The organism is Chryseobacterium indologenes, assembly GCA_016025055.1.
Lineage (GTDB): Bacteria > Bacteroidota > Bacteroidia > Flavobacteriales > Weeksellaceae > Chryseobacterium > Chryseobacterium indologenes.
The window spans coordinates 2076171-2191513 of sequence record CP065590.1; the positions used below are offsets into that span (position 1 = coordinate 2076171).

Consider the following 115343-nt stretch of genomic DNA (forward strand, 5'->3'; position numbering starts at 1 on the left):
AAAAAATCCTGTAAATTGTTATGAATGGTTCTTTCATTTTCAGAGTCTAATGCGCTGGTTGCCTCATCAAAAAGATATAATGAGGATTTTTATAGACTGCTCTAGCAATTAAAATTCTTTGTTTTTGACCTCCTGAAATACCATTGCCAGCCATCCCAATTTTAGTATTTAAATTAAGAGGAAGCTTTTCTACGAAAGATTTGATATTAGAAATGAATAATGATTTTTCAAGTTTTTCGTAATCGATATTTTCATCACCTGTTGCAATATTTCTTTCAATGGTATCAGAAAATATGAAGCCATCCTGCATTACAACACCACAATTTTTTCGCAGGTCTCTGGGAGAAATATCTTTAATGTTTAAATGATTAAATTCAATATCACCCTGTACAGGTTCGTAAAACTTCAGCAGCATTTTCATAAGAGTGGTTTTGCCGCTGCCGCTTGCTCCAACAATTGCTGTAACTTTTCCCTCTGGAATAAAAATATTGAGGTCTTTAAGGACAAATGGTGATTTGGGACCTTCATACTGGAATGATACATTCTTCAGATAAATTCCCTTTTCAATTCCATTCTGGGTTGTATATTTTTCACTCAATAAAGGAACATGATTGTCCTGCTCTTCATCGGGATGGGTTTGTACCTCGTTCAATCGTGTTAAACTGAGTTTTGCGTCCTGTAATGAACGGAAAAAAGTAATCAACTGGCTTACAGGAGTATTCATCTGCCCAATGATATAGGATACACTTAAAAGGGCTCCCAAAGTCATATTGCCATGTACTACAAATGATGAGGCCAAAAATGTAACCATGATATTTTTGATCTGATTGATGAATTCAAAACCGGAAAGCTGGATCTGATCCAGTTTTAGAATACGGATATTAATTTTAAAAAGTTTATCCTGAATTTTACTCCATTCGTTTCTTTTAAATTCTTCAAACTGATTGAGTTTCATTTCTGAAACCCCATTAATCATTTCATAAATTGACTCTTGGTTTTCACTCCTCCGCTGAAATTTAAAATAATCCAGCATTTTTCGTTTTTTCATCCAATATAAGGACCAGGCCACGGAAAATACAGTCAATGTCATGTACACTAATAAAATTCTATAGTCGTAATACCATAGTACTCCAAAGAAAACAGAAAAAGTAATGATAGAGAATAAAGTAATCAAGCTTTGTGAAGTGAGAAAACTTTCCACTCTTTCATGATCCTGAATTCTTTGGTTAAAATCTCCCATTAATTTTGTATCAAAGAATTTAATGGGAAGTTTTAAAAGTTTTTTGAGGAAATTTGAAATAATTTGGATGTTGATCTTTGTCCCTACCACCAGCATGATCCAGTTCCTGAAAATACCAAAAATAATGTTCCCTAAAAAAATGCCAATTGGGCCAATAAGATATAAGTAATGATTGATAGATCTTTTTTGCTTACCCCATCGTCAATTAATTTTTGAGTCAGGATGGGGAATATAAGAGTGGTAAGTGTTCCCATTAAAAGCAGGAGGAACATCCATGATATCTGCCTTTTAAATGGTTTAAGGTAGTTAAATAGATAGGTTACCGAAAGTTTTTCTTCTTTAGGTGGTGTCCGTTGGTAAAATTCCTCTGTAGGTTCCAAAAATAAAGCAACTCCTTCTTCTCCGATTGAGATCCAGGACTGCTTGAACTTTTCTTCTGATAAAGAAATATAACCATGCCCGGGATCCGCAATTTTGTATGTTCTTTTTCCGCTGAATATGCTTTTTGAAATTTTATAAAGAACAACAAAATGATTTTGGTTCCAGTGAAGGATAAGAGGTAAATAGCTTGGATCAATGCTCTCCGGTTTTAACGTTCCTGCCATTGTTTTAAAACCAATTTTATGAGCAGCATCACTTATTCCGAGTAAGGAAACTCCTTCACGGGTAATATAGCTCAGATTTCTAAGATGCTGTACACTATATTCCTTTCCGTAATGGGCTGCAACCATAGCAAGACAAGCTGGGCCACAATCCATCTGATCATGTTGGGGTAAGAAAATCATACTTTTAAATTTAATTTTCCATTCATTGCTCTGTAATGTTTTTCAAGAACTCCGTAGAGTAAGAGTTCATTTTTCCGGGGTTCCAGTTTTGCAAATCTATTGATGGTCATATGTATAAAACTGGTGATTATCTCTCCTCTTCCTGTAAATTTTTTTATGTCAGGAGCAAATCTACTGATGGTATTTTCTATAAGCTCATCATATTCATTTCTGCTATGAAGAAATTCTGAAAGATATTCAAAGTCTTGTCGGTAGATGGAATCAATATCTTTTCGGGTCTTTTTACTGGCCTGGAATTCTGTCTGAAAAGCATTGTATAAGATACCGAATAAACTAATCTTTGTGTCCAGTGAGAGTTGTAAGAAATTGAGATAATGATCAATGTATTTTATTACAATGAAATATTTTAATCTTTCATCACTGATATTTTCTGCCTTGATCCTTTTTAAAAGTTCTAAAATAATCTCACTATCCATCGTGAAGAAACTTTCTGCATTCGCCATTAAATGGTAGCCATATCTTTCAATTTCTCTTTCATAGGTTGAAATATCTATTTTTGAGATATAATGTGTGTCTGAATAATATTTAAGCTTTTGGTTCACAATTGATAATATGTCCGATAATTTGGTTTTACTATTATCATACTGAAATCTAAGTCTGATATGAAAATTAGGATCATAATATCTTATAAAAAACCATTTTTCTATCAGATTTTTCTTTTTTAAAGTTTCAATGAGAGAAGGGAGTACGGTTGCTAATAATTTATTTGCGGTTTCCACGCCTAAATATATTTTAAAGAACACCCATTCATTTGTAGGGATGAATTTTCTCTTTAAAGATTTTTTAGGAGAAAAAACTTGTAGACTTCCATTATTTTTCTCATTGATTATCGGGAAAATATATTCATTATCATGTATTTCTTTATTGTTGAGGTTGTAAAGAACTTCAACTAATATTATACTTTCTTTTTCATTGATGGCATCGCATAATATTTCCAATAAAATTTCGTTTTCGGTATCTATTAACAGCTGATTATCTCCTGCATCTTTAAGATAAACATACCTCGGGATATTGTAATAACTTTTTATAGTAGTAAAGTAGGAGAGAAGATCTTCATTTTTTTTCTGTGGAAACAGATATTTTAGTTCAGAAGTTGTTATTTTCCAGGTAGAAGGGGAAAGGATGAGGTTTTTCCAGCTGATTCTTGGAAAATGGTTATTGTATGAAAATATAAGCTGGTCAAAATTGATATGAAGATATTCTGTAATGTCCTGACATTGTAGATCACACAGAAAATGATAAATCGGCATGGAGTTGATATGAAAATTATGAGCATGGGAATTATATAATTTGATCATACATTTATGAATGCGACTCCATAATATTATTTTTCCATACCTCACCCCTACATAAATATCATCTAAGTCTATATGAGAGACCATATTATCTTTGGAAATATAGCCTAAAGTGTATTCTCTTTTTATATTTCTTACCAGGAGATTACTGCTCCTGTTGTCTGGGATATAATCAAATTCTGCAGAGATGGTGTTCACATTATTTTGACTCTCAGCTCTGATGATCTCAGAAGCTAAAGCAGCTGCTTCTGGGTCGAAGCATGTAAATCTGCCGATGAGGTTTAAAGCACTTACTCCACCTATTCCTTTGATTAATATTTTATTGTCATCTACAACCGATATCATTGCGTGCAGACTGTCCGGTAAATGAATAATATTGTCTTTCTTTTCATCATTAATTAAGCTTAGAAATTCCTCATGACTAAGATCAATCTCAGAAAGTCCTTTATACTTTGCCTTAGCAAGAATATTGTTCCATATTTTTTTTATTTTTAAGCTGTGTTCTATTTGTTGGTTTTCAGGATCCTCCATATTTACCTGTATTTTTTTTACCAGGTCAGATTGGATGGCATTATTGGAATTGGTAGAGTATCCTATTCCTATCTCGTTATCTAAAGCAATATTTAAAGGCATGAAATTTTCCCCATACCTTTCGGTAAATTTTTCTTTAAACTCATCTAACATTGGATGCGTTTGTTGCTTTATAGACGTTAATACGGATAATATTTCTATGGCTTCTCGTATATTTTTTTGTATTTTTTCCGGTATACTGGGGACTGTGGCTATATCTTTTAAATTGCAGTTGATTACAAATTTTTTATTGTAGGTAATATCCAGCTCATCCAGTATACTGAAGATTTCTTCATAATATTTTAAGTTACCCCCAATTTCTTTTTTTTTCCAACGTGGATAGGCTGTCACTAATTTTCTTTATTTTTTTATACAGTGAGTTTATTTCCGGATCGTAGAGCAGAACTTCTTTTTTTCAAACAAATTAATGATCTGGTTCAGAGGTGGTGTTTCATGGTTTAAATAAAGCTGGAATTCTCCGATAAGCAGTTGAGATTCAATCAAAGAAAAAAGATACTCTTCAGCCTGCTGTATCTCGATAGAATCAACATTTTCAAGAAGTAATGAGACCAGATCTGTAAAAGATGTTGGAGTTTGGGTTTCATTGATAATTAAATCAAGAACCTCATTCCTTTCAAAAGAATTTAAAATATAATCTCTGGAGTCTTCATTAGAATGAGTTACTTCAACATATCTGTAATCTTTTCCTACACTGTACAATGTGTTATTAATAACATAATCTTGTTGTTTGATTATATTACTATTGTTATTTATTTTTCTGAGTATTTTAAATACAATATTAAGATCTATGCTATAAAAAGGAATAAAGCTTTCACTCTGCTCAGTTGTGGATACGTCCTTTTCCCATTCGATGATTGAGTAACTTGAGAACAGTCCAAAAGGGGTTGCTCTTGAGCATATTCTGATATAATATTTTAAAATAGAGAGGGCTAATTTTCTAGAGTCTTTACTTCTGTTGGGGTCAGATGCATTATTGGAAAGATCAGATTCAATTGCGGATTTCCATCGGTAGAACAATTCAGGAGAAGCTAAAAATAAAGCGTCTTTAAAGATGGTATCAGTATAGAGATGAGACATGAATTTATTGAGTTCATCTTCATGACGGGGTATCTTCAATAAGTCATTTAAAGTGTATAAAGAGTTTCTGCAAAAAACCGTATTTAATATTTTTAATTTATTTTTCATCAGCATAGTAAATGGTGTTTAGTTTTTTTAAATTTAATATTTTGGCCTCATTGGTGGCTGAGGTATCATACAGGACAAATTCATCTATTCCGTATTCGTCATGATACTCCTGAATAATTTGAGACAGTTTTTCAACTGTTACGTGTAAAATGTTGAAACTTTCATTTTGATGGACGGTTGGGTTTTGATCCTCCTGAATTTTGCCTTCATCAGAGCAAAAAGCTATAGACAGTACAATTTTCACGTCTCTGCGGTTTTTTTCATAAAAAGCCGTTCTAAATTCTTTCAGTTTATCTTTTGTAGCAGATAGTTTTTTACGAGGCCCATGAAAAGTGGAAACGCAGTAATTAAGATCTTTTTCGATGGCAAGCTCCAGATAGTTAAAGTCTGATGAAAGGTACCAGATGCCTGGATTTTCTCCTCCGTAAGGTGTGATAACAATTTTATTTTCATGCAAATTATACTCATCGTTATTCAACAGGGTTACGATATCATTAAGTTTTTCATCAAAAATCTCATGTTGTGGGGTACTCAGTAATTTATCATTGGTGAGTTCCATGACTTTTACGCTTTCTGGTGCGCCTTTGGCTAGGCCCAGTTCTATTCTTTTGTAGTAAATATTGTTTAAAAGTCTGAAATTTGATGCAAGAGTATAAGGTGAGTGCATAGAAATTAAAGAACCTGCAGACCCTACTAAAATATTTTCGGTCATGCCTGCTATTATTGAGATTATAATTTCAGGATTGGTATAAGAAACATTAGGGATGGGTAAGTGATGCTCTCCAAGCCAGAATCTGTTAAATCCGTATTCTTCTGCTTTGGAAGCGTAAGTAATAATTTGTTCTATAATGTCCAGGCTGTTTGAATCGCCTCTTCTTCCAAAATCTAAAATTCCTAATTGTATCATGCCGAATCTTCTTAAATTAAAAATATTTTACTCCATTCACTGATTCTTTTATCTGCTGAATTTATGGTGAGAATCGCTGCCGGATAACCAAAGATCAGACTCATTTTATTTTCCGGAAGTACGAGGAAATCTTGCTGTAAGAAATCTACAGTCTGGTCATGCCAATACTGATAAGCTTCTCTAAAATTATTTTTTCCGGTAAGATCATAAATATTTTGTACATCATTGCAACTCCTGATGTGCCATGGCAAAAGTGAAAATCCTGTATGCCTGTTGTGTTAAAAGTTCTTCGCCGGGTCGTTTCTGAAGTTATTTTTTCTGCATCTATTTTTTCTAGATGAGACACAGTACCGGATCTGTATAATGTATTTGCAACAGATAAGTCACTGTTGCACCATCCTAATCTGTTGTTTTTATGAATTACAATTTGATCGTTTTCTAAAAACTTATTGTATGGGAAATATAATTTTGAATGATCTATCATATATTCCTCACAATGGGCAGACAGGATTTCTATGCACTTGGCCCGTATCATCTGGGCCTGTTCATTTTCAGGATTTTTATTCAGATAAAGATCTATAATATGAAGAATGGCGGATATCCCGTGTGCCAGTCCAAAATTGAGTCCTTTATTGTATAAATCATCCGTATTATTATAAAAAGCAAGTTTTTGGGTATTGATATTATTGTAAATTTCATGGATGATAATATCAGCTTTTTTCAAATCTTTGATCAGAATGAAATAGTAAAGAATCCCCATACTTCCGCCTAAATAATCGAAAACATTGTTTTGAACATGAATAATAGCTTTATCTAAAAGGTAGTCATTGATATCGCTTATTTCATTGTCCAGTTCATCTCCCAATAGTTGATGCTTTTTTAATTCATGAGCCATTACCCCAAAACCAGACAACCCGCTGAGAATACAAGGTGACACTGAAATAAATTTTTTCTGACTTGAAATATTCTCTAAAACTAAATTAAGGATTTCGTATAATGTTGACGTATTTTTTTCATCTTCGTATATTTTATTGATATAGGTGAGATAATAAACAATCCCTAATTTGCCTTCAAAAAGGCCGTCATCCTCCAATTCATTAAAATCATAATGATATAAATAATCATTAAATTTTTTGGTTGTATTTTCAATGCTATTATTCTTCATATCTATGTAAAAAGTATTTTAAAAAGAAGAGATATTCATTTTCCATTTTTAAATCAGCTGTCATTAAACTAATGCCTATTCCAATAATTCCCTGTGAAAAAGAAAGATGAAGTTCTTCGAGGTCACTGTTAAAATGAGTAGAATACCCTGCCCAAGGAGTTTCATTTTGATTTGAATCTAGGATCTTTTTATGCCAGAAATCAGCATTTTCCAAATATTCTGTTTCCTTTGTATATTGGTAGAACGTTCTCATTAATGAATACAATCCTGAATATCCGTATAATAGACTTGCATCTGTCAATTCATTTTTAATGATTTCCTGCTTTGTAATAAAATGTTTTATGACTTCATGGGATAGATCAAGGTAGTCATCATTGTCTAATATTTGAGAAGCGTGGAATAACATGAATGCAATTCCCAGATCACCATAGCAGACATTTGAATAATTGATATAATTCTGCTTGATTGAATCAAATGGAAACATATTGGTGTTTGCCGTATTTTCTGTTTTATTACTACTAAGGTAATTAAGGGCTCCTGTTAAAAGTTCAAGACACTTTTCTTTTTCAACATTCATTTTATAACAATACAGTAAAAACTGGCAGGTGCCTGTTATTCCATGCATTATACCAAGTTCATTGGATGGCCGCCCCCATAAAAAATTATAATTCCATCTGGTGAATAGACCTTCTTTTATTGCCAGGGTGTCAATAGTATGAATAATAGTTTTGATTTCGTTTTCAAAGTTTTTATCTTCCATTCTTTGAAAAAGATAATAGCCTATTCTGACACAGCCATTTACGCTGTCTATATTTTTTTCTTCAATTTTAGTATGTAAGAACTTAAGAGCCCAATGATCATAACTTTCTAAATAGTCATTAATATTTTCATCAATTACTGCCTTTTTTTTATAATAATACAAGACATGTACAATTTCACACATATCCAAGATCAAAGAATCTCCATCATAAGTCTCATCTATTCTGGATAAGCTAAGATTAAGATACTCTGCGGACATTTCAAGATACTCTTCCTTTTCAGTGTATAAATGATAATAATAGTAAAAAAGTGAAGCCCCTAAAATTCCTTTGTTTAATCCAACGTCCTTTAATATGGAAAAGTTTTTTTCTAATGCCCCGACTATTTTTGAGATCTCATGTTCATTAACTTTCATGGTTCAGGTAGATGTAAAATTAATTGTAGTTAAAAAGCGAGGCAAATTAAATTATTTAATTACCTCGCTCAGGATACTTTTTAAAACTATATTTTTATATAGCTTTATTTATAGTAGTTGTCGTTTTAGGGTTGCATGAATCATGACAGCAAGAGCAGTTGTCTCCTCTTGAGCTGGCCCCTAATATCCCTCCTTTCAGCTGGCTGATCTGGTCATCATTTAACTTTGTTACAGCTTCTTTATTAAACTGTAATCCTTTCATTTGAATTTTAGATTTCATAATAATTGGGTTAATGATTAGTATCGCATTTTACTGCTCAATGGTTTTACTATTGCAAGAACCATGGCAGCAAGAGCAGTTGTCTCCTCTTGAGCTAGCTCCTAATATCCCTCCTTTCAGTTGGCTGATCTGGTCATCATTTAACTTTGTTACAGCTTCTTTATTAAACTGTAATCCTTTCATTTGAATTTTAGATTTCATAGTAATTTTATTTATGAGATTAGTATGAGTATCATATTTTTAAGAGATTAATACTTTTTTCTTTTTCGCTCTGGGCTTGCAAGCTTTATTTTTTACTGAACACGTTCCTTTTGTTCACTGTTATTAGAATTGATTTGCTGTGTGCTAAGTTTATTGTTGCCAAACTTGTAGATTAAAGAAATTCTGAATCTTTGGTTGTCAAAATACATTTTGTTTTTAAGTTCAATATTATTAGTGTATCCCGTATAAGTGGGCCTGTTGCTTCCAAAAATATCTTCCCCTGTTAAAGACAGCTGAAGTGATTTTTTCATAAAAAACATTTTAAAAGCCAGATCTAATCCATTGATGCCTGAAACTTTAAATAGTCCCTCTACAGTAGGAAAAGAGTAAAAATAAGTGGCTTCAAAAAAATGCTTGAAGAAATCTTAAAGGTATTTGTACTATAAAGCTGAAGATAATTACCATTTAAGCTGGAGTTCGTTTCAGGTATTGATGACGTGGAATGAGAGTAATTATAATCCAAAGAATTGACAGATTCCCACCATTTAAATTTATCAAATGTGTAGGAAATATTTACTCCATATTTATCCGAGGTAACATAATTGAATGGTTTTTCAAATCGGGAAGTGATATCTCCTGGCTGAACGATGGTAACAAAATCAAATCCGTTTTTCAAATGAGAGTAATAAAGCTGAGCAGTTACCTTGTTCTTGAAATTATAATTTAACTCAATATTATCAGAGAAAGAAGGCTGTAAAAAGGATTTCCTTCAGAATAAAAATATTGATTATTAAAGCTTCTGAACGGGTTAAACCAAAAATAACGAGGCCTTGTTACTCTTTTTCCGTAATTGATATTGAATGAATGGTTATCATTAGGAGTGTAAGAAAGATAAGCGGTAGGGTATAATCTTAAATAATTGTTAGTTTGAATTTGATCCAATGTCAGAGAATGCCCGCTTGTACTTACATTTTCTAACCTAAGCCCCAGTTTTCCTTCAAGTTTTGAGGTTATTTTATGAGTTACACTTGCGTAAACACTGCTGATATCTTCTTTATAAATAAATGAATTGGTATTGTTAGGATCTAAAATAGGCGTCTCGCTCCGTAGATTATAAAAAGAATTGTCACTGTTTGATTTTGATATCGAGAGCTTACCACCATAGTTTAATGTTAATGATTTAATAGGATGTTCCATATCAACAGTGAAATTATAATTATCAACATTGATTCCGCCTACAGTATTGAAAATAAATCCGGAATTTGGAATAGGTGATGAGTTCGAGTAAAAGTTCTGCCCCTGAATTAATTGATCGGATTTATTGTTATATGAAAAATAATCAAAATCAAAAGTAAGCTGTTTCCCTAAGGAATCTATTTTATAGTTTAAATGATAATTCAATGAAAGGAATTTATATTTGTTCTTTAGATCCTTGTTGGAGTTTGCTAAAGAATCAATCTTATTGGCAGCCTTATCAGAGATGATCACTCTGTCTTTTTCAGTCGGGTTTGTGTCTGAATAACTGTAGTATAAACTTACTCCAGTCATTATTTTAGGAGTAATTTTGTAGTCAAAACCCAGTTTAGTAGTAAGAGGATAGAACAGGCTTTTTTTTATCTTTTCTTCTTTCCACAATGTTGAAGGATAGCTGTTGACAAAACTTTCATCTATTTTCTTTTTATTTCTGTCATAATTAATCGAGAAATTAAAATAGCTTTTATTCTTTTGGTAATCAAAATTTGCACCTATTCCTGCAGACGCATAATTTCCCTGGGTGTACCGTGTGCTTACTAATGATTTCCAACTATTGGGGGCGATTTTTTTTCTTTTGATATTGATGATACCACTGTTTCCTTCTGCGTCATATTTGGCCGGAGGGTTTGTAATGACCTCAATGCTTTTGATCTCATCAGACCTTATTGTTTTTAGAAAATTAATAATATCATCCCCGGAAAGTTGTATAAGCCGATCATCAATCATTACGGACATCCCATTCTTTCCCACCATAGAGATTTTTTCATTTTGCACCTTTATTCCTGGGGTTACTTTCAGGGCATCCAGTGCATCTCCACCTGTTGCAGATATTGAGTTCTCTACATTAAAGATAAGACGGTCTATTTTTCTTTCTATTAATTTCTTTCGTCCTTCTAAGACAATTTCTTTGATGTTTTTGGTTCTTTCGATCTTTATTTTTCCAAGATCGAGGTTATTGTGTAAACTGAATGCTTTAGAATATCCAGTATCATTAAAATGTTTTATTTTGAGAATATATTCATCGGATTCTAGCTGAATTGAAAATAAACCCATTTCATCGGTCAATTCACTTTTAATAGGAATAGAATCTTTTTTAAAATTAAAACTTCACTAAATTCCATTGGGGCATCCTTTTCATCCACAATTTTTCCCTTTAGTTGGAATTGTTGTGAGAATAGGGTGCAAAAAAAAAAATAGAAATTGAAAAATATAGATTCTTCTTTTCATCTGGAAATTAGTTTTTTAGGATATCTTCCAAACATACAAAAAAGAAAAATGAAAATATTTATGCTGTAATTATTTCCCTTAGTTTAGAATAATTATAAATTGAGTATTATTATTTTTGTTATATTTTATTGATAATCAATTATTTTGTGATTTCTATAATTTTTCACCGTTAGATGAATATATTTTTTTGTATTCTTTAATGTGTTTTTATTACAGAATGACGGACTTTTTTATTATTTGAGAAATATGATGCTTTTTAAATTAAATTTAATGCCTATACATGCTCTTGTTTAATATAAAATTTAAATATTTCAAAAAAGTGTAATGTAAATAAGAGAATTTTGAGTGTGTTTATGAAAAGTTTTTGCGCTTTTATAATTTCAAAAACATATAAAAAATTAACAAGTAGGTCTTTTAATTGAAAATATCTGTAAAATGAAGTAAGCTTGATTTTCTAAGCTATTATGCCTGGAATATCACAATTAAAAAAGTTAAAAAACATACTGAAAAATGGACAGAAACAGATTGAAAGAATCGAAGGCACTGACAAATTAATATAAAATGAGATAGGGGATGATAATTGGTTTTTTGACGTATAATGAGAAGCATAAGATGAATGATGGTTTTTTTTAGAAAAAAACTTTACCTTTGTAGCAATGAATCTTTTAAGATGGATACTCGCAATTTATTTCATGGCATTAGCATTAATGCCATGTGAAGATGTATCTCATCCTTTAGATTCTGGAAATAAGAAAATATCTTTAACTGTTCATGGTGTTCATTCAACAGAAAAAGGAGATATCTGTTCGCCACTTTGTGCATGCAGCTGCTGCCAGATTGCAGTTTCTGTATTTAAAATGGATCCTCTGTTAGAAATTCCGGAACCGATTCAAGCTTATTTCTCCAAGAAAATCCTATTTCGTAAAAACGATTTCGCCTACCAGGTATACGATCCTATCTGGCAACCTCCCAAAATTTAATTTTTATTGACCTTTAGAAAGTTAGCTTTCTGAACAGTATGAAACTTTGCAATATCATTGCAGAGCTTTTCAGGATATTTTTGCTGCAGTATTTTCTACTGTATGCATTTATTTTCAATAAAAATTAAATATAGATCGTGTTAGATAAAATAATAAAATTTAGTATTAAAAATAAGGTGATCATAGGTCTCATGACCTTAATCTGGATCATCTGGGGAGTCTGGAGCGCTACCAAACTTCCTATAGATGCTGTACCGGATATCACCAATAATCAGGTTCAGATCATTACCGTATGCCCTACATTGGCAGGACAGGAAGTAGAGCAGTTGGTAACTTTTCCGATAGAGCAAAGTATCGCCAATGTTCCCGGCATTCAGGAAACAAGAAGTATCTCCAGGTTTGGACTTTCCGTAATTACCGTAGTATTCAAAGAAGAGGTTGATGTTTACTTTGCAAGACAGCTGATCAGCGAACAATTAAAAAATGCAGTGGAAGAAATTCCCAAAGGCGTTGGAACTCCTGAACTTGCTCCTGTAAGTACAGGTTTGGGCGAAGTATACCAGTACATCCTTCACCCTAAAAAAGGAAGTGAGAAAAAATACAATGCCAAAGAACTCCGTACCATGCAGGACTGGATTGTCAGAAGACAGCTCAACGGAACACCGGGCGTAGCTGAGATCAACAGTTTCGGAGGCGAGTTAAAACAATATGAAGTAGCTATTGATCCCAACCGATTGAAAGCGATGGGAATCAGTATTAGCGACTTGTTTACAGCACTTGAAAAAAATAATCAGAATACCGGAGGGGCCTATATTGATAAAAAGCCCAATGCTTACTTTATCCGTGGTATCGGACTGGTATCCTCTCTGGAAGATATAAAAAATATAGCCGTAAAAAACGAAACAGGGAGTGTTCCTATTTTTGTAAAAGATGTTGCAGATGTGCGTCTTGGAAGCGCTGTTCGTTATGGAGCATTAACATATAACGGAAAGGTAGATGCGGTAGGAGGAGTCGTGATGATGCTGAAAGGAGCCAACAGTAATGAGGTCGTAGAAAATGTAAAAGCTAAGATCCCTACCATTCAGAAATCTCTTCCGGATGACGTGGTGATAGAGCCATTCCTGGACAGAACAGATTTGGTAAGCAGAGCCATCAGTACTGTTGAAAAAAACCTGATGGAAGGAGCTTTGATCGTGATTTTCGTTCTTGTGGTCTTTCTTGGGAATCTGAGAGCAGGACTTATCGTAGCCTCCGCCATTCCGCTTTCGCTCTTATTTGCGTTGGGAATGATGAATGTTTTTGGGGTAAGTGCCAACCTGATGAGCTTAGGAGCCATAGACTTTGGCCTTATTGTAGATGGAGCCGTTATTATTGTTGAGGCCACTCTGCATTTGTTACACAATAAAAATAAAGGAGTGCTGACCCAGGTTCAAATGGATCAGGAAGTAGGAACCGCAGCCTCAAAAATGATGAATAGTGCTATATTCGGCCAGATTATCATTCTTATTGTGTATGTTCCGATCCTTACTTTAGCGGGTGTAGAGGGAAAAATGTTCACGCCGATGGCTAAGACGGTAGGTTTTGCCATCATTGGAGCAACTATTTTGTCAATCACCTACATTCCGATGATGAGCGCCCTGTTTTTATCTAAAAAGATTTCGCACAAGGAGACTCTTTCCGATAAAATGATGAACGCAATTCAGAAAGTATACCAGCCATTATTACAAAAAGCGATCAGAATAAAATATATTATTGTTTCCGCAACCGTTGCGATTTTTATTGTAGCTGCTTTCATCTTTAAAGGGATGGGGGGAGAATTTATTCCGCAGCTGCAGGAAGGTGATTTTGCATTTCACTGTATTTTGCCGCAGGGTAGCTCACTGAGTCAGAGTATAGAAACCTCGATGCAGGCTTCAAGGATCATCAAGCAGTTTGATGAGGTGAAAATGGTGGTAGGTAAAACAGGTTCAGCTGAAGTGCCTACCGACCCGATGCCACCAGAGGCTACTGATATGATTGTGGTATTAAAACCGCAAAGTGAATGGAAAAGCAAAAAATCATACAACGAACTCGCCGATGAGATCAGCGAAAAGTTAGAAACAATTCCGGGAGTATTTTTTGAAAAAAACCAGCCGATCCAGATGCGATTCAATGAATTGATGACAGGGATCAGACAGGATGTAGCCGTGAAGATTTTTGGTGAAAACCTGGATTCACTGGCAGTATATGCTGATAAAGTAGGAAAAGTGATTCAGTCGGTAGATGGTGCCACTGCGCCTCAGATTGAAAGGGTGAGTGGGTTACCTCAAATCAACGTACAATACGACAGAACAAGAATTGCCAATTACGGATTAAATATCGAAGATGTTAACAATGCCGTAAGTACAGCATTCGCCGGAAAAGCGGCCGGACAGGTTTTTGAAAATGAAAGACGTTTTGATTTAGTGGTTCGTCTGGACAGCCTTCACAGGTCAGATATTTCCGATGTTAATAATTTAATGATTACCACTGCTACAGGAGCCCAGATCCCATTATCACAGGTAGCCAATGTCAGCTATAAACTGGGCCCTGCACAGATCAGCCGTGAATTGGGGAAACGTAGAATTGTAATCGGGTTTAACGTAAAAGGACGTGACGTGGAAAGCGTGGTAAAAGATATTCAGGCAAAACTGGACAAAGAGGTCAAATTACCTTCAGGGTATTATTTTACCTATGGCGGACAGTTTGAAAACTTACAGGAAGCAAGCAAGCGTTTGATGATTGCCGTTCCCGTATCATTGCTTCTGATTTTTATGTTGCTGTATTTTACATTCCGCTCATTTAAGCAGGCCGGTTTGATCTTTACAGCGATTCCGATGAGTGCTATCGGAGGAGTGTTTGCTCTTCTGCTGAGAGATATGCCATTCAGTATCAGTGCCGGAATCGGATTTATTGCCCTCTTTGGAGTTGCCGTACTGAACGGGATTGTATTGATAGGAACATTTAACCAGCTTGAAAAAGAAGGCGAAAAAGACCTTCTGAAAAGGGTATATGAAGGAACAAAAAGCAGGTTAAGACCGGTTTTGATGACCGCTACAGTAGCTTCATTAGGATTTTTGCCAATGGCTATCTCCACCGGAGCAGGGGCCGAGGTTCAAAAACCTTTGGCAACAGTGGTAATCGGTGGTCTGGTATCCGCAACATTCCTTACACTATTTGTTTTACCGATGCTGTATATTATTTTTAACACAAAGATTTTGAAAAGAAAAAGCAATAACACAGGAACTTTTACCATTGTTCTTGTTTTAGGACTGATGATGCTGGGGCAGACTTTTAAAGCTCAGTCTAAGCCAATGTCCGTAGAGCAGGCTGTACAGATGGCAGTAGATAATAACTTAACTTTAAAATCAAAAGATCTAAGTATAAAATCAGCTGAAGCATTACGGCCTACTGCCAAAGAACTTCCCAAATTAAGTTTTGAAACGCAGTTGGGACAATACAACAGTCGTAATTTCGATCAGTCTTTTGCGATCTCTCAAAGCATTCCTTTTCCGACATTATTTAAAGCAAAAAAGGAACTGATCAATGAGAATATTAAAAGCAGACAGATTGATAAGGAAATAACAGCCAATGAATTGATCAGACAGGTCAGGACTTACTATTATCAAATTGAATATCTTCAGTATAATAAAGCGCAGCTGTCAAGTCTGGACAAAGTGTATGAAGACTTTATCAGAATTGCAACGGTGAGATTTAAAGCAGGTGATATTAAAAAAATTGAGATAAACACGGCAGAAACACAAAAAGGAGAGATTGATCTGTTATTAAGACAGAATGAAGTGTATTTAAATAATGCCTATAAAAATTTAAAAACAGTTTTAAATACTTCAGAAGATTTTGAAGTTCCTTTTAATCAGAATTATGAGCCTCTGAAAGCAGAAAATGTCCTTGATAGTGCCGTTGTTGCTAACAACCCGTTAGTAAAGGCTTTTTACCAGGATATGGAAATTGCCGAGAAGAATAAAAAGGTGGAGAAATCTATGGGATTACCTGATTTCAGTTTGGGATATACAAACCAGTCATTGATCGGTTTTCAGACTGTCAACGGGCAGGAAAGATATTATGGATCCGGAAATCGGTTCAGTGCTGCTACAGTGGGAGTTTCTATTCCGTTGACGTTCGGAGCGACCAAGGCGAGAATCCAATCGCTGGAATACGAAAAACAGGTAGCTGAAACAAATGCAGCCATGCAGAAGAAGCAGCTTACCACTCAGTTGGAAAATGCATTCAGCCAGTATCAGCAGGACATCCAGCAGTATGATTATTATACCAATCAGGCTATCCCTAATGCTGATAAAATTGTGAAAGCAGCTCAGCTGGGATATAAAACGGGAGAAATATCGTACGTAGAATATCTTTTTGCTTTGCAGACGGCAACCAATATTCAGTTAAAATACCTGGAATCGATCCAGCAAGTCAATCTGGCTGTAGTAACTATTAATTCAATCATTAATAAATAATTATGAAAACGCTGCTCAAAACATCTTCGTATCACCCGATGAAAGCAGCGGCATCATACGACCTTATAAAAATAAATATTTGCATATGAAACTCAAATATAATATCATATCCCTTGCTCTTGTTTCGCTCTTTATTGTAAGCTGTGGAAAAAAGGAGGCCTCAACAGAAAAGGCCGCTGAAAAAACTCCGGAAAAGACCGAACAGAAGCAAGCTGCAAAAGAAGAAGCTCCGGCAACCATCGCTGCGTTAACAGAAGAACAAATGAAATCAGTAGGAGTAGCTTTGGGACCTGTGGAAATGAAAGAACTGACATCCACCATCAAAGCAAACGGTTTATTAAGTGTTCCTAACAATAATAAAGCAACCATTACTTCTCTGTACGGAGGAATTATAAAAACCCTAAATATACAGGTAGGAAGTATTGTAAAAAAAGGACAGGTAATCGCCACCATTGCCAATCCTGAATACATTCAGCTTCAGGAAGATTATCTGACTACCAACAGCAGAATAACCTATGCAGAGCAGGAGTTCAGAAGACAAAGAGAACTTTTTGACAATGATGCGGGTGCGAAGAAAAATCTACAAAGCGCCGACGCCGAATTGCGAACTCTGAGAACCAAAAGAGCTTCCCTTTTAAAACAACTTCAGATGATGGGGATAAGCCCGGGTAGTGTGAATAACGGAAATATGAGGTCCGGACTGGTGATTACTTCTCCAATCAGCGGAACCGTGAGCGGAATCACGGCACAGATCGGAAGTTATGTGGATATCTCGTCCCCTGTAGCTACAGTGATTGACAATGGTTCCATTCACCTGGATCTTCAGGTTTTTGAAAAAGACCTTCCAAAGATGAGAGTGGGGCAAATTGTTCATTTTAATCTGACAAATAATCCAGAAACGGAATATGATGCAAGGATTTACAGTATAGGATCCTCATTTGAAAATGAAAGCAAAACCATTTCGATGCACTGTGAAGTGATCGGCAATAAAGCAGGATTGATAGACGGAATGAATATCACAGGTATCGTAAGCCTCGATAAAACAACAACGCCGGCCGTTCCTACTTCTGCCATTGTAGAAGCAGACAGCAAATATTATGTTTTTGTTCAAACCGATAAAAAACCGGAAGAAGAACATGAGGAAAAAGGAAAACCTCATCCTAAAACGACCAATTTTGAAAAAATAGAAGTGGTGAAAGGAACTTCAGATATGGGATATACAGCTATTACACCTATCGGTGAGATTCCTGCTGATGCAAAAATTGTGGTGAAAGGTGCCTTTTTTGTCAATGCCAAACTTGTCAATTCAGGTGAACATGAATAAGTCGTAATGAATGTGATCTGAATCAGCTCAATATCAGATTTTATCCTTAAATTAGAACTGTTTACCAAATAGTTGATTGAAGTATAAAACGGGCTGGTAGGAAGTAAAGATTATCTTACAGTATTTAATAAACGATTCTACTATGCTATTAAACAAAAGAATATCAATCGGGTATTTCCTTCGCGGAATACAATCTCAGATTTTGTTCATCGGGATATTTGCAGTAGCCATAGGGCTTTTAGATATGCTTCCATGGTTCAGGAAAATTTCTCTTCCATTAAATATTCCGGCACTGCTGGGAACGGCCGTGTCACTTCTTCTCGCGTTCAGGACTTCGCAGTCATATGAGAGATGGTGGGAAGCCAGAACAGTCTGGGGAGCAATTGTCAATGATTCCCGCTCTTTGGTAAGATTGGTCATACAGTTTATGCCGGCAGGAGAAGATAAAACTATTAAAGACTTTGCGGAAAGACAGATTATCTGGACTTATGCTCTGGGAGAATCCTTAAGAAAACAGCCTTTTTCAGAAAAGGTACAGGAATATCTTAAAAAGAATACTATCAGTGCTCTCAATATTCCTAACGCTCTGTTGGATGCGCATTCCAAACAATTGAAAGAGGTTGCGGTATCAAAGGGCTTAACAGATTTTCAACAAATGCAGCTGAACGATATGATCACCAGGCTCTGCGACAGTATGGGAAAATGTGAGAGACTGAAAAATACTGTTTTCCCAAGATCTTACAGTGTCTTAGTTCATATTTTGATCTATGTTTTTGCCGCAATCCTTCCTTTCGGACTGGATGATTCACAGCTCGCAATAGAAATAGGAATTACTTTCCTGATTCCGATTGTATTCATTGCTATTGAAAAAACATCGATCATAATGCAGGATCCATTTGAAAATACCCCCGTGGATACCCCGATGACTTCTTTGGCGCAAACCATTGAAATCAATATCAGACAAATGACAGGTGAGCAAAATGTTCCTCTAAAAAAAGAAAATACATTGTATTATGAAATGTAATTAAAAACCATACTCATATTATGGAAAAAGTAAAAACACAAATACAGACAGTCTCTGCAGCCAGCAAACACAAAAAAAACCTGCTGATTGTACTTGCCTTAAGCGGTACTTACCTCATTGCTGAGGTAATCGGAGGAATTGTTACCAATAGTCTTGCTTTATTAGCAGATGCCGCGCACATGTTGACGGATGTGGTAGGACTGCTTTTAGCATTTATTGCTATAAAAATCGGGGAAAGAAAAGCAGATCCCTCAAAGACATACGGATATTACCGGACTGAAATATTGGCAGCAGTGATCAATGCCGTTGTCTTGTTGGGAATCTCAGTATATGTTTTAGTGGAAGCCTACAAACGTTTTCAGGATCCGCCGGAAGTACAAAGTACATCGATGCTGATTGTGGCAGGAATCGGATTAATAGTCAATATTGTTGGTTTAATGATTCTGAGAAAAGATTCCGAAGCCAGCCTGAATATGAAAGGGGCTTATTTCGAAGTTCTTTCTGATATGCTGACTTCTGTTGGAGTAATGATCGCAGGAGTCATTATGCTGACTACAGGTTGGTATTATGCCGATCCTTTGATTTCAGCAGCGATCGGATTATTGATTTTCCCCAGAACATGGAAATTGCTGATGGAAGCCGTGCATGTTTTACTCGAAGGAACACCGAAAGATGTCAATATTCAGGAACTTCACAATTCCCTGGAGAAAACTCCCGGGGTAAAAGATGTTCACGATCTGCATGTATGGTCTCTTACTTCAAGCGTGAATGCTATGAGTGCTCACATTGTAAAGGATGAAGCTTATGCCCAGAATCAATTATTAAAAACATTAACAGATCAGACGACTAAAAATTTCAAGATCAGCCATACCACTTTTCAGATTGAAGAGGAAGGATATCAAGAAAATGAAGTTCATCTGTAAAAATTAAATGGTTACAATGAAAAAAGATATCGAAAGCAAACTCATTGATAAAAACACCAAACCTACAAGTATGAGGATTCTGGTGTATGATTTTCTAAGCTCTCAGGATGCAGCCATGTCTCTTTCTGAAATAGAAAATCACTTTGATAATGCGGACAGAATTACGATTTACAGGACCTTAAAAACATTCGAAGAAAAAGGTATTGTTCACAGTATCCAGGAAAATACCACCACAAAATACAAATTGTGTGAAGATGATTGTGATGAAAACACACACAAAGACTGGCATCTGCATTTCTATTGTAAAATATGTAAGCAAACCACTTGTAAAGAAGATATTTCTTTTCCCGAAAACATACAGACCAACTTCAGAATCGACGAAGTAAGGCTCTTTGCCAAAGGAATCTGTGAAAATTGTCTTGAAAGTTTGCAATAGCATTGCATCAGTCTCACCTTTAAATTTGTATAAAAATATCACTTATGGAAAAATGCTGTAGTACAACCCCGGAAAAACCAGATACAAAAGGACACCAACATAATCATTCAGAAGGAGACGGACACGACCATGACGGTCATGATCACTCTCATGATTCAGGAGATCAGACTGTTTTTCAGATGTTTCTCCCGGCGATTATATCCTTTGCGCTTCTGTTGATAGGAATTGCTTTTGATAATTATATAAAACCTTCATGGTTTGCAGGTTGGGTACGTTTAGTATGGTATTTGGCGGCTTACATTCCTGTAGGTCTTCCCGTATTGAAAGATGCTTATAAAAGTATTATCAAAGGAGATGTCTTTTCAGAATTCTTTTTGATGAGTATTGCTACCATTGGCGCTTTTATTATCGGAGAATATCCTGAAGGAGTAGCGGTAATGCTTTTCTATGCCGTAGGAGAAGTCTTCCAGACTATGGCAGTTTCCAGAGCAAAAGGAAATATAAAAGCATTGCTTGATCAGCGTCCCGATGAGGTAACAATTATCGAAAACAACCAGCCTAAAACGATTAAAGCAAAAGAAGCCGGAATAGGAGATACCATCCAGCTGAAACCAGGTGAAAAACTTGCGCTGGACGGAGAACTGCTTTCAGATTCAGCCTCATTTAACACGGCTGCATTGACCGGTGAAAGTAAGCCTGACACCAAAAATAAAGGCGAAGCAGTACTCGCAGGGATGATCAATATGAACAGTATTGCCCTTGTGAAGATTACCACAGCCTATGAAGACAGTAAATTAAGTAAAATATTAGAACTGGTTCAGAACGCAACAGCCCAAAAAGCTCCTACAGAATTATTTATCAGAAAATTTGCAAAGGTATATACACCCATTGTTGTGATGCTTGCTATCGGAATCTGTTTATTACCGTATTTCTTTGTCAGTGATTATCAATTCAGAGATTGGTTATACAGAGCATTGATCTTCCTGGTAATTTCTTGCCCTTGTGCATTGGTAATTTCCATCCCGTTAGGATATTTTGGAGGAATCGGAGCTGCCAGCCGAAATGGTATTCTGTTTAAAGGAAGTAATTTCCTGGACGCCATTGCAGAAATTCAGAATGTCGTGATGGACAAGACCGGAACCATGACAGAAGGGGTCTTCAAAGTTCAGGAAGTAACCATTGCTCCTGAATTTAATAAAGATGAAATCCTTCAGCTGGTGAATGTTCTTGAAAGCAAAAGTACCCACCCTGTGGCAACAGCCATACATAATTATGTAGGAGATATCAACTATTCCATCCCATTGGAAAATGTGGAAGAAATAGCTGGCCATGGACTGAAAGCTACCGTTAACGGGAAAGAACTTTTAGTCGGGAACTTTAAATTAATGGACAAATTCAATATCAGCTATGATATTAATCATGCCAATATTGTATATACTGTCATTGCTGTGGCCTACGATAAAAAATTCGCAGGATACATTACCATTGCAGACAGTATCAAAGAAGATGCAAAAATAACGGTGGATAATCTGCATAAGATGAATGTAAAGGCTACCATGCTGAGTGGTGACAAGAGCACTGTAGTAAAATATGTGGCAGACCAGCTGGGTATTGATAATGCGTTCGGAGATCTTTTACCGGAAGATAAAGTGAATAAAGTAAAAGAAATCAAAACCAAAAACCAGACCGTAGCTTTCGTTGGAGATGGTGTGAATGATGCGCCGGTAGTCGCTTTAAGTGATGTAGGAATTGCCATGGGCGGTTTAGGAAGTGATGCTACCATTGAAACTGCCGACGTAGTGATTCAGGATGATAAACCAAGTAAAATCCCAATGGCCATCAATATCGGTAAACAGACTAAAAAAATCGTTTGGCAGAATATTATTTTAGCTTTTGCCGTAAAAGCAGTAGTGTTGGTTCTGGGAGCCGGAGGTCTTGCCACCATGTGGGAGGCAGTGTTTGCGGATGTTGGTGTGGCGCTTTTAGCGATTTTAAATGCAGTAAGAATTCAGAGAATGAAGTTCTAAGTAGCCAAAAAGGCAGAAAATAAAGATGGCAGATTAATTGCAGGAAATAATAAACATACGACTAAATTATATTGAAAAAGCTCTGCTGAATACTGTTCAGTGGAGCTTTTTTATGCCACGAATTCACGAATAGCATCTATGTGCCTATGTGATACCATCAATTTTTACCACATAGGCTTTTAATTTTCTCAATATTGTTTTGACTTGTCTTTGTGCGTCCCCAAAAACATAAGTGATAAAGAAAAAGCTCTGCTGATGCTGTTCAACAGAGCTTTTATTAACAAGATTAAATTGTATAAAAGAAACTAATTTTTTTGATAGAGAAACCAAACACCTTCTATCTGAGGATTGGGACATATTTCTGTAAAACTTACGCTTTCCAACAATGCAATTTGCTGTGTATCTTCAGCAGTCGCCGTTCTTATTTGATCACGGTAAGGTCTTGTATTCAAAGGTCGCAATAATATCAATTTGGTGACAGATACAGTTTTGTTATTTTTATAGGTAACAGTTTAATTACAGCTTTATCAAAAGAGGACATTAAAAAACATCAATGACATTCATCATGAATGAAGCGGAAAACAATTTTGAAGTAGTATATTTGTAACACAGAATCTATCGTTGAGGTTATTAATTTCCATATTTATTATTTTCACTGTTGCAGTACGCCCCGTGTTGCCACTGGTAAATTATGCCGTCAACTATGACTATATTGTAAAGAATCTTTGTGAGAACAGGAATATTCCGCAGTCTACCTGTAAAGGGAAATGCTATGTGGAAAAAGAACTGGCAAAGACAGAAAAACAATCCACCGGCTCTCAAAATATCAAGATTGCAGGATTAGATGTGTTTCTTTCTCACGACATATTTTCCTTTACAGATAAAGACGAAATGGGGTCCCGGATAAAAATAACAGACTCCAATTATTCTGACTCTCATACTACAGAATACTTTTCCCGCGTATTCCATCCTCCGTTAGTTTAAAACATGTAATTAAAACTAAGTTTTTAGTTCTTTTGGATCGGTCCGGATATGCCTACAGGTAACATTCTGATCTTACTCAATAGCCAACTTGGTTTAAGCGCGATGTATATTTTATCTAACAGTATCATTAATTTCAATTGTAATATCAAAATGAAATCACCTATTATTTTGGCAGTTGTACTGTCAATATCCCTGTTTTCCTGCGCGAAAGAAACACCGCAGGTAAAGCATAAATCCCATATGGCTTCTTCAAAGGAAAATATGAAGAATGTACAGGTGGTGAATGAAGAAGATCCGATCTGTCATATGAAAACGGCAAACTTCCTTAAAGATACAGCAGTCTATAAAAATAAAACTTACGGCTTCTGTAGTTCTTACTGTAAAGACGAATTCAAAAAAAATCCTGAGAGCTATGCCCAAAAGTAAGCCAAATAATAATAAAACTAAAATCATAATTCCTATTGCGGTTATTGCCTTACTTTTCCTGGGGATTGGAGTAGGAATGAGCTATTTTGAGAAAAACCTCTATACGGTAATGAAAGTCCCCGATTTTGAACTTACAGATCAGAATAATAAAAAAATAACCAATAGGGATATGCTGGGGAAAGTATATCTGGTAGAGTTTTTCTTTAGCAAATGCCCTACGATATGCCCCGTTATGAATACCAATATGAAGGCCGTTCAGAATCAGATTAACAATCCGGATTTTGGTATTATCTCTATCAGTATTGATCCTGAAAATGATACTCCTGCAGCTTTACAAGAACATGCCAAAAGAATTGGAGCCACATCTCCCAACTGGCACTTTCTGACAGGAGACAGAACGTATATCGGAAATCTTGCCGATAAATTTAATATCTACGTCGGAGATCAGGAAGATGAAGGGGAAAGCCTTAATCATAGTGGCATGATTGCTCTGGTAGATCAGGAAGGGAATATCCGATGCAGATACAATAAAGATAATATGCCTATATTGTACTACTCTGGACTGAATTATGATGATCCGGAAGGAAAAACTCCCAAACTGAATGGGAAGTATCATCCTGATCGCGAAATTCTGATTGAGGATATTAAAAAATTATTGAAGTAAGAGTAGGAACAAAGGAAGAGGGAAGACGGAGGTATTGATCGTTCATCAAAGGAATTATAGTGACTTGGTTTCATTTAACGAGATAAAAAAGATGTACATGTGTTCCGTCTTCGAGCTTCATGCCTCACCCGCAGAATAATATTGTTTAACCATACAACAAAACGTTATGAAGATTTTAAAAATAGCTGCTCTAGGTGCAGTTTTAGCGGCTCAGTTTACCTTTGCCCAATTTAAGCAAACCCCTTTGCCATACGCTTATAATGCGTTGGAAGGTTCTATCGATGCACAAACGATGGAGATTCACTATTCAAAACACGGAGCTGCTTATGCTGCCAATTTGAATAAGGCGATCGCAGGAACTCCCCAGGAGAAACAAACTTTGCTTCAGATTCTTTCTGAAACGTCAAAGCTGAGTCCTGCGGTTAGAAATAATGCCGGCGGACACTACAATCATGAGCTTTTCTGGACGATCTTAACTCCTGAAAAAAATACCCAGCCTTCTGCAAAATTAGCTAAGGCTATTAATGAAACTTTTGGTAGTCTTGATGCTTTTAAAGAAAAAAATGAGCAAGGCAGGCGCAGACCGTTTCGGTTCAGGATGGGCATGGCTTTCTGTGGATAAAAACGGAAAACTATTCGTTTCATCAACTCCTAACCAGGATAACCCGTTGATGGATATCGTGGAAGAGAAAGGAACTCCTATTTTAGGAATTGATGTCTGGGAGCATGCCTATTATCTTAAATACCAGAATAAAAGAGCGGATTATCTTTCGGCGATCTGGAATGTGCTGAACTGGAAAGAAGTAAGCAAAAGATATGACGATGCCTTAAGCAAGAAATAAACCTTATGAAATTATTTTACAGCATACTCTTTACCTGTTATATGGTGTTCAGACCTCTGATACCACTGGCTGAGTATGCTGTAAATTATGATTATATTGTCAATAGTCTCTGTGTCAATAAGAGCAAACCGGAGCTGCATTGTAACGGGAAATGTTACCTTGGCAAAGAGTTGGCAAAAGCAAACAGCGATCCAGAATCTACACCATTTAACAAAATAAAAAATTCAGGACAGAAAATTCTCGATATCTATATTCTTCCTGATATTACAAAGGTGGCCATTACTGAAAAAATTCTATTTTTCAAAGGTACCTTCATTTACAAAACAGACTATTCTTTTCTGTTTCTGAAACACATTTTCAAACCACCGGTTTTTTAAATTTCAACAATTCACTTATAGAAATTGAACTGCAAAAGTTTCAAAAGTTTACTTAGAATTTGTAAGTAAGTAAAATGTCGTGGGTAGAATGTTCACAAATTTTGAAAATATCTGATTTTTCAAAATTCACACGTGTGCATCTCAACCGTTTACTGACAGGCTTTATAGTAACTTACCTGTTATACAGCTTTTGTGCCTTTTGTGGTGAAAAAATCAAATCCATTTAATTTAAAAATCAACAATGAAAATGTATCAATTTTTCATAATGGGTCTACTGTTGACGGTCGTTTCCTGTACTCTCGACAAAACAAATTATGAAGATGAAATCAACACAGCTGTTCCTGAACATTATGAATTTAAGGAAGCCGCTGCCATTACCAAAGAAGATTATACGATAAGCATTGAAGCATTGAACGGAACATTCTATCAGGGGTATAATGAAATCCGTGTGAAGATTCGCAATGCCCAGACCAAGGAGAATGCCAGTGTATCAGACATCACATTTTTACCTGTGATGACTAATGGCAACGGAAACAAGACCTCATGTCCTCATCGGTCTTCTCTGAACAGCCAGGCCGGTGGTCAATATTTTACCGGATACTCTGTGTTTACCAGTACAAGCAATGCAGGAAGAACCTGGAAGTTATATATGAGTTTTACCGTGAATCAAAAGACTTATACGATAGATAAAGAAGTGACCGTGCAGGAGCAACCTAATAAAAACCTCAATATGACTTCATTTACAGGGAATGACGGAGAACAATATTTTATTGCGCTTGTATCCCCTCAAAAACCACAGGTCGCAGAAAACAAACTGGTTGTCGGAATTTATAAATACAATCAACCTACCGCTTCAGAAGGAAGTTTTCCGGATCCGGCGCAATTTTCATACAGCGAGGTAAGTGGCTACACATTGCTGCTAGATCCAAGAATGCCGGAGCCTTCAATGGGAAATCACTCATCACCGAATAATAAAGATTTGATCCAGGGAAATGACGGTTTGTATCATGGAGTGGTCAATTATACGATGACCGGAAACTGGACATTAAACTTCATTATGCTGAACCAGAACGGGAAAATCATTAAAGGAACTAAGGTTTCTACCGATTTTACGCCCGGTGTTGAAGGGGCGAAAAGTGAACTTTTTATCGATACTTTATTCTAATTTCATGAAACAATCAGGACTTATTTTTGTCTTTTTGGGTATGTTGCTCAATGCACAGCACAGACCGGTAAGCAAAGACAGTATTGCCCTTTTGGATGAAATAAAAGTAAAAGGGGATCAAAAGAAAATTGAAACAAAAATGAAAATGGCTGTTTCAGTGGATGAATTTCTGGCATCTTCCGATAAGATAAGTTTTATCAAACGGGGAGCCTATGCCTGGGAACCCTTACTGAATAATATGAGTACGGAACGTTCTACAGTGACGATTGACGGGATGCATATTTTCGGGGCATGTACAGATAAAATGGATCCGGTTACCTCTTATCTGGAGAGCAACAATCTTTCTTCTATTGATATAAAATCAGGACAGCAAGGAAGCATGCATGGAGCAACTATTGCCGGAAGTATTGACCTGAAAAGGAAAAGCACTCCTTTCGGTCTTGAAAAAAAATGGGGTGGTGCCTACCAGACAGGTTTTGAGTTTAACAATAAACAGGCTTTTAATCTGGGATCTGTATCCTATTCAGGGAATAGATTTGTGATTGATGGAAGCATTTCTTACCGGAAAGCAGGGAATTATGATAATGGAAATGGTGATGAAGTAAAACATTCTCAATTTACCAAATTCAATACCGGATTAGGAGTTGCCTATAAAACAGGTCCTTTATCTTACCTACGCGTTGATGCTATTTTTGATATGGCAAAAAATGTAGGATTTCCTGCATTGCCCATGGATTTATGGCTTTCCCGTGCTATGATTACCTCAGCTTCTTATAAACAATTGTATAAAGAAAGCCTGATCAAATCGTGGGATACTAAAATCTATTTCAATACCATAGAACATTATATGGACGATAGCAACCGACCGGAAAATCTTGTTCATATGGATATGCCAGGCTGGAGCACGACGTACGGGCTCGTTTCTACGGTGAATGTAAAGAAGGAAAGATATGCCTCCGAACTTCAGCTTAATGCGTATCATAATGTTTCGATTGCCGAAATGAGGATGTATCCGCAGGACCGGAGCAGGAGAACAATGTTTGCTTACTCCTGGCCCTGGGTGACGACACGGTTTATAGGGCTTTCCATGAATAATGTATGGGATATTTCTGAGAATAGCCGACTCAATTTTGGCGGATCGCTGGGCCTGAATTATAATCAATCGAAGTATGCGGAATTCAACTGGATTTTTCATCCGGGAGCACCACAGCAGAAAACGAGGATTCTGCCTGCTTTACATGCTGGATATCAGCTCAATGTAGATCAGTTTAATTTCTCTGTAGGAACGGGATATGGTCATAGAGCTCCTTCAGTTTCGGAGGGATATGGATATTATATCTACAACAGTTTTGACCGTTATGATTATATCGGAAATCCTGACTTAAAAAATGAAGTTTCCTATGAAAGCAATGCCAGTGCAGGTTTTAAAACTGATAAACTGAGTATTGAAGCGAAGGTGAACTATTTTTATATTCAGAATTACATCATCGGAAGGATTTTAAGTTTGGGAAGTCCGATGAACTATCAGTCGGTGGGCGTGAAAGCCTACACTTCTCTGGATCATGCGACCCTCGTTAATTTGTCCCTGAATACTGCATATACTATTACCCCTGATTTACATTGGAAAGGAACATTAACGTATGCAAGAGGTAAGGATGATAAAGGGAAAAACCTGCCATTCATCCGCCCGCTGAGCTATCTGACCTCTCTCCATTTTATGCACCGTAATTTGGGATTTCAGACGTCTGTAAACGGAGATTTTCTCCAGATGAATTACAGCCCGGAATATGGAGAAGATGAGACCCCGGCGTTTACCGTATGGAATGTTTCGGTGGACTATACTTTCAGAATCAAACAATTTAAAACCGTTCTCCAGGTGGGAGCCGAAAATCTTTTAAACAAATATTACAGTACCTACGCAGATTGGGGAAATATTCCAAGGATGGGACGTAATGTTTTCACGGCTTTAAAATTCAGCTTTTAAGCAAAAACAAGGATTTGGTCCTATTACTATAAAATAACAACATTAAAATTTACAACAATGCAACATTTAAAAAAATACCTTTTATTATCAGCTTTTACCTTAGGATTAACTTCTTGTCAGAACAGCGATGATAATCCTGTCGCCAATAATGTCACCCTGGAATTCAATAATACATTCAAGAGCCAGACGATTGTGCTGGGAGATGCCACCTCAGGTAAAGCTACCGTAAACATTTCTGCGGAAGGACAGGTGCATCAGTTCTCGGAATTGAAATATGTCATCAGTAATATCCGACTTATCAAAGCCAATGGTGATGAAATTCCCTATCACATTAATGATCTTGACCAGGGAGCTACCGTAGTAGATCAGTCTAAACCCGAAACACTTCGTTACCTGCTGAGTAACATTCCTGCGGGAGAATATAAAAAGATTAAGCTCGGTCTTGGGGTTAAAAAAGAAATAAATGTGCTGGACCAGGTGAAATTTCCCAAGTTCTATGCGATGGCCGGTTCCAATGATACTCAAATGATGTGGGAATGGGGAGCAGGATATCGTTTTACAAAAATTGAAGGATTTTACGGGACAGATCATAAACAATTGTCTATTCACACAGGAAGTACAATCAAAGGAACCCAAGGAAACTATACACAGGGAGTAGATGCCTACAGAGAAGTTATTCTGGATCTTCCCAAAGTAGCAGTTGTAGATGCTAAAGCTCCAAAAATCACTATTAAAGCAGATTTTGATAAATTATTAACCGGAAAAACCAACACCATTCTCTTAACCACTGGTACCGGAATGGACGGTAATGCGACTCCAAATATCCACACTGCCAATCAAATGGTGAAATTTGTTGATAATTTAGGAGGAAACGGTTCAAGTGACATTTCGGGAATGTTTTCCGTAACTACTGTCGAAAACTAGATTTTTCCTTTTTAACCTATGACAACAATGAAAAACGGACTTGGTTTTTTAGCGATACTTTTACTTGTAATATCATGTCATACTGATTACTATGAACCTGTTTCTTACAATAATCCTGAAGTATCACTTAAGATTCCTTTTGGTTTTCCTGAATTAAACAGTTCAGTGAATGCTAATAAGCCTACCATGTACGGAGTGGAACTGGGAGAAAAACTATTTCATGACAAAAGGCTGAGTGCAGACAATACCATTTCCTGTTCCAGTTGCCACATGCAGGCCAATGCCTTTGCAGATCACAATGCACAGGCCGTCGGTATTCAGAACAGACTAGGGCTCAGAAATGCTCCTGCAGTTCAGAATATGATGTTTATGAAGTTTTATAATTGGGACGGTAATATACTGCAATTGGAGAAACAACCTCTGATTCCGATCATCACCCATGAAGAAATGGGTTCTTCTATTCTGGAAGTCATAGGGAAAATAAAAGAGGATCTGATGTACAAAGATTTATTTACAAAGACATTCGGGGATGGCGATATAACGCCTGAAAGAATTTATAAAAGTATTGCCCAATATGAGTACACCTTGATTTCTGCCAACAGTAAATACGATAAGGTTAAAAGGAATGAAGGTGAAAAATTTACAGCAGAAGAAGCACAGGGCTACCAGACGTTTCAACAAAAATGTGCAAGCTGTCACAGTACAGAATTATTTACTGATCAGAGTTTCAGAAACATCGGTTTTCCTGTGAATCCTGATACCAATGAAGCAGGCAGGGCAAGAGTTACAGGTATTGCAGCGGATTATATGAGTTTCAGAGTACCTTCTTTACGGAATATAGAATATACGGCTCCGTATGGAAGCTTTGGACAGTTTCCCACATTAATGGCCGTTCTCGATTATTTTGATAAAGGGGTTTTAAATACAGAAAATCTTGATCCTGTTTTTAAACAAAATGGAAATAGAATTCCATTAACTGAACAGGAGAAGAACAATCTTATTTTGTTTATGAAAACATTGAGCGACCGGGAATTTATACAGAAATAACAGCGCCTGGCCCATCATTGACAGATTCCGGAAAACGATACAACCAGATCAAAAATTAATGTACAGACCATTCAGAAATCCCGCTACAATGTAGTGGGATTTTCTTTTGTTTATACATTGATAATCATTTTGTTCTGTATAACATTGTATCTGGTTAATAATTTTCTATCTTTGCCGGAATTTGGTGAGCCTTAATAAGCTCTTAAAAGGGAATCCGGTGAAAATCCGGAACAGACCCGCTGCTGTAAGCTCCGCATCAAAGTTTTTGAAGAATATATCCACTGTTTTTTAATGGGAAGGATTTCAAAAATGGAGTAAGTCAGAAGACCTGCCAGAATAATAAACGTTTGACGCTTTCGTGGAATAAAGCCTAGGACAACAATGATACTGTACAGTGATCGCTGTGCTTTGTCGTTGCTTTCTTACATCCATTAGCGTCATCATTATTCCAATGAGCTAATGGTAGCAAAACTGAATACATCTCAACTTCATAAAGTTGTTTTCACCGTATGTGTGTTAACTTCACAATTCCTGTTTTCCCAAACCGGCAAAAAAGACAGCATTAAAGGAAAAACCATTAAGGCGGTCAATATTTACAAAAAAACTACAAAGAGATTCTTCCGGCACAAACCTTACAGGGAGAAGAACTGGAAAGACTTAACAGTCATTCTGTAGCTGATGCTTTACGGTATTTCTCAGGTGTCCAGATCAAAGATTATGGAGGAATGGGTGGTTTGAAAACCATTAATATCCGAAGTATGGGAAGCCAGCACGTCGGTGTTTTTTATGATGGGATTCAGTTGGGGAATGCCCAGAATGGGTTGGTGGATCTTGGAAGGTATTCTCTGGATGATCTGGAAGAAATTTCTTTATATAACGGGCAGAAAAGTGAAATCTTCCAGCCTGCAAAAGATTTCGGCTCATCGGGATCTATTTATTTGCAACCGAAGACTCCCGTATTTACGGGAAACAGGAAGACCAACCTCGTGATAAGGGCCAAAAGTGCTTCTATAGATTTATTTAATCCTTCCTTTCGTTTAGAGCAAAAGATTTCACGAAGAATTTCTGCCAGTTTTAGTGGTGAATTCATGCAGAGTGACGGTATTTACAAATATCATTATGGCCGGAAATATCCCAATGGACAGGTTGCTAATGATACTATTGCCAAAAGACAGGATTCTGATATCAAAGCCAAACGTTTTGAAACTTCTGTCAACGGAACTTTAAATAACGGAAGCTGGAATGTACGTGGTTACGGATATATTTCAAATCGCGGAATGCCCGCTTCTATTGTTAATAACAGGTTTGGAGCCAGAGGAGCCAGAATATCTGACGAAAATTATTTTGTACAGGCTCATGTAAGAAAAAAGGTATTTCCAAAGTTTGAAACACAGTTAAAAGCAAAATTTGCTTATGATTATACCCGCTTTCTGGATACCATAAAATCAGAATACCTTAAACCTTCGGATAATGTTTATATCCAGAGAGAAGTCTATGTTTCTTCCTCAAACCTTTACTCTATCAACTCCAATTGGGATGTCAGCCTGAGTGGCGATTTCCAGTATAACAATCTGGATGCTGAAGGTCTGAATGACTTTTCTTTCCCTACCCGCTACACCTCATTGGTTGCGTTAGCCACTACATTTCAGTGGAACAGGTTTAAATTTATGGGAAGCCTGTTAGGTACATTTACTTTTGAAGAAGTAAAACGAAATAAAAGACCTGATGACAGAAGTGAATGGACACCTGCTGTTTTTATGAGCTACCAGCCGGCCGCTGTTCCGGAGCTTACCCTCAGAGCATTTTATAAAAGGATTTTCAGACTTCCCACATTTAATGATTTGTATTATACCAGTATCGGAAATACTTACCTTAAGCCGGAATTTACCAACCAGTATGATATTGGGTTTACGTACCAGAAAAAATATGATCATTCTTTCTTCAAAGCTTTCTATGCGAAAGTAGACGGATATTACAACAAAGTAGAAGATAAAATTATCGCAGCCCCCAATGGAAGTATGTTCCGTTGGTTGATGATGAACCTGGGACTCGTGGAGATTGTTGGTGCCGATGTCAACGTACAGGCAGAAATGATTCTGGGGAAGGTGAAGCTTAAACCATTGCTTGCCTACACCTATCAGAGGGCAAAGGATATTACCAATCCCGGAGATCAGTTTACCCCTGGAGATAGTTTCTATGGCGATCAGATTCCTTATACGCCATGGCACAGCGGATCTTTTACCATGATGGCAGATTATAAAAGCTGGAGTTTTAATTATAGTACAATCTATGTAGGTAAGAGATATGATGTGAATCAGGACAATATCCCTTACAATTATGTTCAGCCTTGGTATACCCATGATTTATCGGTTCAGAAAAAATTTAATTGGGCAGATCACCAGTTTAAAGTAAGCTTTGAGATGAATAATATATTCAACCAGTATTATGATGTAGTGATCAATTATCCGATGCCGGGAAGAAATTTTAAACTCATTCTAAATTTCACATTATGAAAAAACTAAATTCTCTTCTTCTTTTTCTTGTATTTATAATGCTTGTCTCGTGCCGTACCGATGAAATAGTGATTCCTATGGAAGTTGTAGACGGGCTTGCTCCTCCTGAAAATACAGCGATCAAAGGGTTTTATGTTTTGAATGAGGGCAATATGGGAAGCAATAAATGTACCCTGGATTTTTTTGACTATACTAAAGGAACTTACTTTCGGAATATCTATGCGGAAATCAATCCGAATGTCGTAAAGGAATTAGGAGACGTAGGGAATGATATTAAAATTTATGGCAGTAAACTATACGTGGTAGTGAATGTTTCCAACAAAATTGAAGTGCTGGATGCTAAAACCGCCAGACGTATAAAATCTATTCAGCTGCAAAACTGCAGATATTTAATCTTTAAAGATGGAAAAGCGTACGCAAGCAGTTATGCCGGCCCGGTTGATATTAATCCCCTGGCTCCAAAAGGGAAAGTGGTGGAAATTGATACTGCCTCCCTTGCCGTGCAACGTGAAGTAACGGTAGGATATCAGCCTGAAGAGATGGAAATCGTAGGAAACAAGCTCTTCGTGGCCAACTCCGGTGGATATATGGTGCCCAATTACGATAAAACCATTTCCGTGATCGATCTCAATACATTTACAGAAACAAAAAAGATAGATGTTGCGATCAATCTTCATCGCCTTAAAAAAGACAATTACGGCGATTTGTATGTGAGTTCACGAGGAGACTATTATAATGTTCCTTCCAATTTATATCTTATTGATGCTGCCACAGGGACAATCAAAAAGAATTTTCACATGGCAGTAAGTGAAATGACTATTGTTAATGATAAACTTTATTTCTATGGGAATGAATTCAATTACAATACCCATTCCTACAAAAAAACATTTGGAATAATCGACGTAAAAACTGAGCAGATCATATCCAACAAAATTATGGATAAGGAGTATGAAAACATTATTAAAACACCTTACGGAATTACAGTAAACCCAATCACAGAAGATATCTATATAACCGATGCCCGAAACTACGTATCGATGGGCTTTGTATACTGTTTTGATAAAAACGGACATTTCAAATGGAAAACAGAAGGCGGAAATATCCCTGCCCATTTCGCTTTTTTATATAAATAATGAAACTGACAGACATGAATAAAAAAACTATTAATTATGTAACATTCGGATTTCTATCCCTCCTTTTTGCAGGAATGATTGCCTCATGTAAACATGATGACGATGAGGTGATTACTCCCACAGATCCTGTCGTAGAACCCTTTAAAGGACTGGATTCCGTGTATACAATTGAACGTTTCAGAGTACTGACTATTCCTACTCAGCTTTCAGAAAAACTTACCTGGAGTATTAATGATTCTGTCATCTCCGAAAAATCAGAGCTGGAATTCATCAGTGCCGGTACTGCTACCTATCCTTTGACATTAAAGATTGGAAACAACGCAGATGCTAAAGTTTATCATTCAAAGATTAAAGTGACCAAAGAGACAGGAACCTTAAGCAGATACATCTCTAAGGTCTTTGATTTCCGCCCTGCTGTAGGACAGTTCATGAATGAAATCCCGGAATATGATCAGGGCAATACCGCATCAGATATGATCAAGAAAGCGAATGCTTCTCTTGTAGGCTCCAATTCTACCATGATCAGCCTTGGTGGTTTCGGAGGCTATGTGGTGTTTGGCTTTGATCACACCATTCCTAACCTTGAAGGAAGAGATTTTAAAATTCTTGGAAATGCCTTTTTTGGAAATGCAGCCAATGATCCCCGCTCAGGAAACTGTGAGCCGGGAATTATCATGGTAGCCTACGACAAAAACAAAAACGGAAAGCCTGATGATAACGAATGGTATGAAATTGCCGGAAGTGAGTATTTTAAAAATACCACTGTAAAAGAGTACAGCATTACCTATATGAAGCCCAATGAAAACAAAACCCCCGTGGCGGGAAGTGAAGACTGGCAGGCTGATGTGGAATATATTAAATGGACAGATAATCTTGGAAATACCGGATTCAGAACCAGAAATGTTTTCCATTCACAAAGCTATTATCCATTATGGTTTACAGATGCTTCCTATGGATTTACCGGAACAAGGCTTAAAGATAATTTTTATGACCAAAGTGGAAACGGAACTTATTGGGTAGGAAAGTCCTACGAATTCGGATACGCAGATAATGCCCCGAACAACGATGAGGCATCTAATATTGATATCTCCTGGGCTGTAGACAAAAACGGAAAATACGTAAAACTTCCGGGAATTGATTTTGTGAAAGTATATACAGGTATCAATCAGGAGGCCGGATGGCTGGGTGAAGTATCTACAGAAGTGGCTGGCGCCTACGACCTGCGTCTCAAATAAAAACAATCAGAATATTTTTAAATTAATAAATAATGAAAAAGTTTTACCTTTTTACCGTACTTTTTCTGTTTGCATTTTTTACCAATGCCCAGATAACAGTACAGGGAGTACCCAGAAATGATCTTTCAGGGAATACTCAGCTCAACACGACCAATACGACAAGCACCTTAAGCTTTTCTGATATCCAATATTGGGTAGGAACAGGTTCCAATCAGGCAGCTTTTGTTGTACAATGGAACGATAGCAAAATCCCTGATGCCTTGGTATGGGGTTTTAGATGGGACGGCAATGCTACAGGAGAAGATATGCTGAAGGCTATTGCAAAGGCAGATCGTAGATTTTTTACCTTATTGTATCAGGGAACACAGTTCGGAACAGCAGTAGGAGGACTTGGATTTGACCTTGACGGGCAAAACTCAAATGCCCTGATTAAAAGCGGAAATACGACTTACCCTTTGTATCCGCTGAATGGAATTGTAAACACAACGGCTTATGATTTTGATGACTATACAGCACAAGATACTAATGATCACTGGGGTTCTGGATGGTACAACGGTTTCTGGTCGTATTACGTTAAAAACCCTGCAGATGCTGATTTCGGATTTTCAGGAGTAGGAGCGACCTCAAGAATATTACAAAACGGTTCGTGGGATGTATGGAACTATAGCCCCATGTCAGGATCATTCCCGATTTCTTCAACATTGACACCGGTTTCTCCGTATTTAACCTCTACAGATTTTACCAATGGTTTCTTCATGGTCAATGAAGAATGGTATGGGCATACCAATGGTTCTGTTAATTTTATTAGTAATAACGGACCGGTTAATTACCGTGTTTATAGTGAAGTAAACAATAATCACGCTTTTGGGGCAACTACTCAGTATGGAACCATCTATGGTGACAAATTCTATTTCGTATCCAAACAGGCTGCTGATGGAGGAGATTCTCAATATACACCGGGAGGCAGATTGGTTGTTGCCAATGCACAGACAATGCAAAAAATTGCGACATTCAATACTATTGGAACAGGAGATGGCAGATCATTTCTTGGAGTGAATCAGCATAAAGGGTACATTGGTGCCTCTAATGGAATCTATTTATTTGACATTGATAATATGCAGGTCGGAAATATGATTGCCGGAACAGGCGGGGGAAGCCAGTATGCAGGACAAATCGGTAATATGATTCGCACCTCACACTATGTTTTTGCCGTGAAGCAAACAGCCGGAATTTTAGTAATAGATCCGAATACTGATACCGTGGTGAACACTATCGCAGGAGCATTCAGTTCCATTGTTCAGGCAAAAGATGGAAGTATCTGGGCCATCCAGAACCAAAAGTTAGCCAATATTAATCCCGCTACCCTTATAGTGCAGTATTATAATATTCCGACATCGAAATATTCCGATTCATGGGGAGCCTGGAATGCAGGAAGCTTTACAGCAAGTAATAGCGAGAATACCTTATATTGGATCAAAGCCGGAACAGGGTTTAATGCCGGAAACCAAATTGTGAAATTTGATGTTACAACTAAAGCATTCAATGAGAATTTTATTACCCTTCCGGGGCAGTCCGGCAACTTTAAACAAATTCCTTACGGAGCAGCACTTCGTGTTAATCCTGCAACAGGTAACCTTATCCTGAATACGACAGAAAGCGGATATGGTGCTCACTTTTTAAAGAACTGGATTCACACATTTGATGCCAGCGGAAATCTTATCAACACCAAAATATTGAATGATTATTATTGGTTCCCTTCGTTAGCCGTATTTCCGGATAATTCTGCACCAACTGTTAGTAATACATTCCCGGCACAGGTTACGGCAGCTAACGTTACAAGCATTGATCTTAAAACAATGGTTTCTGATGAAGATAGTTTCGGGGCTTCTATTGTAAAAACGGTAAAGTCAAACAATAACCCTTCCGTAGTTTCTGCCGAGATTAATGCTGATGAAGAATTAGTAATAACACCACTGGCAACAGGATTTGCAGAAGTAGTGATCAGTTTCAATTCAAATGGTAAAGTTGTTGAAAGAACCCTTGCCATCAATAGCCTTGGTTCTACTTTAGCAACTACGGAGGTAAAGAAACTTGAATTTGAAATTTATCCCAATCCGGTAACAGATGTTTTATATATTAAAACTCAGGAAAAAATAGGTAACGTATCTGTATATGATGCATCAGGTAAATTGATGAATACACAGTTCAGTAATGGACAGGTAAACGTTAGGATGTTGCCGAAAGGATTGTATATTTTAAAAGCAACAACTGATAAAGCAATATACCAGCAAAAACTTATGAAAAAATAATTTTTAGCATAGCTATTTTGTTTCATTGAACCGGCCATTTATGGGCCGGTTTTTTTTTCAAAGCTGGTAAAATAACAAACCCCGATCATCAAAAGATAGATGTAATTTTTTCGCCTTAATTTGTAAATTGACTAATACGTATGTTAAACGCCGGATGAATAAAAGCCTTTTTGTGTACTTGATGCTTGGCTTTTAAAATAATAACTGGAATTTTTATTGAATTTTTTGATAATTGCTTATTGTTGTAAAATTGCATTTTAATGAATTGATTTATAGATTCTTATAATTTTGATGTAGTAGGCATGTATAGCCTTAAGTGGACTTTTTTGAAATTTGAGGTATGCGTGTTGTATGTTTATAGTCGCAACGGAATAGTTGAAAATATATTTTTGCCGGAAAGTTAAACAAAATGACGAGTAAAAAATATTATTTACTATTAGTGCTTTATGCGAACATTATTTTTTCCCAGGTTGGGATAGGTACGGCAAATCCAAGGGGTGCTCTGGATATCAACAGAGAAACAACCAATACAATGGGGTTGGTTCTCCCCACCAATTCCAGTCCCGATAATATGGTTAATCCAATGGGAGGAGGTATAGCCATCGGTACCATTATGTATGATTCTACTTTAAGTTGTGTGAGGGTGTATAAATCTTCAGGATGGTCCAATTGTCTGTGTGACCAATGCGGAACGGCCGGCTTTACCCTCGATTGTTCCAGTGGAGCCCTGACGGGAGATTTTAGAGCCAATACGAATAGTACAGGGACAAAAGTGATTAATTATACCAATGCCACCGGGCAATCCTATAATGCTCTTTCGATTCCATCGACAGGAGTGACGGGACTTACTGCTACAGCACCCGCAGCAACCTTAGCCAATGGAAACGGAAGTATAACCCTTACCATTAACGGTACACCGTCCTCTTCAGGGTCTGCGAGCTTTATGATCAGTATTGCCGGGCAGTCGTGTACATTTACTATAACAGTTCAGGCTGCTTTAAGAACAGTGAGGATATTAAGCTTTATACCAGATACCTGGAATGCCAATTTATCAAATGGTTCCTATTCTAACATAGCGAGGTTGAAATTAAACAATCCGGCTAATTTCGGACCTAATGGAACAGTAAAAGTGACTAATTTCTCATACAATACCATTAATGTAAGTACTGCTACTGCGGAGGAGATAGGAACCGCTATAGATAATGCAGATATTATATGGATTGGATATGTTGCAACAGGTTATTTGCCGCCAAATTCTGATAAAAGACAAATGATCACACAGAAAATAAATGATAAAAAGAAATTTTTCTTTATTGGTAATGATAATTACAATGGCACCTATTTTCCTGCCAAAACCACATTTGCAGGCAATACCTACGATTATTATGGATTTGGAACAACCCAGATATCTGTAATGGGTGGCGGGCCGGCTAATGGTATTTTTGGAACTATTCCGACAGGCCAGACGATACAGCAAACCCGTGCCGTAGGTAAGCTTACCGAGTTTGCAGGATCTGCTTTTCTTTCAAATCCTGATGGATCTGTAAATGCTGTTGCTGGAGATAACTATGTAACGGTAGGCGATACTAACTGGTATACAGCATATGAATCGACGGATGGCTTTTATAATGGAACATCGAGCTGTACCGAAAATAACTCTTCTATCTTGTTCTGTAATATATTTGAAAAAGCAGTACAATATGTATTATCAAATTAAAAGTTGAGATCCATTTAAAAAAACACATCATCATATTTACAATATTTCTGAAAAGAATATTGGATCAAATTATTTCAGACCGTTTCATAAGATTGAAACGGTTTTTTTGTAATAAATAATGCGCATTATAGATGGGTGGAACGCGGTCTGTATATTTTATATTATTTAGAATAGCCTCTGTATCTTATTATATACATTCGGTAAGTAAGTCTATAACCTTATTTGAATATAGAAATGATGATTATGGCTTTTTGAAGTATGATAGATTAAGTTTATTCAATCAAAATTAAAAAATGTTTTAAAATTTTATGTTTCTAAACGCGAATTTATTCATGCGAAATTTTTAAAAGGTATAAGCGCTATCTCCCGTGTATATTGGCCCTGTAGAGCGAATGTAGAGTTTGAGGAGCACTCTCGGTAAAATGATTGATGTATTTATGATGTATATAGATCCTTGGAAGAAAAGAAAACTATAAGATATTTTTGCGGCAAACAGAAACAAATGAAAAATAGAAAAAATTATGTATTACCGATGATATTCTTCGTAAATATCTTGTTCTCTCAAGTAGGTATAGGTACGGCCAATCCCAGAGGTGCTTTAGACATTAATAAAGAAACCACCAATAGTATGGGATTGGTACTACCTACCAATGAAGATCCTAAAAATATGATCAATCCAAAAGGAGGAAATGTAGCAATTGGAACAATAATGTATGATTCTACATTGAGCTGTGTCCGGGTATACAAATCTTCAGGTTGGTCAAACTGTTTGTGTGATCAGTGCGGTCCTACACCAGGCTTTACCTTAGACTGTACAGGCGGCGCTCTTTCCGGAACCTACACATCCGGCGCAATGAGCAGCGGATCAAAAACGATCAATTATACCAATGCAAACGGACAGGCATATAATGCTGTTTCAGCAGCTTCATCAGGGGTATCCGGGCTTACAGCCACAGCACCTGCAGGTACACTGGCTAATGGTAGTGGAAGTATATCACTGGCAATCTCCGGAACTCCCTCTGCCTCCGGAATGGCTTATTTCACTATAAATATTGCAGGACAATCTTGTGGCTTTTCCGTCAATGTAAACTCCGGAGTAATTCCTAGAAGGACCATATTATCTCTGGGCGGAGGTATTTATACCCCTAGTCCTACAGGTACAACTGCGCCGACAACAATATTACAGTCTGCGGCAAATTTCGGACCTACCGGAACAGTGCCGTCTCAAGGATTTGATATCAAATCTATGGGAACAGGTAGCGGAGATCTTGCTGTTAATATTGCAATTCATAATCCCTATATGATTATTATGACATGGGATTATACATGTAATGATGCAGATGCCGTAGCGTTAAAAAATTATCTGGATAAAGGAGGCCGGGCGATGATCTTTCTCCAGCAGGCTCAGCCGACTCAGGCTTTGAACCAGATATTTGGAGCACCTACCGTTGTCACGCCTGCCACAGGAACCAGCTACATCAAAACCATTGCTAATATCAATCACCCCGTTCTTAATGGTCCGTTTGGAGATGTAAGAGGAAAGCTTGTAGGTGATGATAATGATGATTCGAGTTCATATACAAATTCTAATCTTAACAGTTCCAATGCGGATATTTTATCTACTAAAAACGGACTTGTGGTTGGATTTGTTCATAAAACTTACAAATTATTCTTCTGGGGCGACGGAGGCTTCCCTCTGGGAGCTGTTAATAACACTTCAACGGGTTCTTATCCGGCAGGTGTGGATGCAGCAGGAAGACCAATTCCAAAAACCAATTTCGGGTCAGGACCAGGCGCAGGAAGTACGGTTTACAACAGCATCCTGTATGCTAATGCTGTTGCTTGGCTGATGCAGTAATTTTTAAATTTTAATTTTAGCATTTAAAAATAGATTTGAATTAATTTTATGGGAGGTAGACAAAAAATCTACCTCTTTTTTAAAGAGGTAAATAGTCATTGCAACAATCATTTTCTGGAAAATAACTGATGGATTTTAGCTGATTAAGGAAAAAAACGGCAGGCTTGAAAAGCCTGCCGTTTGAATTGATAAGATTTGTTATTTACTTGATCATAATTTTTTTTGGAATACGTTTTCCCTTCTTTTGTTGTAAGGGTCATAATATACATTCCCTGGGCTTGTTTAGCCTCAAATGTATTAGATGTTAACTTGGAACGATACACTTCTTTTCCTGAAGTATTCGTTAAAGTAACTTCTGCTCCCTCTACAGGAAGTTTTTTATCAAGAGTAATCTGTCCGTTATCATTGTGCGCAGCAAAATTGATATACGGATCATTATATTGATATGCATAATACAGCCTAAGTGCACCATTAACACTTAGTAATCCACCGTTAAGGTTTACTTTAATTCTGTCAAAAGGTTTGTTCATGGTAAGTTCAAGCTCTCCTTTGCTTGGATCCGTACCTCCCAGTTTAATAGCGTCATTGTTGAGGTTTTGATAATCCCCGTTCGATACATCCCCATTGAATGTTTCGATGGAAATTCCGCTTATCAACTGTGCGGAAAGCATTACCTGATCAGTACCAAAACCCAGCACAAACTTATTCGTTCCCATAGCAATATTTGTTGCTGGGAAAATCAGGGTTTGTTCAGTTCTTGCGAGTAACCCTACAGAAACCTGTAGTGTAGAATAATCGCTTTCATTACTTCCCACAGCATTTTGTGGGTTTAGTACACCGCATCCGAGGCAGATCCCTACCACCTGATTTGTTTGACTGCTTGCGTAGATTTTAGTAATCTGTGCAAAAGACATTGTGCTTGCAAAAAACAAGAATGAAGCCATTAAAGCCGCTTTAATAGTGCGTTGGCTAAGTAATAAATGAGTTTTCATATATATAAAAATTTGAGTTTTATAGTTTTTACTAATTTACACATAAAATGATTATGTTGTATAATTTATTTCATAATTATGTGATTTGTTAATAATTTGTTCTTATATGGGATTGTTATTTGCTTTTATTTTACGTGGTATACGCCATTCTTTCTTATATAGGTAAAAAGAAATACGGCAGACTAAATAGCCTGCCGTACATGAGTTGAAAAACAATTATTTATTTAATCATAATTTTTCGCGAATACATTTTTCCTTCTTTGGTTTTGAGTGTCATAATATATATACCTTCAGATTGCCTTGAATCAAATGTTTTTGATCTGAGTGTGTTACGGTATACTTCTTTTCCGGATGTATTAACCAGGCTTACTTCAGCTCCGTCCACAGCGATATTGCCATCAAGGGTAATCTGCCCGTTTTGACTATGTGCCATTAATGAATTCAGCGGATCCTGATAAGCATAATAAATCCTGAATCCACCTCCAAGGCTGAGTACTCCTCCTGAAAGACCAATTCTGATCCCATCGTATGGTTTTGAAGGTTTAAATTCTATTGTTCCTCTGTTGGGAGTGGCTCCTAGTTTTAGCAAACTTACATCTACCGTTCTTCGGTCATTATTGGATGAACCTCCGTTCATCGTTTCCAGCGATACACCGCTTAGTAATTGTACAGATAAAGGAATATTATCTGTTCCGATTCCTACAACAAGCCTTGTATCTGATCGTAGATCCGGAAAAACTAAAGTTTGTTGTACGCCACCCAGTAATGCTGTGCCCAATACCATAGTAGAGTAGTTGTCTTCATTATCGCCTACTGCATTTTCCGGATTATCTACACGGCAGCCTAAACATGCCACTCCGAAAACTCCGGAACTTTGAGCATGGGCATAAATACGATTTTGAGCAGAAACCAACGTTTGAGATGAAAAGAGTAGTAAGGCAACAAATGCCGTTTGTAAAGAGATTCTCTCCTTCAAAAGTAAATTAAATTTCATGTTGTTAATTTTTTGATGAATAGTTCCCTCAAAGTTAATGATTAATAAGAACAGTAGGAAATAATATTTCCTTTTTTGGTGATTTTTACGATGCCTTTTGTTAGATTTAATAATTTGTTCAAAAAAGTGAAGTCTTTTATTTAAAACTTAGGAACCAATAAGGATCTGTTCCGCAATTCCTTATTGATGAGACAGACAGAAAAGAGAAGCCATCCTAAATAATCCACAGGAATAGTGAAAACTTTGCTTTACATTTCAATGATATAGGTATAAATATTCCCGCTTTTTTAGCTTTTGAGACTGATCCGACAATAGCTGTTGTAGTGTTTGATCAGTTGTTGAACTGAACCAAAATGTTTCTAATAGAATAGAAAGAAATAAAACAAAAAGAGGCTGTCTCAAAAGTGAGATAGCCTTTTTTTATGGTTACAAAAAAAAGGAAAGCAAAAGCTTTCCGAATAGTTGCAAATTGATTAATTTGCTGTGTGTTAACTAAGTCAAAGATAGTCTTTAAAAGATTATAATCCCAAGCAAAATTTTCTTTTTCCTCCGAATTTATCGGAACTGATAGACCATAATCATCCTGTACGAACAGTTTCCGCAGTGATAGACGGACTGGATATCAGCAATTTAATTCGTAATTACAAACCTGGTGGAAATTCCGTGTATCATCCTAAAATGCTTTTGAAAGTATTGGTATATGGCTATTTGTGCAATATCTATTCAAGCAGAAAGCTGGAACAAGCTCTTAAGGAAAACGTCCACTTTATGTGGCTTAGTGCTATGAACCGGCCCGATCATAATACACTGAACCGTTTCAGAAGTGAAAGGTTAAAAGGTGAGCTCAAAGATATATTTGCACAAATTGTAGTGTATTTGGAAAAAGAAGGTTTGGTAAGTTTACAGACTATTTTTACAGATGGAACCAAAATAGAAGCCAATGCTAATCGATATATATTTGTATGGGGAAAGGCTATCAAAAAGAATGAAGAACGTATAGAATCCCAGCTTGAAGAGCTGTGGAACTATACCCAGGAAATAGCCAAAGAAAATTACCGCCTGGCAAGTGAGTAAGAGTTCCGAAATCATGAACGAAATATGCAAGGAAAGGGAACTGTTGAGTACTAAATTTTTCGCATTGGCTGATCAGGAAATTGGAGATAAAAATATTGACCTAAGAGCTGTATCTGCATTAGTGGTTGCAGGCGTTTATAACCTTGTTTTGCATGCGAAATCTACCGATTCATGTTTTTGTGATATTGATATCAATAAACTGGAAGGTTTTGAAAGAATCAAAACCGTTATAAGCACTATTATTAAGAAAACCTATAGTGGCACATGAAATATGGTTGACAAGTGATCTGCAGCATGGTTTCGCTAATCCATGCTTTTCAGTTATTTAAATTCCACACGCTATATTGCGCTTTTCAAATAATTGCAATCGAGTCGTTCCCTATTTACCTCTGCCTTAAATCATTGATTAATATTTCAATTATTTATCACTGCAAGTCAAATGTAGCGGTCGGTAATCGATTGAATTTTATACGGTTATGACCTTTTGGTGTACTCTAAATGTTTAAAATAAATATTTAATACTACTTTTCACTGTTATGTGAAAAATAGTATTATATTTGGAATACATTTAAAATGCTGACTATGAGAATTAAAGAAACAGACTCTAATTCTGATACATCTACAGGTTTCAATCATGCACGGATTTCCCGTTCGATAGTCTTTTTCTTTACGGAACCATATTTGCCGCATGGGCGGCAAGAATTCCTGATATCGAAATTTCGCCACAGTTAAAAGATTCCCAATTCGGTGCGGTTCTTATGACGATGCCTCTTGGAACGATTATTTTCCTGCTGTTCAGCGGTAAAATTATATCTAGGTACAATACTAAACTGATTATTCTGGGATCATTCATGCTTTTGAATCTATCCCTGTTAGGTTTGAGTTTATTAGGATCAAAGGATATACTGGTTTTCTCCCTTTTCCTTTTTGGTCTTTTTGGAAATACCCTGAATGTTGCCATCAATACCGCTGTCGCATCTCACAATGATCGCGGAGTTTGAATCAGCTTTTGATATTTCGTTCAGCCCATCTGAAATTGAGGAATATAAATCGTATCAACAGATTTCTGAGAGCGTAGCACGCAAACTAAAAGAAATTAATACAAAATGATAGGCGATGGAAAAATACATTTTGTGGGATTTGGACGGGACAATCGTCAACAGTGAGGATCCTGAGTTTAAGAGCCTCATATTCTCGACAGCTTGCCTTAATACAGGCCTGGATTTTAATATATCTGAAGATCAATACATCGGTCATACTGGTCTGGAAGTTTTTAAGGCTGTGCTGCAAGCGAATGGAGTAACCGACGAAAAGAATTTAATGAGCGCTTTTGAAATATGGGAAAACCATGCCGTATCCTGTCTAAAACAAAATATTTCTATGGTCAGATCAAGGGAAAATATCGTGGATATTTGGAATACAGCCCATCAAATGGGCATCAAACAGGCTGTTGTCACCAGCAGCTATCATGACATTGCGGTTCTATATCTTAAGAATTCCGGTATCTATGAAAACTGTATTTCCATTATAAGCCTCGATCATGTAAAGAACCCCAAACCCCATCCTGAACCCTATAGGACCGCAATGGAAATCCTCCATGTAGATTTGGCAGATTGCGTGGCTGTAGAGGATAGTATATCAGGTGTACATTCAGCTAAAGCAGCAGGTCTATATACGATAGCCTGGGTTAAGAACATAGACGATGAAAGATTTAAAATCGCAGACCAGGTAACAAACAATCTTTCAATTGACATGATTCTTCAGGGGCTAAACTTATCGCAATAAATTCGCCATAGCATAAAATTGATATCGAAAAAAATATATTATGGATAAAATTTATGTTAAGGAACTTTTTTCTCACGAAAATATGATCAAAAGGCCTTTGTCATTAATTAAAAAAGGCATATTAAATGATTTTGAACGACTTGGTATTATGAAGCCACAAAAAGATTGATCTTCAAACTTGATGATCCGATCAACTTAAAATATGCGCATTATAGTTGTCTCGATACCGTTACTCACAATGTAATTCCAGAAATTGTGTTAAATGATACAGAATTTAGCCCTTGGAGTATATTGAAAAATATAACATCCAAAATGACTACGTTCTTTTGAGTGAATATAATCTGTTAAAACAGCTTCCTGAAAAAGATAGAACGAATGGAATTTTTTTTGGCGATCCGGATCTGGTAAAAACTTGGGGTGAAAATGTTACCATTCATAAAGGTGTCGTTTTGGACACCACTAACGGACCAATAGTTCTTGGTGATTCTGTCGTGTTATATCCTTTTTCTATTATAGAGGGACCTGCCTACATAGGAGATCGGACAGAAATAAAATCTGCCAGGATAAGTGGTGGTGTGCTGATTGGTAAAACCTGTAAAATTTCAGGAGAAATATCTAATTCCGTTATGGGAGACTATTCCAATAAAACCCATGAAGGACTTGTTGCCAACAGCTATGTTGGAGATTGGTGCAATCTTGGGGGATATACAAACACTGCCTGTCTTAAAACCGACTATTCAGATATTATTGTCAAATATCGTGATAATACTTACGAAACCGGTACCAATAAATTTGGAGCGGTAATAGGAGATTTTGTTCGTGTAGGTGGTGGAATTACGATAATGCCCGGAACCTTCATTGATATCTGCACAACCATAGTGCAGCTGCCGTTGTTAAAAGGATATATCAGGCCTTTCACAAAGGTTGTACCCGGATTAAAATTCAGTATGGAAGACTTTACGAAGGAAATGCAGATGATGATGGACCGTAGAAATATTAAGATCAGTCATTCATTGATGCAATACTGGGAATCTGTATATGATCATGCTCCCAATTGATCAACTTAAAATTCAGGTTTTATGATCTTAAATCACACTAATTTATGAATCCATCAGTCATGCATAGGGTTGAAATACTGTGGAATTATATGAAAATGAATTTCCAGATTCAGGTAGCAGATGCTATTATCGTATTTAGTGAAAACTTTGCTTTATATTTCAATGATATAGGTATAAATATTCCCGCTTCTTTAGCTTTTGAGACTGATCCGACAATAGCTGTTGTAGTGCTTGATCAGTTGTTGAACTGAACCAAAATGTTTCTAATAGAATAGAAAGGAATAAAAACAAAAAAGAGAAGACTTTAAAATAAAGTCTTCTCTTTGTAGCCCGTAGGGGAATCGAACCCCTCTTACCAGAATGAAAATCTGAGGTCCTAACCGATAGACGAACGGGCCCTCTATCTTCCACTACCGAAGTAATGTGTTAGTTTTGTTTTTATAAGTATCAACTCTTAGTTTTGTAGCCCGTAGGGGAATCGAACCCCTCTTACCAGAATGAAAATCTGAGGTCCTAACCGATAGACGAACGGGCCTACTATACTATTACGCTAACTTATTAACGTGTTTTGTCAATTTGCTTTTCAAGTTAGCAGCTTTGTTCTTGTGGATAATATTTTTCTTAGCTAATTTATCCAATAAAGCGATAACTTTTGGCAGTTGTTCTGTAGCAGCAGCTTTATTCTCTTCATTTCTTAGAGCTTTCAATGCTGTTCTAGCAGTCTTGTGATAATATCTGTTACGAAGTCTTCTAGTTTCGTTTTGTCTAATTCTCTTTAGTGCTGATTTATGATTTGCCATATCGTTCAAATGTGAGTGCAAAACTATAAACTTTTTTTTAAACTACCAAATTTATTTTCAAAAATTTTTAAATTTCTTCTGACAGGTATTTTCTAAGTTTATCTATTGCTTGTTCTATTTTTAAATTTTCCTGTTCTTTTTCTATTTTTTTGATCGTGTTTCCCAACATGATCAATGCGTTGTTCCATTCTCCAGTCGTATTGGTGAAAGTGAGTTCATCTATTGTTACTTCAAAAGCAACCCTTTCTCCCATCCTGTAAAGTCTGAAACTTATTTTATCATCCCTGCCTGTAATCCCGTCTTCATTGATTTGTAAATCATAACTTTTTGGGTTAGAGTGGATTTTTTTAAAAAGCAGTTTCGCTTCTTGTATTTTTAAATCCGGCATGATATCAAATTTTGTAGCCTATAGGGGAATCGAACCCCTGTTGCAAGAATGAAAATCTTGAGTCCTAACCACTAGACGAATAGGCCAAATTTTGAGGTTGCAAAAGTAGGAATTAACTTTTAAACTTCAAAATTATTTTTACAAATTATTTATAAACTTTTTGTATTACGGTGTTTTTCACACCCTTAGATTCTAGCTCTTTTTGAAGCTTTACAGCATCTTCCAGAGTATACACCTTTCCGTAGGTGTAGTAGAATACTCCATTGTCTTTATTTCTTTCGACATCTTTAAGGTTTTGGATGATGTACGAATTGCCATTAAGCTTGTCACCGGCGTATACTTCAATGGTATAATATCCCATGCTTATTTTCTGATTAGGCATAAATCCTACCGCAAAGGCATTTCTGAATCCTGCATCTTTAGCGGTTTTAAGATTAATATCCCTTACAGAAGCCATATTGGTAACAGCATAGTAATACTTGTATTGACCATTTTCCTTGATGGTAAGAACGTAATTCAAGCCTTTCAGGGCAGGATCATTTTCATTGTATTTGGTCGGGGAACTCATCAGCAGTATTCTGAAATCATTTTTCAGCGCAACTTCTGCCGGTTTTTCCGGCTCCGGTTTTTTAGTGGTAAAAGATCCGCCGGATTTTCTGTCAATCGCTTTTTTATAATCGATAATTGCGGTATAGATACTTTCAGCAATTTCATTCTGCCCTTTTTCAGAAGCAATATAGTGGCTTTCTTCGGGATGATTGATGAAACCTGTTTCTATCAGCACAGAGGGCATTGCATTCATACGAAGAACGTGAAGGTTTTTCTGGAAGACCCCCCTGGAAAATCTTTTGTCTTTATTGACGAAATTATCTTCTACGAGTCCTCCCAACAGAAGACTTGATTCAAGATATTTGCTCTGTTGAAGTTTTAAGGCAATTAATGACTCCGGAGAATCAGGGTTATAAGAACCGAAGGTCTGTCTGTCTTTTTCATCCAGGAAAATCACATCATTTTCTCTTTTGGCAACTTCAAGGTTTTCGTTATTCTGGTTGGGTCCCTGTACATAAGTTTCTGTTCCATACGCTGTTGATCTCTGTGCAGAGTTACAGTGAATAGACACGAACAGATCCGCCTTGCTTCTGTTCGCCAGATTGGTCCTGTCCGATAAAGAAGGATACTCATCTATCTTACGGGTGTATATTACTTTGAAGTCCCTGTTTTTCTCGAGCATTGCCCCTACCTTTAACGTAATGGCAAGTGTAATGTCTTTTTCTGCGACTCTTCCGATATCAGCATAAGTCCTGTTGGCTCCATGGTCACTTCCTCCGTGTCCTGCGTCCAGAACGATAGTGAACTTCTTCTGGGAGAAAATAAAGTTGCTTAAAAGGATAAGGAGAAATGATAAAATTATTTTAAAATTTTGTTTGTGCATCTTACAGTTATAAAAATTATATTAATTTTGGGCCTTAATTATATAGAACAAAATTGGCCAAAACCGTCCTCAAAAATATATTACAAATTTTAATTATCCTAATTTTTAACAATTTTTTAGCACAAAAAACTCCTGAAAAATTGCCTAAAAATGCGGTTAATGATACTATTTCCAAAAAGGATACCATTGTTGTAAAAAAGGAATCCTTAGATGATATCTTGCGTACAAAAGCAGATGATCAGAGAAGGGATATCCCAAAGAAAATGACATTTCTGAACAAGAATGCCCAGGTAAAATATCAGGATATGCAGATTGATGCGGATTATATTTCCATCGACGATAATAAAAGCCTGATCTATGCCCGCGGAAAACAGGATTCACTGGGGAAGATTATTGAGCCTGTCATTACGATGCAGGGAGGTAAAAAGTATGAAACCAACGAGTTCAGCTATAATACAAAGACGAAACAGGCTATTGCTTTCAATGCCCGAACGGAAGAAAGTGAAGGGGTCATTATCGCTCAGAAAACAAAAAAATACAACGATTCAGTGTACGCCATGAGAAAAGCGGATTATACCACTGATGATTATTTTATTAAGAAAAAAGATACGGCAGCGGATTATTTTATGAGGGCTTACAATATTAAGCTTATTAAAACCAAAACCAAATCCCAGATCGTTACAGGACCTATTCAAATGTTTATAGAGAAGGTTCCTACACCACTTTATCTCCCGTTTGCCATTCTTCCGTTTTCAGACAAAAGAGCAGCCGGTATCCTGATCCCGAGTTTTGGAGAAAGGGAAGATGTAGGGTTCTTTCTGAACGGAATAGGGTATTATCAACCGATCGGTGAGCATTTCGACCTTAAAGTACTTGCTGATATCTATACCAAAGGAAGCTGGAACGTGAGGCCCCAGATGAATTACCAGAAAAAATACAAATATTCCGGAAACTTCAATGCGGATATCGGTACTATGGTAAGAGGAATCAAAGGACTTGATGATTATACGAGAAACAGTACTTACAGAATCAACTGGACACACTCTCAGGATGCCAAAGCCAATCCGTTTCTGACATTCAGCGCTTCTGTGGATATTGTAAGTACAAAGTTCTATAACAACCCATTGAACAACAATTATATTTTCAACCAGAATGTATTAAATACGCAACAGAACTCGACGGTAACCCTTACCAAGCGATTTCTGAAGCTGCCAATGACCATTACGGGGACGGCATCATATTCTCAGAACTTTGCCACCGGATTAGCAGACCTTCGTCTTCCACAAATGAATGTGGCGATCAATCAGTTTTATCTTTTTAAATCAAAAACAGGAGTAAGACAAGGGTTAATTGAAAATATCACAGTGAATACAGGATTCAACCTTACCAATTTTGTAAATACTCAGGAAAACGAATTGTTTAAAAAAGAAATGTGGGATAAAATGCAGACAGGTCTTAAAAACAATATTGCCCTGGCTACCAATACCACGCTGGCAAAATATTTTACCTTCAGTTTAAGTGCCAATATTGACAATGCCCTGACGACAAAAACATTGAACAAATATTATGATCCTATAAAGAATGTTACTGTAGACGACATCGAAAAGAAGTTTGCGGGATATTCTACCTTCTCTACCACGGCAAGTCTTCAGACAACATTGTACGGAATGCTGAAGTTCAAAAAAGGATCTGCAATAGAAGCAATACGTCACATGATGACGCCGAGCATCGGGTTTACTTATTCTCCAGATTTTTCAAGTCCTAATTTCGGGTACTATAAAAATTATTATAATGCAACCGGAGCACTGACTCCTTATTCTATCTTTGAAAAAGGCATCGTCGGAAGTCCGTCAAGCGGAATGGTAGGATCTTTAGGTTTTAATATCGGAAACAATATTGAAATGAAAGTGAAGTCGAAAAGTGATTCCACAGGGGTGAAAAAGATCAAAATTTTTGAATCTTTAAACCTTTCAGGAAGTTACAATTTTGCGGCTAAAGATCATCCATGGTCTATCTTTACGATCAACGGGCAATCATCTTTCTTCAATAACAAACTGACCGTTAATACAAGCCTTTCCCTGGATCCATATAAAATTGAATTTATTCCGGGACAAGATACAGGAATCAGAACGGAAAAGTTCGGCGCTTTTAGTGTTCAGGGCTTCAATGTTCAGTTATCTTATCCTTTAAGCAGCGAGATCTTCGGAGAAAAAACGGATTATGCTAAAAAGTATTCATCAAAAGGAGAGGTAAGAAATGAAAATTATTACTTTGATGATGATCATTATGCGCATTTTGACCAGGCCTGGACTTTAAATATTAATGCCAATTATGCCTACTCTAAGGGACTAAACAGATTTGGAAGCAAAATTGCATCATTAGGTCTGGATGGAAGTATTAAACTTACTCCTTACTGGAATATCAACGGAAGTACGCATTATGATTTGGTGACCAAGCAGCTGGCTTATACGAGAATCGGTTTTTCACGAGACCAGCGAAGCTTTACCATCAACTTTAACTGGGTTCCTTTCGGACAATATAAAGTATATGACTTCTTTATCGGGATTAAAGCCAATATCTTAAGTGATGCACTGAAATATAAGGACAGAAGCTTTACCCAGCCGAATGCACCTTTCTAATATCAGATTGGCATTTGAGAATATAAATTTTATATTTGCAACCAAAATAAATTCTAATGGAATCACGGGTTACAAAATTTTGATACATAAATTCCGTATACCTGTAATTACATAAAGACTTAAAAAAATAAATATCCACTATGAAACAAATAATCAACACAGCGAATGCACCTGCAGCGATCGGGCCTTATTCACAAGCAAATCTGGCAAACGGGGTTTTGTATATCTCCGGACAGATTCCTGTAGATCCGGCGACAGGTAAATTGGTAGAGGGAATTGAAAAAGAAACACATCAGGTAATGAAAAACCTTGAAGCTATTCTTACGGAAGCAGGAATGACTTTCAAAAACGTGGTAAAAGCTACCATCTTCCTGAAGAGTATGGATGATTTTGCAGTGATGAATGATATTTATGCTTCTTATTTAGATGCAGACAGCTATCCAGCCCGTGAAACGGTACAGGTTTCTTGTTTGCCTAAAAATGTGGATATCGAAATTTCTATGATTGCACATAAGGATTAATGAGTTTTATAAGAAATACAATTGCGGTTTTGATGGGTCTTGCGATAACAGGACTTATTATCACTCTTGGGATAAGGGCTTTTCCGCAATGGGTTACTTTTGAAGCTTTTGCTCCGTTTGAGCACTGGCAAAGGTTTCTGTTCAGCATGAAGGATGATAAGGCCTTTTTTGGCTTCTTATTATTTATTTCCGGACTGGGAACTACAATTGGCGGGGTGGCCACTGCTATCATTGTAAAATATGCGAAAGTAGCCTACGCAATTCTGATCGGTTTTATTATGCTTTTTATAGCCATGTTGGATGTTATTATATTTCCGTATCATCCTACATTTTATAAGATCTCTATTTTCCTTACTTTTTTTCCGTTTTCGTGGATTGGCGGTAAGATTGTAGAAGTCATTTATGAAAGAAATAAAAAGAAAAGGATTGCTGAAAAAATGAATAAACTTAAGTAAACCATAAAAAAACGCTGCAAATTTTTGCAGCGTTTTTGTTGATATAAAAATATCTGTTTTAATTAAGGCATTTTAAATCCTCTCTGATAATTCCTTCCGTAATCATCCATGTATTTTATCTGGCCTGTACCTGAGAATTTATTTAATAAAGCTTCAACATCTTTCTGAGAATTCACAGGCTTACCATTGATTTCGGTGATAATGTAACCGTCTACGATACCGGCTTTCGCAAACTCGCTGCCTTCGATAACGTTTTTAGCTACAATTCCACTGTTTAAACCATAATATGCCTTTGTTCTGTCGTCCAGGCTCTGGAACTCAGCTCCGATTTTTTCAGTGACACTCAGGTCAGCTTTTGTTCTGGTAGAAGTTCCGCCTTTCTGATCTCTTAATGTTACCATAGTGGTAGATTCTTTCCCGTTTCTGGAATAAGTAACCTGTACTTTATCTCCCGGACGCTTGCTTCCGATTGACATGGAAAGATCTGCAAAATCAGTGATATTGTAGCTGTCTACTTTGGTGATCACATCTCCTTTTTTCAGACCTGCATCTTCAGCACCACTATTTTCCCCGAATCCTGTAACATATACTCCGGAACCTACTTTAAGACTTGTTTTATTCTGTCTGTTGTATGCTTCAACCAATTGGTCGTTAGACAGGTCTAATGATTGTACTCCAAGGAATCCTCTCTGTACAATTCCGAATTTTTTGATATCCTCTACAATTTTTCTTGCCAGGTTAGCCGGAACAGCAAATCCATATCCCTGATAATATCCTGTGGTAGACTGGATGGCAGAGTTGATCCCGATCAGTTCTCCATTGGTGTTAACTAATGCTCCACCTGAGTTTCCCGGGTTGATCGCAGCATCCGTCTGGATAAAGCTTTCAATAGGGTTAGTAGCTTTCCCCTGGCTTCCCAGAATTCCGATACCTCTTCCTTTTGCAGAGACGATACCGGCTGTTACCGTAGAGTTTAATCCCAGTGGATTTCCTACTGCCAGTACCCATTGTCCCACGTCAATATTGTCTGAGTTAGCAAAATTCAGATAAGGAAGTCCTTTTTCCTCAATTTTTAATAAAGAAATATCTGTGTTGGGATCGGTTCCCACTAAAGTAGCAATGTATGATTTCTTGTTGCTTAGTACCACTTCCAGTTTATTGGCACCTGCTACCACGTGATTATTTGAAATAATGTAACCATCTGGAGAGATGATAACACCAGAACCCATTCCTGATGGCATGTTATCCGGAGCCTGCTGCTGCTGCTTTTGTCTCTGCTGGCCTCTTCCTCCGAAAGGATCTCCGAAGAAGAAATCAAACAAGTCCTGCTCAGAAGCTCTGCTGGCTGTTCTGCTTTGATAGTTTTTAATGGTAACTACAGCCGGAACTGTCGTTTTGGCTGCTTTTACAAAATCTTCACCTGTTGCTGCAGTGTTCATACCCGCGAATGATGCTGTAGGTGCTGATGTTGTAAAATAAGATTGGTCTCCATTGTTGGAATTATGTCCGAAATATTGAATTGCTCCAACGGTTGTAGCTCCTGAAACAACTCCCACTAATGCAAATGGTAATAGTTTTTTTAAAGTACTCTTCATTGTATATCTTTCTTGTTTATTAATTAATTTCTATTGTATGTTTTTGAGTAAACAAATTTAATGTTAAATAAGTAATCAATTAGTATGCTATGTTTCAATTTTAACTAAAATTTAACGGGTATTATGTCATTTTATACCTTATGTCATAATTGTTAAGGTGGCAGTTAACAAAACTTAAAAAAAAATTAAAGAAAATAAGACAAAATGATATTTGATATGCTGTATAAAATTCATGATTTCTAAGGTTATTGGTTAGTCGTGCTTTACGTCTATAAATATACTTAATTTTAAAATGATTATCTTTGCCAAAATATTTTTCTCACTTAAAACGTTTATAGCATGCAACTGTATAACACCTTAAGCGCAGAAGAAAGAGCTAAACTTATTGATGAAGCTGGTAAGGAACGCCTTACATTATCTTTCTATGCGTATGCCAAAATTGAAGATCCCAAAAAATTTCGCGACGATTTATTTATAGCCTGGAATGCACTTGATGCGCTTGGCCGTATTTATGTTGCCCATGAAGGAATTAATGCTCAGATGAGTATTCCTGCAGATCACTTCGAGGCTTTTCGTGCTACGTTGGAAGAATACGATTTCATGAAAGGTATTCGCCTGAATGTGGCAGTTGAACAGGATAACCATTCCTTTTTGAAACTGACAATAAAAGTAAGACATAAAATCGTTGCCGATGGATTGAATGATGAAACTTTTGATGTTACCAATAAGGGGATTCACCTGAAAGCACAGGAATTCAACGATATGCTTGATGACCCTAATACGATTGTAGTAGATTTCAGGAATCATTACGAAAGTGAGGTGGGGCATTTTGAAGGAGCTATTACGCCGGATGTGGAAAACTTTAGAGAAAGCTTACCGATCATCAACGATCAGTTACAGGATTTTAAAGAAGATAAAAACCTTTTGATGTATTGCACGGGTGGTATTCGTTGTGAAAAAGCAAGTGCTTACTTTAAACATCAGGGCTTTAAAAATGTTTTCCAGTTGGAAGGAGGTATCATTGAGTATACCCGACAGATCAAAGAAGAAGGTATAAAAAGTAAGTTCATAGGAAAGAATTTTGTATTTGATCACCGTTTGGGAGAAAGAATAACAGATGATATTATTTCACAGTGCCACCAGTGTGGTAAACCTTGTGATAATCATACTAATTGTGCAAATGATGCCTGTCATTTACTGTTCATTCAATGTGACGAATGCAAGGCTGCTATGGAAAACTGCTGTTCTACAGAATGTCTGGAAACAATACATTTGCCTTGGGAAAAGCAGGTGGAATTGAGAAAAGGCCTGCAGGTGGGCAATAAAGTTTTCAGAAAAGGAAAATCTGATGCTTTGAAATTTAAAAATTCAGGGGATCTTCCGGATAAACCTTTGGCAAAAGTGGAAACTAAGAACATTCGTCAGAAAATCAGTGTCAAGAAAGTTTTGATTGGAAAAGCCGAACATTACTTTTCAAAATCTAAAATCGGACAGTTTCTAATTGAAAATAAAGAATTGTCAGTAGGAGATAAAGTATTGGTTTCAGGACCGACTACCGGAGACCAAGAGCTTACGATTACTGAAATTTTTGCAAATGGAGGACCTTGTGAAACAGCTAAAACAGGAGATCAGATTACTTTTGAAATTCCGTTTAGAATTCGTTTGTCAGACAAATTATACAAAATTATCGAGCCTTCTGAAAACGCTTAGTAGATCATAAAAAAGCCAGTAGGATTGATTTCAGTGAAAAAAAAGCAGTAATTATGCAAAAAGCTGAGCTTAGAAAACAATATATACAAAAAAGAAAAGCCTTGTCTTCTGATGAGGCTTTCTTGTTATCTGAACGTATTTTTCAAAACTTTGTTCATTACTTTGACCCGAAAGAGACGGAGAAAGTTCATATTTTCCTGCCAATTTTGGAAAAGAAGGAAGTAGATACCCAAGTATTTATCAATTATTTTTTTGAACATCAGATACGTGTCTTTGTTCCTAAAGTGGCAGGAGGTCAATTGATCAGTGTTGAGATTTTTCAGGATACGACCTTTGTGACCAGCAGTTGGGGGATTCCGGAGCCGGTTTCAGATATAGATTCCGGAGAAAAGTATTTTGATTATGTCATTACTCCTTTACTGTATTGCGACAGGAAAGGCAATAGGGTAGGCTACGGAAAAGGATTTTATGACGGTTTGTTTCAAAATGTGTTGCCTGAAACAAAAAAAATCGGAGTCAATTATTTTGACCCCGATGAATATATTGATGATGTCTGGGAAAACGATGTTCCTCTCGACTATTTGGTAACTCCTGCTGAAGTACTGTCTTTCTTTAAAGGTTTAGAATAAAAATCTAAAAAATAGAATTTAAATTCCTTCTTAAGCTTTGGTCTGGAGATTAAAATATATTGTGCATTTTTCTCAAAATTACCTAAAGACTTATTTTTATCGTCAAAATATTCCACATTAAATTTGGCGTAATCCAAGGTGTCTTTTTTATAAAATTCTTTATAGACATTGAGATTATTGACCTTTACTGATCTTACTTTCATGCTGTCTAGTTCTTTAAATAACCTTTTGAAGGTCAGAGAATCAGGCTTGTGAAAATAGCTTTCCATCTGTGAATAAATAACAGTATCTATCTCCGTATTTCTGTTTCCGGAGAGGTAAAGGGTAGAAAGATCAAGAAGCTCCTGAACTTTTTGCTTGGTAATAGAGTTGATGGCCTGCATACTGTCCATTTGTACGGCAGGATAACTTTTTGCATTAGTACTGTTTCGTAATTTATCAAGGTCACTTATCTCTGTACTTTTTTTATTGCAGGCAACAAATAAAGCAAGAAGTATGGTGAGAAGTAAAAAATTATTAATTTTTTTCATCTGTTGTGGAGATTTTAAATTTGATAGATACAATTTTACCATTTGTATCCTTTTTCATTTCTATAACATTCAGGTTTTTTAATGAGGTTGTAGGAGTGGTTACCAACGTGATATACTTCTGTTTGTCCAATCGTTCAATACCATAAGTGTCGTTGTCATAAACCTGGTAAATGACAGCACTGTTGCTAATCAGGTTCTCAAGTTGATTTCTTTTTTGCTTGATGAGGGCTACCTGTTCTTCGGGATTACCTCCCTTTACATCTTTAATAGAGAAATAGTAGGCTGCCATTTTATAATCATCAGGCTTCAATTCAATTTTCTCTTCTTCAGGGGCGTTTTCCAGGTTCCTTGAAACTTCCAACGGCTCGTAGAAAGGGGCGCTGATCTTCATCTTAAGATTTTTGTCCTTCGTAGAATAGAAGAAACACTCTCCGGGTTTTATTTTATACATGATCGGAGATTCATTTTCCTTCATGACCATAATATCTAGAGTATTGATCACGCTTACTCCTCTGTCTTTATCGATGAAGCAGTATTTATAAGTTTTGGAAAAAAGAACATCTTTAAATCCTAATAATCCTGTAATGGCAATTAATACGGAGGTAACAATGGCCCATGCATTCTTTTTGACGAAATTTTTCTTCGGTAATTCAGATGACTTTTTGATTTCATCATGATTTGAGGAGGTATTTGCAACCTTCTGATTTTCAGTGGTTGTTTTTTGTAAATCAGTGTTTTGACCAGGCTGTATTTCGGTTTTTTTCACCGGAATCTCTTCTTTTGGCAGATCAGGAGCATCCGAAACTGTTTTTTCAAGTTCAGTGAGGTCATCCTCTTCCGGATTTTCATTTTCCTGCAACAATTCTCCAGCAAAAAGATGAAGCTTTTTGAATTCATACCATGAATCATAACCCGCATAATTACTGAGTAAATTGAGCATATCAATCCTTGGTAATTTGGTGACCGGTGATGTTTTGAAATAAGTGTAAAATGATTTTTCGCTGATGTTACCTTTCGCTTTTTTACGAAGGTCTTCCTGGAAATATATGATATCTATACCCTTCCATTTGGATATGTCATCCTGTGAAGGGGTATATTCTTTTAAATATTGACCCTGAACGTCCTTTTTAGTTGCTCAAAGTGTAATAGATCTAAATCTGTCAATTTTTTTTAAAATAATTAAATTGTTGATTATCAGTTATGTTTTTTTGTAAAACTATTTTACAAAGGTATTACAATTATTTTTCATAGACAAATTTTCTATCTGCTATACCTTTGTCTTGTTCAAATAACAGAACAGAAGAAAATTTTATAAAACAATATTAACAAAATTAAATTTAATTTATTATGAAAAAGTCATTATTCGTAGCTGCTATCGCTGCAATCTCTCTAGTTGCTTGTAAAAAAACTGAAGCTACTTCTACTGAAGGAGCAACTGATTCTGCTGCTGCTAACGTAGCTGATTCTGCTGCTGTAGTTTCTGACTCTGCTGCTAAAGTTGTTGACTCTGCTGCTACTGCTGCTGTAGGTGCTACTAAAGATGCTGCTGCTGCTACAACTGCTGCTGGTGCTGAAGTTGCTAAAGATGCTGCTAAAGGTGCTGCTGACGCTGCTAAAGGTGCTGCTGATGCTGCTAAAGGAGCTGCTGACGCTGCTAAAGATGCTGCAAAAGACGCTGCTAAGAAATAATTTTAGCATAAGCTTAAAAATAAAAGAACCGTTTCACCCAGTGAAACGGTTTTTTTATGCTTTATAGTAAACGGCCATTGCGGGCCGAAAGTGAACAATCTGTTTAAGAAAAGAATTTTACCCAACTATATTTATCCCTTCTTCTGCTTTAAAGATTCGTAGCAGGTAATTGCTACCGCATTACTTAAGTTTAAGGAGTCAATACTTCCGGCCATAGGAATCAAAGTGTTTTTCCCTTTCCCCATCCAGAAATCACTCAGTCCCGAATGTTCAGTCCCGAATAAAACCGCCGAACGTTGTTTAAAATCTCTCTTGTAAAGGTCTTCCGCAGTTTCATCCATCAATGTGGTGTAAATATTGAACCCGTTTTTGTGAAGGAATTCTAATGTTTCTTCATTTTCTGCCTGATAAACTTCCATTCCGAAAAGGCAACCGACACTGGACCTGATCACATTGGGGTTGTAAAAGTCGGTTTTGCCGTCTGCAACGATAAGGGCGTCTACTCCAAATGCTTCACAGCTCCTTAAAATAGCACCGAGATTACCCGGTTTTTCCACTCCCTCGACAATAATGACCGTAGAATTATCTTTAGGTACAAAATCCGAAAGCGGAGTTTCTTTGGCGGTATATATTCCTATAATACCTTCTGAGCTGCCTCTGTATGCTATCTTTTCATATACTTTTTCACTTACATAATGGATCTTTCCGTTGGGAAGCTTGCCTTTGAATATATTTTCACAAAGGAAAAACTCTACCGGTTCGAAATTGTATTGTATTGCTCTTTCATTCTCCTGTTGGCCTTCCACTACAAAAACTTTCGATTTTTTACGGAATCTGTTGTCAGTAAGGAGCTTAGTGACATTTTTTATTTTATCGTTCTGAAAACTTTCTATCAACATATTGCAAAATTATGCAAAAATTATGATTGAGCTTCTCTGCTTTTTATAAAAAGACTTTTCAAAGTAACCCGGAAAGCAGTGTTATGTCTCTTTTTATCATAGATGATGAGGAGAATAATGACAAGAAGTGAGAGAATCTTATAAATATTTCCATATAAATTTCCGGATACATTTTCAGAAACATTATATATTTCCCAATATAAATTCATGAAAAAATGAGCAAAAATGGCTGTCCAGAGGTTAAAGTCTGTTTCAAAATAGATCCATGCAAAGAATATGGACCCTAGAAATGTAATGGAAAATATTTCGAGTAGTTCAACAGGATCCTGGCTTTGGTATAAATGAACCTGTGCAAACAGCAATGATCCCAATAATACAGAAGATAAAAATCCAAGTGCTGTAAATCTATATGAGATTCCTATAAGGAATGCTCTGAAGATGATTTCTTCAAAAAATGCTGAAGAAACAGTGTTGATAAACAGAGATTCAAAATGTATAGAGGAAGATAGGCCGAAATGGACAAAATAGCCTGTGAGCATCGGTAGAGTTCCGGTAAATGCTAGGGTAAATCCTTTTTTAATCGATGTATTCAGGGAAAATAAGTCAAAAATACTTTTTCCGGGTAACAGAATTTTTCCGGTAATGAGCAAAGGGAGCAGTGTGATGGAATAGGCGATGATATGAGCTAAAGCCTTCGAGTGAAAAAAGTTTTTTGATACTGTCTGGATGCTTTTAAAACAAAATGCATCAAAAAAATAGTAAACGGAAAAGCCGATGATAAAGCTTAAATAAAAGCGGATGTTTTTACTCATGATGATTATTTTTGAGCAAAATTGTAGCTTTTAACGATGGATGTCAAACAGAAGTGATGGATGTCAAGCAAGTGTGACCAATGACAAGCTTTTAAGAATCAGACTGCTTTAACCGGGGAATAACCGCCGGAATAAAACTTCTTGAAACGGGAACTTCAAAACCGATGTCCGGAATGTATAATTTATATCCTTGGGCATTGCCTTTGAGGTTTTTTACTTTTCCGAGATTGACAATGTATGACCGGTGGCATTTCTGAATAGATTGGGTTTCAATTTGTGGTAAAACCTTGGAGAGACTTATCCGGAGTATGTGTTTTTTGGGCTGATTGTTTTCTAAACAATAGAACACACAATAATTTTCCATCGATTGAACATAGAGAAAATCCTTTTCATCGATTACCAGCTTGGTGCTGCCGGCTGAAATTGTCAAAGAATCACTTTGGAGAACATTTTGTTTACCGGCCAGAAGCTGTGAAATGGTTTTAGCAGTATTTTCGTAGAAATTCTTTAAATAAATATACCGGGAAAGAATATAAATGGTTGATACAGGAATTCCTACTGCCAGAGAATACAGAAGCATATAGAAATAATTACCAAAACTGAGTGCCACATGGCTCAGGAATAATGAATTATAAAAGTAGGAGAAAACTGACCCCGTTATTAAAGTACCTGTGATCTTCAGAAGCTCAGCACCAAGATTCCAGTTGTTGAATTTTGATGTGGAAAGACTCATGATAAGAAACGCCATTCCGAATATAACAGTATAGGGGAAAAGGAGTACCAGTTTATAGGGATGATGGAAGTTTTCAGTCCCAAAAGGCTGGAAAATGATTAAAAACAAATATACAGAAATGCCTGCTGCAAGAGAAGAAAGCAGCATTTCTTTTATAGATCCAGACTTTGGATAGGGGAATGTGGTAAAAGAGAACATAGGGATGAGCTTATCAGCTTTGACCTTATCCTACAGGATTGTTTGTTTTCTGCTTTTCCGGTGAGAGAATAAGGAGAATACTTCCGGCAAATAACGAAAGACAGCTGGCGATCCAAAGAAAATATCCCGCTCCGTAGCCTGTGATAGGAAATTTATGTCCGGCTTCATTTACGGTGATTTCACCCACTGATAAATAACAAAATGTGAGACATACAGCAATAAAGCTGATCACTGCTGATATTTTTGATTTTTTCAGTAAAAAGAAAAACGCGGCAAAAAACATCAGAGGATTGGCCATCCAGGCAATTCCGCCACCCTGCATCTCAGCCCATCCCAACAGGAAACATGCTAATCCGCTCATTTCGTGACTTTGTGCAAATACAGCTGTAAAAGGCAGTGATGCTATAAATAGAAAAAGACTGAATAGAAGAATAATATTTGATTTTTTCATGGTGTTTGATTTTTAGTCTGATAGGTTGCTATGATCAATAAGACTTTGTGGTAAGTCTTTTTGTTTTTTATTCCGAGGGATTTTAGTTTTTGGGTCTGGATTACCAGATTATCATTTCCGGTAGAAAGCTGTTTGTACGCATCATCATATACATTTTTAGCCTGATCCAGGTTCTTTCCTATTTTTTCAAGGTTATCGACGAATCCGACAAATTTGTCGTACAACTTAGCGCCCCTTTCCGCAATTTCCATGGAGTTCCTGTTCTGGTATTCGCGTTTCCAGAGATCGGCTATAAGTTTAAGTGACGTTATCAGGTTACTTGGATTTAGCAGTAGAATTCTTCTTTCATAAGCATAGTTCCAGAGATCCTGATCTGCCTGCATGGCCGCAATGTATGCCGGCTCGCTCGGAATAAACATCATTACGAAATCCAATGACTTCCCATAATCATCATAAGCTTTCTGGCTGAGCTGTGTGATGTGATTTTTGATGGAACCCAGGTGCTGATTCAGCTTCATGAGATAAATATCCTGATCTGTTTCGTCAACCAATTCTGTAAAAGCCGTCAGAGATACTTTGGAATCGATAATGACATTTCTTTCATCGGGATATTTTACAACAGCGTCAGGGCGCATTTTTTTTCCTGAAAATTCAGAAAACAACGCCTTATTATCTTCGTCGCGCAACTCATGTTCCAGAAAATACTCTCTTCCTTTTACGAGTCCTGATTTTTCGAGGATACTTTCCAAAATCATTTCTCCCCAGTTTCCCTGTGTTTTGCTTTCTCCTTTCAGGGCACGGGTCAGTTTTTTGGCATCTTCGGAAATCTGCTGATTCAGTTCAGCAAGTTCCTTTACTTTTTCAGCCAGAGAGAAACGTTCTTTACTTTCCTTCTCATAGGCTTCATTGACCTTATTTTTTAAATCGGCCATTTTCTCCTGGAAGGGTTCAAGGATATTTTTGAGATTGTTTTGGTTTAAAGTAGTAAACTTTTCTGTTTTTTCCTCTAAGATTTTATTGGCCAGATTTTCAAACTGCAATTTTGCTTCTTCCTGAATTTTTGCAATTTCTTCCTTTTGGGTAGTAAGAGATTGTTGAAGGCTTTCATTTTTTGCAAAGAGCTCAGAATTTTTGGCAAAAATATTCTGTTTCTCAGCCGTCAGCGATTCGATTTGAATGCTTTGCTGGGCATTCAGTTGCCTTTGCTCCTGAAACTGGGAGCTTAAAGATGCATGTTCCGCTGAAATCTTTGCAAATTCATTTTTAAGATCGTTCAGCAAATCCTGTTGCTGGAGATTAAGTTCCTTTTCGGTAATGATATTTTGGGTCAGCTCATTAATTTTTACGCTGGCATTTTCGAGATCGGAATTACTTCTGATATGCATTGTCTTGATTTCATCATAAGTACTTCTTGAAACCATTGATGATTTCAAGGCAAAATATAATATGACAGCTCCCAATATTCCGCCGGCAATACATCCAATAAGTAAATAGGTCATCTCCATTTTTCAAAAGTATGAAAAAAGGTCATAAGTTGGAGAAAGATGGTAGTAGGGAACCACAATGTGTTGGATTTTTTATACCTTTCAACTCCCGGCATTCCGTTTCCCTTTTCTAAAGATTGCCTATATTTATGGGAAATTTCAGAAGAATATGAACATTTTGTTGGTAGAGGATGATCAGAGAATTAGTAATTTCCTGATAAAGGGCCTTTCAGAGGCGGGTTACAATACTACCCTTGCGGATTCAGGTGAGAAAGCACGGGAAATTATCAGTACCTACGATTTTGATATTATTCTTATGGATATTATGCTTCCCGGTCTGAACGGTATGCAGCTTACCCAGGTGATACGGTTTAAGGGAAATTATACTCCTATTCTGGTTTTAAGTGCTCTGAACAGTCCTGATGATAAAATTAAAATGCTTGATTTGGGAGCAGATGATTACCTGTCTAAACCTTTCCATTTTGAAGAACTGATCTCAAGAATTAAAGCATTGACAAGGCGAAACAAACTCAGTTATCAAAAAGAAGATCAAATGCTGTCTTGCGGGAATATAATGATTGATACCGACCTGCATAAAGTAACACAGAATGGTAAAGAAATAGAATTTTCTCCTACAGAATACAAGCTTTTTACCTTTCTCCTGGAAAATAAAAATAAAGTACTGAGCAGGACTCAGATTCTGCATAAAGTATGGGGGATAGATTTTGATAATACCACCAATCTGGTAGATGTGTATATTTCTTATGTTCGTAATAAAATTGACGAAACTGATCAGAAGATTATCCATACGGTCAAAGGTACCGGATATGTAATTAAAGATTAAAAATGACGCTTAGAAACCGTTTCACCCTGATTTCAAGCCTTTCATTCGGCATCGTTTCTATCATCACATCGGCGGTGATATTTTTTGCCTATTACGACAGCACCAAGATTTTTTACTTTGAAAAACTGAGGAATACGGCTCTGATTTCTGCCATTTATTACCTTGAAAAAGATGAACTTCCCAAAGACAGGCATGCGCAGATCAAAAAAGAATACAACCATCTCATTCAAAATAACAGGGTTGCCGTTTATAACCGGAATAATGAGGTCACATTTGGTCACAATCTGAATGATAAAAATATAAAACCTATTCATTTACAAACCGTAAGAAAGAATAAAGGCGTAGAATTTATGTCTGACAATCAATTTTATTACGGCATTTTTTATCCGGATAATCAGGGCGATTTTGTTGTCTTTGTCAAGTCACCCAACGATTCATTTCAGTCTCAGATATGGAGGCTTTCAATTATTATGCTTTCAGTGCTGGTCCTGGGACTTCTTGCCATCTTTTTTTAAGCAGATACCTTTCAAAGATTGTTTATAAGCCGATCTCCAATGTGGTAGAGCGGATCAATAAGGTTGAGTTCAATAATATTTCTACTGCAATTACTTCTACCAATACCAATGACGAGATTGAAGATCTTATAAAATCATATAATAAATTACTGGGCAGGATTTCTGAAAATGTTCTCCTGCAGCAGAATTTTATTAATTATGTCTCTCATGAATTTAAAACTCCGTTGGCTGCCATATCAGGGAATCTTGAAGTCTTTGCCCAAAGAGACAGAACTCCTGAGGAATACAGAGAGGTAGCCAAAGAGTCTTTGGAAAACGTCTATGAAATTGAAAATATCCTGAACAATCTTTTACTGATGTCAGGGATGACAAAGCTTGAGTCTTCTCATAAGCAGGTAAGGGTGGATGAGCTGATCTGGAAGATATACGAAAAACTGGAATGTAAAGCGAAGGAAAATAATTCATCAATTAAAATTCAGTTGGAAGTTTCAAAGCCTTCTTTACTGGAGTTTCCGGGAAATGAGACCTTGCTGTATCTCGCTTTATATAATATTGTGGAAAATGGGATCAAATATTCTAAAGACCATCCTGTAACGATTATTCTGTCGGAAAAATATAATCAATTGAATATTGAAGTAAAAGATCAGGGAAAGGGAATTCCTAAGGAGGACCTCGATAAAATTACGGAAACATTTTACAGAGGAAAAAATGTAGATAATATTAAAGGCAGTGGTATTGGTTTATCTCTTTCCAGAAGTATTTTTGATCTTCATCATATTACAATGAAAATTGATTCTAAAATTAACATGGGAACAAGCGTTCTGCTTATATTTCCTTTTAATTGTTAAAACCAGATTTCTTGAACCGGGTTTGGATAAAGCCAATGATATCGCTGGTGAAGAGCAGTTGTGTAATTGTGTCAAAAAAGAGAGGTATAATCTTCCTCATCAGCGGGATATTTTAAATAAATCCCAACCTATTCTAATCAAACTCTAATGTTGGACTAACCGAATTTTAATTCTATTCAAAATTGGGCTTAATATTAGACAGATAGCTTTGTGGTCTTAAATATCAGACCTTGAAGAAAATTATATTTACCCTATTTTATATTCATTGCTTCAGTTTTTTTTCGGCTCAGATTACAGACACTGTAAAGGTGAGCAGAAAGGAGGCTGAAGCAGTTTTTCTGGCAAAAAATTTAGATCTTATTGCTCAGAAGCTGGAGATTTCTCAGGCCGAGGCCCGTGCTCTGCAGGCTAAATACTGGCCTAATCCAAAATTAAGTATCAGCGAAGTTAACTTGTGGAGAACGTACGATATTGAAGAACAACCCGCTTTGATAGGGAACTGGGGAAAGAATACCCAGGTTTCTGCAGAAATAGAACAGGTTATTCAGACAGCCGGGAAAAGAAGGAAAAATATTGAGCTGCAGAAAATTGAAGTGGAAGGCGAAAAATATGAACTGCAGGAGGTATTACGTGAGTTAAAGAAAACGTTACGGAATACCATTACCGAAATCCTGTACAATCAGGAGCAGCAGAAAATATATCAGGGGCAAATTGCTTCCATTGAAAAACTTACAAAATCTTATCAGAACCAATTAAACCTTGGAAATATCAGTAAAGCGGAGTATGTCCGTCTAAAGGCACAAGAGATTGAATTCAAGAAAAAACTTGTTTCATTGAAGCAGGAGATTGAAGACCAGCAGGTGGAGCTGAAAGCTTTACTGATGATTCCGTCTACGTCATATCTTGTTATTTCCGATCCGTTTGTCATGCCCGAAAAACAACTCTCAGAGTTGGAACTGGGGCAATGGCTGGAGAAGGCCAAAGAAAACCGGCCGGATATTCTTATTTCAAGAAATAAAGAGAAACATGCGGCAAAGAATCTGGAAATACAAAATGCCATGAAGACTCCCGATGTAGCTGTTTCAATAGGCTATGACAGGGGAGGGAATATCATGAAGGACTTCATTGGACTCGGGGTTTCGGTTGATCTACCCATTTTTGACCGTAATAAGGGAAATATTCAGGAAGCAAAACTGGAAATTGAAAAAAGTAAGTATGAAACCCGGAAAAATATGCTGAAATCGGAAAATGAAATTGTTTCAGTCTTTAGAAATTATATCCGGACACAGCAGGTTTCAGAAGAAATAGACGCCTCTTACGAGTCTACACTGGATGGCTTACTGGTCAGCCATGAGAAAAATTTCAGATTAAGAAATATCAGCATGCTCGAGTATATGGACTTCTTAGATACCTATATCGGAAATAAAATGATCATCCTGGATACCAAAAAAGAGCTTAATCAATATTATGAAAACCTGCAATATGTTGTAGGACAGGATCTTTAGAATCTTAAACCATCATTCAAAAGCTTTGTAAAAGTCGCCTGAAGCGAATGGTTATAGGATACCTTATAAAAAATGAACATCTACATATGAAAATGAATACTACCAGATACATTGCGGTAATTTACCTCTCTGCTTTCATGATCTTTACAGGCTGTAAAGATAAAAAACAGGAAAATGAAACCGAAAAAGCTTATTGTATCAGTAAAGAACTTAAAAAGATATTAAGCTGGTGAAGGCCGAAATTCTTCCTGTCGAAGAAAGCATTACCCTTACCGGAGAAGTAGAAAGCAATTCAGATAAAACCGTTCCTTTTGTCAGCCTTGTAGACGGGATAGTAACCGATACTTACTTTTCGTTGGGAGACTATGTCAGAAAAGGCCAGGTACTGGCTACGGTAAAAAGTACTGCGGTGAACGAAATGCAGGACGACACACAAACCTTACAGGCACAACTCGCTGTGGCCAAACGAAAACTGTCTTCAGTAGAAGCGATGTATAAAGATGATATTGCTTCCCAGAAAGACCTGCAGGAAGCAAGATCTGAGGTGGCCATATTACAATCTAATATTTCCAAGACCCGGAAAAATATGCAACTGTATTCTGCCGGCGGAAACACGCTTCAGATTAAAGCACCTGCGGACGGATATGTTATTTCAAAGAATGTTTCCAAAGGAATGCCGGTTACTGCCGGAGGTGATCAGCTTTTTACCATTTCAAATCTTGATAAGGTCTGGGTAATGGCCAATGTATATGCAACAAATATGAGAAATGTATATGTAGATCAGCCGGTAGTAGTGAAAACCCTGGCTTATCCTGACGAAAGCTTTGCCGGAAAAATAGATAATATCTCTCAGGTTTTTAATGAAAATGAAAGAGTCCTGAAAGCCAAAATTATTATGGATAATAATGGAATGAAGCTGAGACCCGGTATGTCTGCAGACGTTATTCTGCCAATTAATGCGCAAAATAAAAGCGCATTGGCTATTCCCGCAAAAGCACTGATATTTGATAATAACCAAAGTTATGTAGTGGTGTACAAAAAAGACTGTGAGCTGGAAATAAGACCTGTGACGGAAATAGCTTCCAACAGCCGGTATATCTATGTAGAAGGGAATTTAAAACCGGGTGAAACCATTATCGCTTCCAACGGATTGTTGATCTATGAAAACATGAAAAATCAATTAAATAATTCTAAGAAGTAATGCGAAAATTTGTACAAAAAATAGTTTCCTTCTCCTTAAAAAATTCATTGATTGTACTTTTAGGGACTTTCCTTCTTTTGGCAGGAGGAATCTATTCCTATATACACACTCCCATCGAGGCATTTCCGGATGTTACCAATACAAGGGTAAGGGTAATCACCCAATGGCCGGGAAGAAGTGCTGAGGAAATTGAAAAATTCGTTACTCTGCCTATTTCCAAGGAAATGAATGCCATTCCGAATAAAACCTCGGTAAGGTCTATTTCATTATTCGGACTATCCGTGGTCACCGTGATTTTTGATGATCATGTGAATGATTTTTATGCCCAGCAGTATGCATCCAATAAACTGGGAAATGTACAACTGCCCAATGGCGCAGAATATAGCATCGAACCGCCTTCAGGAGCTACCGGTGAGATTTACCGGTATATTATCAGGAGTAAATTGCCAATTAAAGAAGTTACCGCTATTCAGGATTGGGTGGTTGAAAGGGAATTGCTGGCCGTACCCGGTGTAGCCGATGTGGTTAGCTTTGGAGGAGAAGAAAAAACATACGAAATAAAAATTAACCCTACAGAATTACACAATTACGATCTATCCCCTCTGGATGTGTATGAAGCGGTGTCGAAGAGTAATATCAATGTTGGCGGAGATGTTGTGGCAAAAGGAGATCAGGCTTATGTAGTAAGGGGTATAGGTCTTTTGGAAAGTAAGGAGGATATTGAAAATATTCAGATTGAAGTAAAAGGTTCCACACCAATTTTAGTAAAGCATGTTGCTGAAGTAAAAGTGTCTGCAAAACCAAGGTTAGGTCAGGTGGGATACAACAAAGAAAATGATGTTGTAGAAGGTATTGTCATCATGCTCCGCGGTGAAAACCCAAGTGAAGTCATTGCCCGATTAAAAGACAGGATCGAAGAATTGAACGGGGGAGAGCTGCCCGGTGATGTGAAGATTGAACCTATTATTGACCGAACTGAGCTGGTGAACACCACGGTTCATACAGTTTCCAAAAACCTGGTTGAAGGGGTCATTCTTGTTTCCATTATCGTATTTATTTTCCTGTACAACTGGAGAACGACCTTTATCGTGGCATCGGTTATTCCTTTGGCATTTCTTTTTGCCATCATTATGCTTAGGATCCAGGGATTGCCTGCGAACCTGATTTCTATGGGAGCTCTGGATTTTGGTCTTCTTCTCGAAGGAACCCTTGTTATTGTCGAAAATGTCTTTGTAGCACTTGAACATAAAGCGAAAAAGATCGGACTGCAGAGATTCAATAAAATTTCCAAACTCGGAATTATAAAGAGAAGCGCAGGAAGTGTGGCAAGTTATATTTTCTTTGCACTCCTGATCCTTATCGTAGCGTTGATGCCAATCTTCTCGTTCCAGAAAGTGGAAGGGAAAATGTTTTCTCCCCTGGCATTTACATTAGGATATGCCTTATTGGGGTCTTTGATTTTAAGCCTGACATACGTTCCTGCGATGTGTAAGCTTTTACTGACAAAAAATATAGAAGAAAAAGAAAATTTTATTTCCAGATTCTTCAGAGTCAATATCTACAGGATCTATGAGTTTAGTGACCGTTATAAAAAGGGTTTCATTATCGGATTCCTTACATTGCTGGCCATCTGCGGGTGGAGATTTTCAAATTACGGATCAGAGTTTCTCCCGAAACTGAATGAAGGGGCAATCTATGTACGTGCCACTTTACCTAATAGTGTGAATCTGGACGAATCGGTGCGTCTTACCAAGGAAATGAAAGGAATTTTAATGAAATATGATGAAGTGAAATTTGTCATGACCCAGACCGGCCGTCCCAATGACGGTACCGACCCTACAGGTTTCTTTAATATCGAGTTTAATATTCAGCTGAAACCTGAAAGCGAATGGAAGAAAAAAATATCCAAAGAAGAACTTCTGGAAGAAATGAGGGTTTCTCTTGAAAAATATCCGGGAATAAACTTCGGATTCAGCCAGCCCATACAGGATAATGTAGAAGAATATGTGGCCGGAGTAAAGGCGCCGCTCGTTATTAAAATTTTCGGGAACAATCTGTTTGAACTTGAAAATTATGCCAACCAGGTCGCCAATTCTATCAGAACTGTACCGGGAATATCGGATGTAAATGTTTTTAAAAATATTGGCTTACCCGAGCTCAGGATACAGCTTCATGATTCTAAAATGGCAAAATACGGTGTTTCCACAGCAGATGCACAGGCAGTAATCGAAATGACGATCGGAGGTCAGGCGGCGACTAAATTTTATGAAGAAGAAAGGATGTTTGATGTGATGCTAAGATTTGAAAAACAATATCGTGATACTCCCGAAAAAATGGGGAACATCCTGATCCCTACTCAGGATAATAAAAAGGTGCCTTTAAAAGAGATAGCAACGATCGATTATCACACGGGACCCTCTTTTATTTACCGCGAAGGAAACAGCAGGTATATAGGAGTTGGATTTAATATCGAAGGAAGAGATCTGGGAAGTACCATCGCCGAAGCCAAGACTAAAGTGGCAAAAGAGGTAAAGCTTCCCAAAAATCATAAAATGACGTGGGCAGGAGAGTTTGAAAGTAAAGAAAGAGCGGCAAAACAACTGGCAATGGTTGTTCCCATTTCCCTGGTTCTTATTTTAATGTTGCTGTATTTTAATTTTGGAAATGTAAAAGACACTTTAATTTCATCCATTACCCTTGCTTTTGCATTTATTGGCGGATTCTTGTCCCTGTGGTTTACAGGAACTATTTTCGGAATTTCTGCAGGAATTGGTTTTATTATTCTCTTCGGAGTAGCCACCATTGACGGTATTGTTCTGATCGGGGTGATGAAAGAAAACCTTCAGAATAAAATGTCTCTTAAACATGCCATTTCAGAAGGAGTAAGAAGCAGAATTCGTCCTGTGGTAATGATTGCTTTAATGGGATCAATGGGACTTTTCCCCGCAGCGATATCCAACGGAATGGGATCTGAGATTCAAAAACCTTTAGCAATTATGATTGTAGGCGGATTGATCATCTGTATGCTGTTGTCTTTTACAGTATTACCTATTGTATTTTATTATGCTTACCGTAAAAAGTACAGAGAAGCCCTATAGTTTCTTTTTATTTGTTCATTATGTAGGCCGGGATCCGTGAGGAAGATCCCGGCCTTTTTTATGACAGATCATTATAAAGTGAGCCGGAAGCTCTTATCTGTGCTCATCAGGTTATGGGTTAATGATTATCGGATCCGGAAACGGTTCCAGAACCAGTGGCTTACACCTTGCAGCCGGTTCACATCTGTTCCCCATACATATAAAATTGGTCATTGTAGTAGATCCGTCAGGGCATCTGATCATAGCTTCACCAGGGCATCCGCCGGGACATGGTGCAGGATATAAATACCCGCCGAATACATCTTTCAGTTCTGTTCTCGAAAGTTTTGAGAGATTCATTTTTTTCATGGAATTAATTTTTTAAAGGTTTGATTTGTAAGTTTCTTATAATCTGTGTTATAACGTATTTTACAATATCGCTAAAATAATAAAAATTGATTGATTTTTTATTGTTTTTTTTAAAAAAGATTCTGTTTATTTTGATATAATCTATTGAAATTTAATGATTTGTAAAATATTTTATATATTTAAATCTCGGAAAAAGGAAATAAATAGATAAACAGAGGTATCCGAAAATCTTAAAGAGTAGGAATTTACAATAAACAATACCTATGAAAAATGTAAGAAGTTTAAACAGAAAAGAATTGAAAGCCGTTCTGGGCGGATTTGAAAAAGCATGTGAACCACCCATAGACGGAGTTTGCAAACCAGGTTATGCATCCTGCGATCCTTATTGTTGTTTCCGCATCATAAAGCCACATCCAATTTGTAGCGACTGGTAAAAACCTTCAACCCGGAAATTTTTTACATCACAAACCGTATTGAAATGACGGCAGTATGAAAATTAAAAAGGCAACAGTGTCATACTGCTGCCTTTTATGTATAATGATGTTAATATTAATTATTTTTTCACGGCTTTGATTGTTTTAGAACTTCCGTCTTTCATCTGAAGACTGATCAAGTATAATCCTGCATTCAGGTCAGAAAGGTTAAGCTGATGAGTTGCCGCAATTGTTTTCAACTGTCTTCCGGATACATCACTTACGATAATCGTTTTTACATCCTTAATATCTGAAATGGTTAACGTATCCTTAAACGGATTAGGGTAAACTGAGATATCACCCTTTTTATTGGCCATGGTTTCAGAAGTTCCCAATACCGCATCCACTTTTATAGTATAGTCTTCAACTTGTCCCTCGTTTACGTCCGAACAAGGATCAGATAATTCTGTTCTTACTGACGTTGCAGAGCTGTTGAACTGATACTTAACTCTCATTCTTGTATTTCCTAAAGCTGCTGTCGCAGGTACGGCAATGGTTTTATTAACCGTTACAGTATTACCTGTACCTCCAGCAAAATCAGAAGTCACGAAATAAGACTCTCCCGGATCACTGAAGCTTCCATTCTGGTTCCAATCTATAAATACTGTAAATCCGAATCGGTTGGCACCGGCTCCTGTAGCGGTAAGAGTTAGCGGATAAGAAGATCCTCTTGCAACAGTTGCTATTTTGGAAATGAAATTTTCATGACCACTTCCGGTATTGGTTGTGGTGCTTGATGCATTGGTCATATCACTCAATACCACATTAGAAATAGGGAATACGCTTGATCTTGCCAAAAGCGGACTGCAATATGGAGCAAACGGATTGGCACCGGTTGTGAATGAGATTTCAGTACAACCTGTGGCATCACCTAAAGAATTCGTTGGAGTAACAGTTGCATAAAGAGTCGTGTTTTGCGGGAATGTCTCGGTTGATGCCGGAGTATGGAATGTATTGATAGTCGTTCCGGTATAAATATTTGAACCTCCCGGTGTTGTTCCTATTTTCACTTTGTAGCCTTCAGATCCTGCAGTGGCAGCCCATGTAATTTGTTGACGTACTGAAGTCCCGGTAGCACCTGTAACAGGAGCGCTTATTGTTGTACATGCCGGAGGTGCTGTCACTTCCTGTTTGATAACGACCTTATCAATAAAGCTATAAAAATCAAACGTGGTTCCTGAACTTCCTACAGTCTGGATTCTCAGCTTGAAGTTACCATTGATATTGGCACTTTCAGGAATGGTACCTGTAAAGGGTACACAGGTCTGAGCGGTGCTGGACAATGTAATCGGGCTTCCAACCGGTACATAGGTAGTCCCGTTATCTGTAGAATATTCTACATTGATAACTCCTCCGATGCTATCTCCTGTTGAATAAGGAGTTGTAGTGAACTGGAAAGAAATATCAATTTTTTTTCCGTTAGCGGTCACCCCTGCAGGTTTTGTATACACAAGGTTGATTGTTCTGTTGGCTACGCTTGATCCATAGGATTCAGCACCTATCTGTATGTTTCCATCACAGGTACTTCCTAGATACGTACCCGCTGTACCACCACTGGTATCGCTGTAACCACCGGTGATGACAAAACCCGGATAGGTTCCGTTTTCAAAACTCTCATTAACTAAAATTTGGGCACTGCTCATCGAGGCAAGTACCATTGAACTCAAGAATAGTATTTTCTTCATAGGGTAAAAGTTTTATTTGACCGAATATAATAATATTCTGTAAAACAGCAAAATAAATATGAAAATTAAGGTCTGTTTACCTGTTATTTAGAAAAAATATTCTTTTATTGTGAAATTTAGATTGATTTTATTTTTTTTTGTTATTACTCTGCTTTTGCGGAATCGATCAGGTAGGGCTAGCGGTTTGTTTATGGGCTTTCTGTTGAAATTTCTTCATGATGCTTAAGATATAAAGGTAAAGCTGCTGATCCATACCAGGAAAAGATTTTGTAATTGAAAATGCCTGCCTCTACAGCCGGATCTGTTTTCACCCATTTTTCAGCTTCTTCTTCAGACGGGGTATTGAAAATAAACATACCGCGGTAATTTTCTTTATTCTTTTCAAGAAAAGGTCCTGCCACAATAATCTTACCTTCATCAGCGAGTTTTCTGATATTGGCCATGTGTCCTTTCATCAGTTCTGATCTCCTTGCTTTATCATCAATCTGTATGTTGCCTGTGGTAAGCATAGCAATGGTATATGCTTTCATTCCGTATTTATCAGCACCAAGGGATGTTGCCAATTCCTGATTGAATGCAGGCTTTTCTTTTTTCTTCTCTTGGCTAAACGATAAAACAGTCATCATCATACTCAAGATGAGGTATAATTTTGCTTTCATGATATCGGGTTTTATGACTATATAAATATCTGAAATCTGACAACGGAAACCTACCTTTTAATTTTTTATTCTTAAAAATTCTTTAGCAAGTTCGATCATTTTAGGATCACCCGTATATTTCCCATGTTCATCGGAAAGTTTTACCGTTGGGATCCATTCTTTATTAGGAGCTTGTACACCGATAAGTTTCATCACAATATTCATTGGCTTCAGACCTACGTCGTTTGTAAGGTTGGTTCCTATTCCGAAAGATATTCCGATTTTTCCTCTGCAGTAGTTGGTGATTTCCTCTACTTTTTCAAGATTGAGGGCGTCAGAAAAAATAATATATTTAAACATAGGATTGATGCCGTTATTCTGATAATGGGCAATGGTTTTATCTGCAAATTCTAAAGGATCGCCACTATCATGGCGTACGCCGTCAAACAATTTAGCAAATTTTTTATCAAACTGCTGGAAGAAAACATCTGTAGTATATGTATCTGAAAGAGCCACTCCAAGGTCACCTCTGTATACATCTACCCAATGTTCCAGAGCCAGCTCATTGGCCATTTTGAAACCATATTCCGCTGCATGAAACATGAACCATTCGTGAGCATGTGTTCCTATTGGTTTTACACCATACTTCATCGCAAAATGAACATTTGAGCTTCCGATAAAAGTGGAATTTTTATTTTTTGTTAAAGCTTCCATCACCAGGTTTTGTACTTTATAAGAATGTCTTCTTCGGGTCCCGAATTCTGCAAAGGTCACCCCAAGTTTAGCGAGTGCATCTGCTTTTTCCACTGTTTTGCTCATCACAACCTCATTGGAATCTCTTTCCATATGGTTCATCTCATAATGCAGCTCACTGATCAGTGCCAGCAAGGGAACTTCCCAAAGAATTGTTCTGTACCACAGTCCTTCTACCACCACAGAAAGATCTCCTCCCTCCTGATGGATCTTTACTTCAGAAGGATCATAGTGATAACCTTCTAAAAAATCAAGATAAGGAAGATCAATATAAGGGCAGGTTCTGGCCATAAACTTTTTCTCATCTTTGGTAAGCTTAAGTTCTGCCATTTTGTTGACCGCTTCCTTTAAAGCTGCATCAAATCCTTCCGGGAAATGATGCTTTCCTCTGTTGATAAATTCATATTTTACAATAGAACCTGGAAATAATTTTACCACTGCATTTTGCATGGTTATTTTATAGAAATCATTATCTAGAATAGAGTTGAGTCGTACATCGTTCATAATATGTGTAATTTTAACGCAAATATAAAGAATAAAAATAAAATCGCCTAAATGTAAGGCGATTTTTTTGAAATATTTTGATCGTGTTTCTCAATCTATTTTCCCAGGTAAGAATTATACATCCAGACTTCTTTCTCCTGTTCGGTAATATAATCGCTCATCTGAGAGTTAGTACCCTCATCTCCTGCGGCATCAGTAATATCTAAAAGCTCTCTCTGAAGATCAAGTACTACTTTGAATGAACTTAAGATTTGTTCAACGCTTTTTGTACCGTCACTTACTTCTTTACTTTCTTTAATAGTAGCCACTTTCAGGTAATCTGAATAGTTATGTGCCGGAGTAGCCCCTAAAGTCAGGATTCTTTCTGCAATTTCATCAATTTTTAAAACCAGGCTGTTGTAAAGTTCTTCAAACTTCGGGTGAAGGGTAAAGAACTGGTCTCCTTTAATATTCCAGTGGGATCCCCTTGTATTCTGGTAGAATACCGAATAGTTGGCCAACAGGACATTTAATTTTTCTGAGATCTTCTTGCAATCGGCTTCTTTTAAGCCAATAATACTAGCATTTTTCATATGTATATATTTATTTTTAAAGGTCATGATTCGCGTGCCGTCCTCAGGCTTTTCTGATCGTTGGCTGTGAGGTTTTGCGGACAGCAATGCAATATGCTTATTAGTTTTATATCCCAAATTTACGAAATATCGTGCCGAACTTCCCTGATTGTTAATAGATGATAACTATAAGAAAGTTTTTTAAAATAGTTTGAATTTATCAGACTTTGTAATTTAGTTGCCTATTATATTATTCTACAGGATATTACAGGAATTTTACAGATTCAAGACTTTGGAGATAACAAGGAATTGAAATCGTATCATCCTCCTCATTGTGAATTTTTAAGAATTACATAATAATATGTTAATATACGCCGGGGTCTGATTTTCTAGCTTTGCATTCGAAAACCACAAATAAATGGGTAAGCTATGAAAAAGATCTTGTTGTATTTAATGGTGTCAATCTCTATGTTGTCATGCAATAATGATACGGATGCACAAACAAAAACTGCGGATAAATACCAAACAAAAAATGTAGTCCTCCTTGTTGTTGACGGGCCCCGCATTTCTGAAACCTGGGAAGCTCCCAATAAAGAAAATATTCCAAACAGAGTCAGTCTTCTCAGCCAGGGTGTATTTATCAGTAATTTTAAAAATAACGGAACTACAAATACAAACCCCGGGCATAGTGCCATGTGCTCAGGAGTCTATGAAAATATTAAAAATAATGGGACGGAATTACCAGGTTTTCCGTCTGTAATGCAGCAGTGGCTTAAATTCACCGGGGCAGATAAAACAAAAGCCTGGGTTATTGCTTCTAAAGATAAGCTGGAAGTTTTGAACGACTGTAAACTGGCAGATTGGAAAGGTAAATTCCAGCCAAGTGTAGATTGCGGAGTGAACGGAAACGGAACAGGATATCGTGATGACCTTATTACAATGACGAAAACCAAAGAGGTGATGACGAAATACAGCCCGAATGTTATCGTAATCAATCTTAAAGATGTGGATTCTTATGGCCACGCTAATAACTGGAATGAGTATATCAAAGCTATTAAAACTACAGATGCATCCATTAAAGAAATCTGGGATTACATCCAGTCACAGCCTGCCTATAAAGATAAAACTACACTTATCGTTTCTAATGACCATGGCAGACATATTGACGCCAACGGAGGTTTTGCTGAACATGGAGACGATTGTGCAGGATGCAGACATATTGAGTTCTTTGCGATGGGACCTGATTTTAAAAAGAATGCAACCATCAGTACAGGAAACTACGAACAAATTGATATTGCAAGTACTATAGCAGAACTTTTAAGACTTCCGATGCAGTATGCAAAAGGAAAAGTAATTAAAGATGCTTTTAAATAATTTTTTTTTGTCTAATCTTCTGATTTAAAAAAGATTCAATAATATAAATAGGATGCAGGTTTCAGCCAGATAGGAAAATCAATGTAAAGATTTTCAGGAGAAATAAAAATACATAACTGCTTGTCAATTAAAAAAATATTACTATTTTTGCAGCCTAAAATAAAAAGCAATTAAATGCCTACTATTCAACAATTAGTAAGAAAAGGAAGAGCCACGCTTGCCAAGAAGAGCAAATCGGCTGCCCTTGATTCTTGTCCACAAAGACGTGGTGTATGTACGAGAGTATATACGACTACACCTAAGAAACCTAACTCTGCACTTAGAAAAGTAGCAAGGGTAAGACTTTCTAACGGTAAAGAAGTTAACGCCTATATCCCGGGCGAAGGACATAATCTTCAAGAGCACTCGATAGTATTGGTTAGAGGCGGAAGGGTGAAAGACCTACCGGGAGTACGTTACCACATCGTAAGAGGTGCATTAGACACAGCTGGTGTAAATGGAAGAACACAGAGAAGATCTAAGTACGGAGCTAAGAGACCTAAACCAGGACAAGCTGCTGCAGCTCCTGCAAAAGGAAAGAAAAAATAATCATTAAATAAGGTACAAAAGCAATGAGAAAGACAAAAGCGAAAAAAAGACCGTTGTTACCAGATCCGAAGTTTAATGATCAATTGGTAACGAGATTCGTAAACAACTTAATGCTAGACGGTAAGAAGTCTATCGCATTCAAAATTTTCTATGATGCATTAGATATCGTAGAAACTAAAAAAGGAGAAACTGAGAAAACAGCCCTTGAAATCTGGAAAGATGCATTAACAAACGTTATGCCTCACGTAGAAGTACGTTCTAGAAGAGTAGGTGGAGCTAACTTCCAGATTCCTATGCCAATCAGAGCTGACAGAAAAATTTCTATGGCAATGAAATGGTTAATTAGCTACTCTAAAAAGAGAAATGATAAGTCTATGGCTTTGAAATTAGCTAATGAAGTTGTAGCTGCTTCAAGAGAAGAAGGTGCAGCTTTCAAAAAGAAAACTGATACTCACAAAATGGCGGAAGCTAACAAAGCGTTTTCACACTTTAAATTCTAATCTGAAATGGGTAGAGATCTTAAATTTACAAGAAATATTGGTATTGCTGCTCACATTGATGCGGGTAAAACTACCACTACAGAAAGGATTTTATTCTATACAGGTGTAAACCACAAAATTGGAGAGGTTCACGACGGTGCTTCTACGATGGACTGGATGGAGCAGGAAGCAGAAAGAGGTATTACTATTACTTCTGCAGCGACTACTTGTTCTTGGAACTTTCCAACAGATCAAGGAAAACCTGTTGCTGATACTAAACCTTACCACTTCAACATCATCGATACACCGGGACACGTTGACTTCACCGTAGAAGTAAACAGATCTTTAAGAGTATTGGATGGATTGGTATTCTTATTCTCTGCAGTAGATGGAGTAGAGCCTCAGTCTGAAACAAACTGGAGACTTGCTGACAACTACAAAGTTGCGAGAATGGGATTCGTAAACAAAATGGACAGACAAGGTGCTGACTTCCTTAACGTGGTAAACCAGGTTAAAGAAATGTTAGGATCTAACGCAGTTCCAATCGTTTTACCAATCGGTGCTGAAGAAGATTTCAAAGGTGTTGTTGACTTAATTAAAAACAGAGCGATCATCTGGGATGAAGCTGGACAAGGTGCTACTTTCGAGGTAGTTCCAATTCCTGAAGACATGAAAGATGAAGTTCTTGAATACAGAGAGAAATTAGTAGAAGCTGTTTCTGAGTATGATGAAACTTTGATGGAGAAATTCTTCGAAGATCCGGATTCAATTACAGAAGAAGAAATCAATGCTGCATTGAGAGCTGCTACTATCGATTTATCTATTATCCCAATGACTTGTGGTTCTTCGTTCAAGAACAAAGGAGTACAGTTTATGTTGGATGCAGTATGTAAATACTTGCCTTCTCCATTGGATAAAGATGATATTAAAGGTACTGACCCAAGAACAGACGCTGAAATTACAAGAAAGCCATCTGTAGATGAGCCTTTCTCTGCTCTGGCATTTAAGATTGCTACTGACCCGTTCGTGGGAAGATTAGCATTCTTCAGAGCATACTCTGGAAGACTGGATGCTGGTTCTTATATCTTGAACACTCGTTCAGGAGATAAAGAAAGAATCTCTAGAATCTATCAGATGCACGCTAACAAACAAAACCCGGTAGAATATATTGAAGCTGGTGATATTGGTGCAGCGGTAGGATTCAAGTCTATCAAAACTGGTGATACAATGTGTGACGAGAAAAACCCAATCGTTCTTGAATCGATGGTTTTCCCTGATCCGGTAATTGGTATCGCTGTTGAGCCTAAAACTAAAGCTGACCAGGATAAAATGGGTAACGCTCTAGCTAAATTGGCTGAAGAAGATCCAACGTTTACTGTTAGAACTGACGAGGCTTCTGGACAAACGATCATCTCTGGTATGGGTGAGCTTCACTTAGATATCATTGTAGACCGTATGAAGAGAGAATTCAAGGTTGAAGTAAACCAAGGACAACCTCAGGTAGAGTACAAAGAAAACTTAACAAAAGTTGCTCAACACAGAGAAGTTTACAAAAAACAATCTGGTGGTAAGGGTAAATTTGCTGACATTGTATTTGAACTAGGACCTGCAGACGAAGGTAAAGTTGGTTTAGAATTCATCAATGAGATCAAAGGTGGTAACGTTCCTAGAGAATTCGTTCCTGCAATTGAGAAAGGATTTAAAGCTGCAATGAAGAACGGTCCATTGGCTGGTTTCGAAGTTGAAGGTATTAAAGTTACTCTTAAAGATGGATCTTTCCACGCGGTGGATTCTGACGCTCTTTCTTTCGAAATGGCTGCTAAGTTAGGATTTAAAGAAGCGGGACGTGCTGCTAAGCCAGTAATTATGGAGCCTATCATGAAACTGGAAGTTGTAACTCCGGAAGAATACATGGGTAACATCATTGGTGACCTTAACAAAAGAAGAGGTACTATCAGTGGTCAGGAAGAAAAGAACGGTGCTGTTGTAATCAAAGGTTCTGTTCCACTTTCTGAAATGTTTGGATACGTAACAACTCTAAGAACACTTTCATCAGGAAGAGCTACTTCTTCTATGGAATTAGAGAAGTACCAGGCTACTCCACAAAACGTTGCTGAAGAAATCATAGCTAAAGCAAAAGGTTAATTTTTAAATTAAAGAAATGTCACAAAGAATCAGAATAAAACTAAAATCTTACGATTACAACTTGGTAGACAAGTCTGCTGAGAAAATCGTAAAAACGGTAAAGGCTACTGGTGCTGTTGTAAACGGTCCAATTCCATTGCCAACAAATAAGAGAATCTTCACAGTGTTGAGATCTCCGCACGTAAACAAGAAGGCTAGAGAGCAGTTCCAGTTATCAGCTCACAAGAGACTAATGGATATCTACTCTTCTTCTTCTAAAACTGTTGATGCTCTAATGAAATTAGAACTTCCTTCAGGAGTAGACGTTGAAATTAAAGTGTGATAATTGCATACTTTGCAATGATTATAGAATCCGTTCCTATTTTAGGAACGGATTTTTTTTGCTATAAAAAGTCTCAGAATATTTAAAATAGAAGGTTGAAGTTATAAAACTTTACTTTTTTTCAATTTAATGATCCGTAACCATAAAGCAGGTTTTAAGTGGTATAACTATTCATCTGGTTAATAGATTGTGTTATTTTGAATGTTTCTAAATAACACTTTATGATCTGATATTGATTAGTCTTTTGTGGGTGACATATGTCACTTTACATTGTTTATTTAGAATGAATAAAAACAATAAATTTGCAAAAAATTATCAGATGAATAAAGTAGTATCCTTTTCTCTGCTTGTATTGGGTGGGGTTTTTGTAAACGCACAGAAAGTGAATGATTCTATTAAGAAGTCAAAAGACATTGAAGAAGTAGAATTATTTGGTGAAAGAAAAAAACAGCCGCAAGGTTTAGATGCAATTACCAGATTGCCATTGAAAACCAGAGATCAGATTCAGAGTATTTCTGTAATCTCTCACAAAGCAATCGAAGAATTGGGTGCGCTTACCGTTACAGATGTTGCTAAAAACGTACCTGGAGTAACGTTATTCTCAAGTTATGGAGGTGGTAACGAAAGTATGTCTATCAGGGGATACCGTGGTGTTCCCGTATTGAAAAACGGAGTTCAGATGGATTCGGACTTCCGTACTGCAGGAATGATGACAGATATGCAGGGAGTTGAAAGTATCCAGGTCATCAAAGGTTCTGCTGCAGTTAGTCAGGGAATCGGAAATGGTCTAGGATCTGCCGGTGGAGTTATCAACGTGGTGACAAAAAGACCCCAGTTCATTGATCAGACTAACGTAGGGTTCCGTTATGGGAGCTGGGATTTTTACAGACCTACCGTAGACTTCCAGAGAGTGTTGGATTCTCAGGGTAAAGTGGCGGTAAGATTCAATGGTGCTTATCAGAACAACAATTCTTTTAGAAGCCATGTTTCAGGAGAAAGAATATATGTCAATCCTTCAGTGGCTTTCCGTCCGGATGATAAAACGTTAATCAATGTGGAGATGGACTATCTTCATGATAAAAGAACTCCGGATAGAGGAACTATCAACGCTGCTCCCGGAAATGTGGAAGCATTATACCATATGCCAAAAGGTAAATTTTTAGGATATGCCTCCGACTATATGAAAACGCAGACCTATAACTTCTCCACTACAGCAGTAAGACAGCTTACCGATAAACTAAAACTAAGGGTTGCTTATGTGAATTCTGTTACCAATACAGATAACTTAGCTTCATCCATTGCTCTGCCTAAGGGAGAAACAAATTATAATATTAGACAACGTACCATTGGAAGATCCGAATCTGAAGATATTAACAGAGTTTTACAGTTAGACTTCATTGGAGAAAAAGTTAAAACAGGAATTATCAATCACACTTTCCAGGTAGGATTTGACTGGAGGGAGACCGAAACTTCTTCGGTAGCATATAATATTTATGGTAACGGAAAGTTAATCACTGCTCCTACCTTATTGATCGATAATAAAGCATTCCAATCTATTCCATTAGATCGTTTTGATGTTGTTAATGGTACTATTCCTAATCAGCTTCCGGTTGAGTTAAGCTTTGAGGCATTAGGTCGTTCCAATCCTATCTTGACACCAAGTATCGGAGCAATGGCTCAGGATGTAATGTCAATAGGTAAATATGTGAAAGCTCACTTAGGAATTCGTTACAGCAGATTAAATGGTTCCTCAAGTCAAACGGTTGATACCTGGAACCCATCTTTTGGATTAATTGTTTCTCCTATTGAAAATATTAATGTTTTCGGATCATATACAACCACCACTTCGTTAAGAGCAGCTAATAATATTCTTCAGGCAGGTGGATTTGTAGGGGCATCACATACTAAACAATGGGAAGCAGGAATTAAATCTGACTGGTTTAATGAGCGTTTGAGATTTAACGTGACGTGGTTCGATATTAACACAGAAAATTTATCATTTCAGATATTGGATGATAACTACCAGCCGATCAGAGATGCTAATAAAAATGTATTGTACGGATTGGCAGGTAATTTGAGAAGAAAAGGTTTGGAAGTAGAGTTGATCGGAAGAATCCTACCCAATTTACAAGTAATGTCAGGATGGGCTTATCTTGATGCTCAATATCAGGACAGTCCTGCATACGTAAACGGTTCAAGACCGATGAATGCACCAAAACACACGGCTAATGCATGGTTAAATTATAAATTTAATACAGGAATTCTGGATGGGGTAGATGTAGGTGCCGGAATTTATTATGTGGGAAGCCGTCCGGTAGATGAGTGGACCCAGAAAACGTTTACTGCCGGACACGTAAATAGTGTACAACCCGGTGTACAGCCATTCGATATGCCGGAATATACTACGGTAGATGCTCAGGTAGGATATACCCTGAAAAACGGAATGGGGCTGAGAGTATTCTTCAACAACATTTTTGATAGAGTAGGATATAGTTCTTATTTCAGAGGTGGATACATCGACCAGATTCAGCCTAGAAACTTTGCGGTACAGGTTAACTATAAATTCTAATCAACAAAATCATTCATATGAAAAGTGTAAAAACATTATGTATAGCTGTAGCTCTTGGAGCAGTTGCTATGTCATGCTCAGGAGATAAGAAAAAAGGAATCGACTATAACCAGTTCAAAACCAAAGTACAGCTTACTCCCGATCAGACGAAGAGTTTTGATGAAATCACCAAAAAATACCAGGACCTTCAGGAACAAAACTTCCAGGCTGCGAAAGCACAGGGAGGAAATATGGACCGTGTGGCTCTGGGAATTAAAAATGAAGAGTTGAGAGCCCAGCAGTCAATAGAAATGGCTAAGGTTTTGGATGGTCCTCAGATGGAACAATTCAACAAGTTCGTTGATGAAAATTCCAGAAAGAGACCAAGATACGATAATGCCTTATTGCAAAGAATCAAAACGGAAGCTCAACTTTCAGAGGACGAATTCAAAGTAGTAAACGCTGCCAATGATGCATTTGAAAAAGCTTTTAATGATGCTCATGATGTGTACCACGGAAACAATGACCTGGCAAAAGAATACTGGGACAAATTCGATGCACAAAGAAAAGCGGCTATTCAAAAGCATTAACCCCTGAACACTATACAAAATTCGAGGAGATTGTAAAAGATGTTCAGTTTAAAGGAAGAAAATAATATGTTTTAAGTTTTGAATGCAGGAAAAAGAGATGTTTTGTAAAATAAACGTTTTTTTTGACCGGCTTCACTCAGAATCATATTAACTTTTTTAATTTATTCATATCAATTTTAATTTTGGAAAACATTAAGACGGTAACGCGTCTTAATGTTTTTGCTATTAAGCCCCCTATGAAATTATTACTTAAAAGTCTTTACAGGAAAAAAAGGAAAAATGAATCTGTCACTAAGTATCTGATGTGGCTGATGCACCTGTGGCTGGGTCTTTTATCAAGTATTATTGTTTTTGTGATGTGCCTTACCGGTTGTCTGTATGCCTTTAAAAATCAGGTTATCGATTTTAGCAACAGGGATAAAGTGTATATCAGTGCAACGGCTGAAAAAACTAAAAATGCTGACTTGATTCAGGCCGAACTGTTAAGAGAGAACAAACAATTAACGTCTTTACTGATTCCTGCAGACAAAGGAAGAAGTTACGTCATCGGCTACCGTGAAAATCAACTGGACAAAAGTGCTTATTATAATCAATACACAGGAGAGTTGCTGGGCCAGGCTGATGTTGGTTCCGGTCGTTTCTTTGAACTTGTACTCGATCTCCACAGAAACCTTATGTTGGGTAATGTGGGAAGACAGATTGTAGGAGCATCGGTACTGATCTTTTGTATCCTGTTGATCTCAGGGTTGATATTATGGTTGCCCAAAAAGCTGAAGTTTTTGAAACAGGGCTTAACGGTAATGTGGAAAGCAAAGTTTCAACGCGTTAATTATGACCTGCACAATACCCTTGGTTTTTATACCTTTCTGATGCTTTTCTTTATGGCTGTCACCGGATTATATGTTACCTATCCATGGGTGAAGAATGGTCTTATTGTAGGGCTTGGAGGAACATCGATAGATAATATTGCTCAAGAGAAAGATAATGCAGATGATCCTTTCGGAGGACTTTTGGAAGATATGCTTCAAAAGCAGGATGAAAAGAAAAACCTCAAGAATTCTGCTTCAGCATCCATTGATATGATTTTACATCTTGCTGACCAGCATTTGCCTTATAAAGCTGTTACCAGCGTAGAACTTCCCAATAAAGAAAATCCGAGATATGTTGTCATTAAAACCAATACTCAGAACGCTTTGGGGATGATGTTTCCCGATGAAGTAACTTTTGATAAAACAGGAGTTTTCAAAACGAAAGAATTATTTTCAGACAAACCCCTGAACAAGCAGTTTACTGCTTTGGCAAAACCTCTGCATACGGGGGAAATCATGGGATTACCAAGCATCATTATTTATTGTATTGTATCCCTCATCGGATGCTCTCTGCCGGTGACGGGATTCCTGATATGGTGGCACAGGTACAGCAAGATGAACAATACATAGATCAGCTGGAAAAATTAAAGAGGAGTTTTTTAACTTCTCTTTTCTGTTTTTATATACCTCATTTTTTATTTTTGTTTCATCAGATTCATGTTAATTTTATACATTTATTAGAAGAAAAATAAATAGTATGGGACATAAGAAGAATCAGTTTTTTGAAAAATTTTCAAACTGGGCTGTGAAATTTACAGGCAGTGCATATGCCTTTGTCGGGGCTTTCCTTATTGTCGTTCTATGGGCATTTTCCGGACCATTCTTTGATTACTCGGAAACCTGGCAGCTGGTCATTAATACCGGTACTACAATCATCACTTTTCTGATGGTATTCCTTATTCAGAAAGCGCAGAATAAAGATTCCAAAGCCATACAGATCAAATTAAATGAACTCCTTGCTGCGCATGAAAAAGCGAGCAATAGAATAGTGGACATCGAAGATCTTACAGAAGTAGAGCTGGATCAGCTTCACCATTACTATGAACAGCTCGCCCAGTTGTCTAAAAAAGATTTGGATATACATACCTCTCACTCCATTGATGCTGCCCAGAGAAATCATGATTATAAGTATGATTTTTTTAAACGAAAGCATGAAGAATGGCTGCAAAAACAGGAACAACAAAAAAAGGAATCAAACTGATTCCTTTTTACTATAAGTTGACAGAATAGAGACCGGTAACTTAATTATCTCATAAAATAACTGAAGTAACTGCAACTACCCATAAGGCTTCTTGCTGCTTCCGTATCTCCATATTGAGTTTTTAACTGTGCAAAATATGTTCTGTACTTCTGATTTTTAAGATTGTCAAGTTCTTTCTGATAGGCGGCCTCTTTTTCTGACCATTTAGGATCAGAATAGTCATATTCTCTTTTGTTTTTTGCTTCATATTGATAATATTTACCCTGCTCAGCACTTGCCATCTGGAAGAGAATCCTTGCTTTTTCTTCTTTATTGTTAGAAAGCTTAAGGGCCTTTTGGTAATAATTGATGGACAGATCAAAATTATCAGGTTCAATAAAGATGGTATTCAGGAAATCCTTGTAATAATATTGGTATGGGTTGGTTCGGTCTGTTGTCCAGAAATGGTACTTTCCTCCGTTACTATTATCGATATCCATTACAAACAATTGTCTGTAATATCCCAAAACTGAAGTGTTGTAAAGAAGGTTTCCGATCAGCTGATTCGCTTTCGCTGCTTTCTCATCATTTCCGCTTCCGATCTTTTTAAGCTGAATAAGGCTGTTGGCCAGGTCGAGCTTGTTCATATTACTCTTAATAAATGGAAAGTCCGAATAATTTTCAGCTTTCATTGTTTCCGTATCCCCGCTCTCAAAACTTTCCCAAACATTATGTCCGAAAACAAGATCTGAAATATTATTGAAACCGTTGTATTCAGTGGAAGCATATTGTTTTTGGCTGATCTTCTGGCCATCTTTTTCCGTCCATTCGTAGTTTTGTCTTGGTATTCCGGTGAAGTTCTGGGCTTTTTCATAATATGATTTTGCTTTCTCAAAGTCGGCAAGTCTCATCTTCCTGTCACCATAAATCATATTGAAGAAGGCATCAATATTTCCTACGCTATCCATATTTTTCGCTATGACCTGCTGCTCAAACTGACTTTTATTTGGCTTTCTGTAAAAATCTTCAACACTCTTCACCAAATCTGAATTCGGGTTATACTGCAAATCTGAAAGTTTATTGTTCATCAGGAAAGATTTTCCGTCTTCTCCCTGAAGGAAATAACGGTTGGCCAGCACATCTTTAAGGAAGCGTGCCGTTGACGGTGCACTTCCGTAATAATCGGAAACTGAATTAGCAGTAGTGGCAGTATCTTTTTTACCCTCTTTTTCTACAAAATACTGAGGGTAATCTTTCATTAAATGGTCTTCGTAGGCTGCATCAATTTTAGGCTGGGATACAATGTCATTCAGAACTTTCATTCTTTTGATTTCTTCCAGATATTCCGGATTGGTTGTTTTAATATCATTCAGAATTTCAGAACTGGCTTTATAGTCTTTCTTCAGGAACTTAAGGTAAGCGTCCGCAATCTGCCAGTATTCATCACCGGACTTTTCTTTTGTTTTTTCAGTGAACTTTTCAAGGTCATCCAGGAAGTCCTGATTTTTAGTATCGTAATAATAATTGGCACGGGTATAGAAAGGGATCCTGTCCGGATTGCTGAATAATGCATCATCACTCAGGTCTGATTTGTTACTATTGCTATTTTTGTCAGATGAAGAACTTCCGAAAAGGTTCTTGAAAAACCTCACTATTTTTTGCCAGAAAGAGATCTTTTCTTCCTTGACTACCGGTGCTGCTTTATCTTTTGAATCGTTGGTTTCTGTATTTCCTTTCTGAACCGCACTTTTCTCTGATGCTGATTCAGAATAATAATAAGTAGGAAGGTAATTTCTTTCCAGCTCATTAATAGCCCTTGCAGCCATCACCTTTAAGATCTCCGAATCAGGATTGATATCATACATCTTTTCCATAGTCGGAATAGGATTGGTGTATTCTTCATATCCCAAAAGAAAATAGGCCATATTTTTCTCTTCATTGCTGCCTGCCCTTTTCATGATATTATTGAAAGAAGCCGTATCTGAAAGTTTCATAGATACAAAAGCAGACTCTTTACGATCTTTACTGTTCATGAACACCTGGAAGAAGTTCCAGTTGGCATCACCGTTCATTTCAAGGCCTCTTTGAGCTCCCGCCAGCTGATCCAAAGCCATAAAGTAAACAGTTCCCCTCAGTTTGATGGGCGTTACATAGGTATTAAAGGCTTTTACGGCAGAATCATAGTTTCTGGTATAGTGATTCAGACGCACCAGCTGATAGCCGTAGCGTTGTTTGATCTCAGGATTTCTGGCCGCAGTATACAGCGATGTTAAAGCTGAGATCGTTTTATCATAATCAAGGGCAGTGGCATTTTTCCGGTTGGCATCCCTGTCATAATAAAATGAATTTTCACTTTCGATATAATTGATGCTCATATAAGGTTCCAGATATTTGGCTTCAATTAAATAATCAATACCTTCCTTATATTTCTGATAGGACCCGTTGCCTAATTTGAGAAGCAATGGATTAGCAGGATTACCATTTTTAAGCGCATTCAGGTCACTCATACTCATTTTGTACACAAGATTTTGTGTCTCGGAATAAGTAAGCTGGTTATTAAAGAACTTTTTCCATGTTTCAATATTGTCATCAGGAATCAAGGAAGGGCTGTATTCTCTATAGAACCGATCAGAATACGTCCGCAGAAACGGAAGATATGATTTATCTTTAATAATGCTTTGGGTGAAAAGGTTGAAATAATCATAATCAGGATCCGACCACGCGCAGGCGTCAGATTGGGTATAGAAAAGTGATACAACCGCAAGTGAAAGAATATACTTTTTCATAGGGTTTGTCGTGTTTTTAGTTTTTTTGTAATTGATGTTTATGATCCCGGGCATTGTAATGCCTCTATCTTTTGAAGATTTAAAATTTTCGATCTGACACAAATTTACTATCTAATTGATAATAAATTACATTAAAAGTAGGGATTTTTTTCTCTAAAAACTGAATCACCTCTTCAAGTTGTTCTTCAGATATTTCTTCTACTTTTATGGTAAATCCCTTGTTTAAATATCTTCCAAAATAGAAACCGTCTTTTGTGATTTCCGCTTCATATTCAGAGATCTTTTTAAAATCGGGGTTTTCAAGATCCTTTTTAGATAACGCATTGATGAGTTTATGTTTGTCGAGATGATTCGTTACAATTCCCCATGAATAGATGGGTAACGCAACGTCAATGTTCTTGATGGGATAATCTTCCAGTTTTGAAAGGTAACTTTTGAGAATATTGACATCCAGGATTGAATTTTTATCAGACTTTTCCAGAGGAGATGAAGTAGAATAGCACATTAAATATACCTTATCAACAGGAGGAATTCCTGTCAGCTTTCTATCCTTTACCTGATGAAGGCGAAGCGTACAGGTAACCTCTTTTCCCGAAACTCTTTTCAGTTCTTTTAAAAATCTAAAATAATCATCCCGTGTGCCGGCGGTCCAGTCACAGTCAATTTGAATTTCATTGTTTGTTGTCAAATGATATTCTTCCGATTTCTTTTGAATCAGATGATGAATACTTTCTGCCAGAAACTTAATTTCTTCCTGAGTAATCCCCAGCAGAGTAGGGTTGGTGATAAATACAGTGGGTACAATCTTTTGGACTGTCTTAAAACTTGACTCCCTGGTAATAACGGCCACAGGCTGAAATGTACCGTTCACTTTATCGACATCGAAAAATCTTGTATAGAGAAAAGGCACCGGAGCTTTGTCCAAAACCTTTTTTCTTCCAGATCCAGCTTCAGATTGGTCCTCCAGTAATAAAATGTATAAGGGTGGTCTTTCTTTTTATGACATGAAACAATAAGGAGCAAGAGGAATAAAAGTTTTAATGCTTTCATTGATATAAAATACTCTTACAGTTACAATTCTTTTCACCCGTTTCCGGACAGCAGTCATCAGATTTTTGATGTTTCCGTTAGCATCCGTTAAATAAATATTTTTTTTGTCGAATTTCACATACAATGTTTCATGATATGTTTTAAAATGAACCTTCATGACTTTCGGATTATACTTCCCGGCATTGATAACTTCCTTTTTTTCTTTTCCACTTTCAGGGTCTACCTGAACAGAGCCAAAGTGAACATCTCCGTTGCTCTTTACCTCCAGATAATAAGACGGTGCTCCTGAACCTTGTTCTCCGGTTTCAATATTAAAATCTCTTTTCCCTGTAAACGGAGTCTGAGACTGTGCGAAAGATAAAATACTCAGGCATAAGATCAGTACACTGAAAATCTTTTTCATAGTTTTTTTTTCAAAAGTAGAAATATTTATCTGAATCTTCAACCGTAATTTCCCGGTGATTAATAGTAATAGAGCTGTTTTATCTCTTATGTGATGATAAACGGAGGTTTTGTAATTTTCTTCGCATGAACAGGGGCATCCTGATCTTTTGAAAATAAAAAACCACTCCAAAAGGAATGGCTGTGTATGATGTTAATACAATTCACTTTCACAATTGCAAGTATCTTTGTCCACACTTTCTCGGGAAGAGCAGCAGCCTTCAAGATTTTGAACTTTCCCTTTTTCATCGGTCATAAAGATTTTGTCTTTATCAAACTTTACAAAGAAAGTCTCGTTGTATTTTTTGAAATGTACTTTCATTACTTTATTAGGAACATACTTCCCGGCGTTTACTTCTTCGGTCATTTCTTTTCCGTTCGCCTGATTCACCTGAACGTATCCAAAGTATACATCGCCGGTTTTCTTTACATCCAGATAATAATGAGGAGTGCCGGTACCGCTGTAGCCTTTCATGATATCAAAACTTCTTTTCCCTGTAAAGGGTACCTTTCCCTGTTGTGCTAAAACAAAAGTACAAAGACATACAACTACTAAGCTTAAGATCTTTTTCATAGTTTCTTTTTTTCAAAAGTAAAAATAATTGTTTAAATCCTCAACCGTAAAATCCCGGTGAATGGATAGGGACTCATCATATCAATTTTAAACCTATACCAGATAATCTGTAAGGGTGATCTCCATGCAATAAACGAAAGACCACTCCGAAATAGAGTGGCCATATATCATTTTTATAGAAACCGGTTTAAAAAACGGTGGCTGCCAGTTGAATTCTTGCAAACTTATTAGAAGGATTCCACATCACCATCATATGGACGGGAAGACTGTAATGATCGGTGATCTTAACCACTTTTCCTGCTTTCACACCTACATTCACGATATCAAAACTGTTTTTCCCATTTCCATAGAGGAATGTCTTGTCATTAAGAGCAAAACCTGCCCCCACAAAAGCATCCAGGTTTACTTTCTGCCCGCTGATTACCGGATAGCTTGCCTGAATGTACGTAGAATATCTGTTCTTTTTATAACTTCCGTCCGGTTCAAGAATCACTTCTCCGGCATTGGCACCTCCGTACAGCATAATATCTGCTTCGATATTAATTGGGAATGATGGTCCAAAAGTGTATTTCGTCCTTAAATCAATGATATGTGCAGTTCTTCGTTGTGAATAGCTGAAGATATCATCAGCGGCAACAGCTGTATTGATGTTCCTTGAATTGTAAAGATCCCATAATCCAATATAAAAGCGTCCGTCCGAATACTGGATATAATAATTGATCTCTTTGTAATGGGTATTGTCTTTATCATCAGCCAATGCCGATGCTCCCCATATTCCTACTTTCCATTTCTTTTCTGCATCCAGCGCATAGGAAAGATTCCCCATTACAACAGGTTTATCTGTAATAATAAGACCTCTCCACAGGTGATTGTTCTGGATGTTAGCGGTAAAATCCAGCCTGCCTTCTTTGGCCTCTGTGTTTTCCTGAGAAAACAATCTTCCTGTGCCCAGGGCAAGAAGGAAGATTCCTTTTAAGATTTTTTTCATCATTTGTATTATTTTAAAAATCCATATAAAACAGCGGCAATAACGGCTCCTGTGATAGGGCCTACTACCGGAATCCATGCATAGCTCCAGTCACTGCTCCCTTTTACCGGAAGGATGGCATGCATTATTCTCGGGGCTAGATCTCTTGCGGGGTTAATAGCATACCCTGTAGTTCCTCCTAGAGATAGACCGATGGCCCAAACTACAAACGTAACCGGGATGGCACCGATGGAACCGAGTCCTACTTTAGCCGTTGGATCTGCCTGCAGGGAAATACTTGGATTGGCAAAATAGAATACACAGAATACCAGTACAAATGTTCCGATAATTTCACTGATCAGGTTTGAAGAAGTCTTTCTGATCGCAGGGCCCGTACTGAAACAGGCCAGTTTTGCCCCTTCGTCTTCTGTAATTGCAAAATGATCTTTATGAAACAGCCATACCAGAAAGGCACCAAGCATCCCTCCGATCATTTGGGCAGCAATATAAGAAGGTACCAGATCCCATGAAAACTGCCCTGCTGTAGCCAAACCAATGGTTACTGCAGGATTCAAATGAGCCCCACTCACAGGGCCGGCTACTGTAACCCCGACAAAAACAGCCAGCGCCCAGGCAGTAGTGATCACAATCCATCCGGAATTATTCCCTTTGGTATCTTTTAAGACAACATTTGCTACAACGCCGTTGCCTAACAGTATAAGAAGCATCGTCCCGATTACTTCTGCAATAAATGGAGTCATAAGTGTATTTTTAAGGTAAGGGAATTAGTCTTCTATCCAGTTTTGAGCACGGCTCACAGCTTTTTTCCATGAATGGATCATCTTGTCAACCTTTTCATTCTCCAGCTGAGGATGGAAATCTTTGTCTACGATCCATTGAGATTGGATCTCATCTATGCTTTTCCAGTATCCTACAGCAAGACCTGCCAGGTATGCGGCTCCTAAGGCTGTTGTCTCCAAAGTTTTTGGTCTTGTGATTTTAAAGCTGAACAAATCGGATTGTATCTGCATCAGAAGATCGCTGGCAGAAGCTCCGCCGTCTACTCTCAATTCAAGACTTGCTCTTCCTGAATCTGCTTCCATCGCTTTTACAATATCATAGACCTGAAATGCAATTCCTTCCAGAGTTGCTCTGGCGATATGGGCATCGGTAGTACCTCTGGTGATTCCTACAATAGTTCCACGGGCATATTGATCCCAGTAAGGAGCTCCTAATCCTGTAAGGGCCGGAACGAAATAAACGCCACCATTGTCTTTAACAGATGATGCCAATGTATTGATCTGTTCCGAAGAGTCAATCAGTTTAAGCCCGTCTCGAAGCCATTGAATAGCTGCGCCGCCTACAAATACACTTCCTTCCAGAGCATAATTTACTTCGCCGTTGATTTTCCATGCTACAGTTGTAAGAAGGTTGTTCTTGGATGATACCGCTTCTTTTCCCGTATTCATTAATAAGAAACATCCGGTTCCGTATGTATTTTTTACCATTCCAGGAGAGGTACACATCTGACCGAATAAAGCTGCCTGCTGATCTCCTGCTATCCCTGCAATCGGGATCTTCGTAGAGAATAGAGTAGTGGCTGTTTCACCATATACTTCGCTGCTTTGCTTTACCTCAGGAAGAATGGCTTTAGGAATATTAAACAGTTCCAGTAAATCTTGATCCCATTCCAGAGAATGAATGTTTAAAAGCATGGTTCTGCTTGCATTCGATACATCTGTAATGAACATTTTGCCACGGGTAAGTTTCCATACAAGCCATGTATCAACCGTTCCAAAACATAATTTTCCGGCTTCCGCCTTTTCTCTTGCCCCGTCTACATTATCAAGGATCCATTTTAATTTGGTTGCTGAAAAGTAGGCATCAAGTACAAGTCCTGTTTTTTCTTTGATAGCTTCGGTGTGTCCCTGTTCTTTCAGTTCGTCGCAGTATTTCGCAGTTCTGCGGTCCTGCCATACGATGGCATTATAGATCGGTTCACCTGTTTCCTTATCCCAAACCACCGTTGTTTCACGTTGATTGGTAATCCCGATAGCGGCAACTTCCAGTCCGGAGATTCCTGCTTTTGCTATCACTTCTGCTGCCACAGAGATTTGTGATGACCAGATTTCATTCGGATCATGCTCTACCCAACCCGGAGTTGGAAAAATTTGTCTGAAGTCTTTCTGTGATACGTATTTTATTTCTCCACTGTGGTTGAAAAGAATCGCTCTGGAGGAAGTTGTCCCCTGGTCAAGAGCGAGAATTAATTTTTCATTCATATATGGTGTTAATTTAGGTTAATAACTTTAGGGGAATAAGGAGTCAGTAAATATCCTTTTGCCAGTGCTATAAATTCGTCTTCCTGTTTTTGAGCCCATTCTTCAGAATTCCCATTTTCTTCAGCAATGATGCGCGCTACATTGTGAGCACAGTCTATCGCTGCTCTTGCATCTAAGAATAACAAACGAACTCTTCTTGCTAAAATATCTTCAATGATCACAGCCATTTCGTTTCTTACCGCCCATACTACCTCGGCCACAGTGAAAGGGTGATCCGGGTGTATTTTTTGCGCATAACGAGGGTTGCTTTCCTGAAGAGCTTTTACAGCCGGGATATCAGATCCGTAAACATATAAATGATTGGTTCTGTCTACCAGCTCCGGTTTCATATTCCCGTGAATGGAAAGATGTTCTGTTTTAGAAGGGGTGTTTCCAAGCTGATGCACTTTCATGGCTTCGTCTATTGTATCTTCAGCCATTTTACGGTAGGTCGTCCATTTTCCTCCGATAATAGAAACCAGTCCTGTGTCTGAAGTGATCACTTTGTGGCTGCGGGAAACTTCTTTTGTACTTTTGGCACCGTCTTTAGGGGCGGCAAGCGGACGAAGGCCTGCAAAAACTGATTTCACATCCTCGCGGGTAGGTTTTTTTGCTAAATATTGTCTTGCTGTGTTTAAAACAAAGCTGATCTCTTCTTCCAGGGCTCGGGGTTCAAAACTTTCATCCTTCAAAAGAGTGTCGGTAGTTCCTACCAGTGCTCTGTCATGCCATGGTACAACAAACAATACTCTGCCATCGGAAGTTTTTGGAATCATAATGGCATCATCACTTTTAAGGAAAGATTTATCCAATACCAGGTGGATTCCCTGACTCGGTACAACAAATTTGCCATGTTTCGGATTATTCATGTTGAGAATCTCGTTGGTGAATACTCCTGTCGCGTTGATGACAACATTGGCATGAATCTGATACTGTTGTTGGGTAAACTGATCTTCTGCAGTCACTCCGATTACTTTACCGGAATCATTTTTCAACAGACCTACTACCTTCATATAATTGATTGCACTTCCGCCTTTTTCAATAATAGTCTGGGTTAAATTGATGGCCAATCTGGCATCATCAAACTGTCCGTCCTGGTAAACAACTCCACTCATCAAATGGTTTTGTTCAATAGTTGGCAGCTTTTCGATGGTTTTTGATTTGCTGATGTATTTTGTCTTTCCCAAACTTAGTTTTCCGGCTAGGAAATCATAAACTGATAATCCTATTTTGTAGTAGATTCCGCCCCACCAGGTATAATTAGGAATGATAAAAGATTGGTTTTTCACAATATGTGCTGCATTTTTAGCCAACAAGCCTCTTTCTTTTAATGCTTCTTTTACCAAACCGATATCTCCCTGTGCAAGATATCTTACTCCACCATGTACCAATTTGGTACTTCTGCTGGATGTTGCTTTCGCAAAGTCGTGGGATTCAAGCAATAAAGTTTTGAATCCTCTGCTTACTGCGTCTAATGCTGAACCTAAACCACTGGCTCCTCCTCCTATGACTATAAAGTCCCACTGTTTTACATTGGTTAATTTACTGAGTTCTTCGTTTCGTTTCATAAATGTTTCGTTTATGTTTCGTTTTCAAATATATAAATTTAAAATGAAAGTAAAAGAAAAATAAATGAAATTTCAACGAATGAAATCATTATTGTTTGGAAAAGGCTTTTATCATTGAAAACGAACGAATTGTAACGGGCCTTTAAAAAACAATAAAAGCTTATATTTGAAAAAAAAAGCGGTAATTTTGAACAAACAAATTAAATGGAGAAGCTAATACCAAGGCATGATGAAATATTAAAAGAACTGGATGAAAAAGGTCATGTTCTCGTTCAGGATTTGTGTGAGAGGTTAAATGTATCTTCAGTTACGATCCGAAAGGATCTGAACTATCTCGAAAGTCTGGGACTTCTTTTCAGAAATCATGGGGGAGCTAGTAAGCAGGTAAGATATGCTTATGAGAAGAATGTAGGGGAGAAAGAGAATATCAATGTGGAAGCGAAGCAGGCAATTGCCAAAGCGGCTTTGTCGTTGATTCAGGAAAATGACTGTATTATCCTGGCTTCGGGAACTACCATGCACTATCTTGCAAGGATGCTGGTGAATTTTGGACCGCTTACAGTATTGACGTCATCTTTGAGGGTCGCAATTGAGCTTTGTAATAATCCTAATATTAATATTATCCAATTAGGAGGTGAGGTGAGGAAAAGCTCTACTTCCATAGTGGGATCTATTTCCGAAGGGATCCTTAAGCAGTTTTCCTGTAACAAACTTTTTCTGGGTGTGGATGGGATTGATCTTGAATTTGGAATCAGTACCTCCAATGCTGCAGAGGCTCATCTTAATCAGGTTATGATTGAATGTGCTGATCAGACCGTGATCCTTGCGGATTCTTCCAAGCTGAATAAAAAAGGTTTCGGTAAAATTGGTTCACTGGATCAGATTGATTATCTCATTACGGATCATGGAATTTCGGATGAAGACCAGGCAAAACTGGAAGAAATCGGTGTGAATGTCATCAGATAATATAATCAGAACTTTACTATATAATACTATCAACCTTATGATCTCATAAGGTTTTTTTTCATTAAATGGGATGTCATCATGGCAGAAATAACCATCTATAATTTTCTGTACGTGATGAATTGTAAGTTTTTTCCGATGAAAAAACGAAATATTTCATTCTCTATGAGTTATGGCATTTGTTTTGTGTATAGCTGTTCGCTGCAAAGTCTTTGTAATAAACAGATGGAGATCATGAATATTTTGAGTCAGCAAAACTTTTTCTCAAAGTCTTCTGATTTTTTTAAAATGACCTAAATGATTAAAAATCAAAATATTTTAGTTGAAATATTTGTCAGTTACAAAATTATTCGTAGATTTGCACACTCATTTTAGGGGCGTAGTATGCCTATATCAGAAGTAGAAATTACTTTAGACCTCCTAAAAATGGTGATAAACAGAAAGATAAATTTTATTTAATATAAACAATGTCAGGTATTATTGGTAAAAAAATCGGTATGACATCTTTGTTTAACGAAGAAGGAAAAAACATTCCTTGTACAGTTATCCAAGCTGGTCCATGCTCGGTTTTACAGGTCAGAACCTTAGAAAAAGACGGTTATAAAGCTGTTCAATTAGGTTTCGATGACAAGAGTGAGAAGAACGTTGGTAAAGCGTTAGCTGGTCATTTTAAAAAGGCTGGTTCTGCTCCTAAAGCTAAATTGGTAGAATTCTACAGAGAATTCGTTGATGAAGTAAAAGTAGGAGAAGAAGTAAAAGTTGATTTATTCACTGAAGGTGAGTATGTTGACGTAACAGGAACTTCGAAAGGTAAAGGCTTCCAGGGTGTTGTTAAAAGACACGGATTTGGAGGTGTAATGCAGGCAACTCATGGTCAGCACAACAGACTTAGAGCTCCAGGTTCTATCGGTGCTGGTTCAGACCCTTCAAGAGTATTCAAAGGGATGAGAATGGCTGGAAGAATGGGAGGTGAGCAGGTAACTGTTCAAAACCTTCAAGTGTTAAAAGTTGATCAAGAACAAAATCTTTTAGTAGTAAAAGGTGCTGTTCCGGGAGCTAAAAATTCTTATGTAATTATCAGAAAATGGAACTAGTAGTATTAAATACATCAGGAAAAGAGACCGGAAGAAAAGTAACTCTAGACGAAACAGTATTCGGAATTGAGCCAAACCAGCACGCGGTTTACTTAGAAGTTAAACAGTACCTTGCTGCACAAAGACAAGGAACTCATAAAGCAAAAGAAAGAAGCGAAATTACTGCTTCTACTAAAAAGCTTAAGAAGCAAAAAGGATCAGGATCTGCTAGATATGGTGATATTAAATCTCCAACTTTCAGAGGTGGAGGTAGAGTATTCGGACCAAAACCAAGAGACTACAGATTCAAATTGAACAAAGCTCTTAAGAGATTAGCTAAAAAATCTGTTTTATCTCAGAAAATGAGAGACAACAGCATCAGAGTTTTAGAAGATATGAGCTTAAATGCTCCTAAAACTAAAGATTTCATCACTGTATTAGATGCATTGACATTAAGCGGTAAAAAATCTTTGTTTATTCTTCCTGAAGCTAACAAGAATGTGTATTTATCTTCAAGAAACTTACCTAAGACTAAAGTAATGAACTTCAACGAAGTAAGCTCTTACGATTTAGTAAACGCTGGTGAGATCATTTTCTTCGAAGGTGCAGTTGAAAAATTCCAGGAAAATTTAAAGAAATAAGTCATGTCAGTTATTATTAAACCAGTTATTTCAGAAAAGGCTAATTACCTTACAGATTTAAGAGGTTCTTATTCTTTCTTAGTTGATCCTAAGGCGAATAAAATCCAGATTAAAAAGGCTGTTGAAGCAGCTTACGGTGTAAAAGTAGCAGACGTTAACACAATGATTTATGCTCCGAAGGTTTCTTCAAAATACACTAAAAAAGGTCTTCAAGTAGGAAAGACAAACAAATTGAAAAAAGCGGTAATTAAACTTGTTGAAGGTGAGGTTATCGATATTTTTGCTGTAAATTAATTATTAATTATAAATAATAGTAATGTCTGTTAGAAAATTAAAACCTATCACCCCGGGACAGAGATTCAGAATTGTAAACAATTTTGAGGAAATTACTACCAACAAACCAGAGAAATCTCTAACAGTTGGTATTAAAAAGTCAGGTGGACGTAACCAAACAGGTAAAATGACCATGCGTTACACCGGAGGTGGACACAAAAAGAAATACAGAATTATAGACTTCAAAAGAAACAAAGCAAACGTTGAAGCAACTGTAAAATCTGTAGAATACGATCCAAACAGAACTGCATTTATCGCTTTATTAGAGTATGCTGACGGAGAGAAGAGATATATCATCGCTCCAAACGGTATCAAAGTTGATCAGAAAGTCATTTCTGGTGAAAACGTAGAGCCAAATGTAGGAAATGCAATGAAGTTGAAAAACATTCCTTTAGGTACTGTAATTTCTTGTGTTGAAATGAAGCCTGGTCAAGGTGCAATTTTAGCAAGAAGTGCTGGTTCTTCAGCTCAATTGACTTCTAGAGATGGTAAGTATGCGATCATCAAATTGCCTTCAGGAGAATCAAGAATGATCCTTACTGAATGTTATGCAATGATTGGATCAGTTTCCAACTCAGATCACCAATTAACTGTATCAGGTAAGGCTGGTAGAAGCAGATGGTTAGGTAGAAGACCAAGAACAAGAGCGGTTGTAATGAACCCAGTAGATCACCCAATGGGTGGTGGGGAAGGACGTTCTTCAGGAGGTCACCCAAGATCTAGAAACGGTAAACCGGCTAAAGGTTACAAAACTAGAAAGAAAAACAAAGTGTCTAACCGTTACATCGTATCTAAAAGAAAATAATTATGGCAAGATCACTTAAGAAAGGACCGTTCATTCATCATACTTTAGATAAGAAGGTTCAGGCAAATATAGAGTCTGGTAAGAAGACAGTTATCAAAACTTGGTCTAGAGCATCTATGATCTCTCCGGACTTCGTAGGACAAACTATTGCTGTACACAACGGGAAATCTTTTATCCCTGTTTACGTTACAGAAAACATGGTTGGTCACAAGTTAGGCGAATTTTCTCCAACAAGATCTTTCAGAGGTCATGGTGGTAACAAAAACAAAGGAAGCAGATAATCATGGGATCAAGAAAACAAGATAGTTCAATCGCAAGAAAAGAAGCTAACAAAGACGTTGTAAAAGCTTCATTAAATAATTGCCCGTCTTCTCCGAGAAAAATGAGATTAGTTGCTGATATCATTAGAGGAGAGCAGGTAGATAAAGCTCTTTATATCCTAAAATATTCTAAGAAGGATGCTTCTAACAAGTTAGAAAAATTACTTCTTTCTGCTATGGCAAACTGGCAGGTGAAAAACGAAGGTGCGGATATCGAAGAAGCTAACCTTATCGTTAAAGAAATCTTCGTGGATAGTGCAAGACAATTGAAGAGACTAAGGCCAGCTCCACAAGGAAGAGGGTATAGAATCAGAAAAAGATCTAACCACGTTACATTAATCTTAGGTAATAAAGAAAATTAATCAAGGTATGGGACAGAAGACAAATCCAATTGGTAATAGATTAGGTATCATCAGAGGATGGGATTCTAACTGGTTTGGTGGAAACGATTATGGAGACAGAATCGCGGAAGACTACAAAATCAGAAGATACCTTGAGGCTAGATTATCTAAAGGTGGTATTTCAAAAATCTTTATTGAAAGAACACTTAAATTAGTAACAGTTACAATCACTACTGCTAGACCGGGATTGATCATCGGTAAAGGAGGTCAGGAAGTTGATAAATTGAAAGAAGAGTTGAAGAAATTGACTGGTAAGGATATTCAGATCAACATCTTCGAAATCAAAAGACCTGAATTAGATGCTGTACTAGTTGCTGATAGTATTTCTAAGCAAATTGAAAACAGAATCTCTTACAGAAGAGCTGTTAAAATGGCGATGGCAAGTACTATGAGAATGGGTGCTGAAGGTATCAAAGTTCAGATCTCTGGTAGATTGAACGGAGCTGAAATGGCAAGATCAGAATCTTTCAAAGAAGGAAGAATTCCATTGTCAACTTTCAGAGCTGATATTGATTACCACTGGGCAGAAGCTCACACTACTTACGGTAGACTAGGAGTAAAAGTTTGGATCATGAAAGGTGAAGTTTACGGTAAAAGAGAACTTTCTCCACTAGTGGGACAACAGAAAAAAGGAGGTCAGTCAGACAGAGGAAACAGAGGAGGAGACAGAGACAACAGAAGACCTAGAAAAAACAACAACAATAACAATAATAATTAAAATTTTAGATTAGAAGTTTTGAATTTTAAATTACCGTTACTTTTTTAAAATTAAAAAAAATCTAAAATCTAAAATCTAAAATCTAAAATTTAGAAATTATGTTACAACCAAAAAGAACCAAATTCCGTAGAGTTCACAAGATGAAGATGAAGGGGAATGCCCAGAGAGGTAGTCAACTTGCTTACGGAACTTTTGGGATCAAAGCAACGGAAGGAGCTTGGATCACTGCAAGACAAATTGAAGCGGCTCGTATCGCTGCGACAAGATATATGAAGAGAGAAGGTCAACTATGGATCAAAATCTTCCCAGACAAACCAATTACTAAGAAGCCAGCGGAAGTACGTATGGGTAAAGGTAAAGGTGCTGTTGAATATTGGGTAGCTGTAGTAAAACCAGGTAAAATTATGTTCGAAATCGGAGGAGTATCTTACGAAATCGCTAAGGAAGCTTTAAGACTTGCTGCACAAAAATTACCAGTAGTTACTAAATTCGTCGTTGCTAACGATTTTGTTAAACCTCTATAATCTTTGAATACAATGAAAAATGCTGATATTAAAAATTTAAGCGCGGGTGATATTCAAGCTCAATTAACTGAAGCAAAAGCTCAATATTCTAAACTGAAATTGGCTCATGCAATCAGCCCAATTGAAAACCCGATTCAAATCAAAGATTTGAGAAGAACAATCGCAAGACTAAACACTGAGTTAACTAACAAACAATAATTTCATTTTACAATGGATAGAAATTTAAGAAAAGAAAGAATCGGAGTGGTTTCCAGCAATAAAATGGAAAAAACTATTGTTGTTAGTGAAACTACAAGAGTAAAGCACCCGATGTACGGTAAATTCGTTTTGAAAACGAAAAAATATACCGCACACGACGAGAACAACGAATGCACAGAAGGTGATACAGTTTTGATCCAAGAAACTAGACCTTTGAGCAAGAGCAAGAGATGGAGATTAGTAAGAATCATTGAAAAAGCTAAGTAATAATGTTACAAACAGAATCAAGATTAAAAGTTGCTGATAACACAGGTGCAAAAGAAGTACTAGTTATCAGAGTTCTGGGAGGAACCAGAAGAAGATATGCTTCAGTTGGTGATAAAATCGTTGTTACTATCAAGGATTCTACACCATCAGGAAACGCAAAAAAGGTCAGGTATCTAAAGCTGTCGTAGTAAGAACTAAAAAAGCAGTAAGAAGAAAAGATGGTTCATACATCAAATTCGACGACAATGCTTGTGTATTACTAAACGCAGCGGGAGAAATGAGAGGAACGCGTGTTTTCGGACCGGTTGCTCGTGAGTTGAGAGACAAAGAATATATGAAAATCATTTCATTAGCTCCTGAAGTACTTTAATTTTTAAAATTTTTTAAAGAAATGTCAAAGTTAAAAATAAAAAGAGGAGATAACGTAATCATTACTACTGGTAAGAAAGATATCAAAGGTAAGACTGGTGAAGTTATTGAAGTGATCAAGAAAGAAGGTAGAGACCCAAGAGTAATTGTTGCAGGACTTAACATCGTTAAAAAACACGTTAAGCCTTCAGCTGCAAATCCTCAAGGAGGAATTACTGAAAAGGAAGCTTCTATTCATATCTCAAACGTAGCTTTAGTTGGTAAAGACGGAAAAGCTATCAAAATCGGTTACAAAATCGAAGGAGATAAGAAAGTAAGAGTGAACAAAAAAACGGGTGAAACTTTATAATTTGAATTAACATGGAATTTATAGCAAGACCCAAAAAAGCATATAAAGAGACAATTGTTCCTGCAATGATGGAAGAATTCGGGTACAAGTCAATCATGCAAGTACCTAGATTAGAGAAAATCGTTGTATCACAAGGTTTAGGAGATGCTACTGCAGATAAGAAAATCATTGATTATGCTGTAGAAGAATTGACAAACATCACAGGTCAGAAAGCAGTAGGGACTATCTCTAAGAAAGATGAAGCTGCATTCAAACTGAGAAAAGGAATGCCTGTAGGTGCAAAAGTAACTTTGAGAGCTCAGAGAATGTATGAGTTCTTAGACAGACTAACTTCTTCTGCTTTACCACGTATCAGAGATTTCTCTGGTATCAAAGCAGATGGTTTCGATGGTAGAGGTAACTACAACTTAGGTATTACTGAGCAAATTATCTTCCCTGAAATCGTAATTGACAAAGTGAAAAAAATCCAAGGGATGGACATCACTTTCGTGACAACTGCGAAAACAGATAAAGAAGCTAAAGCATTATTAACTCACTTCGGTTTACCATTTAAAAAGAACTAAGAAATGGCTAAAGAATCAATGAAAGCGCGTGAGCGCAAAAGAGAAGCACTAGTTGCTAAATACGCTGCTAAAAGACAAGCTCTTAAAGAAGCTGGTGATTACGAAGGACTTCAAAAATTGCCTAAAAATGCTTCTCCTGTAAGATTACACAACAGATGTAAACTGACAGGTAGACCAAGAGGATACATGAGAACGTTCGGTATTTCCAGAGTAACTTTCAGAGAAATGGCAAACAACGGTCTTATCCCAGGTGTAAGAAAAGCCAGTTGGTAGTAATTACTAATTAAAATCGGAACAATTAAGTTGTTCAGATACTAAAGATAAAAAATATCAGACCGAAGTTTTCTGAAGTCTGATATTTTAATCTTCAAGTCTTTGCAAAACTGATTGTTCTTTAACCAATAATTTATAAAAGAAAAATGGTAACAGATCCAATTTCAGATTTCCTAACTAGAGTAAGGAACGCACAAAGCGCAGGCCACAAAGTGGTGGAAATTCCTGCATCGAAAATCAAAAAGGAGATTACTAAGATCCTATTTGATCAAGGGTATATCTTAAACTACAAGTTTGAAGATAACGCTGTTCAAGGAGTGATCAAAATCGCTTTAAAGTACGATAAGCAAACTAACAAACCTGCTATTAAGTCTATCCAAAGAGCTTCAAGACCAGGTCTAAGACAGTACAAAGGTTCAGCTGAGCTTCCAAGAGTACTAAACGGTTTGGGTATTTCTATCATCTCTACTTCTAAAGGAGTAATGACTGACAAGAAAGCTAGAGAAGAGAAAGTAGGCGGTGAAGTAATCTGCTATGTTTATTAATTTTTAATCAGAGGAAAATGTCAAGAATTGGTAAAGCAATTATTACAGTTCCAGCTGGAGTTACAATCACTGAAAACAACGGTGTAGTAACTGTAAAAGGTCCTAAAGGAGAACTTTCTCAGGAGCTTACAGCAGGAATTACTATAGAACAGAAAGATGGTGAACTTAACGTAAACAGACCATCTGATTCTAAACAACACAAAGCACTTCACGGTCTATACAGAGCGTTAATCAACAACATGATCGTTGGAGTAAGTGCAGGTTTCGAAAAGAAACTAGAACTAGTAGGGGTAGGATATAGAGCTTCACACGCAGGTCAAAAACTTGAGTTGGCTTTAGGATTCTCTCACGGTATCGTATTAGAACTTCCAGGTGAAGTAAAAGTTGATACATTGACTGAAAAAGGTAAAAACCCAATTATTACTTTAACGTCTCACGACAACCAACTTCTAGGAATGGTAGCTGCAAAGATCCGTTCTTTCAGAAAGCCTGAACCATACAAAGGAAAAGGTGTAAGATTCGTAGGAGAAATTGTTAGACGTAAAGCTGGTAAATCTGCTTAATAAATTATAAGTATTATGGCATTAAGTAAATTAGAAAAAGAATAAGAATCAAAAGAAGAGTAAGAGGGAAAATCTCTGGATCTTCTGAATTGCCAAGATTATCTGTATACAAAAGTAATAAGGAAATTTACGCTCAGTTAATCGACGATAAAAACGGTACAACTTTAGCATCGGCTTCTTCAAGAGAAAAAGGTGTAGACGCTAAAGGTACTAAAACTGAAGTTTCTGCTGCTGTTGGTAAAGCTATCGCTGCTAAAGCTATCGCTGCAGGAATCGAAAGTATTGTATTTGACAGAAACGGTTTCGTATATCACGGTAGAGTAAAAGCTCTAGCTGAGGGTGCGAGAGAAGGTGGACTTAAATTCTAATCATTAAATTTCGGAAAATATGTTAGGACTAGATAATATAGAAAGAGTAAAACCGGGAGGATTAGAATTAAAAGATCGTCTCGTAGCTGTTAACAGAGTAACAAAAGTAACAAAAGGAGGTAGAGCTTTCGGATTTTCTGCTATTGTTGTAGTAGGAAACGAAGAAGGTGTTATCGGTTTCGGTTTAGGAAAATCTAAAGAGGTTGCTTCTGCAATTGCTAAAGCAGTGGAAGATGCTAAGAAAAACCTTGTGAAAGTTCCTGTAATGAACCATACGATCCCTCACCAAACTACTGCTAGATACGGTGGTGCAGATATCTTCTTAAGACCTGCTTCTCACGGTACAGGATTGATCGCAGGTGGTGCGGTTAGAGCAGTATTGGAATCAGCTGGTATTCACGATATCCTTTCAAAATCTAAAGGATCTTCTAACCCACACAACGTGGTGAAAGCTACTTTCAAAGCGTTATTGGATATCAGAAGACCTGAAGAAATCGCTAGAATGAGAGGTATTTCTCTAAGTAAAGTGTTTAACGGTTAATAATAAAACAATGGCAACAATTAAAGTAAAGCAAGTAAGAAGCGCTATTGGTAGAACAAAAACCCAAAAGAGAACGCTTGAAGCATTAGGATTAAAAAAACTTCACCAAGTTGTAGAGCACGAAGCTACTCCTTCTATCTTAGGAATGATCGCTGCTGTAGGTCACTTACTTGAAGTTCAAAAATAATTTTATAAAAGAGAAATTAAAATGAATTTAAACAATATACAACCAGCAGCAGGTTCTACTTTCAATTCAAAAAGAATTGGTAGAGGACAAGGTACTGGAAAAGGAGGTACTTCAACAAAAGGACACAAAGGTCAGAAAGCTAGAGCTGGTTATTCTCAGAAAATCGGTTTCGAAGGTGGACAGATGCCTTTGCAAAGAAGATTACCTAAATTCGGTTTCAAAAACGTAAACAGAAAAGAGTTTAGAGGAGTGAACCTTGATACTATCCAGACTTTAATCGAGAACAAATCCATCACAGGAGATATCACGAAAGAAGTTTTAGTAGAAAACGGGATCGTTTCTAAAAACGAATTAGTGAAAATTATGGGTAGAGGAGAATTGAAATCTGCGGTTTCAATTTCTGCTGATAAATTCACGAAATCTGCTGAAGAGCTTATTGCTAAAGCAGGTGGAAAAGCAATTACCTTATAATACTTACTAATGAAAGAATTTATACAAACACTTAAAAATATATGGAGCCTAAAGGAATTAAGAGATAAAATTCTCTTTACGTTAGGTATTATCCTTGTGTATAGATTCGCATCTTATATCTCACTTCCCGCAATTAACCTTGCAGAAGTGGGAGATCTCTTAGAGCATTATAAAAATCAAGGCGGTAACAAGCAAGGAGCAGGTCTCCTTGGCTTGCTTTCGTCGTTTACGGGAGGAGCTTTCAGCCACGCTTCCGTAATGGCGTTAGGAATCATGCCTTATATTTCTGCTTCTATTATTGTTCAGTTGATGGGGATGGCTATTCCTTATCTTCAGAAGCTTCAGAAAGATGGAGAGTCAGGTAGAAATACATTGAACCAAATTACAAGATGGTTAACGATCGGGGTTTGTCTGGTACAGGCACCTTCTTACTTAACTTCTATTACTCAATTATTCTTACCATATGCTCAGTTCCAGTCTGCATATTTTGTAGAACCCAATTCAATTATGTTCTGGTTACCAAGTATTGTTATCCTGGTAGGCGGTTCAGTATTTGCAATGTGGTTAGGTGAAAAGATTACCGATAAAGGAATCGGAAATGGTATCTCTATCCTTATTATGGTGGGGATCCTTTCAAGATTACCTGAGGCATTCGTACAGGAGATGGCCGTGCAGAACGGAAAAGGAGGAATGGGATCAATCATGATCCTTATTGAAGTATTATTCTGGATGTTGGTTGTTCTTTTAGCTGTGATTTTATCGGTAGCTGTTAGAAAAATTCCAATTCAGTATGTAAGCAGAGCTCAAGCAAGAGGAGGTGTAAACAGAAATCTTATGCAGGGAGCAAGACAATGGATTCCATTGAAAGTGAATGCTGCTGGTGTAATGCCGATTATCTTTGCCCAGGCATTGATGTTCGTACCAGGACTATTAACAAAATTCGATGAGTCTAACACTTTTCTTGCAGGTTTCAAGAATGTTTTTAGCTGGCAGTACAATGTATTGTTTGCGCTACTAATTATTATCTTCTCATTTTTCTATACTGCGATTACAATTCCGGTAAACCAGATGGCTGATGATTTAAAGAGAAACGGAGGTTTAGTACCAAAAGTAAGACCCGGAAAAGAGACCGCTGATTATTTAGATGATATTTTATCAAAAATTACCTTGCCAGGTGCAATTTTTTTATCTATCTTTGCAGTCCTTCCAGCAATTGTGCATGGAAGCTTTGTTCAGACGGATGCGTTTGCCCTGTTTTTCGGGGGGAACGTCACTATTAATTATGGTGGGTGTAATTTTAGATACAGTTCAACAGATTAATACTTATCTGCTGAACCATCATTATGATGGCTTAATGCAGTCTAAATTATCAAGAACGACTGGATATTAATTTATGGCAAAACAAAAACATATTGAACAAGATGGCGTGATCGTGGAAGCACTTTCGAACGCCATGTTCCGTGTAGAGTTGGAAAATGGGCATATCCTTATTGCTCATATCTCCGGCAAAATGAGAATGCATTATATTAAACTTTTACCCGGTGATAAGGTAAAACTAGAAATGTCTCCCTATGATTTGACAAAAGGGAGGATCACATTTAGATATTAAAACAATTAGCCAAATGGAATACACATTCCATTTGGCATTTGTAAAAAATAAATACTATCAAAATGAAAGTAAGAGCATCAATTAAAAAAAGAAGCGCTGATTGCAAGATTGTACGCAGAAAAGGTGTCCTATTTGTAATCAACAAGAAGAACCCAAAATTTAAACAAAGACAAGGCTAACATTAAATTATGGCGAGAATTGCAGGTATTGATTTACCAAAAAACAAAAGAGGTGTTATCGGTTTAACTTACATCTATGGAGTAGGAAGAAGTACTTCTTCTGAAATCCTTAAAGCTGCCGGTATCAGCGAAGACAAGAAAGTCAACGAATGGAATGACGATGAATTGGCTGCAATCAGAACATATATCTCTGAAAACGTTAAAGTAGAAGGAGAATTAAGATCTGAAGTGCAATTGAACATCAAGAGATTGATGGACATAGGATGCCAACGAGGAATACGTCACAGACTAGGATTACCTTTAAGAGGCCAGAGAACGAAAAACAACTCTAGAACCCGTAAAGGAAAGAGAAAAACAGTTGCTAACAAGAAAAAGGCAAGTAAATAATCGTTAGGAATTATGGCAAAACAAAGTAAAGTAGTTAAAAAAAGAAAAGTAAAAGTTGAAGCTATTGGTGAAGCACATATTCAAGCTTCTTTCAATAACATCATCATTTCTTTAACAAATAAAAACGGAGAGGTTATCTCTTGGGCATCTGCCGGTAAAATGGGATTCAGAGGTTCTAAAAAGAACACTCCTTTTGCTGCTCAAATGGCAGCTGAAAATTGCTCTGCTGTAGCGCATGAAGCTGGATTAAGAAGAGTAAAGGTGTTTGTGAAAGGTCCTGGAGCAGGTAGAGAATCTGCTATCAGATCTATCCACAATTCAGGAATTGAAGTTAGCGAAATCATTGATGTGACTCCAATGCCGCACAATGGATGTAGACCACCAAAAAGAAGAAGAGTTTAATTTTTAGAATTTACCCATTATGGCAAGATATATTGGACCTAAAACTAAGATTGCTAGAAAGTTTGGTGCTGCAATCTACGGAGATGATAAAAACTTCGAAAAAAGAAAGAACCAACCGCCAGGACAACACGGTCCTAACAAAAGAAGAGGTGCTAAAAAATCAGAATATGCAGTTCAGTTAGCTGAAAAACAAAAAGCTAAATATACTTACGGTATTTTAGAAAGACAGTTTGCTAACCTATTTGAAAAAGCACACAGAAGTAAAGGTGTAACAGGGGAAGTACTATTACAACTTTGTGAATCAAGATTGGATAACGTAGTATACAGATTAGGTTTTGCTAAAACAAGATCTGGAGCTAGACAATTAGTTTCTCACAGACACATCACTGTGAACGGAGAAATCCTTAATATCCCTTCTTACTTGGTAAAAGCTGGTGATGTAATCGCTGTAAGAGAAAAGTCTAAGTCTCTTGATGTTGTTACCAATGCATTGGCTTCTAAGTCAAACTATGAGTGGTTACAATTCAACGATGAGAAAAAAGAAGGAACTTTCGTTTCTGCTCCTGAAAGAATCCAAATTCCGGAGGATATCAAGGAGAACCTTATCGTCGAACTTTACTCTAAATAATTTTTTAATCAAATTTTTGCTCAACCCAATAATATGGCAATTTTACAATTCATAAAACCCGATAAAGTAATTTTACTTAACTCTGATGAATTTAAAGGTCAATTTGAATTCAGACCTTTAGAACCAGGTTTCGGGCTTACAATCGGTAATGCTTTGAGAAGAGTGTTGCTTTCTTCTCTGGAAGGATATGCTATTTCATCTATCAAAATAGAAGGTGTAGAGCACGAATTTTCAACCATTCCAGGAGTAATCGAAGACGTTACCGAAATTATTCTTAACCTAAAGCAGGTTAGATTAAAAGCTGCAGCAGAAGGCCAGGCTAACGAGCAGGTTGTTGCTAAAGTTTCAGGTCAAACGATTATTACTGCTGGAGATTTAGGAAAGTCGATCAACGGATTCGAGGTACTAAACCCGGATTTAGTGATTTGTAACCTAAACAGTGATGTAACTTTCGAAATTACTTTCAATATTGAAAAAGGTAGAGGATATGTTCCTTCAGAACAAAATAAGTCAAACAATGCTCCTGTAGGTACTATTGCTATTGACTCTATTTTCACGCCGATCAAGAAAGTACAATACAGCATTGAAAATTATCGTGTAGAGCAAAAAACAGACTACGAAAAACTTGTATTAGATATAGAAACTGACGGGTCTATCAGCCCTCAGAATGCTTTAACTGAAGCTTCTAAGATATTAATCTATCACTTCATGTTGTTCTCTGATGAGAGAATCACACTTGAAACTGAAGCCGTAAAAGCATCTATCCAATATGACGAGGAAACTCTTCATACAAGACAATTGCTTAAGTCTAAATTAGCAGATATGGATCTTTCTGTAAGAGCCCTTAACTGTCTGAAAGCAGCTGAAGTAGAAACTCTTGGAGAATTGGTTTCTTACAGTAAGTCTGATTTGATGAAATTCAGAAATTTTGGTAAAAAATCTTTGACAGAACTAGAAGAATTAGTGCATTCAAAAGGTCTTAACTTCGGTTTCGACGTTGCAAAATATAAGTTAGACGCTGATAAATAATTAATAATGAGACACGGTAAAAAATTCAATCACTTAGGAAGAACAGCTTCTCACAGAAGTGCTTTACTTTCTAATATGGCTTGTTCTCTAATTGAGCATAAAAGAATCAACACTACTGTAGCTAAAGCTAAAGCTTTAAGAGTATATGTTGAGCCTCTATTAACAAAAGCAAAAGAAGATACTACACACAATAGAAGAGTAGTATTCTCTTACCTTCAAAATAAATTTGCGGTTGCTGAATTATTCAGAACTGTAGCTCCTAAAATCGCTGAAAGAAACGGTGGTTATACAAGAATCATTAAGACAGGTTTCAGACCAGGTGATGCTGCTGATACTGCTCTTATCGAATTGGTAGATTTCAACGAGCTTTACAACCCGAATGCTGAGGAGAAAAAAGCTACAAGAAGAAGCAGAAGATCAACTGCTGCACCTAAAAAAGCTGAAGCTGTAGTTGCTGAAGCTCCTGCAGTAGAAGAAAAAGTAGAAGAAGCTAAAGCTGATACTACTGAAGAAAAAACTGAAGAATAATATTCATTCAGATATAAATAGAAAACCATCCGAACTTCGGATGGTTTTTTTTATTGTGCATCTTGTACGTTCTCAGATACCGTTTAAATCTTTGTTCTCTTCAACTCAATAATATTATTCCCTTGCTCCAGATGAAGGCTGTCTCCCTTCACTCTTGCAGTCATATCATCTTTTTATAGATCGTTTCACCACCCTTCGTTTCTGTTTTCGGCAGCGTAAATGTTTTTTTATTGCTGGTAATAGCTACCGTGCTTTCCTTCGGATCATTTTTGAAAATTACTTTTACCAATGTACCGTCCGTTGCTTTATAAACGAAATCTGTTTTTTCATATCTTTTACCATTGACATCTACTATAGTTGAGCTTTCAGTGGCAGAATCAATTTTTCCGTTGTGATCAGTGACAACTGTTTCTGAACTGTCTGTTTTTATAATACCTGTATTTCCGCTTTCAGTTTTTTTACAGCTGATCACAGATAATGTAAGTATTGCACCAAGTGCCAGGAGACTTTTTTCATGATTATTTTATTTGATATTCAATATAATTTTTATTCTTTAATTTTACAAAAATCATGCCTTACAATATGAAAAATTTCAGCAGATATTTGTACATAATTCTTTTTATTTCCTCGTTTAATTTGATGTTTTCTCAGCAAGGAAATTTTCAAATCAAAAATGGTAATTTTTTATTAAATGAGAAACCTTTTACCATTTATTCCGGAGAAATGCATTATCCGAGAGTTCCTTCCGAATATTGGAAACACAGGTTGCAAATGATGAAAGCCATGGGACTAAATACCGTGACGACTTATGTCTTTTGGAATTATCATGAAGAGGCTCCCGGAAAGTGGAACTTTTCCGGCGAAAAAGATTTGAAGAAATTTATAAAAACCGCCCAGGAAGTAGGGCTATATGTGATTATCCGTCCCGGCCCCTATGTTTGTGCAGAATGGGAATTCGGTGGCTATCCCTGGTGGTTGCAAAAAAATAGAAACCTGGAAATTAGAAGGGACAATAAAGCCTTTTTAGATGAATGTGAAAAGTATATTCAGCAGCTGGCCCGTCAGATCGTTCCGTTACAAATTGATAAAGGCGGACCGGTAATTATGGTTCAGGCAGAAAATGAATTCGGATCTTATGTGGCCCAAAGAAAAGATATTCCTTTAGACGAACATAGGAAATACAGCCATAAAATAAAAGATATGCTTATAAAAGCCGGAATTTCTGTCCCGCTTTTTACATCAGATGGAAGCTCCCTTTTAAGGGAGGATCTATTGAAGGCGCACTGCCTACAGCAAACGGTGAAAGTGATATAGAGGCCTTAAAGAAAAGTATTGATGAATATCATGGAGGAAAGGGACCCTATATGGTTGCAGAATATTATCCGGGATGGCTCGATCATTGGGCTGAGCCTTTTGTGAAAGTTTCTACAGAAGAAGTAGTGAAACAAACGGAACTGTACATCAAAAATGGAGTTTCTTTTAACTATTACATGATCCATGGCGGAACTAATTTCGGATTTACAAGCGGAGCCAATTATGATAAGAACCATGACATTCAGCCCGATATCACGAGCTATGATTATGATGCACCCATCAGCGAGTCAGGATGGGCCACTCCAAAGTATAAAGCCTTAAGGAATATCTTTTCGAAGTTAAGTAATAATACACTGCCTGAAGTTCCTGAACAGGTAAAATTAATCTCGATACCGGATATAAAAATTTCAAGGAAAACCGGCCTTTTGATTTGCTTACGCATACTAAGCCGGTAATCAGTGATCAGCCCCAGACATTTGAAGACCTTAATTTTGGAAATGGTTATATGGTATACCGAAGAAAATTTGACAAAGCCTGGAAAGGAATTCTTGAAATAAAAGGACTCAGAGACTATGCTAATATATATGTAAATAAAGTCTGGAAAGGAGAGCTGAACAGGGTTGATAAAAAATATGATCTTGAAATAGATCTTAAAACAGGCGATCAGTTGGATATTGTTCTGGAAAATATGGGGAGAATTAATTATGGAGCTGAGATTGTCCACAATATAAAAGGAATGATAAGCCCGGTAAAAATAAACGGAACCGATATTTCGGGGGATTGGCAAATGTTTCCATTGCCTTTTGATACATTTCCAGTACAACAGGATCATTCAAATAATATCGCGGACCATTCGCCCGCGATTCTGGAAGGAGAATTTACCCTTAAAGAAATCGGAGATACGTTCCTTGATATGAGAAAATTTGGTAAGGGCATTGTTTTTATTAACGGAAAGAATATCGGAAGGTATTGGAGCAAAGTAGGACCGCAGCTCACTTTATATGTTCCCGGTGTATGGCTGAAAAAGGGAAAAAATACAATTCAGATTTTCGAACAGCTTTATGAAAATCAAAATACAATTCATTCCATTGATCATCCGATATTGGATCAGCTTGTCAAAAAATGATTTTTTAAAATTTACTATGATTTAAATAAGATGTCAGCCTGCTTATTAACTAAATTTTAACTTGCAATTGTTGCAAAAAGATATTCATGAAATACCCTTGAAAAGTTTAATTTTAGCTAAATTTGTATAAACTAAAAAAAATAAAAAATGAGTGCAATTTCTTATATAGAAGCAAGACAGATTTTGGATTCCAGAGGTAATCCTACCATTGAAGTAGACGTATTTACAGAAAACGGAGCAATGGGCCGTGCTGCTGTACCTTCAGGAGCATCTACAGGAGA

The 115343-nt window shown here is 37.1% G+C and carries 106 protein-coding genes, 3 tRNA genes, 12 pseudogenes and 1 riboswitch (2 of these 122 cut by a window edge); of the genes and pseudogenes, 80 read left to right on the top strand and 41 right to left on the bottom strand.

The window, feature by feature from the left end:
- From H3Z85_09350 to H3Z85_09400, 11 genes and pseudogenes are all read right to left on the bottom strand, one after another.
- Positions 1 to 1998 (bottom strand): annotated as a pseudogene (locus H3Z85_09350) (peptidase domain-containing ABC transporter); it reaches 175 nt to the left of the window's first position.
- A gap of 23 nt (positions 1999 to 2021) precedes the next feature.
- Positions 2022 to 4301 (bottom strand): lantibiotic dehydratase, encoded by a 2280-nt coding sequence (locus tag H3Z85_09355; protein ID QPQ53506.1) that lies wholly within the window; start codon positions 4299 to 4301, stop codon positions 2022 to 2024.
- A gap of 30 nt (positions 4302 to 4331) precedes the next feature.
- Positions 4332 to 5156 carry a lantibiotic dehydratase gene (locus H3Z85_09360; protein ID QPQ53507.1) on the bottom strand — a complete coding sequence of 275 codons (825 nt, stop codon included), beginning with the start codon at positions 5154 to 5156 and terminating at the stop codon, positions 4332 to 4334.
- Positions 5146 to 6063, bottom strand: coding sequence for an LLM class flavin-dependent oxidoreductase (locus tag H3Z85_09365; protein QPQ53508.1), 918 nt, complete (start codon positions 6061 to 6063; stop codon positions 5146 to 5148). Before H3Z85_09365 ends, H3Z85_09360 begins: the two co-directional genes overlap by 11 nt.
- A gap of 145 nt (positions 6064 to 6208) precedes the next feature.
- A complete protein-coding gene (locus H3Z85_09370; protein QPQ53509.1) occupies positions 6209 to 7228 on the bottom strand; it encodes a hypothetical protein in 1020 nt (339 codons plus the stop codon).
- The gene (locus H3Z85_09375; protein QPQ53510.1) at positions 7218 to 8402 is read right to left on the bottom strand and encodes a hypothetical protein; all 1185 of its coding nucleotides are present in this window, start codon (positions 8400 to 8402) and stop codon (positions 7218 to 7220) included. The genes H3Z85_09370 and H3Z85_09375 overlap by 11 nt, the downstream gene beginning before the upstream one ends.
- 94 nt (positions 8403 to 8496) lie before the next feature.
- Positions 8497 to 8682, bottom strand: a complete 186-nt coding sequence (locus H3Z85_09380; protein ID QPQ53511.1) for a class I lanthipeptide — start codon at positions 8680 to 8682, stop codon at positions 8497 to 8499.
- Between the two features lie 30 nt (positions 8683 to 8712).
- Positions 8713 to 8865: a class I lanthipeptide gene (locus tag H3Z85_09385; protein ID QPQ53512.1), complete on the bottom strand. Its 153-nt coding sequence runs from the start codon at positions 8863 to 8865 to the stop codon at positions 8713 to 8715.
- 110 nt (positions 8866 to 8975) lie between these two features.
- Positions 8976 to 9290: pseudogene (locus tag H3Z85_09390) on the bottom strand (outer membrane beta-barrel protein).
- Positions 9254 to 9616 carry an outer membrane beta-barrel protein gene (locus tag H3Z85_09395; GenBank protein QPQ53869.1) on the bottom strand — a complete coding sequence of 121 codons (363 nt, stop codon included), beginning with the start codon at positions 9614 to 9616 and terminating at the stop codon, positions 9254 to 9256. Before H3Z85_09395 ends, H3Z85_09390 begins: the two are co-directional and overlap by 37 nt.
- Positions 9607 to 11190: a TonB-dependent receptor gene (locus tag H3Z85_09400; GenBank protein ID QPQ53513.1), complete on the bottom strand. Its 1584-nt coding sequence runs from the start codon at positions 11188 to 11190 to the stop codon at positions 9607 to 9609. Before H3Z85_09400 ends, H3Z85_09395 begins: the two co-directional genes overlap by 10 nt.
- An 830-nt stretch (positions 11191 to 12020) precedes the next feature.
- Here H3Z85_09400 and H3Z85_09405 point away from each other — a divergent pair.
- The 22 genes and pseudogenes from H3Z85_09405 to H3Z85_09510 all read left to right on the top strand — a co-directional run bounded on the left by H3Z85_09405 (position 12021) and on the right by H3Z85_09510 (position 41755).
- The gene (locus H3Z85_09405; protein QPQ53514.1) at positions 12021 to 12344 is read left to right on the top strand and encodes a hypothetical protein; all 324 of its coding nucleotides are present in this window, start codon (positions 12021 to 12023) and stop codon (positions 12342 to 12344) included.
- A gap of 137 nt (positions 12345 to 12481) precedes the next feature.
- Positions 12482 to 16843 (top strand): CusA/CzcA family heavy metal efflux RND transporter, encoded by a 4362-nt coding sequence (locus H3Z85_09410; GenBank protein ID QPQ53515.1) that lies wholly within the window; start codon positions 12482 to 12484, stop codon positions 16841 to 16843.
- A gap of 85 nt (positions 16844 to 16928) precedes the next feature.
- Positions 16929 to 18167, top strand: coding sequence for an efflux RND transporter periplasmic adaptor subunit (locus tag H3Z85_09415; GenBank protein QPQ53516.1), 1239 nt, complete (start codon positions 16929 to 16931; stop codon positions 18165 to 18167).
- Between the two features lie 142 nt (positions 18168 to 18309).
- Positions 18310 to 19191, top strand: a complete 882-nt coding sequence (locus H3Z85_09420; protein QPQ53517.1) for a hypothetical protein — start codon at positions 18310 to 18312, stop codon at positions 19189 to 19191.
- A 20-nt stretch (positions 19192 to 19211) separates the two neighbouring features.
- The gene (locus H3Z85_09425; protein ID QPQ53518.1) at positions 19212 to 20114 is read left to right on the top strand and encodes a cation transporter; all 903 of its coding nucleotides are present in this window, start codon (positions 19212 to 19214) and stop codon (positions 20112 to 20114) included.
- 16 nt (positions 20115 to 20130) lie between these two features.
- Positions 20131 to 20550: a transcriptional repressor gene (locus H3Z85_09430; protein ID QPQ53519.1), complete on the top strand. Its 420-nt coding sequence runs from the start codon at positions 20131 to 20133 to the stop codon at positions 20548 to 20550.
- Between the two features lie 44 nt (positions 20551 to 20594).
- Positions 20595 to 22577, top strand: coding sequence for a cadmium-translocating P-type ATPase (cadA, locus tag H3Z85_09435; GenBank protein ID QPQ53520.1), 1983 nt, complete (start codon positions 20595 to 20597; stop codon positions 22575 to 22577).
- Positions 22578 to 23198: 621 nt separating this feature from the next.
- Positions 23199 to 23561 (top strand): hypothetical protein, encoded by a 363-nt coding sequence (locus H3Z85_09440; protein QPQ53521.1) that lies wholly within the window; start codon positions 23199 to 23201, stop codon positions 23559 to 23561.
- A gap of 150 nt (positions 23562 to 23711) precedes the next feature.
- Positions 23712 to 23987 (top strand): YHS domain-containing protein, encoded by a 276-nt coding sequence (locus tag H3Z85_09445; protein QPQ53522.1) that lies wholly within the window; start codon positions 23712 to 23714, stop codon positions 23985 to 23987.
- Positions 23974 to 24651: an SCO family protein gene (locus H3Z85_09450; protein ID QPQ53523.1), complete on the top strand. Its 678-nt coding sequence runs from the start codon at positions 23974 to 23976 to the stop codon at positions 24649 to 24651. The genes H3Z85_09445 and H3Z85_09450 overlap by 14 nt, the downstream gene beginning before the upstream one ends.
- Before the next feature lie 166 nt (positions 24652 to 24817).
- Positions 24818 to 25493, top strand: a pseudogene (locus tag H3Z85_09455) (superoxide dismutase).
- Between the two features lie 5 nt (positions 25494 to 25498).
- The gene (locus tag H3Z85_09460; GenBank protein ID QPQ53524.1) at positions 25499 to 25870 is read left to right on the top strand and encodes a hypothetical protein; all 372 of its coding nucleotides are present in this window, start codon (positions 25499 to 25501) and stop codon (positions 25868 to 25870) included.
- Between the two features lie 241 nt (positions 25871 to 26111).
- Complete coding sequence (locus H3Z85_09465) at positions 26112 to 27035, top strand: hypothetical protein (protein ID QPQ53525.1); 924 nt, start codon at positions 26112 to 26114, stop codon at positions 27033 to 27035.
- Positions 27036 to 27039: 4 nt separating this feature from the next.
- Positions 27040 to 29019 (top strand): TonB-dependent receptor, encoded by a 1980-nt coding sequence (locus tag H3Z85_09470; protein QPQ53526.1) that lies wholly within the window; start codon positions 27040 to 27042, stop codon positions 29017 to 29019.
- Between the two features lie 57 nt (positions 29020 to 29076).
- A complete protein-coding gene (locus H3Z85_09475; GenBank protein ID QPQ53527.1) occupies positions 29077 to 29943 on the top strand; it encodes a hypothetical protein in 867 nt (288 codons plus the stop codon).
- Between the two features lie 27 nt (positions 29944 to 29970).
- Positions 29971 to 30990: a cytochrome-c peroxidase gene (locus tag H3Z85_09480; GenBank protein QPQ53528.1), complete on the top strand. Its 1020-nt coding sequence runs from the start codon at positions 29971 to 29973 to the stop codon at positions 30988 to 30990.
- Between the two features lie 165 nt (positions 30991 to 31155).
- Positions 31156 to 31341, top strand: a riboswitch (cobalamin riboswitch).
- A gap of 108 nt (positions 31342 to 31449) precedes the next feature.
- A pseudogene (locus tag H3Z85_09485) lies at positions 31450 to 33503 on the top strand (TonB-dependent receptor).
- Complete coding sequence (locus tag H3Z85_09490) at positions 33500 to 34636, top strand: YncE family protein (GenBank protein ID QPQ53529.1); 1137 nt, start codon at positions 33500 to 33502, stop codon at positions 34634 to 34636. The pseudogene H3Z85_09485 and the gene H3Z85_09490 overlap by 4 nt, the downstream one beginning before the upstream one ends.
- A 14-nt stretch (positions 34637 to 34650) precedes the next feature.
- Positions 34651 to 35871: a cell surface protein gene (locus H3Z85_09495; GenBank protein QPQ53870.1), complete on the top strand. Its 1221-nt coding sequence runs from the start codon at positions 34651 to 34653 to the stop codon at positions 35869 to 35871.
- A gap of 32 nt (positions 35872 to 35903) precedes the next feature.
- Positions 35904 to 38180, top strand: coding sequence for a DUF5074 domain-containing protein (locus H3Z85_09500; protein QPQ53530.1), 2277 nt, complete (start codon positions 35904 to 35906; stop codon positions 38178 to 38180).
- A 409-nt stretch (positions 38181 to 38589) separates the two neighbouring features.
- On the top strand, positions 38590 to 39897 hold the full coding sequence (locus tag H3Z85_09505; protein QPQ53531.1) for a hypothetical protein: 1308 nt from the start codon (positions 38590 to 38592) through the stop codon (positions 39895 to 39897).
- Positions 39898 to 40399: 502 nt separating this feature from the next.
- Positions 40400 to 41755 (top strand): hypothetical protein, encoded by a 1356-nt coding sequence (locus tag H3Z85_09510; protein ID QPQ53532.1) that lies wholly within the window; start codon positions 40400 to 40402, stop codon positions 41753 to 41755.
- 143 nt (positions 41756 to 41898) lie between these two features.
- Here H3Z85_09510 and H3Z85_09515 read toward each other — a convergent pair whose 3' ends face one another.
- Complete coding sequence (locus tag H3Z85_09515; protein QPQ53533.1) at positions 41899 to 42747, bottom strand: T9SS type A sorting domain-containing protein; 849 nt, start codon at positions 42745 to 42747, stop codon at positions 41899 to 41901.
- 220 nt (positions 42748 to 42967) lie between these two features.
- The gene (locus H3Z85_09520) at positions 42968 to 43741 is read right to left on the bottom strand and encodes a T9SS type A sorting domain-containing protein (GenBank protein QPQ53534.1); all 774 of its coding nucleotides are present in this window, start codon (positions 43739 to 43741) and stop codon (positions 42968 to 42970) included.
- 603 nt (positions 43742 to 44344) lie between these two features.
- Here H3Z85_09520 and H3Z85_09525 point away from each other — a divergent pair.
- From H3Z85_09525 to H3Z85_09550, 6 genes are all read left to right on the top strand, one after another.
- Entirely contained in the window at positions 44345 to 44815 is a 471-nt protein-coding gene (locus H3Z85_09525) for a transposase (protein ID QPQ53535.1), read from the top strand.
- Between the two features lie 13 nt (positions 44816 to 44828).
- Positions 44829 to 45083, top strand: a complete 255-nt coding sequence (locus H3Z85_09530) for a hypothetical protein (protein ID QPQ53536.1) — start codon at positions 44829 to 44831, stop codon at positions 45081 to 45083.
- A gap of 490 nt (positions 45084 to 45573) precedes the next feature.
- A complete protein-coding gene (locus H3Z85_09535) occupies positions 45574 to 45816 on the top strand; it encodes a hypothetical protein (protein QPQ53537.1) in 243 nt (80 codons plus the stop codon).
- Positions 45817 to 45931: 115 nt separating this feature from the next.
- Positions 45932 to 46600, top strand: a complete 669-nt coding sequence (locus H3Z85_09540) for an HAD-IA family hydrolase (GenBank protein ID QPQ53538.1) — start codon at positions 45932 to 45934, stop codon at positions 46598 to 46600.
- A gap of 281 nt (positions 46601 to 46881) precedes the next feature.
- Positions 46882 to 47658, top strand: a complete 777-nt coding sequence (locus H3Z85_09545) for a hypothetical protein (GenBank protein QPQ53539.1) — start codon at positions 46882 to 46884, stop codon at positions 47656 to 47658.
- 44 nt (positions 47659 to 47702) lie between these two features.
- Positions 47703 to 47909, top strand: a complete 207-nt coding sequence (locus H3Z85_09550; protein ID QPQ53540.1) for a hypothetical protein — start codon at positions 47703 to 47705, stop codon at positions 47907 to 47909.
- Positions 47910 to 47984: 75 nt separating this feature from the next.
- On the opposite strand, the gene H3Z85_09555 is transcribed toward H3Z85_09550, so the two are convergent.
- The 6 genes from H3Z85_09555 to H3Z85_09580 all read right to left on the bottom strand — a co-directional run bounded on the left by H3Z85_09555 (position 47985) and on the right by H3Z85_09580 (position 50278).
- Positions 47985 to 48056, bottom strand: a tRNA-Glu gene (locus H3Z85_09555).
- 65 nt (positions 48057 to 48121) lie between these two features.
- Positions 48122 to 48193, bottom strand: a tRNA-Glu gene (locus H3Z85_09560).
- Between the two features lie 10 nt (positions 48194 to 48203).
- Positions 48204 to 48458: a 30S ribosomal protein S20 gene (locus H3Z85_09565; GenBank protein ID QPQ53541.1), complete on the bottom strand. Its 255-nt coding sequence runs from the start codon at positions 48456 to 48458 to the stop codon at positions 48204 to 48206.
- A 67-nt stretch (positions 48459 to 48525) separates the two neighbouring features.
- Positions 48526 to 48846 (bottom strand): hypothetical protein, encoded by a 321-nt coding sequence (locus tag H3Z85_09570; protein QPQ53542.1) that lies wholly within the window; start codon positions 48844 to 48846, stop codon positions 48526 to 48528.
- Positions 48847 to 48860: 14 nt separating this feature from the next.
- Positions 48861 to 48932, bottom strand: a tRNA-Glu gene (locus tag H3Z85_09575).
- 59 nt (positions 48933 to 48991) lie between these two features.
- On the bottom strand, positions 48992 to 50278 hold the full coding sequence (locus tag H3Z85_09580; protein ID QPQ53543.1) for an N-acetylmuramoyl-L-alanine amidase: 1287 nt from the start codon (positions 50276 to 50278) through the stop codon (positions 48992 to 48994).
- Positions 50279 to 50331: 53 nt separating this feature from the next.
- On the opposite strand from H3Z85_09580, the gene H3Z85_09585 reads away from it, so the two are divergent.
- The 3 genes from H3Z85_09585 (at position 50332) to H3Z85_09595 (ending at position 53893) form a co-directional block, all read left to right on the top strand.
- Positions 50332 to 52917, top strand: a complete 2586-nt coding sequence (locus tag H3Z85_09585; GenBank protein ID QPQ53544.1) for an LPS-assembly protein LptD — start codon at positions 50332 to 50334, stop codon at positions 52915 to 52917.
- A gap of 140 nt (positions 52918 to 53057) precedes the next feature.
- Positions 53058 to 53438 carry a RidA family protein gene (locus H3Z85_09590; protein ID QPQ53545.1) on the top strand — a complete coding sequence of 127 codons (381 nt, stop codon included), beginning with the start codon at positions 53058 to 53060 and terminating at the stop codon, positions 53436 to 53438.
- Entirely contained in the window at positions 53438 to 53893 is a 456-nt protein-coding gene (locus tag H3Z85_09595) for a hypothetical protein (GenBank protein ID QPQ53546.1), read from the top strand. The genes H3Z85_09590 and H3Z85_09595 overlap by 1 nt, the downstream gene beginning before the upstream one ends.
- Before the next feature lie 62 nt (positions 53894 to 53955).
- On the opposite strand, the gene H3Z85_09600 is transcribed toward H3Z85_09595, so the two are convergent.
- Positions 53956 to 55488, bottom strand: a complete 1533-nt coding sequence (locus H3Z85_09600) for a trypsin-like peptidase domain-containing protein (protein QPQ53547.1) — start codon at positions 55486 to 55488, stop codon at positions 53956 to 53958.
- 339 nt (positions 55489 to 55827) lie between these two features.
- Between H3Z85_09600 and H3Z85_09605 the strand changes: the two genes are divergently transcribed.
- Positions 55828 to 57198, top strand: a complete 1371-nt coding sequence (locus tag H3Z85_09605; GenBank protein QPQ53548.1) for a rhodanese-related sulfurtransferase — start codon at positions 55828 to 55830, stop codon at positions 57196 to 57198.
- 53 nt (positions 57199 to 57251) lie between these two features.
- The gene (locus tag H3Z85_09610; protein ID QPQ53549.1) at positions 57252 to 57827 is read left to right on the top strand and encodes a 5-formyltetrahydrofolate cyclo-ligase; all 576 of its coding nucleotides are present in this window, start codon (positions 57252 to 57254) and stop codon (positions 57825 to 57827) included.
- Here H3Z85_09610 and H3Z85_09615 read toward each other — a convergent pair.
- Entirely contained in the window at positions 57776 to 58357 is a 582-nt protein-coding gene (locus H3Z85_09615) for a hypothetical protein (protein QPQ53550.1), read from the bottom strand. The two genes, H3Z85_09610 and H3Z85_09615, sit on opposite strands and share 52 nt — an antisense overlap.
- Positions 58344 to 59521: pseudogene (locus H3Z85_09620) on the bottom strand (hypothetical protein). Before H3Z85_09620 ends, H3Z85_09615 begins: the two are co-directional and overlap by 14 nt.
- A gap of 183 nt (positions 59522 to 59704) precedes the next feature.
- On the opposite strand from H3Z85_09620, the gene H3Z85_09625 reads away from it, so the two are divergent.
- A complete protein-coding gene (locus H3Z85_09625) occupies positions 59705 to 60046 on the top strand; it encodes a hypothetical protein (protein QPQ53551.1) in 342 nt (113 codons plus the stop codon).
- A gap of 131 nt (positions 60047 to 60177) precedes the next feature.
- Here H3Z85_09625 and H3Z85_09630 read toward each other — a convergent pair whose 3' ends face one another.
- From H3Z85_09630 to rmuC, 5 genes are all read right to left on the bottom strand, one after another.
- Positions 60178 to 60945: an RNA methyltransferase gene (locus H3Z85_09630; GenBank protein ID QPQ53552.1), complete on the bottom strand. Its 768-nt coding sequence runs from the start codon at positions 60943 to 60945 to the stop codon at positions 60178 to 60180.
- Positions 60946 to 60965: 20 nt separating this feature from the next.
- The gene (locus H3Z85_09635) at positions 60966 to 61757 is read right to left on the bottom strand and encodes a CPBP family intramembrane metalloprotease (protein ID QPQ53553.1); all 792 of its coding nucleotides are present in this window, start codon (positions 61755 to 61757) and stop codon (positions 60966 to 60968) included.
- A gap of 91 nt (positions 61758 to 61848) precedes the next feature.
- Positions 61849 to 62688, bottom strand: coding sequence for a LytTR family transcriptional regulator (locus H3Z85_09640; protein QPQ53554.1), 840 nt, complete (start codon positions 62686 to 62688; stop codon positions 61849 to 61851).
- A gap of 25 nt (positions 62689 to 62713) precedes the next feature.
- On the bottom strand, positions 62714 to 63139 hold the full coding sequence (locus H3Z85_09645; GenBank protein ID QPQ53555.1) for a hypothetical protein: 426 nt from the start codon (positions 63137 to 63139) through the stop codon (positions 62714 to 62716).
- The gene (rmuC, locus tag H3Z85_09650) at positions 63136 to 64638 is read right to left on the bottom strand and encodes a DNA recombination protein RmuC (protein QPQ53556.1); all 1503 of its coding nucleotides are present in this window, start codon (positions 64636 to 64638) and stop codon (positions 63136 to 63138) included. The genes H3Z85_09645 and rmuC overlap by 4 nt, the downstream gene beginning before the upstream one ends.
- 154 nt (positions 64639 to 64792) lie before the next feature.
- Here rmuC and H3Z85_09655 point away from each other — a divergent pair, with 154 nt between their 5' ends.
- The 6 genes and pseudogenes from H3Z85_09655 (at position 64793) to H3Z85_09680 (ending at position 72634) form a co-directional block, all read left to right on the top strand.
- Positions 64793 to 65467, top strand: a complete 675-nt coding sequence (locus tag H3Z85_09655; GenBank protein ID QPQ53557.1) for a response regulator transcription factor — start codon at positions 64793 to 64795, stop codon at positions 65465 to 65467.
- 2 nt (positions 65468 to 65469) lie between these two features.
- Positions 65470 to 66830 (top strand): annotated as a pseudogene (locus tag H3Z85_09660) (HAMP domain-containing histidine kinase).
- A gap of 230 nt (positions 66831 to 67060) precedes the next feature.
- The gene (locus H3Z85_09665) at positions 67061 to 68335 is read left to right on the top strand and encodes a TolC family protein (GenBank protein QPQ53558.1); all 1275 of its coding nucleotides are present in this window, start codon (positions 67061 to 67063) and stop codon (positions 68333 to 68335) included.
- An 86-nt stretch (positions 68336 to 68421) separates the two neighbouring features.
- Complete coding sequence (locus H3Z85_09670) at positions 68422 to 68568, top strand: hypothetical protein (protein ID QPQ53559.1); 147 nt, start codon at positions 68422 to 68424, stop codon at positions 68566 to 68568.
- Positions 68565 to 69536: an efflux RND transporter periplasmic adaptor subunit gene (locus H3Z85_09675; protein ID QPQ53560.1), complete on the top strand. Its 972-nt coding sequence runs from the start codon at positions 68565 to 68567 to the stop codon at positions 69534 to 69536. The genes H3Z85_09670 and H3Z85_09675 overlap by 4 nt, the downstream gene beginning before the upstream one ends.
- The gene (locus tag H3Z85_09680; protein QPQ53561.1) at positions 69536 to 72634 is read left to right on the top strand and encodes an efflux RND transporter permease subunit; all 3099 of its coding nucleotides are present in this window, start codon (positions 69536 to 69538) and stop codon (positions 72632 to 72634) included. Before H3Z85_09675 ends, H3Z85_09680 begins: the two co-directional genes overlap by 1 nt.
- Before the next feature lie 111 nt (positions 72635 to 72745).
- Here the strand turns inward: H3Z85_09680 and H3Z85_09685 are convergent, their stop codons facing one another.
- From H3Z85_09685 to H3Z85_09705, 5 genes are all read right to left on the bottom strand, one after another.
- Positions 72746 to 72982, bottom strand: a complete 237-nt coding sequence (locus tag H3Z85_09685; protein ID QPQ53562.1) for a hypothetical protein — start codon at positions 72980 to 72982, stop codon at positions 72746 to 72748.
- Between the two features lie 553 nt (positions 72983 to 73535).
- Complete coding sequence (locus H3Z85_09690; protein ID QPQ53563.1) at positions 73536 to 75140, bottom strand: T9SS type A sorting domain-containing protein; 1605 nt, start codon at positions 75138 to 75140, stop codon at positions 73536 to 73538.
- Between the two features lie 188 nt (positions 75141 to 75328).
- Positions 75329 to 75799 carry a hypothetical protein gene (locus H3Z85_09695; protein ID QPQ53564.1) on the bottom strand — a complete coding sequence of 157 codons (471 nt, stop codon included), beginning with the start codon at positions 75797 to 75799 and terminating at the stop codon, positions 75329 to 75331.
- Between the two features lie 57 nt (positions 75800 to 75856).
- A complete protein-coding gene (pncB, locus tag H3Z85_09700) occupies positions 75857 to 77035 on the bottom strand; it encodes a nicotinate phosphoribosyltransferase (GenBank protein QPQ53565.1) in 1179 nt (392 codons plus the stop codon).
- A gap of 95 nt (positions 77036 to 77130) precedes the next feature.
- Positions 77131 to 77607 (bottom strand): DNA starvation/stationary phase protection protein, encoded by a 477-nt coding sequence (locus H3Z85_09705; protein QPQ53566.1) that lies wholly within the window; start codon positions 77605 to 77607, stop codon positions 77131 to 77133.
- Positions 77608 to 78015: 408 nt separating this feature from the next.
- Between H3Z85_09705 and H3Z85_09710 the strand changes: the two genes are divergently transcribed.
- The 9 genes from H3Z85_09710 (at position 78016) to H3Z85_09750 (ending at position 87702) form a co-directional block, all read left to right on the top strand.
- The gene (locus H3Z85_09710) at positions 78016 to 78960 is read left to right on the top strand and encodes an alkaline phosphatase family protein (GenBank protein QPQ53567.1); all 945 of its coding nucleotides are present in this window, start codon (positions 78016 to 78018) and stop codon (positions 78958 to 78960) included.
- Positions 78961 to 79134: 174 nt separating this feature from the next.
- Positions 79135 to 79548 (top strand): 30S ribosomal protein S12, encoded by a 414-nt coding sequence (locus H3Z85_09715; GenBank protein ID QPQ53568.1) that lies wholly within the window; start codon positions 79135 to 79137, stop codon positions 79546 to 79548.
- 23 nt (positions 79549 to 79571) lie between these two features.
- The gene (gene rpsG, locus H3Z85_09720) at positions 79572 to 80048 is read left to right on the top strand and encodes a 30S ribosomal protein S7 (GenBank protein QPQ53569.1); all 477 of its coding nucleotides are present in this window, start codon (positions 79572 to 79574) and stop codon (positions 80046 to 80048) included.
- Between the two features lie 6 nt (positions 80049 to 80054).
- Positions 80055 to 82172 carry an elongation factor G gene (fusA, locus tag H3Z85_09725; protein ID QPQ53570.1) on the top strand — a complete coding sequence of 706 codons (2118 nt, stop codon included), beginning with the start codon at positions 80055 to 80057 and terminating at the stop codon, positions 82170 to 82172.
- Between the two features lie 16 nt (positions 82173 to 82188).
- Entirely contained in the window at positions 82189 to 82494 is a 306-nt protein-coding gene (gene rpsJ, locus H3Z85_09730) for a 30S ribosomal protein S10 (protein ID QPQ53571.1), read from the top strand.
- A gap of 319 nt (positions 82495 to 82813) precedes the next feature.
- Entirely contained in the window at positions 82814 to 85063 is a 2250-nt protein-coding gene (locus H3Z85_09735; protein ID QPQ53572.1) for a TonB-dependent siderophore receptor, read from the top strand.
- 17 nt (positions 85064 to 85080) lie between these two features.
- Positions 85081 to 85632, top strand: coding sequence for a hypothetical protein (locus tag H3Z85_09740; protein QPQ53573.1), 552 nt, complete (start codon positions 85081 to 85083; stop codon positions 85630 to 85632).
- A gap of 236 nt (positions 85633 to 85868) precedes the next feature.
- Positions 85869 to 87071: a PepSY domain-containing protein gene (locus H3Z85_09745; GenBank protein ID QPQ53574.1), complete on the top strand. Its 1203-nt coding sequence runs from the start codon at positions 85869 to 85871 to the stop codon at positions 87069 to 87071.
- Between the two features lie 127 nt (positions 87072 to 87198).
- Positions 87199 to 87702 (top strand): low affinity iron permease family protein, encoded by a 504-nt coding sequence (locus H3Z85_09750; protein QPQ53575.1) that lies wholly within the window; start codon positions 87199 to 87201, stop codon positions 87700 to 87702.
- Positions 87703 to 87746: 44 nt separating this feature from the next.
- On the opposite strand, the gene H3Z85_09755 is transcribed toward H3Z85_09750, so the two are convergent.
- The 8 genes and pseudogenes from H3Z85_09755 to H3Z85_09790 form a co-directional block, all read right to left on the bottom strand.
- Entirely contained in the window at positions 87747 to 90467 is a 2721-nt protein-coding gene (locus H3Z85_09755; GenBank protein ID QPQ53576.1) for a hypothetical protein, read from the bottom strand.
- Positions 90468 to 90546: 79 nt separating this feature from the next.
- Positions 90547 to 91517: pseudogene (locus H3Z85_09760) on the bottom strand (hypothetical protein).
- A pseudogene (locus H3Z85_09765) lies at positions 91514 to 91920 on the bottom strand (hypothetical protein). Before H3Z85_09765 ends, H3Z85_09760 begins: the two co-directional pseudogenes overlap by 4 nt.
- A gap of 192 nt (positions 91921 to 92112) precedes the next feature.
- Positions 92113 to 92532, bottom strand: coding sequence for a hypothetical protein (locus H3Z85_09770; protein QPQ53577.1), 420 nt, complete (start codon positions 92530 to 92532; stop codon positions 92113 to 92115).
- A gap of 187 nt (positions 92533 to 92719) precedes the next feature.
- On the bottom strand, positions 92720 to 93520 hold the full coding sequence (locus H3Z85_09775) for a hypothetical protein (GenBank protein ID QPQ53871.1): 801 nt from the start codon (positions 93518 to 93520) through the stop codon (positions 92720 to 92722).
- An 8-nt stretch (positions 93521 to 93528) separates the two neighbouring features.
- Complete coding sequence (locus H3Z85_09780; protein ID QPQ53578.1) at positions 93529 to 94260, bottom strand: aquaporin family protein; 732 nt, start codon at positions 94258 to 94260, stop codon at positions 93529 to 93531.
- Between the two features lie 24 nt (positions 94261 to 94284).
- Positions 94285 to 95781: a glycerol kinase GlpK gene (gene glpK / locus H3Z85_09785; protein QPQ53579.1), complete on the bottom strand. Its 1497-nt coding sequence runs from the start codon at positions 95779 to 95781 to the stop codon at positions 94285 to 94287.
- Between the two features lie 8 nt (positions 95782 to 95789).
- Positions 95790 to 97388: a glycerol-3-phosphate dehydrogenase/oxidase gene (locus H3Z85_09790; GenBank protein QPQ53580.1), complete on the bottom strand. Its 1599-nt coding sequence runs from the start codon at positions 97386 to 97388 to the stop codon at positions 95790 to 95792.
- A gap of 204 nt (positions 97389 to 97592) precedes the next feature.
- Between H3Z85_09790 and H3Z85_09795 the strand changes: the two genes are divergently transcribed.
- From H3Z85_09795 to rplQ, 29 genes and pseudogenes are all read left to right on the top strand, one after another.
- On the top strand, positions 97593 to 98354 hold the full coding sequence (locus H3Z85_09795) for a DeoR/GlpR transcriptional regulator (GenBank protein QPQ53581.1): 762 nt from the start codon (positions 97593 to 97595) through the stop codon (positions 98352 to 98354).
- Between the two features lie 464 nt (positions 98355 to 98818).
- A complete protein-coding gene (rplC, locus tag H3Z85_09800; protein ID QPQ53582.1) occupies positions 98819 to 99445 on the top strand; it encodes a 50S ribosomal protein L3 in 627 nt (208 codons plus the stop codon).
- Positions 99436 to 100065 (top strand): 50S ribosomal protein L4, encoded by a 630-nt coding sequence (gene rplD, locus H3Z85_09805; protein QPQ53583.1) that lies wholly within the window; start codon positions 99436 to 99438, stop codon positions 100063 to 100065. Before rplC ends, rplD begins: the two co-directional genes overlap by 10 nt.
- Positions 100066 to 100068: 3 nt before the next feature.
- Positions 100069 to 100359: a 50S ribosomal protein L23 gene (gene rplW / locus H3Z85_09810; GenBank protein QPQ53584.1), complete on the top strand. Its 291-nt coding sequence runs from the start codon at positions 100069 to 100071 to the stop codon at positions 100357 to 100359.
- A 22-nt stretch (positions 100360 to 100381) separates the two neighbouring features.
- Positions 100382 to 101203: a 50S ribosomal protein L2 gene (gene rplB, locus H3Z85_09815; GenBank protein QPQ53585.1), complete on the top strand. Its 822-nt coding sequence runs from the start codon at positions 100382 to 100384 to the stop codon at positions 101201 to 101203.
- Positions 101204 to 101205: 2 nt separating this feature from the next.
- On the top strand, positions 101206 to 101484 hold the full coding sequence (rpsS, locus tag H3Z85_09820) for a 30S ribosomal protein S19 (protein ID QPQ53586.1): 279 nt from the start codon (positions 101206 to 101208) through the stop codon (positions 101482 to 101484).
- Between the two features lie 2 nt (positions 101485 to 101486).
- Positions 101487 to 101885 carry a 50S ribosomal protein L22 gene (gene rplV / locus H3Z85_09825; GenBank protein QPQ53587.1) on the top strand — a complete coding sequence of 133 codons (399 nt, stop codon included), beginning with the start codon at positions 101487 to 101489 and terminating at the stop codon, positions 101883 to 101885.
- 7 nt (positions 101886 to 101892) lie between these two features.
- A complete protein-coding gene (gene rpsC, locus H3Z85_09830) occupies positions 101893 to 102642 on the top strand; it encodes a 30S ribosomal protein S3 (protein QPQ53588.1) in 750 nt (249 codons plus the stop codon).
- A 98-nt stretch (positions 102643 to 102740) separates the two neighbouring features.
- Positions 102741 to 103166: a 50S ribosomal protein L16 gene (gene rplP, locus H3Z85_09835; GenBank protein QPQ53589.1), complete on the top strand. Its 426-nt coding sequence runs from the start codon at positions 102741 to 102743 to the stop codon at positions 103164 to 103166.
- A 12-nt stretch (positions 103167 to 103178) separates the two neighbouring features.
- Positions 103179 to 103364: a 50S ribosomal protein L29 gene (gene rpmC / locus H3Z85_09840; protein QPQ53590.1), complete on the top strand. Its 186-nt coding sequence runs from the start codon at positions 103179 to 103181 to the stop codon at positions 103362 to 103364.
- Positions 103365 to 103376: 12 nt separating this feature from the next.
- Positions 103377 to 103631 carry a 30S ribosomal protein S17 gene (rpsQ, locus tag H3Z85_09845; GenBank protein QPQ53591.1) on the top strand — a complete coding sequence of 85 codons (255 nt, stop codon included), beginning with the start codon at positions 103377 to 103379 and terminating at the stop codon, positions 103629 to 103631.
- A gap of 2 nt (positions 103632 to 103633) precedes the next feature.
- A pseudogene (rplN, locus tag H3Z85_09850) lies at positions 103634 to 104001 on the top strand (50S ribosomal protein L14).
- Between the two features lie 21 nt (positions 104002 to 104022).
- Positions 104023 to 104349, top strand: coding sequence for a 50S ribosomal protein L24 (gene rplX, locus H3Z85_09855; protein QPQ53592.1), 327 nt, complete (start codon positions 104023 to 104025; stop codon positions 104347 to 104349).
- An 11-nt stretch (positions 104350 to 104360) separates the two neighbouring features.
- On the top strand, positions 104361 to 104912 hold the full coding sequence (rplE, locus tag H3Z85_09860; GenBank protein ID QPQ53593.1) for a 50S ribosomal protein L5: 552 nt from the start codon (positions 104361 to 104363) through the stop codon (positions 104910 to 104912).
- A 3-nt stretch (positions 104913 to 104915) separates the two neighbouring features.
- The gene (gene rpsN, locus H3Z85_09865; GenBank protein ID QPQ53594.1) at positions 104916 to 105185 is read left to right on the top strand and encodes a 30S ribosomal protein S14; all 270 of its coding nucleotides are present in this window, start codon (positions 104916 to 104918) and stop codon (positions 105183 to 105185) included.
- A 146-nt stretch (positions 105186 to 105331) separates the two neighbouring features.
- Entirely contained in the window at positions 105332 to 105730 is a 399-nt protein-coding gene (rpsH, locus tag H3Z85_09870) for a 30S ribosomal protein S8 (GenBank protein QPQ53595.1), read from the top strand.
- 17 nt (positions 105731 to 105747) lie between these two features.
- On the top strand, positions 105748 to 106293 hold the full coding sequence (rplF, locus tag H3Z85_09875; GenBank protein QPQ53596.1) for a 50S ribosomal protein L6: 546 nt from the start codon (positions 105748 to 105750) through the stop codon (positions 106291 to 106293).
- A 29-nt stretch (positions 106294 to 106322) separates the two neighbouring features.
- On the top strand, positions 106323 to 106661 hold the full coding sequence (locus tag H3Z85_09880; GenBank protein QPQ53872.1) for a 50S ribosomal protein L18: 339 nt from the start codon (positions 106323 to 106325) through the stop codon (positions 106659 to 106661).
- Positions 106662 to 106680: 19 nt separating this feature from the next.
- Positions 106681 to 107202: a 30S ribosomal protein S5 gene (gene rpsE, locus H3Z85_09885; GenBank protein QPQ53597.1), complete on the top strand. Its 522-nt coding sequence runs from the start codon at positions 106681 to 106683 to the stop codon at positions 107200 to 107202.
- A 10-nt stretch (positions 107203 to 107212) separates the two neighbouring features.
- Positions 107213 to 107389: a 50S ribosomal protein L30 gene (gene rpmD / locus H3Z85_09890; GenBank protein ID QPQ53598.1), complete on the top strand. Its 177-nt coding sequence runs from the start codon at positions 107213 to 107215 to the stop codon at positions 107387 to 107389.
- 21 nt (positions 107390 to 107410) lie between these two features.
- The gene (rplO, locus tag H3Z85_09895; GenBank protein QPQ53599.1) at positions 107411 to 107860 is read left to right on the top strand and encodes a 50S ribosomal protein L15; all 450 of its coding nucleotides are present in this window, start codon (positions 107411 to 107413) and stop codon (positions 107858 to 107860) included.
- A gap of 9 nt (positions 107861 to 107869) precedes the next feature.
- Positions 107870 to 109250, top strand: a pseudogene (gene secY / locus H3Z85_09900) (preprotein translocase subunit SecY).
- Between the two features lie 3 nt (positions 109251 to 109253).
- Positions 109254 to 109469, top strand: a complete 216-nt coding sequence (gene infA / locus H3Z85_09905) for a translation initiation factor IF-1 (protein ID QPQ53600.1) — start codon at positions 109254 to 109256, stop codon at positions 109467 to 109469.
- Positions 109470 to 109531: 62 nt separating this feature from the next.
- Complete coding sequence (gene rpmJ / locus H3Z85_09910; GenBank protein QPQ53601.1) at positions 109532 to 109648, top strand: 50S ribosomal protein L36; 117 nt, start codon at positions 109532 to 109534, stop codon at positions 109646 to 109648.
- A 9-nt stretch (positions 109649 to 109657) separates the two neighbouring features.
- Entirely contained in the window at positions 109658 to 110035 is a 378-nt protein-coding gene (rpsM, locus tag H3Z85_09915) for a 30S ribosomal protein S13 (protein ID QPQ53602.1), read from the top strand.
- Positions 110036 to 110047: 12 nt separating this feature from the next.
- Positions 110048 to 110437, top strand: coding sequence for a 30S ribosomal protein S11 (gene rpsK / locus H3Z85_09920; protein ID QPQ53603.1), 390 nt, complete (start codon positions 110048 to 110050; stop codon positions 110435 to 110437).
- A 19-nt stretch (positions 110438 to 110456) separates the two neighbouring features.
- Positions 110457 to 111065 carry a 30S ribosomal protein S4 gene (rpsD, locus tag H3Z85_09925; protein ID QPQ53604.1) on the top strand — a complete coding sequence of 203 codons (609 nt, stop codon included), beginning with the start codon at positions 110457 to 110459 and terminating at the stop codon, positions 111063 to 111065.
- A 33-nt stretch (positions 111066 to 111098) separates the two neighbouring features.
- Positions 111099 to 112094: a DNA-directed RNA polymerase subunit alpha gene (locus H3Z85_09930; GenBank protein QPQ53605.1), complete on the top strand. Its 996-nt coding sequence runs from the start codon at positions 111099 to 111101 to the stop codon at positions 112092 to 112094.
- A gap of 6 nt (positions 112095 to 112100) precedes the next feature.
- Positions 112101 to 112622, top strand: a complete 522-nt coding sequence (gene rplQ / locus H3Z85_09935) for a 50S ribosomal protein L17 (protein QPQ53606.1) — start codon at positions 112101 to 112103, stop codon at positions 112620 to 112622.
- Between the two features lie 83 nt (positions 112623 to 112705).
- On the opposite strand, the pseudogene H3Z85_09940 reads toward rplQ, so the two are convergent.
- Positions 112706 to 113124, bottom strand: a pseudogene (locus H3Z85_09940) (hypothetical protein).
- Between the two features lie 80 nt (positions 113125 to 113204).
- On the opposite strand from H3Z85_09940, the pseudogene H3Z85_09945 reads away from it, so the two are divergent.
- Together H3Z85_09945 and eno are read left to right on the top strand one after the other, a co-directional pair.
- Positions 113205 to 115062: pseudogene (locus tag H3Z85_09945) on the top strand (beta-galactosidase).
- A 147-nt stretch (positions 115063 to 115209) separates the two neighbouring features.
- Positions 115210 to 115343, top strand: the beginning of a protein-coding gene (gene eno / locus H3Z85_09950) for a phosphopyruvate hydratase (GenBank protein ID QPQ53607.1). The gene runs 1159 nt beyond the window's last position; 134 of the gene's 1293 nt are visible here — the first part of the coding sequence; the start codon lies at positions 115210 to 115212; its stop codon lies off the right edge, out of view.

Excerpts from the sequence above, each read along its gene's own strand:
- H3Z85_09360 (QPQ53507.1), bottom strand. The coding sequence starts at position 5,156 with ATGAAAAATAAATTAAAAATATTAAATACGGTTTTTTGCAGAAACTCT.
- H3Z85_09365 (QPQ53508.1), bottom strand. The coding sequence starts at position 6,063 with ATGATACAATTAGGAATTTTAGATTTTGGAAGAAGAGGCGATTCAAAC.
- H3Z85_09370 (QPQ53509.1), bottom strand. The coding sequence starts at position 7,228 with ATGAAGAATAATAGCATTGAAAATACAACCAAAAAATTTAATGATTAT.
- H3Z85_09375 (QPQ53510.1), bottom strand. The coding sequence starts at position 8,402 with ATGAAAGTTAATGAACATGAGATCTCAAAAATAGTCGGGGCATTAGAA.
- H3Z85_09380 (QPQ53511.1), bottom strand. The coding sequence starts at position 8,682 with ATGAAATCTAAAATTCAAATGAAAGGATTACAGTTTAATAAAGAAGCT.
- H3Z85_09385 (QPQ53512.1), bottom strand. The coding sequence starts at position 8,865 with ATGAAAGGATTACAGTTTAATAAAGAAGCTGTAACAAAGTTAAATGAT.
- H3Z85_09400 (QPQ53513.1), bottom strand. The coding sequence starts at position 11,190 with ATGGGTTTATTTTCAATTCAGCTAGAATCCGATGAATATATTCTCAAA.
- H3Z85_09405 (QPQ53514.1), top strand. The coding sequence starts at position 12,021 with ATGAATCTTTTAAGATGGATACTCGCAATTTATTTCATGGCATTAGCA.
- H3Z85_09415 (QPQ53516.1), top strand. The coding sequence starts at position 16,929 with ATGAAACTCAAATATAATATCATATCCCTTGCTCTTGTTTCGCTCTTT.
- H3Z85_09420 (QPQ53517.1), top strand. The coding sequence starts at position 18,310 with ATGCTATTAAACAAAAGAATATCAATCGGGTATTTCCTTCGCGGAATA.
- H3Z85_09425 (QPQ53518.1), top strand. The coding sequence starts at position 19,212 with ATGGAAAAAGTAAAAACACAAATACAGACAGTCTCTGCAGCCAGCAAA.
- H3Z85_09430 (QPQ53519.1), top strand. The coding sequence starts at position 20,131 with ATGAAAAAAGATATCGAAAGCAAACTCATTGATAAAAACACCAAACCT.
- cadA (QPQ53520.1), top strand. The coding sequence starts at position 20,595 with ATGGAAAAATGCTGTAGTACAACCCCGGAAAAACCAGATACAAAAGGA.
- H3Z85_09445 (QPQ53522.1), top strand. The coding sequence starts at position 23,712 with ATGAAATCACCTATTATTTTGGCAGTTGTACTGTCAATATCCCTGTTT.
- H3Z85_09450 (QPQ53523.1), top strand. The coding sequence starts at position 23,974 with ATGCCCAAAAGTAAGCCAAATAATAATAAAACTAAAATCATAATTCCT.
- H3Z85_09460 (QPQ53524.1), top strand. The coding sequence starts at position 25,499 with ATGAAATTATTTTACAGCATACTCTTTACCTGTTATATGGTGTTCAGA.
- H3Z85_09465 (QPQ53525.1), top strand. The coding sequence starts at position 26,112 with ATGAAAATGTATCAATTTTTCATAATGGGTCTACTGTTGACGGTCGTT.
- H3Z85_09470 (QPQ53526.1), top strand. The coding sequence starts at position 27,040 with ATGAAACAATCAGGACTTATTTTTGTCTTTTTGGGTATGTTGCTCAAT.
- H3Z85_09475 (QPQ53527.1), top strand. The coding sequence starts at position 29,077 with ATGCAACATTTAAAAAAATACCTTTTATTATCAGCTTTTACCTTAGGA.
- H3Z85_09480 (QPQ53528.1), top strand. The coding sequence starts at position 29,971 with ATGAAAAACGGACTTGGTTTTTTAGCGATACTTTTACTTGTAATATCA.
- H3Z85_09490 (QPQ53529.1), top strand. The coding sequence starts at position 33,500 with ATGAAAAAACTAAATTCTCTTCTTCTTTTTCTTGTATTTATAATGCTT.
- H3Z85_09495 (QPQ53870.1), top strand. The coding sequence starts at position 34,651 with ATGAATAAAAAAACTATTAATTATGTAACATTCGGATTTCTATCCCTC.
- H3Z85_09500 (QPQ53530.1), top strand. The coding sequence starts at position 35,904 with ATGAAAAAGTTTTACCTTTTTACCGTACTTTTTCTGTTTGCATTTTTT.
- H3Z85_09505 (QPQ53531.1), top strand. The coding sequence starts at position 38,590 with ATGACGAGTAAAAAATATTATTTACTATTAGTGCTTTATGCGAACATT.
- H3Z85_09510 (QPQ53532.1), top strand. The coding sequence starts at position 40,400 with ATGAAAAATAGAAAAAATTATGTATTACCGATGATATTCTTCGTAAAT.
- H3Z85_09515 (QPQ53533.1), bottom strand. The coding sequence starts at position 42,747 with ATGAAAACTCATTTATTACTTAGCCAACGCACTATTAAAGCGGCTTTA.
- H3Z85_09520 (QPQ53534.1), bottom strand. The coding sequence starts at position 43,741 with ATGAAATTTAATTTACTTTTGAAGGAGAGAATCTCTTTACAAACGGCA.
- H3Z85_09530 (QPQ53536.1), top strand. The coding sequence starts at position 44,829 with ATGAACGAAATATGCAAGGAAAGGGAACTGTTGAGTACTAAATTTTTC.
- H3Z85_09535 (QPQ53537.1), top strand. The coding sequence starts at position 45,574 with ATGACGATGCCTCTTGGAACGATTATTTTCCTGCTGTTCAGCGGTAAA.
- H3Z85_09540 (QPQ53538.1), top strand. The coding sequence starts at position 45,932 with ATGGAAAAATACATTTTGTGGGATTTGGACGGGACAATCGTCAACAGT.
- H3Z85_09550 (QPQ53540.1), top strand. The coding sequence starts at position 47,703 with ATGAATCCATCAGTCATGCATAGGGTTGAAATACTGTGGAATTATATG.
- H3Z85_09565 (QPQ53541.1), bottom strand. The coding sequence starts at position 48,458 with ATGGCAAATCATAAATCAGCACTAAAGAGAATTAGACAAAACGAAACT.
- H3Z85_09570 (QPQ53542.1), bottom strand. The coding sequence starts at position 48,846 with ATGCCGGATTTAAAAATACAAGAAGCGAAACTGCTTTTTAAAAAAATC.
- H3Z85_09580 (QPQ53543.1), bottom strand. The coding sequence starts at position 50,278 with ATGCACAAACAAAATTTTAAAATAATTTTATCATTTCTCCTTATCCTT.
- H3Z85_09590 (QPQ53545.1), top strand. The coding sequence starts at position 53,058 with ATGAAACAAATAATCAACACAGCGAATGCACCTGCAGCGATCGGGCCT.
- H3Z85_09595 (QPQ53546.1), top strand. The coding sequence starts at position 53,438 with ATGAGTTTTATAAGAAATACAATTGCGGTTTTGATGGGTCTTGCGATA.
- H3Z85_09600 (QPQ53547.1), bottom strand. The coding sequence starts at position 55,488 with ATGAAGAGTACTTTAAAAAAACTATTACCATTTGCATTAGTGGGAGTT.
- H3Z85_09605 (QPQ53548.1), top strand. The coding sequence starts at position 55,828 with ATGCAACTGTATAACACCTTAAGCGCAGAAGAAAGAGCTAAACTTATT.
- H3Z85_09610 (QPQ53549.1), top strand. The coding sequence starts at position 57,252 with ATGCAAAAAGCTGAGCTTAGAAAACAATATATACAAAAAAGAAAAGCC.
- H3Z85_09615 (QPQ53550.1), bottom strand. The coding sequence starts at position 58,357 with ATGAAAAAAATTAATAATTTTTTACTTCTCACCATACTTCTTGCTTTA.
- H3Z85_09625 (QPQ53551.1), top strand. The coding sequence starts at position 59,705 with ATGAAAAAGTCATTATTCGTAGCTGCTATCGCTGCAATCTCTCTAGTT.
- H3Z85_09630 (QPQ53552.1), bottom strand. The coding sequence starts at position 60,945 with ATGTTGATAGAAAGTTTTCAGAACGATAAAATAAAAAATGTCACTAAG.
- H3Z85_09635 (QPQ53553.1), bottom strand. The coding sequence starts at position 61,757 with ATGAGTAAAAACATCCGCTTTTATTTAAGCTTTATCATCGGCTTTTCC.
- H3Z85_09640 (QPQ53554.1), bottom strand. The coding sequence starts at position 62,688 with ATGTTCTCTTTTACCACATTCCCCTATCCAAAGTCTGGATCTATAAAA.
- H3Z85_09645 (QPQ53555.1), bottom strand. The coding sequence starts at position 63,139 with ATGAAAAAATCAAATATTATTCTTCTATTCAGTCTTTTTCTATTTATA.
- rmuC (QPQ53556.1), bottom strand. The coding sequence starts at position 64,638 with ATGACCTATTTACTTATTGGATGTATTGCCGGCGGAATATTGGGAGCT.
- H3Z85_09655 (QPQ53557.1), top strand. The coding sequence starts at position 64,793 with ATGAACATTTTGTTGGTAGAGGATGATCAGAGAATTAGTAATTTCCTG.
- H3Z85_09670 (QPQ53559.1), top strand. The coding sequence starts at position 68,422 with ATGAAAATGAATACTACCAGATACATTGCGGTAATTTACCTCTCTGCT.
- H3Z85_09680 (QPQ53561.1), top strand. The coding sequence starts at position 69,536 with ATGCGAAAATTTGTACAAAAAATAGTTTCCTTCTCCTTAAAAAATTCA.
- H3Z85_09685 (QPQ53562.1), bottom strand. The coding sequence starts at position 72,982 with ATGAAAAAAATGAATCTCTCAAAACTTTCGAGAACAGAACTGAAAGAT.
- H3Z85_09690 (QPQ53563.1), bottom strand. The coding sequence starts at position 75,140 with ATGAAGAAAATACTATTCTTGAGTTCAATGGTACTTGCCTCGATGAGC.
- H3Z85_09695 (QPQ53564.1), bottom strand. The coding sequence starts at position 75,799 with ATGAAAGCAAAATTATACCTCATCTTGAGTATGATGATGACTGTTTTA.
- pncB (QPQ53565.1), bottom strand. The coding sequence starts at position 77,035 with ATGAACGATGTACGACTCAACTCTATTCTAGATAATGATTTCTATAAA.
- H3Z85_09705 (QPQ53566.1), bottom strand. The coding sequence starts at position 77,607 with ATGAAAAATGCTAGTATTATTGGCTTAAAAGAAGCCGATTGCAAGAAG.
- H3Z85_09710 (QPQ53567.1), top strand. The coding sequence starts at position 78,016 with ATGAAAAAGATCTTGTTGTATTTAATGGTGTCAATCTCTATGTTGTCA.
- H3Z85_09715 (QPQ53568.1), top strand. The coding sequence starts at position 79,135 with ATGCCTACTATTCAACAATTAGTAAGAAAAGGAAGAGCCACGCTTGCC.
- rpsG (QPQ53569.1), top strand. The coding sequence starts at position 79,572 with ATGAGAAAGACAAAAGCGAAAAAAAGACCGTTGTTACCAGATCCGAAG.
- fusA (QPQ53570.1), top strand. The coding sequence starts at position 80,055 with ATGGGTAGAGATCTTAAATTTACAAGAAATATTGGTATTGCTGCTCAC.
- rpsJ (QPQ53571.1), top strand. The coding sequence starts at position 82,189 with ATGTCACAAAGAATCAGAATAAAACTAAAATCTTACGATTACAACTTG.
- H3Z85_09735 (QPQ53572.1), top strand. The coding sequence starts at position 82,814 with ATGAATAAAGTAGTATCCTTTTCTCTGCTTGTATTGGGTGGGGTTTTT.
- H3Z85_09740 (QPQ53573.1), top strand. The coding sequence starts at position 85,081 with ATGAAAAGTGTAAAAACATTATGTATAGCTGTAGCTCTTGGAGCAGTT.
- H3Z85_09745 (QPQ53574.1), top strand. The coding sequence starts at position 85,869 with ATGAAATTATTACTTAAAAGTCTTTACAGGAAAAAAAGGAAAAATGAA.
- H3Z85_09750 (QPQ53575.1), top strand. The coding sequence starts at position 87,199 with ATGGGACATAAGAAGAATCAGTTTTTTGAAAAATTTTCAAACTGGGCT.
- H3Z85_09755 (QPQ53576.1), bottom strand. The coding sequence starts at position 90,467 with ATGAAAAAGTATATTCTTTCACTTGCGGTTGTATCACTTTTCTATACC.
- H3Z85_09770 (QPQ53577.1), bottom strand. The coding sequence starts at position 92,532 with ATGAAAAAGATCTTAAGCTTAGTAGTTGTATGTCTTTGTACTTTTGTT.
- H3Z85_09775 (QPQ53871.1), bottom strand. The coding sequence starts at position 93,520 with ATGAAAAAAATCTTAAAAGGAATCTTCCTTCTTGCCCTGGGCACAGGA.
- H3Z85_09780 (QPQ53578.1), bottom strand. The coding sequence starts at position 94,260 with ATGACTCCATTTATTGCAGAAGTAATCGGGACGATGCTTCTTATACTG.
- glpK (QPQ53579.1), bottom strand. The coding sequence starts at position 95,781 with ATGAATGAAAAATTAATTCTCGCTCTTGACCAGGGGACAACTTCCTCC.
- H3Z85_09790 (QPQ53580.1), bottom strand. The coding sequence starts at position 97,388 with ATGAAACGAAACGAAGAACTCAGTAAATTAACCAATGTAAAACAGTGG.
- H3Z85_09795 (QPQ53581.1), top strand. The coding sequence starts at position 97,593 with ATGGAGAAGCTAATACCAAGGCATGATGAAATATTAAAAGAACTGGAT.
- rplC (QPQ53582.1), top strand. The coding sequence starts at position 98,819 with ATGTCAGGTATTATTGGTAAAAAAATCGGTATGACATCTTTGTTTAAC.
- rplD (QPQ53583.1), top strand. The coding sequence starts at position 99,436 with ATGGAACTAGTAGTATTAAATACATCAGGAAAAGAGACCGGAAGAAAA.
- rplW (QPQ53584.1), top strand. The coding sequence starts at position 100,069 with ATGTCAGTTATTATTAAACCAGTTATTTCAGAAAAGGCTAATTACCTT.
- rplB (QPQ53585.1), top strand. The coding sequence starts at position 100,382 with ATGTCTGTTAGAAAATTAAAACCTATCACCCCGGGACAGAGATTCAGA.
- rpsS (QPQ53586.1), top strand. The coding sequence starts at position 101,206 with ATGGCAAGATCACTTAAGAAAGGACCGTTCATTCATCATACTTTAGAT.
- rplV (QPQ53587.1), top strand. The coding sequence starts at position 101,487 with ATGGGATCAAGAAAACAAGATAGTTCAATCGCAAGAAAAGAAGCTAAC.
- rpsC (QPQ53588.1), top strand. The coding sequence starts at position 101,893 with ATGGGACAGAAGACAAATCCAATTGGTAATAGATTAGGTATCATCAGA.
- rplP (QPQ53589.1), top strand. The coding sequence starts at position 102,741 with ATGTTACAACCAAAAAGAACCAAATTCCGTAGAGTTCACAAGATGAAG.
- rpmC (QPQ53590.1), top strand. The coding sequence starts at position 103,179 with ATGAAAAATGCTGATATTAAAAATTTAAGCGCGGGTGATATTCAAGCT.
- rpsQ (QPQ53591.1), top strand. The coding sequence starts at position 103,377 with ATGGATAGAAATTTAAGAAAAGAAAGAATCGGAGTGGTTTCCAGCAAT.
- rplX (QPQ53592.1), top strand. The coding sequence starts at position 104,023 with ATGTCAAAGTTAAAAATAAAAAGAGGAGATAACGTAATCATTACTACT.
- rplE (QPQ53593.1), top strand. The coding sequence starts at position 104,361 with ATGGAATTTATAGCAAGACCCAAAAAAGCATATAAAGAGACAATTGTT.
- rpsN (QPQ53594.1), top strand. The coding sequence starts at position 104,916 with ATGGCTAAAGAATCAATGAAAGCGCGTGAGCGCAAAAGAGAAGCACTA.
- rpsH (QPQ53595.1), top strand. The coding sequence starts at position 105,332 with ATGGTAACAGATCCAATTTCAGATTTCCTAACTAGAGTAAGGAACGCA.
- rplF (QPQ53596.1), top strand. The coding sequence starts at position 105,748 with ATGTCAAGAATTGGTAAAGCAATTATTACAGTTCCAGCTGGAGTTACA.
- rpsE (QPQ53597.1), top strand. The coding sequence starts at position 106,681 with ATGTTAGGACTAGATAATATAGAAAGAGTAAAACCGGGAGGATTAGAA.
- rpmD (QPQ53598.1), top strand. The coding sequence starts at position 107,213 with ATGGCAACAATTAAAGTAAAGCAAGTAAGAAGCGCTATTGGTAGAACA.
- rplO (QPQ53599.1), top strand. The coding sequence starts at position 107,411 with ATGAATTTAAACAATATACAACCAGCAGCAGGTTCTACTTTCAATTCA.
- infA (QPQ53600.1), top strand. The coding sequence starts at position 109,254 with ATGGCAAAACAAAAACATATTGAACAAGATGGCGTGATCGTGGAAGCA.
- rpmJ (QPQ53601.1), top strand. The coding sequence starts at position 109,532 with ATGAAAGTAAGAGCATCAATTAAAAAAAGAAGCGCTGATTGCAAGATT.
- rpsM (QPQ53602.1), top strand. The coding sequence starts at position 109,658 with ATGGCGAGAATTGCAGGTATTGATTTACCAAAAAACAAAAGAGGTGTT.
- rpsK (QPQ53603.1), top strand. The coding sequence starts at position 110,048 with ATGGCAAAACAAAGTAAAGTAGTTAAAAAAAGAAAAGTAAAAGTTGAA.
- rpsD (QPQ53604.1), top strand. The coding sequence starts at position 110,457 with ATGGCAAGATATATTGGACCTAAAACTAAGATTGCTAGAAAGTTTGGT.
- H3Z85_09930 (QPQ53605.1), top strand. The coding sequence starts at position 111,099 with ATGGCAATTTTACAATTCATAAAACCCGATAAAGTAATTTTACTTAAC.
- rplQ (QPQ53606.1), top strand. The coding sequence starts at position 112,101 with ATGAGACACGGTAAAAAATTCAATCACTTAGGAAGAACAGCTTCTCAC.